This is a genomic window from Parabacteroides sp. AF14-59, from assembly GCF_003479515.1.
GTDB classification, from domain to species: Bacteria; Bacteroidota; Bacteroidia; order Bacteroidales; family Tannerellaceae; genus Parabacteroides; species Parabacteroides faecis.
Window position 1 is genome coordinate 57672 of sequence record NZ_QUHH01000007.1, and the last position, 95178, is coordinate 152849.

Here is a 95178-nt window from a genome sequence, read left to right on the forward strand (position 1 = left end):
TCCTCTGCATCAGCTTTTTTTGTTTCCAGTTCGGCTACTTTGTCCTCAGCCTCCTGTAGTATTTGTTTGGCTTCAGCCAACGCTGCATCAGCCTGAGTTAAGGCTTCATCCACTACAACTGTAATATAATTAGCCGTTACCGTTTTACATTCTGTCTGATTAAGCGTCCAAGCATCAGCACCAGCATTATCAGCTATCGCTTTTGCGTACAATTCTTTCGCAAAGGACATGAACAACTCTTTATCAGATTCAGACTCTATAGTAGCAGCAGCAAAAATCGTATTCCAAGCTTTTGAATCGTCAAGATATTCTTTATTGAAAAGATCGAATGTCAGAGCTTTTATATCTGCATTATCAGCATCTTGTAACCCTTTGAATGCATCTGCTAATTTTTTCTTTTGCTCAGCAACACTTTGTTCAGTTGATGCTGCTTGCACATCAGTTGTTACTTCAAGCACTTTACCTTTAGCGGTCATTAACTCAGCTTCGTAGTTACTTACAACTTCTTCTGCATCACTCAGTGCATCTTCCGCATGTACTAAATCACGAAGTAATCCTTCTATTTTTTGTTTCTCCGCATCACTGATCTTTGCATTATTCTTAATACTTTCTTCAATAGACTGCAACCTCTTGGTAAGGTCTTTCAAGTCATATTGATGTCCACGTAAAGAAACACTAACAGTCTGTAATTGTTTTACCAGATCATTATAGTTTGCTTGTTCATCTTTCAGCATTTTCGCTGTTACAGCATAATCCTCTTTCTGATCATTTAATGCTTCCAAAGCAGCGTCTACCAGTTTTACCTTAGACTCGTAAACAGCATAAGCTTTTTCATAAGCTTCATAGGCATCAGCCACTTCACCATAAGACAATGTACCCGGCTTCGGATCGACAGCTTCATATTCTTGTTCTACCCATTTGTTAGGCATACCATCGGAGACACCTTTTGCAAATGCGAAAGCTACTTTATCATCAGCCTGAGTCTGAAGTTTACTGTTCAAATCATACTTGCTTAACCATACCGGGCCAGCTACTACCGGTTTGATTCTGAAAAAATCGACTCTTTCCTGAACATCTTTTGTTGCATACTTAACAGCAGCCACTTTACCAGAACCATCTGATGCAGGAAGTAAAGTCATGATAGAGTCTGCATGAATATATGTTTCCGGAGTTCTTGCGATTGTCAGGTTTTCACCAGCCTCATCAAGCATCCATGTCCATGAAACATCCTTTCCGCCTAAATGGGAAGCAGTCCACGCTCCACCTTTATAATCCTGCGCCTTTGCAGGATCGAAAGACAAAGTAAGGTGATGAGCCAGGTTTCTGAAAATAAAAGCAGTTCTGGATTTGTCTACATTAGAATCTTTTTCTACAGTCCAAAGAGATTCTCCAATATTAGCCTGAAAATAAGGAACAAAGGCCAATTCATAGTGGAAACCGCCGCCTTGCAGATCTTTTACTTTCTGCATAACCAGCACATTATAACCATCAGACAATTGATAAGCTCTACCATCAGTAACTTTAGATACAGCCTCTAAAGAAGGAGCCGTAGCTTTAGTATACACAGTCTGAGTCTGAGCATAACTTGTTCCAACAGTTGTTGCCAGCAGCATACTGGCGACCAAAGTAGAAAACTTTTTGTTCATAATCGTTTAATTTAATATTAATAATAGTGTTACTTAAAAAGCCTTTTAACCTTAGATTTGGAACGCCTCTGAGAGTAAATGACTAGATTAAACGTTCCTTTTTTCTCGCCATTTTTCAGGTAGTATCTTGTCTTGGTAATAAGAAGTACGATTTTTGTACTCTAATTGCTATTCAATTGATAAGAAAGAGAATAGGATTGAAAAAAAATTATGGGAAAGAATTGTAGGTTTAAAACTTATGTCTAACTTTGCTGGCGAGAAAAAAGGAACCTTTCTTTTAGTCACTACTTATACTTCGTAATTTACTATTATTCTTTATATTAAATACAATTCCACTACTTATTCATATAATATAATAATGTACAAGCGTATATCTTTAACTCACTCATTATCAAGAGTCCTTTTATCCAGTTTTCAAAAGCGAATGTTAAAAGCTGCTATTTAGCCTGTTTGCATGGAGAAATACAGGCATTTTCACTCACAAAAAAGGCCATCGTTCGAAACGACAGCCTTGATTCATTATTTCTATAAAGAGGTATCTACAAATTGTTGATTTCAGCTTCAGAAAGCCCGGTACATTCGGCAACCAACTTGGTGAGAGTACCAATCAATAATTACTCAATAAAGCGATAAAAGTATCTATACCTATTAATTCTACTTTTGGAAAGTCTATATTCTTCAAAATATCAAAATGATGATCTTGACTAACAATATAAGAAGCATTCGCTGCAATAGCACAATCAACAAACTTATTGTCATCAACATCTGATTGAATTAGATTGAAACGGAAGTGAGCATCTAATTTCAATGTATTTTTACGAGTTATAATTGCCTTAATAATGTTCTGTGCAATATCACTCCCCATCTTTGAAGAAAGAATCTCCTCGTATTCATTCAGTATCTCATTGGTATAACACAATGTATACTTTTCCGCAAAGAAATCTTTCCACACCTTATAATAGTTGCCTCTCTTAGACAACGAGATCAACAGACAGTTCGTATCTAAAACAACTCTATTCATTGTTTTGTCTTATAAGGCGTACGCATATGTTCATGTTTCCATTCTTCTATCACAGTATTGTTGACCTGTCCGCTATCCCATAGCTTATCAATTTCCTTTTCTGCTTTCTGTGCAAAATAACTCGATAACATATCTTTTATTTCATTTAGCGTATCCTCACTTTCAACATATGCCATCAAATCCAGTATCTGTAACTGGGCAGCATTAAAAACCGTTCTCTCCATAATGCCTCCTTTTTTATTACTTAACTACAAATATAACAGTTTTTTGTTTGAATATGATGTAGGATAATAAATATTCAGCCCCGGTTATCAGAATTTACTTACAGACTACCGGGGCTAAATATTTACTAGATGATGTATTACAACTTATGTATCACCTTCATCAACTGTTCTCCCAAACCGATGGTATATCCCTGAGAGACGAACACAACACGGTTGAAAGTATCTGCAATGATAAAGATAGGGAGCTGGCTGGCATTTGCCAGTTTCATGGCCGAAGCAATCTCCTTCTGGATATGGTTGTCAGCATCGATACCGTAAGTGATCGTGCTAGGCAGATCGCCGAACTCTTTCGGATCGAAGTTCTGGTAACCCTTTTCGTCCGGGAACAGAAGTACCATACTGCGGCCCCATTCTTCCAGGTCTTTCTTCACAGCTGCTATGTCGCGCATAGCGTGGTTGGTCGGTTCCTGACGAGCACCCAGGATAGCGACAACGAAATAACCACGGCCTGTCGTTGCCAGTACGCTGGTTTCTTCGCCGTTGTCAGCACGTTTGAACTTGTTTTCCGAATTGAAATTACCGATCACCTGTACTTCGTCAGTGTTTTCACGCATTTCCAGTTTTGTGGGGGTCGTCTTGCCGGGTTCCACATTAAAGAAAGAAACTTCAGCCAATACGCTGCCGTTAGCCATACGGGTTCCGGTAACCATCATATAGTTACCTTCGTCCATGCTCAACGGAGTCTTCAACATGCTGCTCCAGGTGTCGCCTACACCCATATCCACATTGCCGCGGCGTTCAAAGTTCAGGGTCTGCAACTTAGCATCCGGTAATATCTTAGCGATAGTGAAATGGCTGTAATATTTCGGATCCTGCAATGCTTTGATCGGAGCATAGGATGCGACAACCTTACCTTGTTTAGCCGTCGTCTGAACAGCAGCTTCAAAGTCTACGTCCATCCAGTTGCCGTCTTTCCAATATTGCACCTTGCGGGCAACCGGTTCGATACGTGCCGGGATACCCAGACTGCGGGCAACGGCAACAAAGAAGATATCACGCGATCCGGTATCAGCCACACGCGATTTGAATACACCCATCGGCATAACCGGGATCCTCTGTGAATTGAGTTCGTTCTTGATGGTGATATTCTTCTTCACCCAATCTACCAATGCCATCGGATCTTCCTTAGCCTGTTTTACCAGTTCGGCATCCACATTTTTCTGTAAATAGCTACGGTATGGTGTGAGGAATTCATTTGCTACACGCGGATTCAGTATATAATTATTGAAGGGATCGATCTTAACCTCTTCAGAATTATTCAGATGATCAGCCAAAACGGAAGCAGGTGTATCGCGGAGGTCTTTTGCAGAGATCACATCCAGCAAAGCCATTGCTACCGGACGCTTGTCAGCCGGAGTCTCACGCAGGAACTTCTCGATTTCCATCCAGTTACCACGGCTACCGATCATAAAATCAGATGTCTTCAACGGATCGATACCCAGCTCTTTTGCCAATGCTTCGGCCTTTTCTTCCGTATAGAAAGTGGCAACGTATTTATTACGGATCGCATCCTCTTCCAACAAACGGGCTGCATTCGCTTCCTTTTGTTCAGGAGTTACTTCGACAGCGATAGAACCTTCAACCGGAGGAATAACATCGAGAGCTACAGCTCCGATGGCATCACCAGGCTTCTTATCCAGCTTGATGGTTGCATCGCCTTTACCGAAGGAGACTTTATCGAAACCGAATTTGCCGTCTTTGGTTGCCCATACGAACATATCCCCTTTACCGGCTGTCAAGAATGTCTTTCCTTCGGCATCTGTTTTCTTATTGGCAACAGTATAAAACTCGGCATAATTGTAGATTTTGAATTCCACATCGGCACCGGATACCGGCTTACCTTCCTCATCCACTACAGTAACAATCGCTTTACCTGTCGGAGCATAGTTGTCGATCACATTGATCTCTGTATAACCGTCTGTTTCAAGCATAACTTCTTCCGGACCATGATATTTACCGAATACTTTCGTATGCATCAACATACCACGATAAGCCGGACCGTTAAACCATCCCAGGTTTAGAACCGGTTCCGGTTCGCAAGCACCCAGGAAATACCATTTACCATTTACCCAGGCTTCTACCCAGGCATGGTTGTCATCGGTATGTGCCCAGCGGGGAGTATATACCTGGCGGGCAGGGATGCCTACCGAGCGAAGTGCTGCCACCGTAAAAGTCGATTCCTCACCACAACGTCCGTAAGCAGTCTTTACAGAAGCCAGCGGAGAACTCGTACGGGCATCCGACGGCGTATAAATTACTTTTTCATGACACCAGTGGTTCACTTCCAGCACGGCATCATATAATGACAAGCCTTTCACACGATCTTTCAGTTCATCGAAAAAGACCATACGGCTTTCATCCAGGTTCTCGTTGTTCACGCGGATAGGCAGAACGAAATGGCGAAAGATCTCCTCAGGAATGCTGTCGCCCCAGGGCATTTCTTCTTTTGCCTTGAAAGAACTGCGGATATTATCCAGATAAAGTTTTCCATCATAATCGGTGATGTCGCCTATCGGCATATAGGCATACAGAAATGTAAGTGCCTCTTTTTCCTCCGGCGTCATTTGTTGATTGAAAACTGTGAACAGATCTCCGTCAGGCAAAGCCGCCTGTTTGGCCTGGAAATCTTTCTCCACTTCAGCTCTGAATGCATCGTCAGAGATGAAATGCTGCTGTTTGTTACATGCCGTCCCTATCAGGAGGATGAACAATAGTGCGAATAATTGTGTTTTATGCATAGTGTTAATTTTATCCCGACAAATATACGTAATATATTCATTAGTCAGTATATGAGCCATATATTTCGGCATTCATTCCATTGTTGTTTCAGATTTTTTTTGTTATTTTGAAGGATAATTGAGTAAACCGTTTCCGCTTATGTTCCATGATTTAGAGCTCTTGCACAATGCGGAGGGAATCTTGCTGATTGCTTCCGTTATTCTTTTTTTCAGTATTTTCGCCGGTAAGGCAGGTTATCGTTTCGGACTCCCGGCGTTGTTGCTTTTCCTGGGAGTCGGTATGTTGTTCGGTAGCGACGGGCTGGGAATCCAGTTCAGTAATCCAAATATTGCACAGTTCATCGGCATGCTTGCGTTGAGTATCATCTTATTCTCGGGTGGTATGGATACGAAGATATCCGAGATAAAACCCATTGCGTCGCAAGGAGTCATTCTGGCAACAGTCGGTGTACTGGCGACTACGTTCATTACGGGGGGATTCATTTATTATCTGTCCAAACTCGTGACCGGTTATGAAACGCTCACACTCCCCGAATCCCTGCTGATGGCTGCCGTTATGTCGTCAACCGATTCGGCCTCTGTATTCTCCATCCTGCGAAGCAAGGGAGTCTACCTGAAAGAGCGTCTCCGACCAACCCTGGAGTTGGAAAGTGGTAGTAACGACCCGATGGCGTATATGCTTACCCTACTGTTGATCGCTTATATCCAGACAGCCGGCATGAATCTGGCCGATGCTGCCTTGTCGTTGGTGATCCAATTGTCGGTAGGTGCCATAGCCGGATTCTTATTCGGAAAACTGGCCGTAATCATTATCAATAAAATAGACATCGATAATGAGTCGCTGTATCCGATCCTGTTGCTGGCAACAGCCTTCTTTACTTTCGCCGCTACCTCACTCTGCAAGGGGAACGGTTACCTGGCTGTATATATCGCTGGCCTGGTAGTCGGAAATGCGAAAATCGTACACAAGAAAAGTATCGGTACTTTCTTCGATGGTTTTGCCTGGTTATGGCAAATCGTGATGTTCCTTACGCTGGGATTGCTTGTCAATCCGCACGAACTGTTGCCGGTAGCTCCCATCGGTCTGACGGTCGGTATCTTTATGATCATTTTCGCCCGTCCGATCAGTGTTTTCCTCTGCCTGCTCCCATATAAGAACTTCTCTTTCAAAGGGAAACTGTATATTTCGTGGGTAGGGCTTCGAGGAGCCGTACCGATTATCTTCGCCACCTATCCGCTGATTGCAGGAGTAGAGCATGCCGGGCTGATATTCAACGTGGTATTCTTTATCACGATCTTATCACTGCTGATACAGGGCACAACGGTAACACAGGCTGCCAAATGGCTGGATATGATAGATGAACCGGAACGAAAGGATGTATTCGGTATCGAACTGCCGGAAGGTATCAAGAGCGCGATGAGCGAGATCGATGTTACTCCCGAAGTACTTACGCATGGGAATAAACTGATGGAACTCACCCTACCCGACCATACGCTGGCGGTAATGGTCATGCGTGACGGACGCTATTTCATACCTAAAGGGAATACGGTCCTGATGGAGAACGACAAGCTACTGATGATTTCCGATAATGACGAGGCACTGCTTCAAGCTTATGAGGCACTGGGAATTACAGATTACACGCTGAAGAAGAATTAAAAGGATAAGGGGTGTGTTAAAACTAGTTATATAACAAAGCAATAACACATCCCTTGCTCCCTTCTAGAAGGGAAAGTTTACTACTGGATTTCGATAGACATATCAGACTTTATATTTTCTGCAGAGGTAGCCAAATGTAAGACAAAAGTACCCGGTTCTACAACGAATTGCTTCTGTGCTTCGCTGTAAAAAGCCAAAGAACTTACCGGGATATCTATTTCTACCTGTTTACTTTCACCTGCTTTCAGAAAAACTTTCCTGAAACCTTTCAGTTCTTTTACCGGACGCATGACTGAACATTCCGGATCGCTTACGTAGAGTTGGGCAACTTCGGCACCATCTCTTTTTCCGGTATTCGTCAATGTGAAAGTGGCTTTGATCGTTTCCCCCTGGCCATACGTTTTCTTGTCGGTAGCCAGATTTCCAAAAGAGAAGTCAGTATAAGACAGACCATAGCCGAACGGATAGACCACCGGTAACCGTTTCGTGTCATACCAGCGATAACCTACCAGGATATCTTCTTCATATTTTACTTTCAGATCTCTTCCGGGGAAATTACCTAAAGCCATATCCGGAGATTGTTCCAGTGTAACAGGGGTGGTAAAAGGCATTTTGCCACTGGGATTCACCTTCCCGGTAATGGCATCCACCAAGGCATTTCCACCTTCCATTCCGTTATACCATCCCCAAAGGATTGCCGGGGCACAGATATCCAAAACAGCCATATTCACCGGTGAACCGGCAACGATCACCACGATCGTTCTGGGATTGGCTTTGATCACTTCCTGGATCAATTGCACCTGACCGTAAGGCAGTTCCATATATTGACGGTCTGCCGATTCCGTATCATAATCATGGTTTAACCCTCCGACAACAATCGCCACATCGCTGTTCCGGGCTGCGTCGACTGCTTCCTTCAATAACTTCTCATTTACCTGATTTCCATCGGTAAAACTACCGGCATTCTGTCCGTTATTACTTCCTTCGATAAAAGTGGATAGTTTTTCATATCCCTGTGCAAAATTGACTTTCACACGGTCACCCAGTTTCATACGGATTGCTTCCAGCGGAGTGACTTCATACAAAGACTTGATCTCGGAACTCAGTCCACCATCCGAATGCCGACGGGTAGCATTATCGCCGATCACAGCAATGCTTTTCACCGACGAGATATCCAACGGCAGCAGGTTTTCTTTATTCTTCAATAACACAATCGCTTCGGCAGCGGCCTGATAAGCAGCCTGCTGATGCTCCGGCGTATTGATAGAACCCCGGTTAAAACGTTTCTTTGGGTCCAGAACTTTCGTTTTGATCATGACACGGAGTACATTACCTACTTTTTCATCTACCAGGCTTTCAGCCACTTCACCCTTCTTTACCGCCTCTATCAGAGGATTGGCAAAATACCAGTCATCATAATTTTCAATATTGGTCCCCATTTCCAGATCCAGACCGGCAATAGCGGATTTTACCGTACTGTGGGCTGCCCCCCAATCGGTCACATACACTCCTTTAAAACCCCATTCATCACGAAGGATGTCGCGTGCCAGATATTTGTTTTCTGCACACCAATCGCCTTTATATTTGTTATAGGCGGCCATCACGGTCAGGGCACCGCCTTCCTGTACTGCCGCTTTGAATGCAGGCAGATAGATTTCACGGAGGGCACGTTCGCTACATTCCACCTCGACAGTGGTACGGTCCGTTTCCTGGTTGTTCAAAGCGAAATGCTTCACGCTGCATGCGACATCACGGCTTTGCAGTCCCTGGATATACTGAACGGCGAGTACAGAGTTCAGATAAGGGTCCTCGCTCATATATTCGAAGTTACGTCCGCACAACGGGCTACGGATAATATTCACACCGGGACCGAGCAATACGTCTTTTTTACGCCAGCGGGCTTCTTCACCCAGTACTTCCCCACGGTAATAGGCAAGCTCCGGATTCCAGGCAGCCGCAAAAGCCGTACCTGTCGGAAAATAGGTCGACGAATCGGTAGTCCAGTTGGCATATCCCCAGTCATGCCGGTTAATCTCTGCACGGACCCCATGAGGACCGTCGCTCAGGCTCCATTCCGGAATACCTAAACGCTTGATTTCCGAGACATAAAACTTGGAGTTACCATGTAACAAACTAACTTTTTCTTCCAGTGTCATCCGACGGATCAGCTTCTCGATCTGTTTTTCTATCTGCTGATCCTCTTTATTTATAGGCTGTGTACCCGATACCCCAGTGGTCATACAAAAGGAAAGTACAGCCATAGTCATTAATTTCTTCATGTTTTCTTATTTATTCAACTTCTATTTCAGTGACAGCATCCGGTAGTCCGGCGGCTGTTGCTTTTACACGGATACCCCCTTTTTTACCTGTGTTTTGAACAACGACAAGCGCTTTTCCGTAAAACGCATTCCTCTCCGGTTTTTTCAGGCTGTTGGGATCATTCTGATCGCCGTTGTCCGTTCCGGCAATAAACCCGTCTCCTTCCACCGAGAAACGAATCAGGTTATCGGCACGGGGAACCAGGTTACCGGCTTTGTCCCTCACTTCAACGGTTATAAAAGAGAGATCCGTACCATCTGCCTGAATAACCCGACGGTCAGGGAGTAATGCTAGCTCGGCAGCCTCGCCTGCAGTATGGATTTCCTGTGCCAGCACTTCTTTTCCGGCTTTACGCGATACGGCTTTCAGCGTACCCGGTGTAAATGGAACACGCCAGGATACATGGTAGGTACTGTCATTCTTACTATTCGTGCCGAGACTCTTACCATTCAGGAATAGTTCCACCTCATCCGCCTGGTTGTAATAGGCCCAGACATCTACTTCTTCACCCTCTTTCCAGTTCCAATGCGGGAACAGATGCAGGGTCGGCTGGTCGGTCCATTCACTCCGGTACATATAATACACGTCTTTCGGGAATCCTGCCAGGTCGACGACTCCAAAGAAACTGCTGCGACTCGGCCACCAGTAAGGTGTCGGCTCACCCAGGTAATCAAAACCGGTCCAGATAAACATTCCGGAAGCATACGGCAAACGTTTTACCTCGTGCCAGGTTACTTCATGGGTCGATCCCCAGGGAACATGGCAGTTGTCGTAAGAAGAACAAAGGTGTTCAGGACGATCGAAAGGCTTATCCCATGATTCGGGCCAGACATACATTTCGTCGGATGACATCTGGTAATAACCGCGTGTCATCAAAGCCGATGTAGATTCACTGACGATCAGCTTCTTGCCCGGATAGACCTGTGGGAAAGGGGCATAGTCTTTCTCATGGTAGTTGAAACCATACACATCGAGTGCACCGGAACGGAACAGATGGTTGGCCGGATCTACACCGTTATTCCCGGCAGTTACCGGACGGGTAGTATCCAACTTTCTGACAATATCAGCCAAAGCGATCGTGATCAACGACTGGACACTCATTGTGCTATCCTCCAGCAAAGCCGGATCTATCTTATGACCGGCATTCAGGATCAGGTTCGCTTCCTGCAGGCTCAGTGTATCGGCATCCGCATGCGACCATTGTTCAAGTACCTCATTTCCGATACTCCACATGAAAACGGAGGCATGGTTACGGTCACGCTTGATCTGGTCGGTCAGGTCCCGTTCATGCCATTCGTCAAAGTATTGTGCATAATCGTAAGGCGATTTTCGTTTTCTCCACATATCGAACGATTCATCCTGTACCAGCAGTCCCATCCGGTCGCATAGTTCCAGTAATTCGGGAGCCGGTGGATTATGGCTGGTACGGATCGCATTGACACCCATATCTTTCATTATCTGCAACTGACGCTCGATCGCACGTTTATTAACGGCCGTACCCAGGCATCCCAGGTCATGATGCAGACAAACACCCAACACCTTTGTCGGTTCTCCGTTCAGATAAAAACCGGTTGCCTCATCCCACCGGAAAGTACGGATACCGAAGGTTGTTTCATATCGGTCGGTCAGTTGATTTCCGGATCTTACTTCAGTTACAGCAGTATATAATGCGGGATTTTTTATTCCCCACAATTCAGGGGCTTTTACCTCAAGAGTCTGTTTAATAATATCACTACCGTTCTCCGGTAGTTCGACCGGAAGAGAGGTATGTGCAATAACTTTTCCGGAAGGGGCTTTAATGATTGTCGTCAACTCGGCAGTAACTGCAGCTGCATGAGTATTCTTCAGTGTCGTTTCAATCACTACCGTCGCCCTCTCCTGTGCGACATCCGGAGTTGTAATATTCGTTCCGTACTGATCCACATGAACCTGACCGGTTTTAACCAACCAGACATTCCGGTAGATACCTGATCCCGAATACCAGCGTGAGTTAGGTTGCTGCGAGTTGTCAGCCTGTACAACCAGTACATTCTCTTCCTGACCGTATTTCAGATAAGGAGTCATATCATAACGGAACGAGATATATCCGTTCGGACGGAATCCCAGCAGATGACCGTTCAGCCATACCTTACTGCAACGATAAACACCGTCGAAGTCGATATAGACCTGCTTTCCCCGGTCACTTTCCGGTATCTTGAAATGCTTTCTGTACCAGCCCATACCACCGGGCAAGGCTCCGCCCCCGGGTGTCGCCGGATTCTCTTTGGAGAAATCTGCTTCGATGCTCCAGTCATGCGGAAGGTTCAGTTGCCTCCAGCCGGTATCGTCGGCATCCGGAGCGGAAAGATCCGCCTGGTTGTCTGTCAGCGAGAATAGCCAGTCGTTGTTAAAGGAGGTTCTCTCACGTCCCTGCCGGTCGGCCGAACAGGCCGCCAACAAGAGACTAAAGAATACAATTGCTAATTGTTTCATACATGTTAGTTTATCAGGATAACGAAATGGTTAACTGTTCGCCTTTATATACAGCAGAGACTTCCTTTCCCGCCGGATATTCAGGTGTAACAAAGATAACTTTTATATTCCGTTCCATAGCCATTTCAGGGAAAGAACCGGAACGGGTTCCGATAGTCAGTTCCTTTCCTGATTCTTCATAAGAAAGCGGAATCGTACTGTATTCACCTTTTTCATAGGCATAAGTCACCCCATTATCCTCATACAAGGAGAAAGAGGCATCGGCACCGGTATACACGTAGACCGTCAGGTCTTTTTGTTCTTCGGCAGTCGACTGGATCAGTTTACCTGCAGGGATAATGGAGCCGCCGCGTACAAATAATGGCATTTGTTCATACGGAGCAGCAACAGTGCGGGAAGTTCCTCCGGTCATACTTTTACCGGTATAGTAATCGTACCAGACTCCGGCAGGGAAATAGACCTCCCGGTCCCGTTTCTTGTACTGATGAACCGGACAAGCCATAAAGGCCGGACCGAACATAAACTGGTCATCAATAGTATAGGTCTTCTTATCTTCCGCATAATCCATCACCAGGGCACGCATGATCGTATAGTCATTGAAATAGGTCATACCTGCCAGACTATAGATATAAGGCATCAGGCGATATCGTAATTCGGTATAATATTTCATTGACTTGTAGGTAGGCGTTCCTTCCGGTGCGATATTATAGATTTCGCGGCACGGATACTGACCATGGCTACGGAACAACGGGCAGAATGCACCGAACTGATACCAACGGGTATTCAATTCGCGCCATTCGTTCAGGTCTTCGCTTCCTTCTTCCGCCTGCTCATAACGTTTCTCCACACAGAATCCGCCGATATCCATCGTCCAGTAAGGGACACCCGACATCGCAAAGTTCAAACCGGCACTTATCTGAGCTTTCATATCTTCCCAACGGGTACCGATATCACCGCTCCAGGTAGCTGTCGAATACCGCTGCTGTCCGGCAAAACCGGAACGGGTTAACAGGAAAACACGGTTATCCGGGTTTACACCACGCTGTCCGTCATAGATTGCCTCCGCATTCATCAGGGCATAGGCATTGAAATATTTGGTAGAAGGGCCCAGATAAGTCGGTCCGCACAACTTCTTCCGGTAATTCATATCCGTATTGTCCTGTACGTTCGGTTCGGAGGCATCCATCCACCAGGCATCGACACCCAGGCTGTAGAGATGTTCATTCATCTGATTCCAGAACAATTTACGTGCTTCCGGATTGTAGGCGTCATAGAATGAGCCGATATATCCCGGATAGATCCAGTCGCGGATACTGTCTTTAATCGCTTGCTGATACATAGCTCCCAGTTGGTCCAGTTCCTTGTAATGCTCTGTCGTCATATAAAATTTAGGCCATACGGAGATCATGAAACGGGCATCCTTCTCGTGTATCTCCCTGATCATTCCGGCAGGGTCCGGGAAACGTTCCTTGTCGAATTCATGGCTTCCCCAGGCATCTACCGGCCAATAACTCCAGTCCTGAACGATCACATCCAATGGGACCTGGCGTTTCCGGTATTCATTCAATGCTGTCAGCAATTCATCCTGTGTTTTATAACGCTCACGGCTTAACCAATACCCCATGGCCCATTTAGGCATCACCTGGCTTTTACCGGTTACGGAACGATATCCACTGATCACCTCATCCATATTTTTACCGTTGATAAAGTAATAGTCGATCTGATCACCCATCTCGCTCCAGAATGCCAAACGGTTCTGTTCGGCTTCGGGCAACGGACTCAGCACCTTCAATCCCAAATAAGAGACACCACCATCCGGAAGCCATTCGACCCGGATCGGATAACGCTTTCCTTTTTCCAGACGAACTTTGGTTTTATAATCGTTCGGGTTCCAGGCAGTACGCCAGCGTTCGGCGACCACTTCTTTCCCATCGATAAAGACTTTCGTATATCCGGCATAATGTAGTTTGAAATGATGTACACCGCTTTCTGTTGGTTCTATCTCTCCTTCCCAGGTGGCATAAGCCTCATTGGAAGGAAATTTCTCCGGAAAATTCTTGATCGTTACCAGATCTTCATAATTGATTTTGTCCTCTTTTCGGATCAAAGGTTGTACCGAAGAGGTCCGATCCTTATAATAAGTAGCGGTCAATGCACCGGCCTGCCCTTCCTTATCATACAGTTTAAAGACATCGCCCAGTTCAGCATAGGGGCGTTTATCCCCGAAACGGCTCAAGGAATAGTTATGCCAGAGTATTCCATACCCTTTGGTGGAAACGATAAAAGGAACGCTTACTTTCGTATTGTACTGGAACAGTTCTTCGTTTTTTCCTTTATAATTGAACTCGTCGCTCTGATGTTGTCCCAGACCATACAATCCTTCCTCTTCGTCATTTTCAAAAACCTGACGAAACGAATAACCATTGGTTCCTTCCACCCGCACCGGGGTGAATTCTTTCCCACCTCCATTCTGTTCACGGAGGATCAGGTTCCCTGCCTTATCCGTGAACCAAACTTCGCCTGTTCTCTGTAATAGACGGGCCTGTAAAGTAGCTGTTCCAAGCGTGATGGTATCCCCGTTCCGGGTGATCTCAAAAGCTGGGACAGGTAACTGATGCGTGTCTTTGATCAGATTTACACTTTCTTCAAATATGCCTGTTGGTGATGCCATCACCCGGATTACATCGTCGGTAATCACTTCCAACTTAACGGCTTTTGTCTCGCCGGAAGTAATAGGGACGATTATTCCATTCTCTGTCTGTCGGACAGCATCCGACTGGCAGGCAGAGAACAACAGCGTTCCGAAGGTAAGACATACAATCGCTTGTTTCATATTCTATCTTATTAGTCTGTCACTTTAAATTTCACTTTTCCTTCCAGGCCGTCGGCTTTCACCTGATGCCCTTTTACAGAGACTGTCAACGGATGAAGCTGATTGTCTGACGGCAGGCAAACCAGTCCGGTTGCTTCGGTTGCATCGGAAGCATAGATTTTCAGTTCGAGCTGGCTCCAATCCATCTCATCTGTATTTTGTGCCAGTTTGATATGTGGCAATACGGAACCGTCACGAACCAGGATCACAGCAGGTATTGTTCCTGTCTGAATAGTATGCCAACCTCCGGCATACGTTTTTCCGGTCTGGTAATCGATCCATTTACCTTCCGGCAGATAGACATCGCGTTCGGAACCGCTTTCCATCATCGGGGCGACCAACATCTGGCTACCGAACAAGTATTCATCTTCAACCAGCCATGCACCGGCATCATGCGGGTATTCCACAAAGAGAGCACGCATCATCGGAAGACCTTTCTCCGTACATTCTTTTGCCTGTGCATAGACATACGGCATCAGTTTATATTTCAATTCCGCATTCTGACGGAAAGCTTTCAGGAATCCTTCATTATACAACCAGGGTTCTGTAGGAGGTGCACCGTGTGCACGGGTGTGAGAACATAGGAATCCCATCGGTAACCAGCGGCGATAAAGTTCCTCCGGAGTAGATGTTACAAAGCCTCCGATATCATGGCTCCAGAAAGAGAATCCGCTCAAACCGAAAGACAGACCGCCACGCAATGTTCCCAACATACCCATATCTGTATTCTCTGCATCACCGCCCCAATGTAACGGGTAACGCTGTGAGCCTGCCCAGGCACTACGCGCCCAGATAATATTTTCGCCATGTACGTCCTTGATAATATCGGCAACAGCCTTGTTATATCTCAACGGATAAAGATTATGCTCATAAAACCCGCTTTTACCGGAAGCATAAATGCCATTGAACGGAGCGGCTTCACCGAAATCGACCTTGATAGCGCCTACCCCCATCTTAATCAGGTTGGCCAGTTTGTCCTGGTACCACTTAACCGTATTCAGATTGGAGAAATCCAATACAACATCTTCATAAGGAAGTTCTCCTTTACCATTCTTCACATACAGGTCCTTTTCAATCAGCTCGCTAAAGAAACGGTTCTTCGGCGTGAAATAAGGCAACTGCCACAAACAAGTATGGAAGCCTTTCTTTTTCAGATCATCCAACATCAGTTGCGGATCGGAGAAGCGGTTCGGAGCAAACTGGTAATCGCACTGCCAGTCGGTTTCAAACCAGCCGGTATCAAAGTGAATCACATCAGAGGGGATCTTATGCTTACGCAGGTTTTCTGCTACGTCGTATCCGTCTTTTTGTGAGAAATAAGTGATGCGGCTCATCCAGGTTCCGAACGACCACAGAGGCGGCATTCCCGGCTTACCCACAATCTCCGTATATTCATTCAGAATATCTTTCGGTTCTCCGAAGAAAACGAAAAAGTCCATTGTCTCATCACCCATGAATAGCTTATTGACATTGATATTGGTCGCACCAAAGTCGCAGGTCACCGGGGCGGAGGTATGCATGAACATACCATAGCCGCGGTTACTCATAAAGAAAGGAATGGGTTTATATTGCTGGTCGGTTTCGGGTCCTTGGGGGTCGGTTACAAACAGGTGTACTTTCTGTCCCACTTTATTCAGAGGGCCGAAAGACTCACCGCAACCGAAAATCTTTTCGTTCGGAGCCAGAGAGAATACAGGATTAATGCTCCGGCTGTTATCCGATCCGCGTTTGATAAAATTGAACGGGACAATCTTAGCCTGGGTCGAGTCGTTATCATGCAATGTACGGGTCTGCGTCATAATCTTGCCCTTCGCATCACGCAAAACGATACGCCAAGGGTTCTTTTCAATGGTTATACTGCCGTTGGCATTTGCATATGTCACGGCATTCCCCGTTTCTGTTCCCTTCCAGGAGCTGTCTTTGCCTGGTTCTTTGGCAAGCATCAGGGAGGTTTCATCCTTCGGTTCCACCGGTGTCGTTAACATCCGGACGCGGACCGTACGGGGAGAGACAAAGTCGATAGAGAATCTTAATTCGGGATCATTTACATAAGCTGTAAAGGGGAAATCCTGCATTTTCAGCGGTACAGGCAATACTGTATTTGTATTGAACGCCTGGCGGCTTTCCAGCGTGTACCGTTTCCATCGAACGGTACCGCTGGCTTTTGCTACATCAAATGATGACAATTCATCTGCAAAGAAAAAGATGTTGGTGAAATCACCGAAATCGGTGCTCATATCTTTCGCCTGGTTCATCAGATACTGTGAACCCGAATTAATCTGAAGCTGTGCCTGTGACTGCAAAGGTAATCCACCCAAAGCAGCTAAAGTTAATGACAGAAATAATTTCTTATTTTTCATGATCTATCTGTTTTAATATTTGAATACACGGTACGAATGAGGCATAAGCGTCAGGCGGAACCTTTTGGACGAAGTTTCTTCACTAACCGGAACCACAACGGAATCGTCGACGATATCAGTCAGTTGCTTTACTCCCTCATCTGTGATCACCCGGATCGTGACAGGCTCATCATTGAATGATTCCACAATGAATGTCCCGTTATCATAAAGAAACAGGCTCACTTTGGACGGTGCCTCGATACGCACAGGCAGATCCTGGCTCATCACCCGGCGGAATATATTCAGTACGCCTTCGGGAAGATCGTATAGATTTCCCATATCGTCCGGAATAGTGATCACGTACAAACTACCTTTCGAATAAAGAGCCCGAAGCAACATCGGATATCCACTGACACCACCTTTGAGAGGACGCCCGGCACTTGCCAGCTCCCAGGCATCGTTTGTCTGGTAACGAACCTGAGGAATCAACAGGTCACGACCGGATTTACCCAAAGGCCCGAAATCATTCACCAATGCTTTCAGATCCGAACAACGTAATTCGGCAATTTCGGCGATCTGTTCCGGTATAGCTTTCAACAGGCTACTGGTAATCACTATATCTCCGCCTTTCTGTAACTGGGCCTTCATCTTTGGAAGCAGCACCGGATCATATTTAGCCTGTTCAGTCAGCAAAACGACTTGCTGATCTGTCGGGAATTCGGGATACATATCCATCGGCAGGCCGATCATTCCCAGATAATTCGGAAGAAAGTCATCCCCCAGCGAATGATAAGGTTTGTAAGACTTAATCCCGACCGGCTTCCCGAGCTTATGGACAAACTTATCTATTTGTTCGAAAGTCACACCGGCTGCACGGGCAATCGTAGTTGGCTGCACCTGTTGTCCGGCGGTTGATCTGACCGGCTTCATCATCTCATCGTAATTAAAACTGGTCCCTTGTCCCTGCCAGGGAGTACGGTGCTCCGGTTTGATCTTTACATCCAGCAGTTGGTTATAGGCAAAAAGGATCATTTCAGGAGCTTTGGCGAACATGGTCAGCCAAAGTTGTTCAGCATACCGGTCCATCCCCAGTTCGGAACCACCGGCATCCACCCAACCACCTCCGTTATGACCGGGGCGCAGATTCTCATAATACCGAACCACATTATAGCTCAGATAATTTTGCAAATGCTGTGCATTACCCGGATCACGGGTTTCCGTTCCGGTCCATACACCGTCAAACAACCGGGGACCGTTCTTCAGATCGAATCCCAATCCCTGGAAATGATCGTACCAGTTCGGATATTTGATAATCACCTTTACATTCGGATTGACTTTCTTTGCCGGTTTCAGAACCAACGTCTGACCGGCTTCAGTCATCAGTTTAGTGCGGTAATCACTCCAGCTCTGACTGCCTTTGGCCTTGATTTCTATATCCGATTTACAGCTGGTAAAGAAAAAATCATCCAGGATAAAGTCATCGAAATGCCTGGCTGTATGTTCAGCTATCTCCTGTACCATCTTCCGATGTTCGGGATCGGAATAACAGAAAGTTTCAAAGTTATTCGCTTCATTGATCGTATAGGTAATGCCGCCACCCACTTCGATTCCCCGGTCGAGGAAGTACTTCTTTGCCTGTTCCAGGGTTTCATCGGGAACGATCAACAGGTCACGGTGCGTCTCCAAATAGATTTTATCGACCTTTACCTGTTGAGAGATTATATTCCAGGTGGAATCCAGCCACGCAAGATCTTTCATCTTCTCTACCTCATATGCGCGGGTATAAACCGAGACTTTGAAGCTCCGGTAATTACCGGCAAAAATGGAAGAGGAGATCAGCAATACTGACAGAAGATAATATATTCGTTTCATATTCATTGAAATAAATGCGTTTTACAATCCTATTTTTCATTTAGTATCTTCCGGGCAGCCAACACCATATACATAAAGTAAGAAGCCTCGCCCCCCATACAATACTCACCTTCCTGCCAGATGAACGGATACGGCACCAGTTCCGGCAGGTCGGGACGGATCAGGACTGTTCCCGGAGTAACTCCACCCGGTATATAAGAACCATCGGCGCGATTCACCCCATAAGCCACTGTTGCCGAATTCGCTCCGATACCGGAAGCAAAAGAAACCGTGTTACTTCCCGGATGACAGCCCAGGATAAAGTTGATTGCATTGAAAATATAATCTGGTGTGAACAGATCAGGATAAGCATCCTGCAGGAAGCAGTAATAATAGCCTAGCGTCTGCACATCCCAGGAACCAGAACTCAGGTTTCCACGATCTTCGGGTACGCCGTATGGAGTCTGTAATTTCATTTTCTCATACTGGTCACGAACGGTAACCAATGCTTTACGGATAGACTGCGAGAATTTCTTATCATTCACCGCTTTATCGAAACGACCGATAAACCAGCCGAGACGATCGATGTGCTGAACGATATAATCCTGTTCGGCCAGCACATATTCCTTATAGGAATTATCGCCGGTTGTCAGATACAGTTCGACTGCCGCATGTATTTTAGCTCCTTTGGTCCGCTCATCAGTCCGGGTGATTCGGTACAGTTCTTTCGCAGCATCCAATGCCTGTGTACTCAATGTATCGTTAAAGTTTTTCAAAACCCGGGAGATTGCTGACAACTGGGCAGCAGTCGTCAGTTCGCGATACGGGTTATCCTCTGTGAATACCCAACGATCGTCTTCATTTCCAGTCACATTGTCGGTGTGGGCACTGGCATCTCCCAGATGGACGTACTGGCGGACACTGTTACAGATAATCCCGCGGTAAAGACGTCCGAGAGCACGATAACCTGCCACAACGGTCAATGCACCGTTCTCCACCTGCTGCAACAAGTCCGGTTTGCCGTCCGGCTGATGAATCTCGGTAACCCTTTTATGATGATCGATCGTTGTCGCGTCGTAATCGATACCGAAATGTTCATACGCCAATGCCAGGATATAAGCCTCTCCTGCCTGCGATTCCACGCGGAGGTCATAGTCACCGGCATCATGCCAGCCACCGATGGTCAGACCGGGTACGATATCACCCGGCTGGTATTTAGTAAGTGTAGACGCACCTGAAGAATATCCGTCGATATGGCTCAGGTTCACAGGAGCCATACGGGCATCATCCATATGACAAAGGTCATGCCAGACACGGTATTTTTCGTTCACCCGCATATGACACATCTGGATCGGCAGGAAGTACTCCAGTTCCGGCTGCCAGACGCCACGTTCATAAATGTCTTCGGCAATACGGAATACAGGAGAAACGGATTCACCATAACGAACCTGATACAAACCTTCTTCCCGGATAGACGAAAAGTCGAAACGGAGATAGTTGTACCGCAAGAATTTACCCCATTCCTGTGCCGGGCCGTCCAGGACAAGTTCTTCACCTGCATCCGTAATTTTATAAAGAGCCGGTTCACCGATCTGCTTATCACGGCTATCCAGTTCGATCACAGCCATCTTCGGCTGATCCGGATGGTAACCGACCTGCGAAGTCTGTACTACCGGCGTATACATCCAGTCTTTTACTACATTCGGAGTGATCACCCACTTGATCGCGTTCCTGGAAACACCCGCCGGTATCTCTGTCCGCAGAACAAACCAGCCGTTGTTATGATTCATACGTCCGTCATAAAGGATCAGGTCTCCGATTTCTGAACGGACCGTCACTTTGTTGTAAGGATCAGCCGGATTCATGGTGAATTTCTCACCACGGGCATAAGGGGCGGCTATAATATCGTCGGCAATCATCGGGTTGTAGGTGCCGTCACCCAAAAGATGTTTCAGGTCGACCTTTCCTTCCGGATTAAAGTTACCGAGCCATTGGGTATTCGATTCGCAGGAGATTGTCGGACCATTCGCCTGTGCAGGAAAAATACCGGCCTTATGATCCATGATCCAGGGTTTTCCCAGAAGGGAACCCGGGTAAAGCTCGAGGTTAAAACCTATTTTTCCTTCATATTTCTGAGGGACGGGGGTATCCAGATCGACTGTTACGATGACATTGTCACCCTCTCCTGCTACACGGATCGTGTACTGGAATACAAAATCCGGATAAAGGGTCGGGTTAAAACCTGTCATGTGCCTGGACGAATCGGGATAACTTAACGTAACAGTTATACTGTTATCCGCCTCATTCACCTGGCGGCTCCGCAGAACGGGAAGCGGTTGCCATTGCCCCTGAGAGGTCTCCAGACGGATATCGCCACTGGCAGCCACACGGTTGTTGTTCATAATAATAGTTACGCCGGTTTGTTTGCCCTCCGGATAGACATCGCTGAAAGCCATTACATCTACACCTTCATTACGAAGATAACCGGCAGGATCGAGTTTGAATTCCTGCGCCTGAAGAGGGTGGAATTGTATCAATGCTAATAAGCCGATGCTTGTCAATATGTTCTTCATGATATGTATTCTTTTATATGTTGGTATCTGTTTGTTAGCCTTTATTTATTTCCCAATAACTGACGGGCGGCGAGTACCAGGAACATATAGTGCGAGGAACCTCCTCCCATCACATATTCTGTCTGTTGCCAGAGGAAAGGGAAAGTCAACAGTTCGGGGAAGTCGGGACGGATCATGGCAGTCCCGGAGATCACACCACCGGGGATATAAGACCAATCTGCACGGTTCAATCCATAGGCTACCGTTGCCGAATTGGCTCCCACACCCGAAGCGAAGGAGGCGGTATTGCTGCCCGGATGACAACCCAGCACGAAGTTGAGCGCGCTGTAAAGCAACTCCGGCCCGAACAGGTCAGGGTAAGCCTGCACGAGAAAATACTGTTGATAGCCGAACGACTGGATATCCCAGCCTGCTCCCCAAATGCTCGGCTTATAAGGGACGCCATACGGGGTTTCCTTTTTCTGTTCTTCCAGTTCACGGCGGAAAGCGGCGAGTGCCTTGCGTATGTTCTCTGTAAATTTTTTATCCTTGATGGCCTGATCGGCGCGTCCGATAAACCAGCCTGTACGGGCGATGTTATCAACGATCAGTTTCTGTTGCCCAAGGATATATTTTTTGTATCCATCCTCGTGAGTTGCCAGATAAAGTTCTACGGCAGCCTGTAACTTATTTATTTCCGAACGATCGGTCACACGAGTCCGATCAAACAATTCGCGGGCGGCCTGCAAAGATTGTACGCTCAAGGTGTCGTTGAAGCCTTTCAACACACGGGAGACGGCAGCCAGGGCGGCGGCAGTGCTTAATTCGCGGGAAGGGTTATCTTCGGTGAATACCCAGCGGTCGTCGGCATTACCGATCACATTGTCGGTCATGGCACCGGCATCGCCCAGCATGACATACTGGCGCAGGTCGTTGCAAATAATTCCACGATACAGGCGGCCCAGGGCACGATAGCCTCCCACTACGGTTAAGGCACCATTCTCGACCTGTTGTAACAGGTCCGGTTTACCATCCGGCTGATGGATCTCGGTGATCCGGTTATGATGATCGATGGAGGTGACATCATAATCCTCGCGAAAAGCCTCATAAGCCAATGCCAGGATATAAGATTCGCCGGCTTGCGATTCTACGCGCAAGTCGAAATCACCCGCGTCATGCCATCCGCCGATATTTAATCCCGGAACGATATCCCCCGGGGCATACTTTGTCAAAGTAGAAGCATTCTGCGTATATCCGTCGATATGATTCAGGGCGGGAGCCATACGGGCATCGTCCAAATGACAATAGTCGTGCCACACCCGATATTTTTCGTTCACCCGCATGTGGCACATTTGTACCGGAAGAAAATATTCCAGGACCGGCTGCCATACGCCCCGTTCATAGATATTCCGGGCGATGCGGAAAACAGAAGAGACCGAGTTTCCGTAACGAATCCGGTAAAGCCCTTCCTCCTTCACGTCCGTGAAATCAAATTTAAGATAGTTGTAACGCAGGAAGTTTCCCCACGGCTGTGGGGCTACGGCATGGATTTTCTCCTCTCCTTTTGCCGTAAGACGGTATAATATAGCTTCAGGACGTGCGCTATCGCGGCTATCCAACTCGATTATCGCCTCTTTCGGCTGCGCCGGGTGGTAACCGACCTGTGAAGTCTGGATAACAGGCGTATACAGCCAATCTTTTACTACATTCGGAGTGATAGTCCAGCAGACAGCGCCTTTCGTCACTCCGGCAGGAATTTCGCTGCAGACGACAAACCAACCGTTATTATGGTTCATACGTCCGTCGTATAATTTTAATTCTGTGTTTTCCGATAAGATGGTAAATTTGTTGTAAGCATCGTCAGGGCGGACGGTGAAACAATGTCCAACCGCATAAGGTTCGGCTATCAGATCGTCGGCGACGATGGGATTATAAGATGAACCGTCTCCCGCCAGCTGTTTCCGGTCAGCCAAGAGGCCGCTTTCTTTCGTAAAAGAACAGTAATCACCTGTATGCTGATGATTGGAACGTACATTTAAAGTAGGTCCGTTAGGCTGTTGTGGAAAAATACCGTCCTGTTCATCCATGATCCAGGGTTTGCCGAAAAGATCGCCCGGAAAAAGTTCGAGATTAAAGCCGACCTTACCAGCGAAGTCTGCCGGGATAGGTCGGTCGAGGTCGACCGTCACTACGATATTCCCGCCTTTCCCTTCTACACGGACCGTATAATTGAATTGGAGGTCAGGGTAGATCATCGGATTAAAACCTGTCATATGACGGGAAGAATCGGGATAGGAAAGTCGCGTGATGATCGTGTTGGAAGTATTATCTACAATGCGATCCAGTTGTTTTGGCACCGGCTGCCATTGTCCCGGTGTTGCTTCGAGACGGATATCACCGTTGGTAGCGATCCGGTTACCATGCATGATAAGGCTGACGCCCCCCTGATGGCCTTCGGGATAGAAATCGTTGAACGACATTACATCTACTCCCCCGTTGTTGAAGTATCCGGATGAATTGAGCTTGAACTCCTGAGCCGTCAAGGAGAAGACAGAAGCCAGTAAATATATGCCGATAAGTGTTCGTTTCATGTGAATAAGATTTAATAAAGACCTATCAATCCCTAATAGCATAATGAAATGCAACAAGTTATTTTACCGTCTTTTTGATACGTTAAAAAATATTACCCGGTGAGGTAATCTGAAATACATGGTATAGTAATCTGATTTACCCGATAGGGCAATGTCATTTTGATAGTAACGGTTTTCCTCCGCAAAAGGAAATAAAGGGGGTGTTATAGGTCTTTCCTACAACAGACTTTAACACCCCTGCCTCCTCTCCAAAGGGAAGAGTTACTACCAAACTACAATAAACACTTACAATCAATAACCTGGATTCTGATCTTCCGGTCCGATCTCCGCATTCGTTAAGATTTCCTGATAAGGAATCGGATAAAGCATCTTATCCTTGTTATAATCGAATGTACGATAAGTGCGCCAGTCCTGATAAGCAGCATCCGATCCCGGAGCAGTACCTACTCCCTTCGGATATTCCAGGTTGATAAACTCCTCGATCATTCCGGTACGCTTCAAATCATAAAACAGGCTAAATTCCGCATTGAACTCATGGCGACGTTCCATATTGACGGCAACCATCCAGGTATCGGAAGAATAACCTTTTTCCGCTTTGTATTTCGTGTAATAGGTTTTAGCGTCAGGCACTGCCACTGTTTCAGTCTGCATCGGAATCGGATATTTAGCATCGCTCAGACTGACCTCATGGTTACCCCAGGCACGTTCGCGTATCTGGCGGATCGCATCCCAACCACTTATTTCGTCGCCGGTCTGGAAGCTACATTCTGCATAATTCAGCAAGATGGCGGCATAACGCAGCAGGTGCATGGTAAACGGTTGGTTGATCGTCGTCCAATAGTCGCAGTTGGCGCGCCAGTATTTCAAACTGGAGATATTCGGCATATATTCGGAACCAGTCTTCACATTCGGGGCACCGTTTGCACCGATCGTTTGCCCTGTCCAGGGGTTTGTTTCTCCCAAAGCCACCATAGAGGCGGCACGGCGGCGGTCGCCATCCTCAAACGAGTTGTAACATTCCCAGGAAACAAATAAGGAACCCCAACCGTTATACTCCATCGAAGCGGCACAATAGCATGCTGTCATATAATGATCTTCCGTTGGCGACCACCCTTGCACACCCGACATGTTATTACCATTGTCTGTCCACATCACTGTGGCAAAGACGTCTTCTGTTTGCCATGCTTTTTCAGGATCATACAAATAACTGAAGCATGGAACCAGTGAATAGGTGTTGCTGTCGATTATTTCTTTCAGCAAAGTCTTAGCTTCGGCATATTTTTCCTGATACATCAGGGCCTCGGCCTGATAACCTAAACAGAAACCTTTTGTTATACGTCCGTACTCGCCATTGATCGGTGTCCAGTCGAGAACAGAAGCACCAAATGCGAGGTCGTCGATGATTACCTGCCATGTTTCATCTTCCGTATCCGGGCGCGGCTTGGAAGGTGTATTTACATACGTCTCGCCAGCCATCAGCATGGGCACACGTCCGAAGTTTTTCGCCAGAGCCAGGTAGTTGTAAGCACGGATAGCACGTGCCTGCGCTTCGATCTTCTTCTTGCCGGCTTCGCCTTCGCTGAAAAGATCGTTGTCCATACTTTCCAGACCGTCGAGCAAGGTGTTGCAACGGGAAATCGCCTTATAACAGCCTACCCATAAAGAGAGGAATTCGGAACTGGAAGAGGTCCAATCTTCCGTACAATAGGCTTTATCCCAACCGCTTGCCTGTGTGTCGAGGGTCGGATGGTTCGACAGCATGTATTGTGGCTTAAAGCCCCACATGGAACCGTCGGCACCGGCCTCGTTGTCTTCTTTGGAGGGATAGAAGGTATCGTAACAACCGATCAGGCCACCTTCCACGTTGTCTTCACTTTGAAACATGAAGTCGCCCGGCAAAATATCGTAATGGTCTACTTCCAGATAATCCTTACAGCTGTTTGTCGTAAGCAAAAGGAGTAACGATAAGGCAGATATAACTATTTTTTTCATAAGACTCGAATTATAAGATTAAATAATTAGAATTGTACGCTCAAACCAAATGTGAATGTACGCGGATAGGGGTAACGGCCGCCATCGAAACCGGTTTGCAAGACTGCTGCATTGCCGACTTCCGGATCGCCGAATTTATTATAGCCGGAGAAGCACGCGAGGTTCTCGACAGAGGCGAAGATACGTGCATTGTCCATGCGGAGCGGCTGCAACCAACGTTTCGGGAAGGTATAACCGATCTGGATGTTCGCTATTTTCAGGAAATCGCCTTTCTTCACGTAGGCATCGGAGGCTTTCATGTTTGTATTGTTATCATTCATTGTCATGCGCGGATACATCGTATTCGTGTTCGATTCGCTCCAGGCATTGTTGATGTATTCTTTCAATGTGTTCTGTACACCACCGCCCGTCTTATATAATTGTGTCATTTTCATGGCGGCATACGAGTTGATCTTCATACCGGCAACACCGTACATGTAGATCATGGCGTCCCAGTTCTTCCAGCTGGCATTCAGGGTGAGGCCATAGTTCAGCTTCGGGAAACCGTTCCCTAATACTTTTTGGTCGTCACCGTCGATATGGCCATCGCCGTTCAGGTCTTTGTATTTAAAATCGCCCACAGTGGTAGCATTTACCTGGTAAGCGTCGTATCCGTTCTCCTTTGCCAGGGCATTCGCAGCATCTACTTCGGCCTGGCTCTGGAAGATACCTTCCACTACATAACCGTAATAGGAACCGACTGCGTGACCTTCCATCGTTACGGAGTGGTTAGTCCAGTTATCGCCGTCGTCGGTAATCAAATCGCCGTTCGCATCGAGGTTGTTGTAGATAGGGTCACCCACTTCGATTACTTTGTTCTTCAACGTAGAGCCGGTCAGTGTAGCACCGAGGTTCCAGTCGCCGAAACGTTTGTTATAGGATACGCTGAACTCGAATCCTTTGTTCTGGATATGTCCGGCGTTGGTATAAACCTGTCCGTGTCCGGTAGACGGGCGCATGTTGCGATAAAGCAGAAGGTCTTTGGAGTCACGGATGAAATAATCCATCGTAATGTTCAGGTCGTTGTTAAGCAAGCCCAGGTCGAGACCGATATTTGTCTGTGTATTCGTTTCCCATTTCAGGTTGGTGTCGATTTCTTTCAGTTGGGCGAAGCCGACTACCTTGTTATAGTTGGAAGATGAACCTCCTAATTGTCCCCAGTCGTAAGCAATGCGGTTGGAAGAGAGTTGAGCAACGGAAAGGCTGGTCGCACTGCCTGCATTACCGGTTTGTCCCCAACCGAAACGTAGCTTCATGTTGCTGAATATATCCAGATTCTTGATAAAGTCTTCTTCAGACAGACGCCATGCCAAAGCGGCAGAAGGGAAAGTACCCCAACGGTTACCCGATCCGAAGTTGGATGAACCGTCACGACGTACGGTAGCGGTAACGATATAACGGTCCATCAGGGTGTACATGGCACGGCCGTACCAGGAGATGTAACGCGTCTTCAGATTATAACCGCCGTCGCCGATGCGTGAAGTCTGGTCGCTGGTCAACGACATCTGACGATAACTGTCTGCCAGGAAATTGCTTGCATTGGAAGAGACCCAATGGCCCCAGTAATTGGTGACCGAATTACCTGCCATGACCGTCAGGTTATGGATATCGTTCTTCCAGTTATAGGTGAAATAGCTTTCGATCTCGATATTATTATCCTGCGACTGGTTCATCCAGAAGGAGTTGGTCTGTGCTGCGGTGATGCTTCGCGGATTGACGACATTGAAACCGCTTCCGTCTACTGTCGAAAGCGTATAGGAGCCGATCGTACGGAATTGCAATCCCTTGAACAGATTCAGGTTCAGATAGGCACTGCCGACAAATTTGTTTTCATAGGTAGGGGTCTTATCTTCTTCCATCTTGGCGGCATAGGGGTTGTCCTGGCCTTTCTGGATATCGCCTTCACCGCTGATCTGCATGAAAGCGTTGTAAGTTCCGTCTGCATTGGCGCGCCAGTCGTTGCTGATGAACTGGCCGGTGGTTTCATCCACATAATCCATAGTCGGAGTCAATGTCGCATAGCTGCGGAGGTTTCCGCCTCCCACCTTTTCAGAATGAACGAAAGCGACGTTACCGCCTACTTCGATAAAGTCTTTTACCTTGTGAGTTACATTGGCACGGGCCGTCAGACGGGAGAAGTTGGAATCCAGTATCACGCCGTCGTTATTCAGGTAACCGACCGAGAAAGTCGATTGTGTCTTATCGTTGCCACCGGAAACGGATAGCATGTAATTCTGCTGCAAAGCGGTACGGGTCATAACGTCTTGCCAGTCGATGGTGCGCAGGCGGCCTGCATAGTCTGCACCGAAGGCTTTGTTCTGGATAGAGGCGGCATCGTTGGCACGTCCCTGGCGAACAGAGTAGGCAAAAAGGTCGGCATCGGCTACGTCCAGCTTACCGGTCATGTTCTGGATACCGAAGTTTGCAGAGAAGTTGAGTTGGGTTGCCCCTTTCACCCCTTTCTTCGTCGTGATCATAACGACACCGTTCGCACCACGGGCACCGTAGATAGCGGTGGCGGAAGCGTCTTTCAGGACTTCGATGCTTTCCACATCGGCTGGATTTACAAAGTTGGCATTACTGCCGACCTGTACTCCGTCGACTACATACAACGGATCGGCCGAGCCGTTCACCGTCGCGACACCACGGATACGGATTGTCGCCGTCCCTTCCGGGTCACCCGAGTTCTTGGAAACCATCACACCGGCGGCAGAGCCCTGCAACCCTTGCGCGAGGTTCAGCGGATTACGTTTCATCATCTGTTCCTTGTCGACCGAAACAACGGAACCGGAAATGTCGCTTTTCTTGATCGTACCGTAACCGACAACGACTACTTCGTCGATCATCTCGGAGTCTTCTTTTAATATTATATTATAAGAAGTCTTCTGGGTTACTTTAAAACTTTGAGGATTATAACCGATATAGGAGACTTTCACCTCAGCGCCTTCCGGAACTTCCAGTTCGTACTTGCCATCCATATCACTGATTATACCGATCGTTGTACCGACTACAGCAATGTTCGCCCCGATAATTGGTTCGCCCTTCTCATCTGTAATGATACCAGAGATTTTTTTCGACTGCTGCATAGCAGTTGTGCTTGCCGGATTCACATCACCGTTATCTACTGCCGCATGGGCAACAAGACCGGTACTAAATAAGAATGCAAATCCCAAAGACTTCAGCGTCAACAAAATTTTAACGTGTTTATTCATACTGAATTGATTTAAAGTAAAAAATAAATTTTTAACTGAAACAAAATTAGTTCATGTACTTCCAACACGAAGGAAATAATGTTTCACGATGCGGGTAAAACGGTAAATGAAGAGGGATAAATTGTGTTTTTTATGGGGGAATTTTGTTCATTCCCCTGTTTTTACCTCCATCATTAGTGGAAAAACACATAGATTTATCAATCTGATATATAGCTAATAAGGGTCGGCATAAACAATTCCGCGCCCATGCGAACCGACGTATACTCTCCCATATCTTTTCGGATCTCCGGAGATCTGCAACACCAATCCGTATTGGTGGTCATCATCATTGATACGTACCCAGCTGCGGGCGGCATCGTCGGAACGGAAAAAGCCGGATACTCCGTTCACGATCCCTGCCAGATATAATGACGGATAATCCGAACCGGGCGCGGCTTTTCCAAAACCGAAAGCGTAGATGCGACGCACCTTATCCAGGGGTACGAATGCTTCTCCGGAAAGACCATGATATAGGCCGTCAAAAGCGGCAATCCATAAGTCGCCTTCCTTTCCCGGCGTAGCATACACACGGTCCTGTCCTCCCCGGCGATCACCACGGGCATTGCGTGCCTTACTGTCGAATGGGGTAAAAGGCAATGGGTGGGACCGGAAACTGACACCGCCATCCATACTTTCATATAAAACAGCGGCAGAAAGATCGAGAGCGTAAAAACGTTTCGGATTGACACGGTCGGCAATCACACGGAGATTCTCAGGGATTCCCTCTGCAGTCGACCAAGTTCCCCCCCGGTCATTCGTATAATAGACAGGCATGCGGTCGGGTGTCCATATCCAGGTTCGTCCGTCAGAAGAAACAGCGACATGTCCATTTTGAGCTTTTTCCTGAGGCAGGGAAACCGGCTCCAGCCAACTCTTTCCCCCATCCATCGAATAGGCTAACGGCTTGCCTTCAGGGTGATGATGCGAAACAGTCCCCACACGGACAACCAGATCCGGTTGATCTTCTGCCCCGGTAATACCGGTCGTATTGGAATAATAGGGATCGGCATGGCTACCGGACGGAACGGGACGATCCAAATCCAAATGGGTAAAGCCGCCATAGTCACCTATCGCACTGATCAGTTGCGCACCCTGCTTCGGGCTGTATAATTCCAAAGGAACAGTTTCCTCTATCCCCGTACTCATCACTTGCCACTGTGTCGGTTCTTTTTTATCCATATTACCGAGATTGAATGTCTCCCAACCGCCATATCCGGTTGTAAACAGGGCATGATCGGGATCAAACGGGTCTATTTCAATATCGAACATCCAATGTAACGGGGTAAACTCCACATAAGGAGCTTTGCCATAATCGAAGCGGGCACCTCCTGCAAAGACCGGCTTCCAGGTTTTACCGCCATCGGTAGTCCGGTAAATATCATCTTCCGCATACGAGCCGGCAACCGGACGGTTGAAGGTACTGACAATAAGATGCTTCGGATTCTGCCGGTCGACAGACACTGCGGCATATCCAAAAGCAGCCCCTTTATCCGGATCAGCCTTTACCGGAGAAATATCCTGCCATTTTTCAGTGCGAGGATCATATTTCCAGACCGCCCCGTCATTCATCCGCATCGGGCCGGGATTACTGCCATACGTAATATACAGATAGCCGTCTTCTGAAAGGGTTGCCTGAGTGGGGCGGTACTGTACCGGCTGTCCCGCAAGCGGTTGCCAGCTTTCCCCATAATCATGGCTGACAAAGAAATTATCACGATCTTTCAGTGAAACACCGATATACAAAGTCGAACAACCTTTACCGGCTGTGCCGCCCGATGGATCAAACAAAACTAAATTAATACCGCAACCACGATCCTGCATCCACGGATTACCTCCCTCAGGAATAACTTCCGCCACATTCGGGAACGAACAGACCTGTTGCCAGCTTCTTCCCCGGTCTGCTGAACGCCAAAGACCATCCAGACGGGTACCCAGATAGATTATATCGCTATTCAAAGGGTCTACCATCATGCGTTCGCCATTACCACGGCCATTTTCATTTCCTCCCATGGTAAAAGGCATGTCAGTACGGGTAAAAGTACGTCCGCCGTCATTTGAACAAAGGACAGCGCCGTTCGTACTACGGGTATAGGTTCCGCATGAAAGATAAACGGTTTGAGGATCATTGGGATCGACCGCAATACTCTCCACACCGACCAGATTGTTATCGTCATAAGTGATCCAGTCGAGCATAGAAACCCACTGTTGCGTTTCTTTATCCCAACGATAGGCACCCCCCATATCGGTACGGCAATAGCGTACATCTTTTTCCTTCGGATGAAAAACAATCCCGTCTACAAATCCTCCGCCTACGATCTGAACACTTTTCCAGCGATAGTGTTCCACAGGAACGGAAGGGCGAAGCGATTGGGCAATAATTCCCTGGCTGCCCATTGACAAAAGGATCAGAAGTCCTGTAATGGTCATTGAAATGGCTTTCATGGTAATTGTATATTAATGGTTACTCTCTTTTCATATAGTCAGACGGCAACGTCCCGAATTCATCTTTGAAATATTTACGGAATAATTTGATGTCGTTGAAACCGACCTCACTGGCAACCTCGTTGATACGCATCTGACTTTTCTCCAGCAGTTGCGCTGCCCGTTTCATACGGATTGCACGAATCAGTTCGACCGGTGTTTTACCCGTTATCGAAAGTGTTTTCTTATAAAAGTTCACACGGCTCATCCCCATCTCCCGGCTCAACCGCTCGACAGAAAGTTCCGGATTAGCTATTTGTTCTTCGATATAGGCTATCGCTTTCCGCATCAGCTGCTCATCCATCGAACTGATCGGGATATCGGCCAATTGAATACCTGTTTGCGATGATTGCATGAACTGCTTCTGTAACCGTTTCTTCATTTCTACCAGATGCTGTATCTTCAGAATCAACATATCCATATTGAACGGTTTGCCGATATAATCGTCGGCTCCTGCTTCCAGACCGGTCATTTTACTCTCTTCTGCCGATTTCGCCGTCAAAAGAATTACCGGAATATGAGATGTACGGATATCCTGCTTGATCCGTTTACACAAAACGATCCCGTCCGTTACCGGCATCATCACATCGCTGACTACCATATCCGGAAGTTCTGCCAGAATAACTTTCCAGGCCTGTTCACCGTCATCAGCCGTAAATACATGGTACAAGCCACTTAAACTCAACTTCATGAATTCACGGAAATCTGCATTATCATCGACAATGAGTAAAGTCGGTTTATTCGGCTCCGTACGCATCTCCGTATTTTCTTGCTGTGCCTGTCCGAGTATTTCGTTTTCTTCCCATATTCCTGTCCTTTCCCCGACTCCGGTCGTATCCGATTTATCCGGCGAAGAGATAATCTCCTGTATCTCCGGAAGTTCGATCGGAAGCGATACCGTAAACGTACTTCCTTTTCCAACCTGGCTCCTAACGGAGATCGCCCCGTTATGCAACTTGACAAACTCACGGCATAAATGTAATCCGATGCCTGTTCCAACCACCGTTCCGGATTTATCTTCCGACGGTATCTGATAGAAGCGATTGAAGATCAAATCGTATTTATCTTCTTCAATCCCTATTCCCGTATCAATGACCTGGATCAATAACATGCTTTTTCCTTCCTCATCCTGTTGCATGCTCAGGTTAACAGATATCTCCCCTCCTTCAGGTGTGAACTTGAAAGCGTTACTTAATAAATTGGATACGATCTTAAAAACCTTATCCGTATCGAATTTCATGACCAACGAAGGGAAGGAAGTCGTATACGAAAAACGAATATTCTTTTTCTCCGACAGTTCCTTAAATGAATAAGTAATATTCCTGACAAACAACACGATATCTCCGGAGGATAAAAGTAGCTGGACACCCTGCACATCGATCTTCCTGAAATCGAGTAACTGGTTTACCAAACGTAATAACTGGTTCGCATTCTGGTAGATCAACTTCAGTATCATCTGATTCTCCGGGTTACTTTCGCTCTTCATCAGCTTCTCTATCGGTGTAATGATCAGGGACAAAGGCGTACGGAACTCATGGCTGACATTGGTAAAGAAGCGTAATTTCATCTCATCCATCTCATGAAGCTGGTTGGCCCGTATCCGTTCCTGTTCTTTCTCGAATTTACGCTTCTGAATATGAAGAATACCCCGGATAATGGCGAACACGATAATGGCAGCCAGGATACAATATAAAAAGATCGCCCAGTTGGTCGCCCAGAAAGGAGGCATGATCGTTATCTTTAGTTTTATCGGCTCCTGCCCCCAAACACCGTCATTATTTTCTGCTTTCAACAGAAAGGTATAGGTTCCGGGAGAAAGATTGGTATAAGTAATATTCCGGTTTACCGCATCGATGGTAGCCCATTTTTTGTCGAAGCCTTCCATTATATACGAAAAGCGGTTCTTCTCCGGAAGAAAATAGCTAAGAGCCGCGATATTCAAAGAAAAACTACGTTCATCATATTGCAACGACAACTCGTTGCAATAGCTGATATCATCCTGCAGGATGATACGCCCGTTATAGGGCTGTCCGGGCAAAATCTGATCATTCTGTACCAGGAAACCCGTAACGGCAACTGCCGGAGGATAGAAATTATATTTTATCCGGGAAGGATTAAAAACAGTCAGTCCGTTCGTTCCTCCGAAGATCAGTTCTCCTGAAGCAGAGCGGCATACACTGTTCCGGTTAAAAACACGACCCTGCACACCCTCATTCTCATAATAAGTGACACAATTAAACCGATATGTTCCGTCCTTCTTATAATGTGGGGTTAGCTGGAGTAAACCGTTCTTCGTCCCAAGCCACAAAACATAAGTATCATCTTCCCGGATAGACATAATATCGTTGTCAGGCAAACCATTCGTTTTATCCAGTTGATATAGTTTATCGTGGGAAGGGTCATAAACGGTCAGTCCGTTATTACTGCCGATCCACAACAGATTACGGCTATCCCGGTAAACTGTATTGATCGCTTTATCATTGAACACTTTCCCCCTGTTCATCTCCCCTTTAAAAGAAGATACACGCCCGCTTTTCGTATCGAGCATATTCACACCCAACGAGGTACCTATCAGTAATTCATCCTTATTACCTTTGGATATGGAATAAATATAATCGGAGCCCAATGGATTCTCCGGGTCGCCCGAATGGAAATGTGACCATTCCCCCGTCTTCAGCTCCAGACAATCCATGCCTCCTCCCAGCGTGCCAATCCAAAGATTGCCGGCCTCATCCGCATAAAGACTGTAGACACTGTTGTTCGATAACTCTTTCAAACTGTCGGTCTGAGGACGGTAATGTTTAAAACGGTTCCCGTCAAAACAATCCAGTCCACCGACATAAGTACCGATCCAGAGATTATCGCTGGCATCATTTTCCAGACAAACAACAATGTTACTGCTGATACTCGACGGATCAGCCGGATCATGGCGATACTTCCGGTATTGTCCGGTTGTCCGGTTATAATATAACAATCCGTTCCCGTTAGTCCCGATCCACAAATTCCCGGAACGATCTTCCAGGACGCAATTACAGTCATTGATCTCCGCATCCTCAGCCTCCATAACCGGATAACGGAGCGAACGGAACTTAAAGATACTTTCATGATAATAGTTGATACCGTTCTTGTAAGTACCTGTCCAGATAATCCCTGTATCATCCTTATATAAACTGATCACACTGTTTTGACTGATACTCCGCAGGTCGAACGGGTTATTCTTCAAGTAACGGATCGTTTCCGTCTTCTTGTCCAGCAGATTCAGGCCACCATGATCGGCAGCAATCCAGATCACGCCTTCCGAATCTTCCTCCACTCCCCGTATCAGCGAAGAATTCAGGGGAAGAGGAGAAGAAGTATTATATTGTTTCCACCTGCCATTCCGCGGAGTGAAACGGTACAATCCCCCATAACTTTCCGGATCCGGATAAACCCAGATCTCGTTATCACTATCTACGAACAGCATGAATCGTCTGGCCTTACACGCCTTTTTCAGATGGTCGTTCTTCAAGATGGACTTTCCCTGCTGCAAATCGATCATCTCGATCACACCGGACGTATGGATCACATACAGGATCTCTCCCTTCTGATATACATCGCACACCTGCCCTTCCGACGGATCAACCGGATAAACAACCGCTTTTCCGGTAGAATAATCATAGGCATACAATTGATTATCTGAAGTACTGAAAATCAATTGCAGGTCTTTCCCTTGAAAGACACCTGATATATTAGCTGGCAAACCCAATTCTTTCCGGGCCTCTTCCAATGTCAGAAATATATTTTTAACCGGATTATAGACTCCAACCTTTCCGTCTTCATAAGAGATCCACAGATTTCTGTCTGCCGTTTCCGTGATCTGGGTCACATAAGCTTCCGAAAACAGCGCACCGTCCACTTCATGCCGGAAGGCGCGGAACTCATAGCCGTCGAAACGGCTCAGTCCCGAACTCGAACCAAACCACATAAATCCTTTCCGGTCTTTATAGATACAGGTCACTTCATTAGACGATAACCCGTTGTTTACATCCAGACGGTTAAACAGGATTTTATTCTCTACCCCTTGTACGAGAGTAACCGTACAGAGTAAACAAACAATAATATATATAAATCGCATTCTATTCATACAACAGTAATAGACTAATCGGTTTCATATCCTTTATCCCTGATAACAGGTTTACAAACTTATCATTTTTTGTCTGTACAGACAGGGGGTATTTGTAACTTTTTACAGGTTATTTTGTTATTGTAATCAGAATATCAGGGATAATAAGTATTATTATTCACCTATTATCATGATATTTACAAAATAAAACACAAGGATATAAAAGACCGTAAAAAAACAGGGATCAATATACAAAACCGGAACAAGCATCGTTATTATGTAAACTATTCCGATTAAATTTGTAAGAAATAATTTAGGTAACATATGGCAGTAAAAAAAGACAGAGTACTTTGGGCAGATGATGAGATCGATTTGTTGAAACCTCACATTTTGTTTCTACAGGATAAAGGATATGAAGTGATTCCGGTGATCAGCGGGCAGGATGCTATCGACTGTTGCAGGGATCAATCGTTCGATATCATATTCCTGGACGAGAACATGCCGGGTCTGACCGGTTTGGAGACACTGGCACAGATCAAAGAGATCAATCCCAACGTTCCGGTCGTCATGGTTACCAAAAGCGAGGAAGAGAGCATCATGAACCAGGCTATCGGGAATAAGATAGCCGATTATCTGATCAAGCCGGTCAACCCGAATCAACTGCTTCTTTCCATCAAAAAGAATGTTCATAAAAATGTGATTATTTCGGAAACGACGACAGTCGGCTACCAGCAGGAATTCAACCGTATCGGCATGCAGATCAACGATTCGCTGACCACCGACGATTGGATGGAGTTATACAAAAAACTGGTCTACTGGGAGCTGGAGTTGGAAAGCAGCCAGGTGCAAATGACCGACATGCTCCGGATGCAGAAAGAAGAAGCGAATAAAGCTTTCGGCAAATTCGTAAAGAAGAATTACGTAAACTGGATACAGAACCCAGCCGAGCGTCCTTTGATGAGTCCGGACCTGTTCAAGAAAAAAGTATTCCCGTTGCTGGATAACGACGAGAAGGTCTTTTTCATCCTGATCGATAACTTCCGCCTGGACCAGTGGCGCGTGGTAAAAGACCTGCTGGCTGAATATTTCACTTTCGATGAAGGATTATATTACAGTATTCTGCCTACTGCTACCCAATATGCACGCAATTCCATCTTCTCCGGCCTGATGCCTTTGCAGATAGAGAAAATGTTCCCGGATTTATGGGTGGATGAGGAAAGTGAAGAAGGCAAGAACCTGAACGAAGAGCCTTTGATCCAGACACAGATCGACCGCTTCCGTAAGAAATATAGCTTCTCTTACAACAAAGTACACGATTCGCAATACGGAGAAAAGCTACTGAATATGATCTCTTCTCTGACACATAACCAGTTGAATGTCGTTGTTCTCAACTTCGTGGATATGTTGTCGCATGCCCGTACGGAAATGAAAATGATCCGTGAACTGGCACAGAGCGAAGCAGCTTACCGCAGCCTGACCCGTTCCTGGTTCCAGCATTCCACCACTTTGGAGCTGTTCAAACGTATCTCCGACAAAGGTTATAAAGTAATTGTGACCACCGACCACGGGACCATTCGTGTCAACAACCCGATCAAAGTGATCGGTGACCGGAACACGAATACAAATCTCCGTTATAAAGTCGGTAAGAATTTGAATTACAACCCGAAGGAGGTACTGGAAATACGTGACCCGGAAAAAGTGGGCCTGCCCTCTCCCAACCTGAGCAGTAAATACATTTTTGCGATGAACGATGACTTCTTCGCCTATCCGAACAACTACAATTATTATGTTTCTTATTACAAGAATACATTCCAGCACGGAGGGATCTCTATGGAGGAAATGATGGTACCGTTTATCACCATGATACCAAAATAATTGAAAATTGAGAATTGAGAATTGAAAATTAATATACCTTTGCAGGTAGATTACAAATGATCAATAATCAGCAGACATCATGAGTATTATCAAGATTGAGAATTTAGATACCATCCGCCAGGCTGCCAAAGAGTTCATTGCCGGAATGGATGACCGTACCGTTTTTGCTTTCCATGGTAATATGGGAGCAGGTAAAACGACTTTCATCAAAGCGATTTGCGAAGAGTTAGGCGTAGAAGATGTTATCAACAGTCCGACATTTGCTATCATCAATGAATACCGTAGCGATACAACCGGCGAACTGATCTACCATTTCGATTTCTACCGTATCAACAAACTGAGCGAAGCAGAAGATATAGGAACCGAAGATTATTTCTATAGCGGTGCCCTTTGCTTTATCGAATGGCCGGAAAAGATCGAAGATTTACTTCCCGGCGATGTGGTGGATGTAACGATCAGTGAAAATCCTGACGGCTCACGAACCGTAGAAGTAAAATAGCCGATGGAACCAACCGATTATTTCATATTAGTCATCTTTATGGCTCTGGGAGCCTTCTCTCTGATTGCCGCGATCTTCAATTTCGACTGGTATTTTGAAACCAGCGGAGCAACTACCTTTGTCAACAAATTCGGCAGAAAAGGAGCACGTATCTTTTATGCCTTGTTGGGACTGGCATTGATCGGATGCAGCGTACTTGGTCTGATTTATTGGTAATAGGGGATATTACCAGCAAGCTTATTTATCTATCTAAATAAAAGACTTATGAAAAGAACAAATTGTGTTTACTATGTATTAGTATGTATGTTACTGTGCTTTACAGCCTGCGATAAAGACAATTCATCAATAGAAGATGAGATCCCCGCTGCAATCAAGAGTGATTTCTCTAAACGGTCTCCTTCAGCCGAAATCACAGCTTTCAATAATCACTCAAATAATATTTGTCAAATAGAATTTCTTGACAAAGAGCAAAACGAGGCATCCACTTGGTACGACAACGAAGACTGGAAAATGACCTATACGCAGATCAGCGATATTCAGCAACTCCCGTTTGAAGTTCTGAGTGCTTTTATGGATACTCAATATCGTGACGTAAAAAACATAGATATATCTAAAACAGAACGGGCCGGGATAGACACAGGCCTTTACATGATACACTTCCTGTACCGCCGGAAGAATATAGAAAATGTAGAGCATAATGTTTTTATCAGTGAAGACGGATTACTTCTATCGACGTTCACGTGGAAGCCTAACGATACACGCTGGTTTGTAAACCTACCTCAAGACCACTTTGATTTTATCACGGAAAAATATAACGGAGCTGAAATAAAAGGATATGTAAACAATGCCGGAGAACATGAATATTTTATCCTCCACAATGATACTATCAAATATGTAACTTTCGGAGGGACTGTTTCCACTGATTGGGGTTTCTGGAGAGAAACAAGATACGAACTTAACAAAAACACGAAAACCCCGGATAATGTGGCTACTGCACTGACACATATCGATCCGGATTTTACCTATACGAACCTCTACTATATAGAATCGAATGACGGGAACTGGTATTTCTTTCAGGACAAAACCAGGGATAACGAATTGGGCTACAATATTAGAGAAGACACTACAGAATAGTACCTTTCCTACAAATAAAAAAGAGACAACTAATTCACGATGGATTAGTTGTCTCTTTTATTTTATAGTTATCCGGTTCTTACTCCATCAACATAAAGTCCAATTGCTTGCGTTCCAGATTGGCATTTGCGATCTTCACGGTCACCGGGTCACCCAGACGGAAACGACGTTTCTTGCGACGACCGATCAGGCTGTATGTTTCCTCATCCATATCGTAGAAGTCGTCACCGAGGTCACGGATAGGCACAAGCCCTTCGCACTTGTTCTCGTTCAGTTCCACATACAATCCCCATTCCGTAACACCGGAGATCACACCATCGAACACCATGCCCAGCTTATCCTGCATAAACTCGACTTGTTTGTATTTGATAGAAGCACGTTCGGCATTTGCCGCTACCTGTTCCATCGTTGAACAATGGTCACATTTCTCTTCATACTTCACTTTTACCACGCTACGTCCGCCATCCAGATAACGTTCCAGCAAACGGTGCACCATCATATCCGGATAACGACGGATAGGAGAAGTAAAATGCGTATAATATTCAAATGCCAGACCGTAATGGCCAATATTCTCTGTCGTATAACGGGCTTTCTGCATCGAACGGATAGCCAACGTCTCAATCAGGTTCTCTTCCGGTTTATCATGCACTTCATCCAGCAAACGGTTCAGGTTACGTGAAATATCGATCTTACTGCTTCCTTCCGTTTTCATCTTATAACCGAAGCGGCGGATAAAGGCGGCAAAGTTCTCCAGTTTGTCCGGATCAGGCAGATCATGGACACGGTAAACAAAGGTCTTCTTCGTCTTCCCTTTAGGCACTTTACCGACAAATTCAGCCACCGTACGGTTGGCCAGCAACATAAACTCTTCGATCAGTTTGTTGGCATCTTTCGATTCCTTGATATATGTACTGATCGGCTTTCCGGTCTCATCGATCTCGAACCTTACTTCAAAGCGGTCGAAATTGACGGCTCCGTTCTGGAAACGTTTATCCCGCAATTTCTTAGCCAATCTGTCCAGTACCAGTATTTCATCTTTATAGTCACCTTCTCCTGTCTCGATCACCAGCTGTGCCTCTTCATACGTAAAGCGGCGGTCGCTTTTGATCACGGTACGTCCGATATGCGATTTCTTTACATTCGCATCGTCATCCAATTCAAAGACAGCAGAGAAACATAACTTCTCTTCATCCGGACGTAACGAACAGATCTGATTACACAAACGTTCAGGTAACATCGGAATGGTACGGTCTACCAGATAAACAGATGTTGCCCGGCTTTCTGCCTCCCGGTCGATCAAACTTTCCGGTTTTACATAATGAGTTACATCCGCGATATGCACACCTACTTCCCAGCTTCCGTTATCCAGTTGACGGATAGACAGAGCATCGTCGAAGTCTTTTGCATCTTTCGGGTCGATGGTAAAGGTCAGGACTTTACGGAAGTCTTCACGCTTGGCGATCTCTTCCTCCGGAATGGCATCCGGTATTTTATTTGCAGCCTTCTCCACACTCTCCGGATAAGTATACGGCAGACCGAATTCGGCCAGTATCGCGTGCATTTCTGCCGTGTTCTGACCGGCCACACCTAAAATGTCGACCACTTCACCGAGCGGATTCTTAGCCTCATCCGGCCATTCCACGATACGGACAATAGCCTTATCGCCGTTCTTTCCACCCTTCAGTTTGTCTTTCGGGATAAATATATCGTTTGCGAGTGTCTTGTTCTCGGTGATCAGGAAGGCAAAACCTTTCGTCACCTGCAACTTACCGACAAATGTCTTTTTCTGGCTTTCCAGCACCTCGATCACTTCGGCTTCCGGTTCAGCGCCTTTGCGCTTAGCAAACAACTGCACTTTCACCTTGTCTCCGTCCATCGCATGTCCGGAATTTCGTTCTGCCACGAAAACCGGCGCACCGCCGTCTTCCGGTATAAACGAGTTCTTCCCGTTACTCCGGCGTCCGAATGTACCGATCGCAGTAGTACCCAAGCCGTTATAACGATAACGGCCGCGGTCTATTTCCGTAATAAAGTTCTCGGCCGAAAGATCATACAGCAGGTCTACCACCTGTAGTTTCTGTACCTGGCTTTCCACGCCGATCAGTTTGCTTATCTGTTTATAGTTAAATGGTTCCTTGGGAGAGGATTGAAAGACAGACATCACAGAATGAAGCATAGCTTCTTTCTTCATACGTTTTGCCTTGTTCTTCTTCGGTTTGTTTTCTTTATTATCCTTCTTCCCGGATTTGTTTTTCGTCATATATTTCTCGTTATTAATGAGAGACAATAATCTCTCTCACAAAATAAACAATTATAACTGATATTCTGTTTACAAACAGGTTAAATTATATTGCCTATTCTGTCTGTTGTTTAAATTTGTAAGGCTTCGGTCCGCTTGTTCCGGGTTTACAAACAAAAAGACTACCGCTAAGGGGGTATTCTTCCAATTGTTCTTTCGAAAGTCCGGCCCGTGCCGTTGTTATGTAGAGCGTATCCATGTCCTTGCCTCCGAATGCACAGGAAGCAACGTTAGGAGCCGGTACTTCTACTTTTGCCAGCAGCTCACCAGTATAGGGACAATAGCAATACACACCGAAACCGCCCCACTGAGCCACCCATAAATTATCATTGCCATCGATTGTCATTCCGTCAGGAGCACCACTTCCTGCAGGTAAAGTGACGGCAATACCATCGAACAAGATCTCTCCTGTCTTTTCATCATACCGGTAACGGGCAATTTTACCGGTCGGTGTATCGTTATAATACATGAACTTTTTATTCGCCGACCAAACAATCCCATTGGATATAGTCACTTTTTCCAACTTGGTCGTCACGGTTCCGTCGGGTACAACCGTGTATAATGTCCCTGCCCCTTTAGGAGCACCGAATCCCATAGTCCCTATCCACAGGCGGCCTGCCGGATCGCATTTGCCGTCGTTACACCTGACTTTCCCGTCCTTATCCGGGATCGGAGCGATAGACGATAAACTCCCGTCATTCAGATTCACCCGTACGATCTCATCCTGAAGGGAAACGACGACCGTACTGTCTGTTTCCGGTACGACAGTCGAAACCATGCGATCGAATTCCCAGGTTTTACAATCTTGTTTATCCGGATAATATTCGTATAATTTCTGTCCTTCGATGTCAACCCAGAACAACGTATTCCTGTCCGGATGCCAGATAGAGCCTTCGCCGGTTGTTGCTTCCGCTTTAAAGGCCAGATTCGAATTCAATTCTTTCGGAGTAAAGTTGCATGATGAACCCGTGATAAAAGGTACTGTCAACATAATTATTTTAATTAAGTTTTTCATGGTGAATAATCTATTTCGCCGCTTGTTATATATGCAAATATAATGCTAATTTAACAATCCCAGGTAAGTATAATCGATTAATTTCCTAAAAGCAAGGAGTATTTATCACAGTACATCCGTTTGCCACTCCGAATCCTTTACCAGAACATACAAGAGTCAACTGAATTTATAAGTAACCCCAAAAGTGTTTCACCCTAATGGAACAGTTGTTTCTTCATAGTGAAACACTTGTTTCATTACTATGAAACAGTTTCTACAATACAGCCTCGGATAAAGTCTTCCCGGTCTCCGGACAACTAAGGAACTAAGGAATTAAGTAACTAAGGAACTAATTAACAAATTAACTAAGTAGCGAATTATTAAGTAACGAATTAATTATGTAAATTTGCCGTTCTAATAAAATGAACCAATGAGCGTAGTAATTAAAGAAGTTACCAGCAAAAAGGAACTGAAGAAATTCGTTAAGTTCAATATTGATTTATACAAAGGTAACCCCTATCATATACCGGGATTGATCGAAGAGGAGATGGTTACACTGGATAAGAAAAAGAATCCGGCATTCGAAGTTTGCGATGCCGTCTATTTTCTTGCCTACAAGGATGACCGGATCGTCGGGCGTATTGCCGGGATGATCAACCGCCGCAGTAACGAAGTATGGAACCAGGAACGTGCCCGTTTCGGTTTTCTTGATTTCATTGATGATGCCGAGGTAGTCGACGCTCTGTTCAGTGCCGTTGAAAAATGGGCGAAAGAACAAGGGATGAAGGAGATACACGGACCGATGGGATTCACCGATATGGACCATGAGGGAATGCTGGTCGAAGGATTCGACCAACTCGGGACGATGGCCGCAATCTATAACTATCCCTATTATCCAAAACATATTGAACGTATCGGCTATGAGAAAGATCAGGACTGGCACGAGTTTAAGATATATATTCCGGAAGGTGTTCCTGAAAAACATTTGCGCATCGGAGAAATCGTAAAAAAGAAATACGGCCTGAAAACCATGAAGTTCAAAAAGACAAAGGAGATATGGCCGTATGCACAGAAAATATTCGAAACACTGAACGAAGCCTATGCTCCATTGTACGGCTTTGCTCCGCTGACACAGAAGCAGATCGATTATTATGTGAAGCAATATATCCCGATGATCCGTTTGGACCTGGTAACCCTTATTATCCGGGAAGAAGACGATACCGTGGTAGGTTTCGGGATTTCACTGCCCAGCCTTTCACACGCCATGCAGAAAGCGAAAGGACACTTGTTCCCGTTCGGCTGGATACATCTGCTGAAGGCATTGAAGACAAAACCCAAAGTGATCGACCTGTATCTGACAGGTGTATTGCCGGAATATCAGAACAAGGGAGTCAACGCATTATTATTCAACGACCTGATTCCTGTATACATCGGTTTGGGAGTCGAATATGCCGAGAGTAACCCGGAGCTGGCAAGCAACAATGCCGTACAGGCCCAATGGGATTATTTCAAACGTGAACATCATAAAACGAGAAGAGCATTTATCAAAAAATTAAAATAAGGATTTTCTATGGAAGAACTGAATTCGACAATGCAACAACCGACAGCGTATAATGACGACGATATCAAGACGCTGGACTGGATGGAACATATCCGCCGACGCCCTGGTATGTATATCGGTAAACTGGGAGATGGAAGCTATCCGGACGATGGAATCTATGTATTGCTGAAAGAAGTACTCGATAACTCCATCGACGAATACATGATGGGGTATGGTAAAACCATAGAAGTCACCGTAGAAGAAGGTACGGTTTCCGTCAGGGACTACGGTCGCGGTGTTCCTCTTGGAAAGGTAGTCGACGTTTCCAGCAAGATGAATACAGGTGCCAAGTACGACAGTAAGGCTTTTAAAAAGTCTGTCGGACTGAACGGTGTCGGTATCAAAGCCGTAAACGCCCTGAGCAGCTATTTCCTGATCACCAGTTTCCGTGACGGTGAATGTAAGCGGGTTGAATACAACAAGGCGATCGTCACTGAAGAGTCCGGTATCCAACCGACTACCGAAGCAAACGGGACACTGACTTATTTCATCCCCGACAAGGAAATATTCAAGGAATATCAGTATAAAGACGAGTTCATCGAGAGTCTTCTGAAGAATTATGTCTTTCTGAACTCGGGACTGACCATTATGTACAACGGAAAAAAATTCCACTCACGTAATGGACTGGTCGATCTGCTGAACGAAAATATGACTACCGAGCCTTTATATCCGATCATTCACCTGAACGGAGAAGACATCGAGGTGGTTATCACCCATAGCAACCAGTACGGCGAAGAATATTACTCTTTCGTGAACGGTCAGTACACGACACAGGGAGGAACGCATCTTTCCGCTTTTCGTGAAACGCTGGGACGTGTCATTAAAGAGTATTACAACAAGAACTTCGAATATTCGGACATCCGTGCGGGTATCGTTGCCGCCATCAGCATCAAGGTAGAAGAGCCGGTGTTCGAGAGCCAGACAAAAACCAAGCTGGGTTCCAAAGATATAGGTCCCGAAGGCCCGACAGTCGCTAAATTTGTCGGCGACTTCATCAAGAAAGAGCTGGATAACTACCTGCACAAGAACACCGATACTTCGGAAGCCCTGCTCCGTAAGATACTGGAATCGGAAAAAGAACGCAAGGCCATTGCCGGTGTTACCAAGCTGGCACGCGAAAGAGCCAAGAAAGCCAATCTGCATAACAAGAAATTGCGTGATTGCCGTATCCACCTGAACGATGCCAAAGGCGACCGCACGGAAGAAAGTTGTATCTTCATCACCGAGGGTGACTCAGCAAGCGGATCCATCACAAAGAGCCGCGATCCGAACCTGCAGGCTGTTTTCAGTTTGCGCGGTAAGCCGCTGAACAGTTTCGGCCTGACTAAAAAGATCGTTTACGAGAACGAAGAATTCAACCTGCTTCAAGCCGCTTTGAATATTGAAGATGGCCTGGAAGGTCTGAGATATAACAAAGTCATCATAGCAACCGATGCCGATGTCGACGGTATGCACATCCGTCTGCTGCTGATCACTTTCTTCTTGCAGTTCTTCCCCGACCTGATCAAACGGAATCATGTCTATATCCTGCAAACTCCGCTTTTCCGTGTACGTAACAAGCAGAAGACGTATTATTGTTACTCGGAAGAAGAACGGTTGGCCGCCATCCAGGCCGTAGGAAAGAATCCGGAGATCACCCGATTTAAAGGTCTGGGAGAAATCTCACCGGACGAGTTCCGCAATTTTATCGGCAAAGACATGCGTCTCGACCCGGTAACAATGAAGAAAGAAGACCTGGTGAAGGAGATGCTTGAATTCTATATGGGTAAGAACACCATGGAAAGACAGAACTTTATCATCGACAACCTGGTTGTAGAAGAAGACGTTGTCAGTTGACGGTTGACAAGTGACAGTTGACAGTTATAGATGCAACAAAAGAAAATATGGAAAATAAAGATATTATGCGCAATAATCAGAACAGTGTAGAGAATATAGACCGTGACAAAACCTGTCAACCGTCAACTGTCAACTGTCAACTGAATAAGCGTATCGCCCTTTTCCCCGGAACGTTCGATCCTTTTACGGTCGGGCATCAATCGCTGGTAAGCCGCGGGCTGGCACTGGTCGACGAGATCATTATTTCTATCGGTATCAACGACAAGAAACAGACATACTTCTCGCTCGAAAAACGGATCGAAGCCATCCGCTGCCTTTATAAAGACGAACCACGGGTAAAAGTTATGTCGTACAACTCGCTGACTGTCGATTTTGCAAAAGAAGTCGGCGCCGAATTTATCATGCGAGGCATCCGTACCGTCAACGATTTCGAATACGAGAAGAGCATCGCCGATGTCAACCGCAAACTGAGTGGTATCGAGACGTTCATTCTTTTTACAGAACCCGAACATACTCACATCAGTTCCAGTATTGTACGCGAACTGTTACGGTATGGCAAAGATATTTCACTGTTCGTTCCGAAGGGAACCAACTTATATTGACTATTTACGAAACAAAGATTAAAATGAAACGAATCGTAGTATCCCTGCTCGCCCTGATGATCGCCATCACGACGGCAGTGGCCCAGAAACCGAATCAGGATGCCCGCAAATTATCCATGGCATTATATGCTATCTCGAATCTGTACGTAGATCCGGTGGATGATTCCAAGCTGGTGGAAGATGCAATCACCGGTATGCTGGAAAAGCTGGACCCGCATTCCAACTATATGGATCCGGAAGAGACAAAAGAGATGACCGAACCGCTGCAAGGGAATTTTGACGGCATCGGTATCCAGTTCAATATGCTGACAGATACATTATATGTTATCCAGGTAATACCCGGCGGTCCTTCCGAAAAGGTAGGCCTGGTAGCCGGTGACCGTATTATCATGGTCGACGATACATTGATTGCCGGCGTTAAAATGAAAACAACGGACATCATGAAACGCCTGCGGGGACCGAAAGGGACCGAGGTCAGCATAAAGGTGTTACGTAATAAGAATCCGGAGCTGATCGAATTCAAGATCATCCGTGGTAAGATCCCTGTAACCAGCCTGGATGCCGCCTATATGGCAGACAAGCAGACCGGATATATCAAACTGAACCGTTTTGCCGCTTCTTCGGCTGACGAATTCCGTGACGCTCTTGCCAAGCTGAAGAAACAGGGAATGAAGAACCTGATCCTCGACCTGCAGGGAAATGGCGGAGGCTATCTCAATATCGCCATCGAACTGGCAGATGAATTCCTGGATAAAGACAAACTGATCGTCTATACGGAAGGAAGCAAACAGCCGCGCGACGAAGCAAAATCAACTGTTAAAGGCAACTTTGAAGAAGGTCGCCTGGTGGTATTGGTAGACGAATCGTCTGCTTCTGCCAGCGAGATCCTGTCCGGTGCGGTACAGGATTGGGACCGTGGTGTAGTTGTCGGCCGCCGTACATTCGGCAAAGGACTGGTACAAAAACCGATCCCTATGCCGGACGGTTCGATGATCCGTCTGACGGTAGCCCGTTATTACACGCCTACCGGACGAAGCATCCAGAAACACTATGAGAACGGTAAACTGGAAGACTACCAGCACGACCTGATCGACCGCTATAACCGTGGCGAACTGATGAGTGCCGACAGCATCCATTTCCCGGATTCAATGAAATATAATACACTGGAAACGAAACGCATCGTTTACGGCGGTGGTGGTATCATGCCCGACGTATTTATCCCGGTCGATACGACCCGCTATACCGATTACCACCGTAATCTGGTAGCCAGCGGACTGGTAAACCGTGTTTCCATGAGTTATCTGGACCGTAACCGTGCCGCGATGACCAAGAATTATCCGAAGTTCAGCCAGTACAAGAAAGATTTCGTTGTTCCCGAAGAAACCTTACAGGAACTGATCGAACTGGGTAAAGGTGAAAAGATCGAGTTCAACGAAGAACAATACAACCGTTCCAAACCGCTTATTACCCTTCAAATAAAGGCATTGATTGCCCGCGACCTGTACGATATGGCCGAATACTTCCAGATCATCAACGACGATAACGAAAGTTTCAAGGAGGCTCTTCGTATTATTAATGATGAGGCTGTTTATAATAAGGAACTGGGAAGATAGGAGACAAACAATAAAAGGAGACAGACATCTTCTCCGCTTTATAAACAATCGTGTCAGCAAAGTGTATAAATACTTTACTGACACGATTGTTTTTTCACAACATCTCCATAATATCCTTCCACCCTGTCACTCTCTGATACATTTGATCCTGTACACACATATTATGCGGCTGACTGAACAGCACCTTCCAGCCTTCAAAATTCCGGAGGTTCTTCAGATGATCGTCGATCATAATATCTCCTTTTATACTATCCTTACGTCCGCAAAAGATCATTTGCTCCCAGGTGATGAACGGGAAATGTTCGTTCAGCCATTGTTGCTTTTCGATCAGGCTACCGGGAAATTCGGTTGCGGAGGAAACGATCAAGACATTATACTTATCATTCAACAACTTCAGTCCTTCCACACTATCTTCCATAAGAGGGGCTGTCCTGAAAAAACCGGCTTCCCTCACATGTCTGTTAAAGGAAGGGAAAGCCTCTTCTTCTGATTTTCCACACAAATCTTCCCGGTTTAACCGGATACCGGAATCTCTATATTCCATTTTGATAAACTGGCCATACACATCCGCCAGAACTCCATCCATGTCTACTAATACCTGTGACTTCATACTTTTTAGAATTATTAATAATTAAACAATCATATTTTCCAAAATGTAACCAGCCAGCTTCTAAAATCCGATTGCGGAGTTTCCTGCAAATTTGCAGGAATTCAAAAGAAGAATCACACAATACGCAAAAGTCCGCAAATAGAAACAAAATATCTCATAACCGATGCTTGTTACTACGAAATATATGTATATTTGCGGTAATATGCAATATATAATTCTCAGATATATGCTAAAAGAAGAAAGACATCAGTACATATTAAACCGCATAAATCAGAATTACAGGATTTATATTACCGCACTAAGTGCAGAACTGGGTGTGTCGGACGACACCTTACGTCGTGACCTGACAGAATTGGATGAACGGGGTTTACTGACCAAGGTACACGGAGGAGCAATTACCAAATCCGGTATCCCTATCGAATTTACAGACCGGCTGAACACGGGAATAGCCGCCAAGCAGCAGATGGCAACCAAAGTTATCCCGTTATTCCATGCCGGAGATATCCTACTGATGGACGGGGGAACCTCCAACCTGGAAGTCGCCAAGCAACTCCCGACCGATATTCCTCTGTCGGTTTATACAAACAGTTTCCCGATAGTCAACACGCTATTCAACCATCCCAAGCTCGACCTGATATTTCTGGGAGGGAAAGTGTTCCCTTCTTCCCAGGTCACGCTCGGAGTTTCCGTCTTCCAGGCATTACAAACGATAAGACCGGACTGGCTGATCCTGGGAATCAGCGATGTGCATCCCCAACAAGGATTAACCTGCCCGGACCGGGAAGAGGCCATGATAAAACGATGTATGATAGAACGGGCACGGAAACGGATCGTCCTGGCGGACAGTTATAAACTGAATACGGCAGAAGCCTACCATGTTGCTTCGCTGGGAGATATAGATTATCTGGTCACGGAAGATAACAAGAAAGAGTATATCAGGGAGAATTGGCCGGCTTATTCATATAAGGTTTTATAAGAAAAAGGAAAGGGAAGTGCCCGTCCTGATAGGCACTTCCCTTTTACTTTTACCAACCTGTCGGCTGACTGATATTCGGATTCGATGTCACTTCAGTCTGAGGAAGCGGCCACGAATCATATTTAGGAAATGTACAAGTACGATTTTCAATTGTTACGAACGCATTATCTTTCGGGTTCCATGCCCCATAAATCGGTCCGTTCATTACTTCCGCACCGATGCCCCACCGACGTATATCATCGTAGCGTTTCCCTTCGAAACAAAGTTCCACACGACGTTCACGACGATATAATTCGCGAACTTTCTCCTGCGTATTATACACACTTTTATCCATATTCGGCATTCCGGCACGATGACGGATCATATTGATATATTTCTCTACATCCGGATTTTGCCAGTCACCGCTCTCAACCAAACATTCCACATAATCGAGCAAAACCTCCGCATAACGATAAAGCGGATAATCCAGACTACCGTTTCCGGTAGCACGATCCTGTTCATCAATGAATTTCTTCATCATATATCCTGAACGGACAGCCCCCGTCTTACCAACATAATCGCTACCGTCTTCATTAAAAGGCTCATACGTATAATTAGAGATAGTCGTATTGTCACCCGGCAAAAATACAGTAGCATACAATCGGGGATCTCTGGGTTTATATAAAGGATCTTTCTCATATTTCAGCTTTTCATCCGCCGGCAACGACTGGATTGTCTTGCCATCCATCGTTTCATAGGCATCGACGAACGACTTCAAGACAGCAGATACACCCTGTCCGCCCAGCGGTGTCCCCATATTACGGAACCAGATATTATCCAGACCGCTGCTTTTGAACATAATACGCTCCTTGTTCTGCTCGCCGACGTAACGGAATAAATCCCGGTAATTCTTACCCGGATCGTCATCTGTCGCACTTGAATAATACAATTCAAACTTACCCGAATCCATCAGTTTCTTTGCTGCCTCTTTAGCTACATCATATTTCTTGAATTGCAGGTTTACATCCATCTTCAATGCCAAAGCCGAAGAAACCGACATGCGGTCGCGGCGTCCTTCGTCCCATAGAAATTCCAGGTCATTAGAGTTTATAACCATATCCAATTCCTTATTAATGAAATCCAGACATTCCTCAACCGTATTACGCGGTTTATAAATTTCAGTTGGAGTTAAATCCGTATCGACTACTGGGATACCATCATTTCGACCATACCAGCATAATAAACGAATATGATACCAGGCACGCCAAACCCTGATCTCAGCTTTCATACGTGACCTCTCCTTTTCATCTGCAAAATAAGCGTTATCTACAAATTTAAGGAAACGGTTACAGCGACGGATGCGGAGATAATAATTCTTCCAACTATTAAATGTCGATTCCCATGAAGAAGGTGCATTATTATCGGTAGGCGGAACCAGCGATCCGTTCCCTAAGCTAACGATACGCTGTTCAAAGTTCGACTGAAAATACATATTGTCGGTTGCCCCTTCAAGAAACACCAGCCCGAGTTCATCCCCACCGTATGCTCCTTTCACCCATAGCTTGCATTGTCCTAATGCGTTCTCACACTCATTCATTGTTTTCCAGAAATCATCATCGGTAACACCGGTCGGATGATCCTTCTCCAGGAAGTCTGAACAGCTACTGCAAACCAGCAGCAGACACGTAAGCAGAAATGCTTTCGGATTTATTTTATTATACAGTTTCATATATTCTGTTTTTGAAGTTTTTAATTAGAAATTCAGGCTGACACCGGCCGAATAAGTCTTTACTAACGGATAAGAACCTCTCTGTCCGCGGCTTTCCGGGTCTGTCAGTTTCTCCTGTGCAAAAGTGAAAGGGTTCTGTGCATTCACATATAACCGGATATTGGAAATACCGATCTTTTTCAATCCCAACTGATCGAAAGTATAACCCAACTGAATATATTTCACACGACAGTAACTCGCATTGAAATGCCAGAAATCAGACGTATGATAATTACTGCCATAGGTTGAATTCGGAGCCATTCTCGGATAGCGGGCGTCTGTATTGGCCGGAGTCCAGTAATCTGTCTGGACAGCCAGCGGAGTTTGTCCGTCACCGGACACATTCAGGCCAAAGGAATAAGGCTCGCTATAGTAAGCATCCACACCGGTAACACCCTGGAAAAGAATCTCAAAGTCCCACTTTCTGTAATTCAATGATATATTGGCAAAATAGTTCAGATCGGGTTGGTCATCCCCACGGATAACCCGGTCGTCTGTCGTGATCTTTCCATCAGGCTTTCCGTCCGGTCCGGATACATCTTTATATTTGATATCACCGGGCTGTTGACCGTCAAAGATGGTAACACCCTCTTTAGGAACCCATTTATTATCTGCATCTTTCGTAAAGTCACTCTCTTGCAACAGACCTTCCGTGGGATAAACATAGTAGCTGTTCAATGCATAGCCAACCTGATGAATACGGTCGCCTTTGTCATAAGGAGCACCGAACAAAGATTCGATCTTGTTTTTATTCTGTGATAAGCCGGCATGTACATTGAATCCGAATGCTTTATACTGCTTTCCATAATTCACATCCAATTCCCAACCCCTGTTCCTTACTTCTCCGGAATTAAGAGGGGCCGCACTTGTTCCGCCGATAAAAGAAATAGGAGGAGTGATGATCATATCTTTTGTCAGCTTGTCATAATAATCGAATGTAACGGTCCAATCTTTGAACAGACGAATATCAGCACCGATATTCAACATATGGACTGTTTCCCAGGTAATATCCGGATTACCGAAAACCGTTTCATTTCCGTTGCCTGCATCGATCAACGTCTGATATTTATACAACCCGATATTTTCATTTCCCAATAATCCGTATGAAGCCCTCACCTTGAATTCATTTACCTGTTCCTTCAAAGGTTTCATAAAACTTTCTTCATGCAGGTTCCAACCGGCAGCAATGGAAGGGAATATTCCGAACTTATTTCCTTTACCGAAGCGGGAAGAACCGTCCCGGCGGATCGTTCCTTCCAACAGATAACGACGGTCGAATGTATAGTTGACTTTGGCAAAAACAGAAGTCATCGACCAGCGGTCCCAATCCCCATTATTAGTCAGCTCCTGATTGTAACCCCCGATACCGAATAAACGATGTTTTTTCTTTTCCCAGGTATATTCAGCCGTCGCACCGATATAGTAATAACTGGAACGGTCCTTGGACGCAGAGTAGGAAGCTCCCCATGTCTGGAGAAACGCACCGGAGTTATAATCGAAAAAGTTATAGGCTTTCCGTTCATCCCGCTGCGCACTACTGCTGATACGGTATGAATATTGTCCTCTAAGGATCAACTTCGGTATGACCTCCCAACGCGGAGCAATATTGATACTTATATTATCTTCCAGATTGGTACGGATACCGCCACGATCCAGGATCGCAGCCGGATTACGCTGTTCCGGACGATTCCCATAATAGACGATATCGTTTCCTTCTTTCATCGGATAGCGGATCACCGTATTGGGTGGAGTTGAATAAATATAAGTAAAAATATCACCTCCAGTATTAAACAATGGTTTCTCCCTGTTCGTCCGGTACGAATTAAAGTCCATGTTTACCGACAGGTTATCCAACAGACTGACAGAGGTATTGGCACGGATATTCAGACGATCGGAATTGGTATTCTGTACCAGACCGTCATTTTTCAGATAATTGGCGGTCAACGCAAAACGTGCCAGGTTACCACCACCGGAAACCGACACGGAATGGCTTTGAAGTGAACCGTTCTTAAACAGGAAATCGGTCCAGTTCGTATCCGGATAATTAATAGGATCGGAACCATCCCTCGTCTTGTCGATCGCTTCCTGCGAATAAACCGGATTACCGCCGATATTCACATTCGCGGCATTCACCATTTCCATATATCCTGCCCCGTCAATAAACTCGGGAAGATAGGTAGCCTGTTGAATACCATAGTATCCGTTATAAGAGACATTTACTTTCCCGGGAGTACCGCGCTTTGTTTTGATGACAATCACCCCGTTTGCCGCACGTGCTCCATAAATAGCTGCGGCGGCGGCATCTTTCAATACCGTAACGCTTTCAATCGTCGTCGGATCAAGATTGTTCATATCCATCGGAACACCATCTACAAGGACCAACGGATCATTGTTCGTTTGCAAAGAGGAAACACCCCTGATCTTTATAGTTGCCGCATCAGCTCCGGGTAACCCCGATCCTTGATTGACAGAAAGACCTGTTATACCTCCCTGCAATGCCTGCGACATAGAAGTCACCGGTTTACTCGACAGATTGGCAGAAACGTCCAAAGAGGAAATAGAAGAAATAGAGTTCAGTTTTTTCTCTTCCGAGAAACCGGTCACCACGACTTCGTCCAGCGCTTCGACATCTTCAATAAGCGAGACATTCAGATTGCTGATAGCACGTGAAACAACATACTCATAATTTTTAAAACCCAAATAAGTAAAAACAATAATATCCCCTCTCTTTGCTTTCATGGAAAAGTATCCGCTCGCATCGGAGATCGTTCCCAGCTGGGTTCCTTTGATCGAGATATTTACTCCGGCTAAAGGTAAAGGAGGTTCGGATTGTTCAAAAACCTGCCCCTGGATAGTCCAGGACCTGTCATCGGTAATACCGGGGCTACTGTTTACGCTTGTTTCCACTTTGCCGACAGATGGCAATTCCTCGTTGGCAGCATAACCAACGCTGATCCCCAGAAACAAAAATAACACCATCAACTTCCAATGATGCGATCTTTGCGGGATCATTTGTAACGACTTTTTCATTTGTAATAAGTTTAATGTAACAATACTAATGTGTTTGAAAAGTGCATGATATCTCTATCTGCATTTGCGACATGTTACATTGTATGGCCTCTGATGTAGGGAAACACCTCTTTGCATAAGTTTGTATTCATGCTGGAGTTAGATTTAAGGTATCCATCAATTCCCCAAGTGGATAGTTAATAAATAAAGAAGCGTGGGAACTGTTGATCGTACCTGGCTTCTAGGCTCTCGACTGCCCGCAACAGAGGTATAAACAACAGCCCACGCTCTTTACCTATAATAGACCCACGGATACAATATACCCGTAGATGTATATAACAAGGAAAAGAACATGAGCGTTTTGAAGTTGTCTATCATCCACTGTTGCTGAAATTGTCGAGATTTCGAAGCCTGGATAATATCTTTAAACGCTTATGTTTTCTAATAAATTTGTGTAAGCGGCAACGCTTTGCCCGTTCAGACACGCCACAAATATAAAGAGAAGAATTGAATCTCGGCGAGAGAGAGACTATTTATTATTAAAAAGAATAAAAGAAATCTGTCCTCCGGAGAAATTTCTTCAGATATCCTTTCAGCCTTCAGCCAGCCATCCGCATTGAAAAACAATCATTTCAACTGAAGGGTGAATAAGATGATGCAACACTATAAAAATACCATTGTCAAAACATATATGCTTTGACAACAAAACACCTATGCTTTGCATTCAAAAGTCCTGACTTAACATTTCAAAACATAGGACCTTTTTTCCGGCACCTGCCGAATCCCGGACGGGTGCTTACCCATTTATTTTGAGTAACTACCTGTTTATTTTGAGTAACGGCCCATGCTTCAGTCCGACAGTATTGAGAAACAATACCCACAGCCCAACTGAAGGATGAAAGGTAATAAATAAAATGCTACTGGGAGAGATAAAAAATACGTATGTTTTTAACGACAAATACGTATGTTTTCCAAATCAAATACTTATGTATCTTGCATTGAATACTTATGTTTTTTTCCTGAGATGCAACTATTCAATTTATGATAGCATCATATTGATAAAGACATTAACAACAAATCAGTATGAAACGATTCATCCGTACTCTTGTATCAACAACTTTGATCGCAACAGCTTTTTGCCTGTTTTCGTGCGATAATGACAGCGAAGGTTTTGGTTTTACCGGTAAAGACGGCCTTCCCAGTGCATTTAAAACAGACAACCGAACGATCTACCTGTCGTATTCCGGTAATCAACTATTGAAGATGATGGAAAAAGACGGTTCCACCACCTCCTTCAATTATGAAGGAAACGAATTTCAGGGTGTCTCCTTTGCCCCTCCTGCAGACCCTAATATCGCAGACGGACATGGATTTGTCGATTTTGAGAAGGAAGGAAACAAAATCATCGTAAAACAGGGTGGCGAACCGAGCATGGACGTTTCCTATAATCAGGAAATCGAACTGGACGAAAACGGATTACCGATCAAAATAACGGACCTGGGTGCATTTCAAATGACCGGCGAAGGATATAAGAAGATAGGAGATGGGAGAAATTATTCGATACTGACCTTCGACCCGTCGACAAAGAACCTGACAAAGCTCGAAATATTCAGCCTTGAGGATTCGAAGCTTATTACAACCCATACTTTTACATACAACAATCAACCCGGTTCAATGAGCCAGGTGGAACTGCCGTCATGGTTCTTCGTTTTCTGGTTCCAGAAAAGTTTATATTCAACAGGGGTATATCCCCGCCAATACCTCAGCCACCAAAACACGCTTACGGAAGAAACTATAACGGATGGTGAGACCGGGAACACCCAAACCATACATTATAAATATGCTTACAACAAGCAGTCATATCCGGTATCGGTAGACAATGGGAACGAGAGTATGGAGATAAAATACTAACCGGCAGTCATAACCCGACAATCCGTATATCATCTTTGTAGGCTTCACATTCTCCTGCCGTTTCTCCTTGGGGAGTGAGTAAACAGGAGTCGCCTGCATAGATGATACCGGTAGGATCGGTTCCGGCAAATCCGGTCCACCCCATCAAAATAACTGTCTTTCAGTAATCTTTTCAATAATAAATTGACCAAAATCATTTTGCAAGTACTATATTTGCAGCCGGTACATGCAATTAACTGCCACTGTGAATAAGGATATCCATAGACAATTGATCGAAGGTCTGAAGTCCGGTTCCCATAAGGATTTCGATAAACTATATGCCATCTATGCTGATTTGCTATACGGTTTCGTATTGAATCTGACCAAATCATCTACTATGGCTAAAGATATTTTGCAGGATACTTTTCTACGTGTATGGCAGACTAGAGAACAGCTTTCAGCCGAAATGTCTTTTAAATCCTATTTATATTCCATTGCCCGCAACCTGATCATCGACACTTTCCGCCACCAGGTACGAAGCGTTGCTTTCGAGGAATATATAACCAGTGATGCTTACCTGAATTATACGGAAAATACTGTTGAAAAAGACATTAATTTCGATGAATTCAAAAATAAACTGGAACAAGCAAAGGAAAAGTTAAGCGACCGGCAGCGTCAGATATTTGAACTAAGCCGGGAAAAAGGATTATCTATCTCTGTCATTGCCGGACAACTGGGATTAACAGAAAAAACCGTGAAAAACCAACTAACTCTGATCATGAAGATATTACGAACCGAATTATCTCATTATTATATCCTTTTGTTCTTCTTTTTATAGTATGTTCTATAACACATAAAAAGAATCGGGACTTTTTTCTTCTCTAAACGTATCTCTCTAAATGATACGAAAAAGTATATGAGAAATTCTATTATAAAGGACCTGCTGAACAGATTAATGTACAGCAAAATAACCCCGACGGATTTTCAGTTGTTAAAAGAAAATGTTTCCGGTTCTTCCAAAGAAGAGCTCGATCAGGAAATAAAAGTTTTATGGGATGAATTTAAAACAACTCCCATGAATCAGAATATCAAAGAGACAGTTCTAAGTGATATCCATCGTCAAATGACAGTAACCCCCAAGCGTTCCATCTTCGATTGGACAAGGATTGCTGCAGTTATATTACTTCCTCTATTGATTTCATTTGCTTCTTATTACTATTTCCACAATAAATATACCTCCGTTCCCCAGGAATTTATCGTTATGGCTGAAAACGGACAAAAAACGAAAGTATTGTTACCCGACGGCACAGAGGTATGGCTTAATTCCGAGTCACAATTAACCTATTCTTCCGATTTCAACCGGAACAACCGTAAGGTAAAACTGGAAGGAGAAGCCTTTTTCGATGTAAATAAAAGTACAGAGCAACGTTTTGTTATAGAAGCATCGTCTGTGAACGTCGTTGTATATGGAACCGCCTTTAATGTCACGGCTTATCCTGATGAAGAAACTGTAGATGTTTCCTTAGTAAGAGGTAAGGTCGGTATAGAAGACAGAACTGACAACCGCCTTCTGGCCGAGATATCACCCAATCAATTAATTTCTATTTCAAAAAAAGACATGCGATGGAGCATTCGGGATTGTGACGCACAGATAGAAAGTCTATGGACACAAAATAAACTCAAATTCGAAGATGCACCGGCCACAGAGGTATTCCGTAAACTTGAACGCTGGTATGGAATGAATGTACACATTCAAAATCTGAATAAAGAGGTTCGCTACGGATTCACCCTTAAAAGCGAGTCACTCAGGGAAATATTGAACGAGATAAATAAAATTACACCTATTGATTATAAAATAAACGGAGAGGAGGTGATTATCAGATATAAGTAAAGCGATATTTTAAAGTAAGCATGAGGAACAGCCATTCCCCATGCTCGAAGCATACGACATCCTGTAGTTTTCTTTTATCTAAGCGCCACTTGGATAAAACAAGGTGTGTAGTATACAATTGGCAAAGTTATATTTTTTTCAATTTAAATCTAATAATTTATGCAATTTAGAAAAAAGCAGACATTGCTGATCATGTTCTTTTTCTTTTTTATATGTAATGGTTTATCCGCACAGTTATCTCAAAAAATCGATATACAATTAGAGAAAGCAACAATCAAAAGTTTTTTTACTGCGATAGAAAATCAAACGGATTATACATTCATGTATAATAATCTGGACCTCACAACTCCAGTAACAATTACAACCAGGCAAACCGAACTATCAACAGTTCTGAACCGTGTATTATCTCCATTGAATATTGAATATGAAGTTTCCGGGAAACGTATTATTCTGAAGAAACAACCGGTAAAAGATTTGTCTGAAAATAATAAGACGACAATTACCGGCACAGTCACCGATGAACGGGGAGAACCGATTATAGGAGCCAACCTCGTTGAGAAGGGGACTACGAATGGAGTAGTCACCGACTATAACGGACAATTCAGTATTCCAGTTACAAAAAATGCGGTATTACAAATTTCTTATATTGGGTATATAGCACAGGAGCTGACTTTGGGGAGCAAAACTTCCGTAAATATCGTACTAAAGGAAGATCTCAAACAGTTAGAGGAAGTAGTTGTGGTTGGTTACGGAACCCAAAAAAGAGGGTTGGTTACCGGATCTCTTTCTGTTACTGACGGCGGTGAAATAGCACAAAGCAAAACACAAAATTTGAGCTTGGCACTTCAGGGAAGATTACCAGGAGTCGTTATCAATAATCGTAGCGGAGAACCCGGAGCTGATAATACATCTGTAAATATCAGGGGAAGAAGTACTACGGGCAACAATGATCCTCTCATTCTTATTGATGGTATAGCGAACCGGGGTGGTCTTGATAGAATCAATCCTAACGACATTGAAAGTGTGACAGTACTGAAAGATGCTTCAGCCTCTATTTATGGAGCACGTTCTGCCAATGGAGTTATTCTTGTCACTACAAAACGAGGAAAGATAGGAAAGCCTAGTATCAGTTATTCATATAATGTCGGTTTACAAAGTCCTACCAGGCTTCCGGAGATGGCTGATGCAGCAACTTATGCGTCAGCATTGAATGAAATAGAATTTTATGAAGGGCGTAATCCGCGTTATACTGATGACGAAATACAAAAATTCAGAGATGGCTCCGATCCGATACATTATCCAAATACAGATTGGAAAAGTGAAACATTGCGTAAAACAGCTTTGCAGCAGCGGCATAATATTTCGATAAGTGGAGCGAACGACCGGGTTTCATATTATGTAGGTGGCGGTTATTCAGATCAGGATGGTATATATAAGAAAAGTTCAACCTATTATAAACAATATGATATACGTTCTAATATAGATGCTACTATTACAAAGAATTTTAAAGTATCGGTTGATATTTCTGGACGTATAGAGGACCGTCATTATTCAGGCGAAAGCTCGAATAATATATTCTGGGGACTTCTTCGCGGACTTCCGACAGAGTTGGCCCGCTATCCGGACGGTTCTCCTACTTATGGCATGGATATAGGTAATCCCGTAACAATGGTAACTGATGAGACTGGATATCGGGATTACAAAAAATATATATTTAATAGTACAGTATCTGCCAAAATCGACTTACCGTGGATAACAGAAGGACTTTCGGTTGATGGTTATATCGCTTTTGATAAAGTCGGTGAAGAACACAAGGATTGGCTTACTCCCGCTTTTTATTATACCTGGGATGAGACTACAGATATATATGAGAAACATAAATATGCACGAAGAGAATATGCTTCTTTGAGTCAGGAATATCTTCCGACGTCCAGTTTTACACTCAACGCAAAAATTATGTATAAAAAAACATTTGCCTCTCTTCATGGAGTAGATGCAATGGTCGGTTTTGAGCAAAATGAATTTAAGGGACATAATTTTAGTGGTTCTCGTTCAAACTATCTCTCTACGGCTATTGACCAACTATTCGCTGGAAGTTCGGACAAACAATACATAAACAATGGAGGCAGCGCATATGACCAGGCACGTAGAAGCCTTTTTGGCCGTTTGGCTTATGATTATGCAGGGAAATATATGGCACAGTTCAATTTCCGTTACGACGGCTCATATATTTTTGCTTCAAATAAACGATGGGGCTTTTTCCCTGGAATATCGTTGGGATGGAGACTTTCCGAAGAAAAGTTCTTGAAAGATAACGTTTCATGGCTTAATAGTCTTAAGTTACGTGCTTCATATGGCCAACAAGGTAATGACAATGTGGGTGCATTCCAATATTTACTGAAATATGCCATGGGAAGAAACTATGTTTTTGGAGGAGCAGATGTAGAAGGTATTTATCAGGAAAGTTTGCCTAATGAAGCAATAACATGGGAAGTTGCCAAGACGTACAATCTAGGTCTCGATGGTACACTTTGGGATGGGAAGCTAGGATTTGAGATCGATCTTTTCCAAACAAGAAGATCTAATATATTGACGGCTAGAAACGCTTCGATTCCACAATATACAGGACTTATAAATTTGCCTAATGAAAATATAGGAGAAGTAAAGAATCAAGGTATCGAACTACAACTTAGCCATTACAGTAAATTAGGAGAAGTTGGTTTAAACCTATCCGGAAATTTCATGTTCGCCCGTAATAAAGTCATTGATGTGGATGAAACGCCATGGGGAGAAGGTTATGAATATATGAATGCGGAAGGCAAACCTATGGGTACCGAGTTGTATTATCAGGCAATAGGTATATTCCGTGACGAAGAGCAACTTAATTCATATCCACACCTTGAAGGAGCACGGCCGGGAGATCTTATTTTTAAAGACGTAGACGGCAATGGCGTTATCGATGGAATGGACCGTGTAAGGGCAAATCTCATGCATTTCCCGGAGATCGTATTTGGACTTAATATAGGACTTGACTGGAAAAATTTTGATTTCACTATGCTTTTACAAGGGCAGGCTCGTGCACAACAAGCAGTCTATACGAGACTTGATAATACCGGTAATTCATTTAAGTCGATGACAGATGACCGTTGGACCATAAATAATATTGATGGCACTATGCCACGTCCGGGTGGAAGCATCAATAATAATTATAGTTCAGATTTCTGGTTGAAAGATGCTTCATTCCTCAGGCTTAAAAATATTGAGGTAGGTTATACCCTTCCGCAAGTATGGTTTAACAAAATAAGGGTATCGAACTGTCGCGTTTATTTGAGTGGATATAATTTACTCACTTTAGACAAGATCAAGGTAATGGATCCTGAAAGTGATAATTCCGGTGCTTCCTATTATCCCCAAATGAAGATATTTAATCTTGGAGTAAGTCTCACCTTTTAAATTATAGGAAAATGAAAAAGAATATTATATTTATTATAAGTATATTCATGTTATTTGTCTCCACTGGCTGTAGCGATAGCTTTTTGGACAGAAAACCACAGGATAAAATATCAGAGGAGGATGTTTTCAATAATGATGACCTTCTTACAGCTTATGTCAATGCCTGTTATAATAGTATTCCCAGTGGGTATGATTTCATCATGTTATCTTCAGTAACGGATGAAACTTATTGCCGGCATGGAGGGACTACATGCCTTGTTATATCACGAGGTGAGTTAAATCCTGACAATGTGACGAATGATGATTGGGGTTGGTTCACTGGATTGAATTATTGGAGCAAGGCTTATCAGTATATTCGTGATATTAATGTTTTCTTTGAAAAAATAAATGATGCACAAATCACGGAAGAGATAAAAGAAAGGCTTACAGGTGAAATGAAATTCCTTCGGGCATATATCTATTCTAATCTTATATGGCGATATGGGGGTGTACCTATTATTACCCGTTCTTATTCACTTGGCGAGCAGGATTATTCTCTTGGACGGAATACTTATGATGAGTGTGTGGAGTTTATATTGAACGAACTTGAAGAGGCGATAGATATTCTTCCGGATAAAATGAATGGAAGTAATTGGGGACGTGCCTCTGCAGATGTCTGTAAGGCTCTTCGTGCCAGGGTATTGTTGTATTGGGCAAGTCCGCTGGTGAATACCTCAAACGATATTACCAGGTGGGAACGTGCCCGTGATGCAAATAAAGAAGTGATGGATTTATCAGGATATTCACTCTCTTCCAACTATAAAAATATTTTCCTGGAAGCTACAAATGAAGAAATCATATTTCTTCGCCAGTTCACAAAAGCAAACGGACATAATATGATGGTAAACAATTCTCCTAATGGGTATGATGGAAATGGCGGCAACTGTCCTTTGCAGAATTTGGTAGATGACTATGAAATGAAAGCAACAGGTCTTAAGCCAGCAGAAACGGGTTCGAGCTTTGACCCGAATGATCCTTACAAAGGGAGAGATCCACGATTTTATATGACTGTCCTTTATAATGGGGCAATGTATAAAGGACGGGCTGTTGAAACCTTTACACCTGGTGGTAAGGATTCGTCCGAAGGTAATAGCGGATGGAATACCAGCCTTACCGGATATTATATGTTTAAATTCTTAGATGAAAATCAATTAGTGAGTGAGACCAACACTATGCCTTTGATTTTCTTCCGGTTAAGCGAGTTTTATCTTAATTATGCGGAGGCCCAATATCATTTGGGTGCAGAGGATGAGTGCCGTCGTGCAATAAATGAAATACGTGGTCGTACCGGAGTTGAAATGCCTCCGGTTACAGCGACGGGAGATAAACTTTTAGAAAAAGTTTATCAAGAACGAAGGATTGAATTGGCCTTAGAAAATCATAGATACTTTGATTTACGTCGATGGAAACTGGCTGAAAAATATGAAAATATCAATGCAATGGGCTGTGGAATCACCCTGAACAATGGTACTTATACTTATTCACCGATTAAAGTATTGGATCGTAAATTTTTACCACAACATTATTGGGTACCGATCCCACGCGAAGAAATTGTGAAGAGCAACTATGTGCTCAAACAAAATCCGGGTTATAATTAATTATTGTGATATCCGTTCCTGTTTTTATAGGGACGGATACTTACTATTCATATTTTTGTGTTCGATATAAAATAGATCAAGTATGAAAAAAGGTATTACTTTGATATGTATGGCCTGTCTCTGTATTAATATGTCTGTATTTGCACAAGATGATACATTACAGGAAGGTTTTATAAATCCACCAGCTTCGGCAAAAGCACGGACGTGGTGGCATTGGCTCAATGGAAATGTGACAAGAGCAGGTATTACCGCTGATTTGGAGGCGATGAAACAAGTGGGTATACAAGAAGCACAAATCTTTAATGCAGATATGGGATATCCTGAAGGACCTGCTACTTTTTTAAGTTCGGAATGGTTGGAGCTTTTTAAATTTGCGGCATCGGAAGCAGAACGATTAGGACTTGAACTTGGCTTTCATAATGGTGCAGGCTGGTCTTCGAGCGGTGGTCCCTGGATTACACCGGAATATGCTATGCAAACAGTTGTTTATAGCGACACTTTGTGCAGGGGAGGTGAAAAGATTAAGATCCGGTTGAGCCAACCCGCTACCCGACTGAATTACTATAAGGATATTGCAGTGTTAGCTTTTCCAAATCCACAAAGTAGTGAACGAATTGATGATTTGGATATCAAAAGTCTGTCAGGAAAACTACGTAACCATCTGGAGCCTGATATGAAATCAATACCTCAGTCAGCCCTGGTTCACAGAACCGACATCATTGACCTGACATCAAAAACGTCGGTTGATGGTTCATTGGAATGGGATGCTCCAAATGGTGAGTGGGTTATTTTAAGAGTTGGCCATACACCTACCGGTGCAGAAAACCGTCCGGCTGTGATTGGTGGACGCGGATTGGAGTGTGATAAAATGAATAAAAAAGCTGTCGATGTATATTGGGAGGGAGGTATCAAACCAATTATCGGAAAACTAGGGAATTTGGTTGGAACGGCACTTACAAACTGTCTCATTGACAGTTACGAAGTAGGTTGTACAAATTGGACAACCAATTTTGATAAAGAGTTCAAGCGGCTTCGGAAGTATGACTGTATGCCGTTTTTACCAGTGTTAGCCGGATACTATGTCGATGGCGGTGAAATAACAGAACGTTTTCTATGGGATTTTCGGCGGACAATCGGTGATTTGATTACAGAAAACTACTACAATTATTTTAGAAAACTCTGTCACGAGCATGGTATGAAACTCTCTGTAGAACCTTATTGGGGGCCGTTCAATAGTATGGAAGTTGGAGATACAGGAGATATTGTTATGTGTGAATTTTGGAGCGGGAGTCTGGCTTTTTTTGATTCACCTAAATTTGTAGCTTCTATTGCTCATTTGAATGGGAGTCCTATAGTTGGAGCAGAGGCTTTTACCGGCAATGGAGGATGGCTTGGACATCCGGCTACGATCAAACAAATAGGTGACAAGGCATGGGCGGCTGGCGTTAACCGTTTTATTTTTCATACCTATGCACATCAACCGTGGGATGTCGGCCCTGGTGTAACTTTTGGATCTTATGGATTTGAATTAAACCGTTTAAACACCTGGTGGAAACAGGGGAAAGATTACATGATGTATATAGGGCGTTCTCAATTCCTGCTTCAACAAGGCCGGAATGTTGCTGATGTGTTGGTGTTTACAGGAGAGTCATCTCCCAATGATGCGATTCTTATGCCGGAAATCACATCTCTTGGTTATGATTATGACTTAATTGGTATAAGCAAAATGATGTCGTTAACAGTAAAGGACGGACTGATTTATACACCTGCCGGTGGTAAGTATCGGGTAATAGTACTTCCGGAATCTTCCTGGATGACACCAGAGATGTTAATGAAAATTGAAGAACTTGCAAAAAGCGGTGCTTTGATCATCGGCCCTAAACCACAAAAATCACCAAGCCTTCAGAATTATCCTGTTTGTGACAAACAAGTCTCCCAATTGGCAGAAAAGTTATGGGATAAAAATTTAGCAAAAGACTGTTCTGTAGTTGATATTCTTAAAGGAGAAAATTTCTCTCCGGATTTTTCAACAGAGACGGGCATCGCTGGGGATATTAATTTTATTCACCGTCAGGATGACAAAACTGATATCTATTTTGTAACTAGTTCACAACAAGAAAGCCATCAGGCAATATGTCGTTTTCGTGTTACAGGAAAACAACCAGAATTATGGAATCCGGAAACCGGCAAAATTGAAGATGTTGCAGTTTGGAAAGAAAATGGCGACGGAACCATAAGCATTCCAATCCAATTTGATCCGGATGGGGCTGTTTTCATGATTTTCAGGAAACCGGTCACTACTACCAGACATATTGTGAAAGCAGTAATAGATATAAAGAAAGAAAAGACAAATTCACTATCAGATTTAAAAATTATCAAAGCAGAGTATGGAACTTTTCTACCGGAAGGTGTGGTCGATGTTACAGAGTCTGTAGTAAAAAGTGTTCGTGATAGCAAGTTAAATATACATTCCGGCTCTCATCTAAGTCCTGTAGACCCAGCTCCCGGATATATAAAAGAACTTCGTCTTGAATATGAAATAGAAGGTAAACGTCAGGAAATACATGCAATTGAAGGAGAAGCGATCAATATTGATGCAGGAAACTCTTCTGAATTTAAAATATTGAGAGCTGTATATGGTAAATTTGGCAAGGGGATTCACAGTATACCATCGAGTTATTCAACATATGATGTTACAAATCAACTAAAATCAAAGGTCTTATCTGGTATTTTACAGATTTCAGTGAACGATGGATTAGTAACAGATATGTCAAACTTAGGACCTAAAAAAGAATTACATGTTGTTTATGCTACTGATGGAGAAATATGTAAAAGATCTGTACCCGAAGGTGAGACCCTTAATCTGGCACAAAGTACTCCTGAATCAAAACTCATTTCGGATAAAAGTAAAATAACTTGGGTTACTCCATATCCCGGAAAGATGACTTATACTACGTCTTTAGGAGAAACGAGAACAGTTCAGGTTGATTCAATTCCAAAGTCAATTGAATTAACGGGCCCCTGGAATGTCACTTTCCCATATAATTCAGGGATGTGGGATACGACGTTTGATAAATTAATCTCATGGTCAAATTCTTCAGATGAAAGGATAAGTTATTTCTCAGGTACAGCAACGTATAAAAAGCAATTTACTCTTTCAGAAGAGTTGTTGCAATCAGATTACTCTTTAGAATTAGATTTGGGATGCGTTCGAGTAATTGCAGAAGTTATTGTTAATGGGGAAAAACTGGGAATTTTATGGAAAACACCCTTTAGAGTAAACCTACACGATGCAGTACATAAAGGTGTAAATGATCTTGAAATAAAAATTACAAATTTGTGGCCAAACAAATTGATTGGTGATGAACGTTTTCCTGATGATATAGAATGGAATGGTAGTTGTATCAAAAAATGGCCGGAATGGCTTACCGATCATAAAAAAAGATCTTCGGAACGTACAACTTTTAGTACCTGGAAGTTTTGGAATAAAGATTCTCCATTACAATCTTCTGGTTTGTTAGGTCCGGTAGTTATACGCCCTTATATACATGTAAATGTAGAATATTGATTAAACTTACAATAAAAGTTCATAGCCGACTGATATCGGCTATGAATCACAACCCGACAATCCGTATATCATCTTTGTAGGCTTCACATTCTCCTGCCGTTTCTCCTTGGGGAGTGAGTAAACAGGAGTCGCCTGCATAGATGATACCGGCAGGATCGGTTCCGGCACAGTTGACGGCAATGATATTCGCCCGGTTCTCAATGGCACGTTCACGGAGAAGACGGTTCCAATCGTCACGGCGCGACTCCGGCCAGTTAGCAATATAGATCGCCGTATCATACCGGTCGTCATTCCGGCTCCAATCCGGGAAACGGAGATCATAACAAATATAAGTGGCAAAACGATGTCCCTTCCAATGAAGAACCAACTGCCCTTCCCCCGGAGAGAAACTACCTTTCCTGAAACAATTATGCTTGTCATAATGCTCATAATACCCATCCGGGAACACAGCCAGTAAACGATTATAAAATTTCCCTGCTTCCTTATAAATCGTAGAGCCGATCACCAATGCGTTGCTACTTGCCGCCCATCCTTGCATCCTCCCGATAACTGCCGGATAATAGCTCGCCACCTCATCTTTGTTCTGCACCGCTATTTCTTTATCCTTCTTCTTCATTTCACAACCGGAAACAAACAGTTCGGGAAATACAATCACGTCACAATCTTTACATTGCTCCACCCGTTTCTGAAAAGCATCCAGATTTGCTTCCACGTTTCCCCATGCAAGATGAGCCTGCACCAAAGCAACGCGACAGGTTTCTTTATTTTGGGCCGGGATGGCAATGCTAACCAGTACAAAAAAGGCAACGAACAAATATTTCATATATTCAGAATTAAGAGACGGTCGCAAATATAGAAAAATAATATATCACTATATAAGCGGAAGTACAGGATTATAGCGGGAATCTGTATATCTTTGCTTCTAAAAAGATGAATCTATCTGAGACAGAGACTTTAATATGGGATTGGAACGGGACGTTGCTGGATGATGTAGATGCGAATGTCAAGGTTATCAACAAAATGCTTTTAAAAAGGGACTTGCCTCTGCTGGATTTACATACTTATAAAGATATATTCTGCTTCCCGGTCAAACTGTTTCATATCCGGATAGGTATCGACTTTAGTAAAGAATCGATCGAAGAAATTTCAGCCGAATATATGGAGCTTTATAAAAGTTACGAAAGCTGTCTGAAATTAAATGCCGACGCCCCTTTTATACTGGACTCGATAAACGCAAAAGGCATAGACCAATACATATTATCTGCCGCTGGAAAAAACGATCTGTTACGTATACTCGACCATTTCCATTTAACGGATAAGTTCAAAGGGATATACGGTTCAGAAGATATCTGTGCAACCGGTAAAGTCGGGATCGGGCAGAAACTGATCAAAGACAACTCCCTGAATCCCGACAAAGCAATTATAATCGGAGATACGGTACATGATGCAGAAGTAGCAAAAACATTAGGGATAAAATGTATTCTTTATGCCGGTGGACATAACAGTTATGATCTTTTAAAAAGTGAATCCAAAGTCATCGCCAACTTAAAAGACATAGATATATAAATTTGATACATTAATAACTACGCACAGTTGTCTTTGTTTGGCCAGTCATAAAGCTATTCATAAAAACATTTTCGTAGAGGACCCCTAATGTGTTGGAAACGACACAGGTGGTCTTATAAATAGTGCCATTGCATGTCCACTCTAATTCCACTTCTTCCAGTCCAAGACGCAACAGCAACATTTGATCCAAACTATTCTTTACTCCTTTCCTGGCATTTTCAACTTCTTCTTTGTAGATAGGGGATAACTCTTCCAGGGTCTTAAATGTCAATTTCCCTTTTTCTTCAAAAGGATAGCCCGTACCATCAAGTATGGCAAGCTTTACTCTTTCCAGATCCTTTTCCGTAGAGATCTTGCCAAGGTATTTATAATCTGTAAGGACATATTCGAGATGATATTCAACCGTATTTTTCATTATCGTATCCAGTTGTTGTTTCCATAAAACGGAATCAGCCGACTGACTGCCGGACAAATGCGTTGTAGCTCCACACCAAAAAGATATCCCCATGAATAAGCAAAAGAAAAAACTGATAATGATTATTCTTGTTTTCATAATGTTTGAGTATTAATTAGATATATGCGAAATAACAATCCTCATATGGTTTCTATGAGACCCCATCAAACACGATCGATTCTTTTTATAGGCTTAGTTTAATTTACTTGTGGATATTATTGACTTCTATTACAAACAACAGGAGCCGGCCCTATTATTTTGCAATTATCGAATTTCGTAAATCTATTGATAACAGGTATGTCACGCACAAATGTAACAATATTGCAGACAAATAAGTAAAACGCCCTTATGTTTTAATTAATTTTAAATAATCATTTTAAGAAATAAGAGGAAAGATAGGAAACACACAACATTAAACTCTCATTCGGTATGAAACTAAAAGCAACAACACAAGCAATACATTATATACACCTCAACTTATAAATTGAATAATAATGCCTCTATAATAATAAGATAAATTATCAAGAGGTAATACGTCCCCCATATCAGATTCAAATTTAGTAAAAACTGAAATAAACTAATTTGATTCAGTCTAACTTCCTCAGATAAAAACGCCATAGTTTTCATAGAACTATGGCGCTTTTTCTTATATTATTTTATTAATAATACAAAATAATAAGCTTTTAAAGGCTATAAAAATGGACAATATCACTAAACTAATGGACAATATTTCGATTTGCCGTAAAAAGATCAAATAAATCACAGTTTGCAACACCCAATTTTAGCCTAATGCCATAGTTCTATGAAGACTATAGCATTAGAGTTAACGAAATCTAATTACAAACCAGAAAGACTACAGTCTTTCACAAACAAAATTATAACATGACCTGAAAGTTCCGTAGTCGTATTATTCAATTACATGCTCTAAAAGAATGTGTAATCTTAATTTGTTAAATTAGATCTAATATAATCATCTTTTGCTATACCAGGCAAAAGCCTGCTTACATACAATCATTATTATTTAGTTGCAAATAAGTAATCACTGATTGTACAAATGATATTTTTTGCACCTAGTATTTATATTTATGAAAAGGACAAGAGAAAATGAAAACCTCGAAAATAAATGTAACCTTATTCTATCTATTCACCATATTTCTTTTTATGGGAGGATTTATTGCCTGTAATAACGAGAATAACTCCTCCGGAAATGAACCTTATTCACCTGATAAGCCATTGGTTGTAACGAATATCGGACCGGAAAAAGGAGGGATCGGAACCCGTGTAGTGGTTAGCGGTTCTAACTTTGGAGACGATATATCTAAAGTGAAGCTGTTTTTCAACCAGAAAGAAGCCCTGATCTTAAAACTACAAAGTAACGCCATCTATGCAATGGTGCCCAAACAACCTGGAGAATACTCTACTATCAAAGTTGCAGTAGAAGAAGGGAAAAATGGAGACGGATCACCCAAATACAGGGAGGAGACACTTAAAGACAAAAAATTCAAATACAATATTAAATCCACCGTCACTACCGTAGCCGGACAATTAGACGTGAAAACAGCAGCAGACGGTCCGGCTTTGGAAGGATCATTCGGACGCCCTGTCATGCTAGCCGTCGACAATGAAGGGACAGTACTGGTTGCCGACGACGGGGGCAAAATGGTCCGGATGCTATCTATACAGGACAACAAACTCAGCACTGTTCTTTCAGGAATGCACGAACCCTGGCAATGTTCGTTTAATCTGGATTTTACAAACTATTATGTATTGGAAAGACGTACAGCCATGCGCCCGCTTCTTTTCTACGGTTTATATAAATCAAGTAACTGGCAGGAAGCCGAGGCTTACTATGATCAAAAAAATGAGAAAGGAGACTATATCGCCGGTGCTATGGATTATTTCGGACTAGCTGCTGACAACGATTATGTCTTCCTGTTATCTTCATCGGGTAAACGACTGATCCGCGTGAACATAGCGACCAAAAAGGTAGAACTGATCGGAGAAAATCTGAACATGGATTCATGGGCACACATTGCCTATAACAAAGTGAACGGATACCTATATATCACTTCCGAAGCTTGGGGACGTCTCTACCGCCTGGATCCTTATCATACTCCGGCTGGACATACCACCCCGTGGATAACACAAAAAGATGTGGAACATATTGTCGGAACAGGAAAAGGTACGGCAATAGAAGGTAACGGAAAAGCGGCACAGCTCGGAGAGATAGAAGGTATGGCTGCCGATCAGGAAGGAAACGTCTATTTGGCAGACTATAGCAATCATGTCATCTGGAAAATAGACGAAGAATTCAATGCTACCATCTTCGCCGGAGTCCCCGGAGAATCCGGATATAAAGACGGAAAACCTCAAGAAGCACTCTTTTATAAACCCTATGATGTAGCAGCTACCCCCGATGGTATCCTTTATGTAGCCGACACCTACAATTATTTGATCCGTTGTATTGCTATTCAATAACCATAGATTAAAATACATAAGAATGAAAAAATATATCGCATTGTTCGTCATATTTATGACGATACTACCGGCTTTTGCCCTGGCACAGACAACGATTAAAGTTGAAGGAGTAGTCACAGATGCTAATAATGAGACACAGATCGGTGTGAACATCTACCCACGCGATAATCCGACGCAGGGAACTGTCACGAATCTGGACGGGAAATACACGATTGAGGTTAAACCCGGTACGACACTGGTTTTCTCCTACATCGGATTCAAATCACAGGAAATCAAAATCGGAACAGCCAAGTCTCAAACAATCAACGTTGTACTGGACACCGATGCCCAACAACTGGAAGAAGTGAGTATTGTCGGATACAGTACGCAACGAAAAGTGAGTGTGGTCGGGGCCATCACAAGTGTTAAACCTACTTCACTGAATGTCGGTGGTGTTACCTCCGTCAGTAACGCCCTCGCCGGACGTGTAGCCGGACTGATCGGTATCCAGCAAAGCGGAGAACCGGGCAATGACGTCTCTGAATTCTGGATTCGCGGTATCAGTACCTTCGGAGCTAACAGCAGCGCATTAATATTGATAGACGGAATAGATCGGGGAAGTTCCAGCCTGAACGAACTGGCACCCGAAGATATCGAAAGTTTTTCTGTCCTGAAAGATGCTACGGCTACGGCAGTATATGGGGCCAAAGGAGCCAACGGAGTCGTATTGATCAACACCAAGCGTGGCGCAGAAGGGAAAGTATCGATCAATGCCAGCGTAAAAACAATGATCGAAACACTTCCCAGGCTTCCGAACTATCTACGGGCTTATGATTATGCCAAACTAGCCAACGAAGCAAAAGTGGTGAGAGGCGACAGATCGGTCTATTCACCCGAAATATTCGATATCATAAAATATCATATGGATCCTGATTTGTATCCGGATGTCAGCTGGCAGGACGAGATATTGAAAAAACGGACATTGGGTGTACAAGGAAATATCAATATCTCCGGTGGTAGTAAACTGGCTCGTTACTATATGAGTGCATTCTACCGGACCAACGATGCCATTTACAATCAAACCGGTATGGACCGTTACCACTCAAATGTCAGACGTAACCAATATACCTTCAGAAGTAATATCGACGTCGATCTGACCAAAAGTACACTGGTGAGCTTGCTTTTGTCCGCCAAACTGGTCGACATGAACCGGCCAGGTATGGGTACAACCAAAGAGATATGGGGCGCACAGGCATCCTTAACTCCCTTGACAGTCCCGGTTGTCTATTCAAACGGGCAACTTCCGGCTTACGGAAAAGGGGAACAAACCTCTCCATCTGTATTACTGAATGAAACCGGATTTCTGACCGACCGCGACAACTCCATCGAATCATTACTGAAAATAGAACAATCACTCGATTTCATCACAAAAGGATTAAAAGTAACCGGTTCTCTGTCATTCGACAATTACAACAATCACCTTACCAGCCGGACTAAAATGCCGGACCTGTATAAAGCTACTGATCGCAACTGGAACACCGGCGAACTGATGACACTCAAAACAGTGGTTGCCCAACCGATGACTTTCAAAAGTACTTCATATGGGATCCGTACTATTTATATAGAAGGGAAAGTCGAATACAACCGATTGTTCGCCGAAAAGCACCGTATAGGAGGTCTGTTCTTATACAACCAGAAAGACTATCAACGAACAGATGCGGATGGCGAACTGGCCTCTATCCCTCATCGTAACCAGGGTATTGCCGGACGTCTTACCTATTCTTATAATGATATCTACTTCATAGAAGGTAATTTCGGATACAACGGGTCTGAGAACTTCCCTAAAGGGGAACGTTTTGGATTTTTCCCTTCGGGAGCCTTGGGTTATGTGCTTTCCAACTATCCGCTGATAAAAGAAAAAGCTCCGTTCATCAGCACTCTGAAACTCCGTTATTCGTACGGATTAGTAGGAAACGACCAGATCAGCAACGATGTCCGCTTCCCCTACCTCACAACCGTAAATATGAATGCACCGGGATATGTGTTCGGCGACCAGCATCAGAACTCGGGTGGTGGAGTAACCGACGCCGTATTAGGGTCGACCGGCCTGGTCTGGGAAAAAGCAATCAAGCAGAACTTCGGTATCGACCTGACACTTTGGGAAGCACTCGACATCACAGTAGATGCTTTCATCGACAAACGTAATAATATTTTTATGGAACGTGCAACTCTACCGGGCACTATCGGTGTCGGCACCAAACCCTGGGGAAATGTAGGTAAAATGAAAAGCTGGGGAGCTGACGGAACTGCTTCTTATACCCACCGTTTCGGCAATGTAGCGGTTGAATTACGCGGTAACTTCACACTGACTAGAGATAAAATCATAGATTATGATGAGGTTCCTCCCCGCTATCCTTATCTGGCCAAAAAGGGAACCAGCTATGGTGTGACCCGGGGATTGATCGCCTTAGGACTCTTTAAAGATGAAGATGATGTGAAGAACAGTCCTACACAATTCGGGAAAGTCCTTCCGGGAGACATCAAATATCAGGATATCAACGGCGATGGCCGTATAGACGATTATGATATCGCACCTATCGGTAATTCCAACGTCCCGAAAATCCAATACGGGTTTGCAACCAGTGCCAATTGGAAAGGTTTCGATATCAGCGTCTTTTTCAGAGGAGCCGCACAGGTGGATTACTTTATGGGGGGTAACGGATATTATCCGTTCGCCGGAGGTGTGACCGGTAACGTTCTTTCTATTGTAAACGATCAGAGTAACCGCTGGACACCGGCTTCATATTCAGGAGATCCGTCGACAGAAAATCCGAATGCCCGTTTCCCTCGTCTTACATACGGAGAAAATATAAATAACAACCGTCCCTCTTCTTTCTGGCTCGCCGATGCGGGGTATCTTCGCTTGAAAACGCTTGAAATAGGATATACGGTCCCTAAAAAGATTTTGTCGAAAATAAACATGACAAACCTGCGTATCTCTTTCCTCGGCGACAACTTATGTGTCTGGGATAAAGTGAAATTATGGGATCCCGAACAAGCAAGCGACAATGGAGCTGTTTATCCCATCACCCGTTCCTATTCTATGGTTTTACAAGTTTCATTTTAATATATCGGATCATGACTAGCAAAAAAATAAAAACAAGAATATTTGCTTTCTTATTTGTTATCCTCAGTAGTGCAGGCATCACATTCCAATCGTGCAGTTTTTTGGATATAGACCCGTATGTAGCCGACCTTTTCACTCTCGATACAGTCTTTGCCAAAAAGGAATATACACAGAAATATCTGAACAATGTATATAGTTATCTGATAGACTACGGTTCGCCGAGTGCCTGGACAGACAATGCGCAGCCCTGGGTATTAATAAGCGATGAGGGTGTAGCCGGATACAAACGGAACAGGCATAATTACAATTACTTCTGCAATAATGAAATGAAAGCGGAAGATCTGGATCATTTCGATTACTGGAATTATTTCTACGAAGGGATCCGCAAAGCCAATACATTTATTCAAAGAGTGAACGAGTGCCAGGAAGTAAGTGCCCTGCAACGGTCGGAATGGATCGGTCAGGCCACATTTATAAAAGCGATGATCTATTTTGAACTGATGCTGGCTTACGGCCCGGTCCCGATTGTACCTGATACGCCGGTAGATTTCGACACCCCTATCGACCAGATGATGGTAGAGCGCAATACCTGGGACGAATGTAGCGATTATGTATCTGCCCTACTGGAAGAAGCAATCAAATTACTACCCACACAGGTCAGAGACAATTCAGAAATAGGACAGGCAGTAAAAAATTCTGCACTGGCAGTACTGTCACGCCTCACTCTTTATACAGCAAGTCCGCTTTATAACGGTGAAAATAGTGAGTTCAGCGATTTTACGAACAATGCAGGCGTACCTTATCTTAATCCTGTCAAAGACATAAGGAAATGGGCCGTCGCAGCCGCCAATGCCAAACGGCTCGTCGACATCAAGCCCAATGATCTGTATACTGTCCCCCGAATGGAAAACACACCTCATTTCCCGGTTCCGGCTGCCGAACAAGCTGATTTTCCGGACGGCGTAGGGGGTATCGATCCTTATCATTCCTATATAGATATGTTCAACGGCGAATGTGTATTGGCTTCATCCAACCGGGAGATTCTGTTTTCCCGCCAAAATACGGGGATCAACGGAATGAACAAATACAGTGCCCCTGGTGTGCTGAATGCCTGGAATGTATTCTTCGTTCCGCAGGTATTGGTCGACGCCTACTACATGATCGACGGCCGTACTATCAACAACGCAAGTGAAACTTACCCCTATGAGGAAGGTTATACAAATACGGACCTGGTGTTTTCAGGAGAAAAAAGCAGCAATGGTTTTACCCTGCTGAGCGGAACTCACAAATGGTATGCAAACCGTGAGATGCGCTTTTATGCCACAATCGCCTTTAACAATTCCTACTTTCCTTCCACTTCTACTCCACCTGATAAAATCGACCAGCAAGATGGTAAAGTTGCTAAATATTTCAGCGATTCAAAAAGCGGCAGGGATTATGCCCTGAACCGTCCGCAAGGTGAAGCCGAGGAATATCCGATGACAGGTTATCTTTGCCGAAAATTCCTTCATTATGAAGATTCATGGATCAGCGGAGGAAGACAAAAAACAAAATATTGCCCGGCTTACCGCATGGCTGAAGTCTATTTGAATTATGTGGAAGCAATGAATGAACTGGACCAGTCGTACACGATCAACGACATTACCGTGACACGCAATACGAGTGAAATGAAACGCTGCTTCAATCTGATCCGGTATCGTGCCGGTCTACCGGGTATCACAGATGCCGATGTTGCCAATGCTGATAAAATGAGAGAACTGATTGCCCGTGAACGCCAGATAGAGTTTGCCTGGGAAGGACGCCGTTATCACGATCTCAGACGTACGAAAAAAGCGATCATCTATGAAAATGCACCGGTTATGGGATGCGATGTCAGTGCGACAGAAGCTGAAAAAGATAAATTCTATAACATCATCCAGGTGAAAGAAAGAGACTGGATCTATAAGGTCTTTACCCGCAGGCAGACTTTCTTCCCGATCCCTAAAAGTGAGGTAGACAAAAATCCGAATCTGGACCAAATGCCCGGATTCTAATAACATGTTTTACACATATACATATTAATACCATTTATTATGAGATCAAATATATTAAAGCAGATATTACTTTTCTCGTCAGCCTGTTTCTTCTGGAGTTGTACGAGTGAACCTGCTGATTTCGGTGAACAATACAAGAAAACACTTTATATTGTAAATAGCCGCGATATGCTCTATGTCGGCGAACATGCATATGGCAGCGAAAATAATTCCATGCAATTTTCAGTCTATTGTGCTTCCTCCGAACCCATCAAGTCCGACCTGACGGTTCAGTTGGAGATCAATCCCAAAGCACTCGACTCACTCAACAAAAAAAGCGCATTGGGGAACCCCTTATATACCGACAAGCAATTGTTACCCCAAGAAAACTATACATCGACAGACCTATCTGTGACCATTCGGGCAAACGAACAATATGGCGTACTGGATATACCGTTCGATCCACAAAACCTGGATCCTGATGTTTCGTATGCACTCCCTATCACGATCGCCTCAAACAGTGCGGGTTATGATGTAAATGAGGAACTAAGCACGATGGTTTATGAAGTAAAAATGATCAATGGATTTTCAGGTGATTTTGCAGGCAGTTCAATAGAACTACCTAAAACGATTCGCTCGGTACAGCCTGTTCTGAAAGCCATCTCTTCCAATTCTATCCGTATGCCGATTCACACATTATCCGGAGAAGCAAAATATATAAAAACAAACTTCATGCTTCTTAACATCGGTACAGATAGCACCTCTGTTACTATAAAACCCTGGCTGGATGCAAAAATAACAGATTCCGGGAAAAGTTATTACGACAGAAAAAAACAAAGCTTCTATCTGAGATATACTTATGCGAATGAAGAAGGGGAAACATTCGATATTGAAGAGAAAATAATCAATATAAATGCTCCGGTAACAGATACCGAAGAGCAATAAAGATATAGAATGAAGGTGTTGCAAAAATAGCATTTCGCTTTTTACAACACCTTCATCTAAAAATATCTTATTTACTTTGCCACTTCCTAAATTCTCTATAACTTCGTAAATTCTTCCATGTAAGGAAGATATGAAGTTCCCATGAAAACACTCCGAAAAGTTATCGGTTATATTTCCCTTTTACTGTTTTGCCTGCAGGCTCCAGGGCAGGAAACAGACAGTGTGATCAACAAACTCACCCACTATATCCGTGCTACAGATCAGTTTTCGCAATATATACCACGGGAAAAAGTGTATCTCCATTTTGACAATACCAGTTATTATCAGGGTGATAATATCTGGTTCAACTGTTATGTGGTAACTTCCGAACTACACGAAGCGACCGGATTAAGCAAAACACTATATGTAGAACTATTGAATCCCGGCGGTGAAATCATAGATAAACGGGTGCTGAAGGTCGAGAACGGACAGTGCCACGGAGATTTCACATTAGGGCAACTTCCTTTTTATTCCGGTTTCTATGAAGTCCGTGCCTACACAAAATATATGTTGAACTTTGGCGAAGATGCTATCTTCTCCCGCCTGCTGCCGGTATTCAACAAGCCGAAAACAGAAGGGAACTATGAGGAAAAAGATATGCTGAAATACGGATACGGCAAATATCCGAAGAAACGGGAAAAGCCTCAAAAAGGGAAAAAGGTCAATCTGAAATTCTATCCGGAAGGAGGAAACCTGATCGAAAATATACCTTCACGGGTGGCATTCGAAATAACAGACGCTTTCGGAAACCCGTTGGAAGCAACCGGAAAGATCATAAACCAAGACAAAGAAGAAATAGCAGGTTTTGCCGTAACACACGATGGAAGAGGTTTCTTCAATTACACCCCGAACGCGGGTAAACGAAAAGCGGTGGTCGACTACAACGGTAAGAAATACCAGTTCGACATGCCTCAGCCGTTGCCACAAGGATTTACCTTGCAGGCAGATAACCTTTCATCTTCCGACAGCCTTGAAATATCTTTACAGAAAAATGAACAGACACCGGCAGAGATGCTGGGCATGGTCATTATCTGCAGAGGAAAACTATATAATTATTGCCTTGCCAACGTGCTGCACAATGAACCGGTCCGTTTCAAAGTGGACAAAACGATATTACCTTCAGGCGTTTCGCAAATTGTCTTATTCAACAGTAACGGAGACATACTTTGCGACCGTTTGATATTCATTCATAAAGAAGAACAGCTGACGATCAGGTCCAAAGCCGGAAAAGAGACATACGAACCGTATGAAGCCGTCGATATGGAGTTCACGGTAACCGATCAAAATGAGAACCCGGTACAGACATCTTTCTCCTTATCGGTAAGGGACGGCATGAACGAAGTCAAATCGGATTGCAATATCCTGACAGACATGTTACTTGCGTCCGATATAAAAGGATACGTCCATAACCCGTCTTACTATTTTGAAGCAAACGATTCCGTCCACCGTTCCTCTCTCGACCTGCTGATGATGGTACAAGGCTGGCACCGCTATTCCTGGAAGCAGATGGCAGGAACAAAACCATTCGAATTGAAATACACACCGGAACAGGGTATCGAGATGCACGGTCAGGTTGTTTCCTTCGTCCGGAAAAAACCTAAACCCAATGTTACGATATCCTCCTTCCTTCTCAAAAGAGGTGAGGAAGAAGAGGCTGCCAGCGCATTCGATATATTTACAACCGATAGCCTGGGACATTTCGCTTTCCGGGCCGATATAACCGGGAAATGGAATATGATACTGGCCGTAAGCGAGAAAGGAAAGAAAAAAGACCACCGGATCATACTCGACCGCCTTTTCACCCCAGAGCCGAAAAGATACCGTTATCCGGAGATGCAGGTCACTGTTGCAGATCAGGAAACAGAGAAAGCAGAAGAAACAGATGCAGAAGAAGTTCCAGAAATACAAGAACCGGAGGAAGATATCAATGCATTCCTGACAGCTTATGAGGACTCTTTGGCCAAAGCGGGGAATAAGGAGAAAGTTCTCCGTCTGGACGAAGTGACCGTAACCGCCAAAAAGAGATCACGGGAAAAGGATATTTTCAATAACCGTTCCAAATCGATTGCCTTTTATGATGTTCAGTCCGAATGGGACGATATAACAGACCAGGGGAAATATATCGGAAAAGATATACATGAACTGATGATAAATATGAATAACAATTTCAGAAAAACCTTCTCCAGACAAGACGAATATCTGCAATACAAAGGGAAAATGCCTCTCTTCGTCATCAACTACGAACCAACCATGGCTACTGAAATGGACTACAACAAATACAAACTGATACGCCTCGAAGCCATCAAATCCATTTATATCAATGAGGAACTTTCTATCATGTGTAAATATGCAGATCCCAGAATGTCACCTTTGGAGGTAGACGATTTTTACAGTTGTGTCGTTTTTATCGAGACATTTCCGGAAGATAAGATACCGACGGATGCCGGTAAAGGGGTACGAAAAACCTGGCTGGAAGGCTACAGCCAGGTTAAAGAATTTTACAATCCGGATTATTCCATCCTTCCGCCGGAACCCGATTACCGCCGCACACTCTACTGGAATCCTTCAGTGACACCCGATGAAAAGGGTAAAGCTGATATCAGGTTCTATAATAACAGTAGCTGCAAAAAGTTCAGCATCAGTGCTGAAACGATTACCGCAGACGGAATAATCGGTATTTATAAATGATCAATATAAGTATAACTGTTTCATTTTCTGAATATCCACGCCTAACGTCTCCGTCAGGAACTTAGCCATGGAGCCGTACTTTTCGTCTATCTTATTATAAGCGGCATTCAGATATTTCTCATCGACAGTAACTAACGGAGCAATTTGAGGATAAAATTTCAAATAGGTATCGTACTTACCTGCGATATAATTCTTACTAAGCATATAATCCTTCATTATCGTTTCTTTATCTACACCGAGAGCCGACAGAATAAGCATGGTTGCAACCCCTGTACGGTCCTTGCCTGCCGAACAATGGTAACTCAACGGCAAAGAACTTTCATCCTGAACATATTTAAAAAACTCTTTATACTTAGCTACATAATCATCATAACTCACCATTTCGATATAAGCATCCACCATAATCTGAGCAGTCTCTTCCTCACTAAGCCCCTTTGATATACTTCCGATAATCTCATCTGAAAATATATTACCGGCATTGATCTCCAGATCATAAGGATTCTTTACCGTAGACGGTAGCTTATCAGGAGCAGCAGGCAGCATACCGCCCAATCCACCTTCTTTTTCCGTGGCAGTACGAAAATCGACAACAGTTTTCAATCCGGTACTTGCCAGATAGGCAAGGTCGGCATCCGATAATTTATTCATCTCATCCGTGCGGAACAATTTTCCCCAACGTACATATTTACCTTCACTATTCTTTATACCGCCCAGATCCCTGAAATTATACCCGTTAACCGGCAAAAGTCTTTCAGCCAACAAAGCCTGACCTTCGGAGTTCTTGAACAGGAAAAGCTGTCTCTTCGTAGCATCGACACTCAAATCGAAAGAGCCTTTTCCGTCACCGGTCAGGCAAGGTGTATTCATATCGATATCTTCTGCTGTAGTACCGGCATATAACTCCCAGGCTTTATCGGAAGTCACACTCAGCACAGCCTTTTTCGTTTCCTTATCACGGGCAATCCCGGCATCTCCGCTTACATCTTTTCCGGAATAACCGATTGTTGTTTTATCATCATCATCATCTCCGCAAGAGACAAACAGTCCGGAGACACAAAACAGCAGCAATAAATAGTAAGATAAATTCTTTTTCATAACGCTTTTTACTCATTAATAAATAATTTAAAGGCGCGCAAGATACAGATTTAAAACTAATTACTCAAAGACAGCCAACCTTTTAGCCTCATAAATGAAATATAGAATATCGTTTATTTATTTTAGAATATAAAAAAATACCCCTCGCGACAGATAGTAATCGCGAGGGGTATTCCGGACAGAGATGGATACCTACTCTATTACAGCAGCAAAGCCTCCGTTTCTGACCATCTTAATTTTGATTATATCATTCTTCTTAACAGACGATTCGTTCCGACGATAATCCATGGCCTGACGACCTGCATTGATACCATCTTTAAAAGAGGTCATCTTATAGTTTCTGCCATCGTTGAGAAAATCAAGACAGATATCTATCTCACGCACATCCTTGCTATTATTGGTCATGCCACCGATAAACCATTTATCCCCTTTACGTTTAGCTACAACAGCCACTTCTCCTACTTCAGCGGCCAAAGCAATGGTCTCATCCCAGGTTGTCGGTACCCGAGTAATAAATTCCGTACAATCGGCATTACGATAATAGAGAGTAGGATTGTCAGCCAACATTTGCAAACCACTCTCAAAGATAACGTACAAAGCCAATTGATAAGCACGCGTCCCGATACTTCCGGAATTGGGGCGGTCAGCACGGTAAACATTGGGTTGGAAACTGTTCATGGCTCCGGGAGTATAGTCCATAGGCCCCACAGCATTACGCAGGAAAGGATAATAAATACTATTATCCGGAGTACAACCGCCCATTTGCTCCATGCCCCTCACACCCTCATAAGAAAGTACGTTGGGGTATTTGTATTCCAATCCGGCAGGTTTGAACGAGCCGTGAAAGTCTACAAAGAGCTTATACCTGGCAGCCTCTTCTGCCACTCTTTCGTAGTAGTTGACCATCCATTGATCACTGCGGTCCATAAAGTCGATCTTCACACCTTTTACACCCCATTCGGCAAAAGTTTTAAATAAATCCATGTGATTCTCTACAGTCAACCAGGTAAGCCACAAAACGATACCGACGTTCTTTTCCTTACCATAGCGAATCAATTCATGTACATCTACATGGGGATTAGGAGTAAAAGGATCGCGAGTACTTTGGGCCCAACCTTCGTCCATAAGAATATAAGATATACCATATTTAGACGCAAAATCGATATAATACTTATAAGTCTCCAGGTTATATCCCGAAACAAAATTAACATCCGGACCATAAGGGCAAGCATCGTTCCACCATTCCCAACTTACCTGTCCGGGGGTAATCCAGGAAGGATCCCCGATTACACTTTTCGTTGCCAGCCTGAAGGTCATCGTGTTTTCGATCAGTTGTTTGTCATCTTTGGTAATGACAAAATAACGCCAGGGATAAGTTCTTTTTCCGGAAGTCTTAGCAATATAATCAGCTTCCTTCAACAACTTGAGGCTACGGTCGCCATCTTCACCAAACTCCAGCGGATTGTTCGGGAAAGTGGAAATCAGGCCGTTTTGTCCATTACTTTTAAGAAACATACATGGATAATCCGAAAGATCAGATTCTGAAATCAATATCTTGTATTGCTTCCTGGTGTCAATCAGTAATGGAAGAACAGCCTTCTTATCTTCAGGAGTCCATTCGTTACTGTTTACATGAGTATAATTCTCTTCGTAAGCAGTTTTAAAACTCCCGGGTTGCTGCATGTGAAGAAGATAAGGAGCAGGAAAATTAACTGCCAAATCTTCGTTCATTACTTCTATGTCACCTTTCTTATTAGTAAGGAAACGGTAAGCGATACCATCATCATAAGCCCGAAACTCTACGGAATAATTCCCTTTAAAATCCATTCTCAACTGATTATAATGATTACGTACGGTCGAGAATTTCAGAGGAATTACCGGAGACAGCATCTCATCCGCATCGGAGAACTTTTGTCCCGACAATTTAGGATTTTCACCCAACACTTCATCTCTAAGCGTTAACCGGAGATAATTATCTTTCAGGATTGCGTCACCATTGTATGAAATGGAGTAATAAATCTTATCAGTAATACGGAGACTTACTTTTATCTCCTTGTTGGGAGATACCAATTCCACCTTCTTTTCGGCAGCCTGAGTTGACGAAAAGAATACCAATACCAGGAATAAGATGTAAAAAGTTTTACAGTTTTTCATACTATCTTTAATTAAAAATGAATTTTCACATCCGATTATCTGACAGGCTCTATTCTGAATGAATAACCGACAGGTTGATTCACAGGAATCATATACTCAGGCAACGGACGGGGACCGCAGCTGGCATTACCCAACCCCTGCTGGATACAATCCAAACTAAGATAAACTTCCGGCTTGCGGATATTATTCAATTCGAAGTCATGTTCAGCCTCCCATAAATCCTTGTCAGAGAAATGTAATGCACTAAAACCAAGTTGGTCTTTAGACGTTATTTTCAATCCGTGATTATTCTTATCGGAAATGATAAACCATCGCACATCTTCACGGCTCCCCATACTCTGTGCACGAACATAATGCTCTTCCTCCATCTCTTTCACCGTTTTATCGAACTGACCGAAATAAGCAGAACGCTTTCTGTCCCAATAATTCTCATGAGGACCACGGCCATACCATTGGATATTTTCAAATTCCTGAGGCAGAACGACCTGTAAGCCCAAACGGTGCACAATAGCACTATTCTGGGGCAGCGTAAAGCTGGCATCCACATCTACGGTGCCATTGCCATAGATTACATATTTTACTAGATGAGGTATTACCACCGGATTACGGTAAGCTATTGTTGCATCCATATACGACAAAATAGTAATCGACTTCTTATCGTCTGCTACCTGATAACTAAACAGGGGTTTTCCATATGTAGTCGGATAATAGTTCTGGTCCGTATACTTATCATTACTGATACTACGATACCAATTGAGGGCGAAGCCATTGTTTTGATGAATCATCTCCTGATCGTCATAACGCAATGATTTCATAACTCCTGAGTTCGTATCAAACGTAATGCCAAAATCCCCGCCTTTTATAACAAGGTCTTTCCCCTGGGTACTAATATCCAATGTATTAAGCGTATTGGCATCCACCATCGGCACCACCGGCCTGCTGGTTAATGCGAATTGTTCAGAGGCAACCACATGACCTTTATCAGCCCATCTCGTTTTATTCTTCAAAGAAAAATAGACATTTAGAAAATACTCTTTCCCTATTTCCAGATTTTTATCATATGGAATAACAACCGGTAATTTTTCATCAGGCTCCAGATTTATCGAAGGGATGGTTCCTGATTCCGATTTTACACCGTTTTTTATAATTTCCCATGTTATATCAAACTGATCCAGATTCGTGAATGCATATTTGTTTTCAATTGCAATCTTACCACTCATCAGTGCCAAAGGAGTCATCTTGATGTATTGAAAAACTTTTTTAGCTTCCAGCAACTTAGCCGTAACTCTTCTGTCGGGAGTAGTCAATCCGTTGCATGAAAAATCTTTATCGTTGGGTTTGTCTCCAAAATCTCCACCATAATAATATTTATCGGCGGAATCACCATACTTATTGATACCCTGGTCTACCCAATCCCATACACAACCACCAATGATGCGTTGCGATTTTTCAATATAATCCCAGTATTCACCCAGATTACCCGGAGCGTTACCCATCGAGTGGGCATATTCACAGAAGAAATACGGTTTATCTTCATCCATCTGGTCGATACGGTTCAGGTCTTTCATGTCAGGATACATCTGTGAACGAATATCGGCGACTTCATTTTTACCTTCATAATGAATCGGACGTGAGTCCATTTCTCTGGCACGTTTACTCATGGCTGCAAAATTCTCCCCGTTACTTCCTTCGTTGCCCAAGGACCAGAAAATGACTGACGGATGGTTTTTATCCCGCTCGATAACTCTTTCTATACGGTCTACAAATGCAGGTATCCAGCTTGGTTTATCTGATATGGAACCATTTCCATGATTTTCCAGATCGGCTTCATCCATAATATACAAACCATAATAATCATACATCGCATACATTTTAGGATCATTCGGGTAATGACTTGTACGCACCATATTAATATTATGATTTTTCATCAACAGAATATCCTCGATCATCGACTCTTTAGGAACAGCCTTACCATATTGAGGATGTATATCATGCCTGTTCACGCCTTTGAAAAAGACAGCTTTATTATTTATATATACTCGTTTGTTTTTGATTTCAATTTTGCGGAAACCAAACTTAGACGACATGGCCTCAGTCACCTCTCCTTCGCTATTCTTCAAAGAAACAATGGCCGTGTAGAGATGGGGATTTTCTGCAGACCATAACAATGGGTTATTTACTTTTGCCTGCAGGTCATATTTCTGCTCTGTACTGCCTTTCAGGGAAGCGATCGATTGCGACAAAGTGACCACCTCTTTTCCTGACGGGTCAAGCAACGACAGCTCGGCTGTCTCTGCCTTTGCCGTACTATTTCCATAATTTCTAACAGACAATTCAGCTTTAAAGGTAGCTGCACTAAAATCATTTCCATTAAACTCTGATTTCAGAAAATAATCACGTACATGTACTTTTGGGGTAGCATATACATATACATCACGGTGGATACCGCTCAAACGGAACATATCCTGATCTTCAATATAACTGGCATCTGTAAAACGATAAACCTCTGCAGCAATCGTATTTGTTCCTGTCTTTACATATTTGGTAATATTGAACTCCGCATCGTTATTGGCCCCTTCACTATAACCTACCTTCTGTCCATTTATCCAGACATATATACCACTGTATACACCATTAAAATGCAGCATTATTTCTTTTCCGTCCCATCCGGCAGGTATGGTAAATTCGCGACGGTATGAGCCGACAGGATTTACCTCAATTTCATTGGTATACCCTTTTTGCGGTTGGATAAGAGGAGGATTATTTTTAAAAGGATAAGTTATATTGGTATAAATAGGAGTACCATATCCGTGCATTTCCCAATTAGAAGGAACAGGGATTTCCTTCCATGCAGATACATCATAGTTCATTTTATAAAAGTTGGCAGGCCGTTCGGAAGGCTGTTTCACCCAATTGAACTTCCAGTTCCCATTCAGGGAAAGGTAATAATCGGAATTAGGCATTTCCCACGGTTTCTCAAAAGTTTTATCAGCTTTGAGACTTTCAATGGAAGGATAAGGAATGTATGTATTGTGACCGGGTTCTTTATTAACCCCGAAAATCAATTCATTCTCCCATTCGGTTTTACCACGAACAATCACTTCTTTAGGAGATTTTACCGAAGTTTCCACCAATCGCCAAACCTGTGAGGAATTGGGTAACTGGAAGATTTTACTACCGGCAACATCTTCTCCGTTATAAGCTAAAGACATATTACTTATTCTTTGTGTAATAGCATAGGCCCCTGTACCCGTCACATGAATTGTCCACTGCTGATTACCATTGGAGTTGCTCGATTCCCACTGCATTAATTCACTGCCTTCTCCTGCATGGATATTCCCGTTGTCCATACTTTGCCTGACAAAGGGGTTGGCAATTGTGTAGTACCCATTCTTCAATCGGGTTATTTTCCACAATTGCCCTTTATTATTTCCATTATTTTTCGACAAGACAAAGCCATCTCCATTCTGATCACTTTGCTTATTATCTATCACCAGCCCCGACGGACTCACTATTTTGTATAATACTTCTGCATTTATCTCCTGGCTTTGTGCAGACACACTCCAAAAAGAGATAAATACGACATACATTAGAAAAATAAGATTATACTTCTTCATGATATTGAATTAATAATTATTATTCAAGGTCAATAACCCGGATTCTGTCCGTTCACCCAATTGTCTACCCCGCCGTTTTGTGCAGCAATCACCGAGTTGCGGTCAATAGCTCCTTGCGGAAGCGGCATAAGATACATTTTCGGTAAGAATTTCCGGTCTCTTACATCTACGATAGTATAAGTAAGGGTTCCGTTATTTTCTTCAATCAGCATACCCTTTAAAGGTACATTCATCACACCCGGACTACCGTCAGGTAACTTATCAGCTATTTCCCACCGGCGAATATCCCACCAACGCTTATCTTCAAAACACAACTCCACGCGTCTTTCACGCCGGATGATTTCTCTCATACTTTCTTTATTCAAAGATTTAAAAGTATCTTCCACCTTCGGCATATTGCCATTCCGGGTACGTACCAAATTTATCGCATCCAGTACTTCTTTTGTAGGACCATTTACTTCGTTTTCCGCTTCTGCAAAATTGAGCAATACTTCACCATAGCGGAAAAACATGTAATTTTCGTACGATGTTTCATTACCAAACATAGACAACTCTTTATTCTCGTTCAACCTTTTACGAGCATAATAACCGGTATGTGTGTTATCGTTGGAATAACCCAGATCTATTGAATTATTGCCACCTAACTGTGTCATGATCTCAAACTCATTCCTCCATTTGGAGCCATTGTATAGAATGGTCGCATAAAATCTTTTTTCCCGTCCTTCATATGGGTTATTAGGATCATATCCCGAAGCCGGATCCGTAATCGGCAATCCATTCTCCATACTGAATTCATCTACAAGCTGCTGTGTCGGTTGGAAATTTCCCCATCCGGATCTGCTTGAGCCAATAGCAGGAGGTCCGAAATGCATTTCTTTATTATTTCCTTTGTCAGGTCCGTACTGGCGGGCAAAAATAGATTCACTATTATTGTTGGTCATAAACAATACATCGAAGTCCGATGCCAGGCTGTAGACACCCATTTCCATAACCGATTTACAAGTTTTTGCAGCAGTTTTCCACCGTTCGATATCATTTGCAGGATTCCGTTGGGCACTGGCATGATAAAGTTCGCACCATCCTTTCAGGGTCAGGGCAGCCCCTTTGGTAGCCCGGCCTGCATTATTTCCTGTTTCTGTTTCATTCAACAAGGGGGCAACTTCTCCCAACTCAGAAACAATGAAATCAAACGTTTCCTGTGCCGTGGCCCTGGGATTTTCCAACGGTATGTCGGTATTCTGATTATCGAGCGGCACCGTGATCAACGGAACGCCTCCGTACGTCATCCATAACCAATGGTAAACGAAAGCTCTCAAAAAACGTGCTTCAGATATCCGGTGTTGTTTATAACTATCCGACAGAGTCGATTCCGTTACTTTCTTTATAAACACATTGCATTTACGAATCTTTTTATAGGCCTTTTCCCAGTCCCATACGTCGCTGAAACCTGTCGGGTAATTCTCCGGGGTAATCTGCGCGTTTCCGATATTCGCATATCCGGCCATCCAGTTAGTGCCAACATCGGAGTTATCCGAAAACTGATCGAGATGTTGCGTAACTTTATTGGCATCCGGCAACAGGTCATTATACATATCATTAAGAAACAGGTCTGCATTCTGTTCTTCAGACCAGAGTACATCATCAGTGACAGAGTTTCGGTTTTCAACTTCCAGAAAATCTGAACAACTGCTAATTAAAGCCATACATATAAACAGGCCTATATATGTTATTTTAGATTTCATATTCATCGATAATTATTTGAAGGTTACATTTAAGCCAAAAGAGAATGCCTGCTGCTGATAATAGTAGCGTCCGTCGGTATTACCCGCTTCAGGGTCGATTTTTTCATCCATAAACGGAGTCCATGTCCACAGATTCTGTCCTGCGAAATAGAAACGAACTCTCGACATACCCGCTTTTGCTGTTATTTGCTCAGGCAAAGTATACCCCAATTCCAGGCTCTTCAGGCGAAGATAAGCCGCATTACGCATCCAATGGGATGAAGTAACTTTATTATGATCCACAGGAGCATTATACACACGCGGATACTTGGCATCTGTATTTTCGGGTGTCCAATGATCTTCATACTGTAGTTTAGTGGCCGATCCCTGACTTTCGAAAGGATGCGCCATCGTGCCTTCGAGATATATGTCGTTCATCGCCGCGCCCTGAAATAGCATATTCAAATCAAACCCTTTCCAGGAAAGTGTCGGTGTAAAACCATAAATAATCTGAGGCGAATTTTTAGGGCGACCGATTACCGTATTATCATATGAGTCGATCACGCCATCCGGCACTCCGTCCGGGCCATACAGGTCGGCATATTTTATATCGCCGGGTTGCACTTTTGCATCTCTGATAGACGCGATACCGGGTTTTAAACTACCATCGGCGTTAAAATCATCCGCTGTATAATACCCCAATGATTTATAACCGAACTGAGTCTCGAAAGACCGCCCCGTCAATCTTCTGTTCGGATTATTATATGTACTGGACGTTTCATAAGTCTCCAACAATTTGTTGTGTACATAAGTAAAATTACCAGACAGATCCAATTGCATCTTGTTGGGGAATGTATGTGTACTGGAGAGCATTATCTCGATACCCTGATTACTCATCTTTCCACCGTTTACATCCCGAAGCTCAATACCATACTCCAGTGGCACCGTCACTTTAGGCGACATCAACATATTGTCTCGTTTATCATAGAAATAATCGACAGAGAAAGAAAGCAATCCTCTCCATAAAACGCCATCGATACCCACATCAAACTTTTTAGCTCTCTCCCACGTAATGAAAGGGTTACTTTGCTTCGTTTCATATATACCAGTAGTCGGGTCACCAAAATAAGCAGAGTTAGAAGACATTTCATAACCGGACATATATTGAAAAGGATCGCCGGCCAAATTCCCGGACTCTCCGTACGACACCCTCAGTTTCAACATGTCCAGATTACGGATATTATTCTTCATAAAATCCTCTTCTGATATATTCCAACCGGCAGATACAGAAGGGAAAAAGCCCCATTTTTTACCCGGAGCAAAATAATAATTGCCATCATACCTCCCGGCAGTTTCAATCATATATCTGCTATTATACGTATATCCTATCCTGTAAAGCAAACTGACAGAGGTTTCCTTTGATGACGATCCACCGTTGGTCACTTTCCCGGCGGCCGTACTACCCAGGTCCATTTCGTCCATCGCGATAGGGAAACCTGTCCGCTTGGCATCAAACCATCTTTTATCCCTTTGCCGGCTTTCCACTACTCCCAGGAAAGTAACATCGTGCAAATCATTGAAGCGATGTTGATAATTAAGATATCCCTGAAATGTAAATCTCTTATCATCTTCATCTTTTTCATACAAACTGTGATCGCCCTCCCTTGTTTCATTAAAGGTATAAGGAGTTGTTGAAAAATCAGGTGTATAAGAAAGTCTAGGTTTCCGCCATTCTTTCTTAAACAATTTATACGGGTCGTAACTAGCCACACCCTTGATACTCAATCCTTCTAAAAACGGCAACTGTTGTTCTACCGAAAGTGTAGTATAAAGTTGTGTACGTTCTTCTTTGGTATATCCGCTGAGAGTACTACCTAAGGCAACCGGAGAACGCCCCAGATAATTACCCCACAGTCCGTTGGAATACCATATCGCTTCGGTTGCAGGCTGCCTGACCGCCGCATAGGCAATACTTCCGGCTGATTCACCCGGAAAGTGATGGTTGGCTACATATCCACTCAGAGAGAGTGACACATTCGTGGTCTTCGTAGCTTTTACATCCATGCGGGACGAAACGTTATAACGTTTCATATCAGTACCTTTATACATCCCCTCTTGTGAAGTATAGGCCAATGATATATAATAGTTGACAAACTCCGAACCTCCTGAGATCTCAATATTGTGAGAAGTCATTATCGTATTACGCTGTATAATATCCCTGATCCCACGACTGTTAGGATAACGGTCGGGGTCGGCATCGGCTGCTCCGTCAACGGTTTTCTTATACATAGCTATTTGATCATCCGAATAAGGCATGTTTGTCAGTCCGCTGTTTCTGGCACCTTCATTAAGTAAAGTAGCGTACTCATACGAGTTTACCATCTCCGGGATACGGGTTGGGTTTTGGAAACCGACATATCCGTTATACGAAAAAGTAGGTTTCCCGGTTTTCCCTTTTTTTGTAGTGATCAGAATAACGCCATTGGCACCACCTATTCCGTAAGGGGCTACGGCTGCCGCATCTTTCAGGATAGTTACCGATTCTATGGTAGTCGGATCAAGCTGGCCGAAATTGTCGCGAGGTATCCCGTCAATCACAACAAGCGCGCTATTTTTCGATCCGGTCGTTCCTTTACCACGAATAAAAATATCCGGATTGTCGTAACCCAGTTCTCCACTGCCTTGCCGGGCCACGAGTCCGGGCATACGCCCCACCAGGTTCTGGCTGATATTGGTCACCGGCTTAAGTGCCGTTTCTTCTCCTTTCATAGAAGCAACGGATGCGGTAAGAGATGCTTTCTTGGTGGTACCATAACCGACAATGACAACTTCATCGAGCGTTTTCAAATCCTCTTTTAGCGTAATATGGAAACTTGTTTTAGAACCAACCGCAATCTCCTGAGAAATATAACCGATATAAGAGATTTGCAAAATATCACCAGCCGCGGCACTTAAGCTGAAAGAGCCATCGATATCAGTGATTGTTCCATTAGAACTTCCTTTTATTGTTATATTAGCTCCAATAACAGACTCGCCCTTTTCATCCAGAATCGTCCCGGTGATAGTCTTTTTTTGTTGTTGCTGTCCGGCCGCTTCTGAAAAATGTTTTTTTGAAAGAATAATATTCACTCCTTCCACGGCATAAGACAAATCAGTCTTTTCCAGAAGTCGGTCCAGAACTTCACGAACCGGCATATTTTGGGCTGTGACAGACACTTTTTGTTCCAAATCGATTTCTCTGTTGGAGATAAAAAGATAGTCGGTCTGCCGTTCAATATCTTCCAATACTTCATTCAGTACGGCTTGCCGTTTATTCAGATTTACCCGGGCATTCTGAGAATGTGTATTCTCAGCAAAAGCAAAACAGGTAAATAATAACAGTAAATAAGTTGTTAATCTCATGACTCTGAATATGTGATAATTCCAGTGTTTTTTTGACAATAATATCCAAGATGAAAAAAGTTTTTTCATATCTTTGTAAATGATTATAATTAATAAGTATGTTAATTTATGTACTTGTTAGAATCGGTAAGTGTTGGCGCATTTGCCGATTCTTTTTTTATCTGTTTCTACTACTACATAGGCTATTCTTTTTAGATGATTAATAAATATAAATTATATTCGTATCTTCTTCCCGCTTGAAAGTGAAACGGAAGTCTTTTTGTAACACACGCAACGCATGATCTATACCATCGGAAATCCGAAGTTTTCCTTTATATCCCAATTTCTTGGTTTTGTCATTTTTGATTATAATCTGAAGGTCATAATACTTCTCGAATAAGCGCATTATCTCTGTAAAAGATTTATCTTCCAGGATGATCAATCCGTCTTTCCACCGGAAACTATTCTGATTGGCAGAAGATACATGCAGGACATCTCCAATTAATTCGGCAGCCTCTCCCGGATTCAGATAAAGGGATTCATTCTCTTTCTGTTCTTTATAGAGCTTGACCTTTCCGGTAAACAGTCCGGTTTTGAAAGTCGATTCCTTTGCATAAGCCTCCACATTGAAGGTAGTGCCCAACACCTCTACATTATATTTGTTGGTTTTAACGATAAATGATTTCTTTTCGTTTTTCGTTACCTCGAAATATGCTTCACCGTCCAGTTCAACGATTCTGTCTTCGCTGGCAAAAGTTGTGGGATATTTGAAAGAGGTGTTGGAATTCAGCCAGACAAGTGTTCCGTCAGGTAATGTGACAGAGGTTCTGCTGCCGGAAGGGACATAGATGCTTTGAAGCGAGCTCTCCGGCTTACCAAACTTATAAAGAGAGAAACAATAACTACTTGCAATAAGAATAAAAATCGCTGATGCAATTTTTAATGTGTTCCATAGGAATATTTTCCTTCTATTGGAAGTGGCATGCGATAGCTTATCTTCATCAATAACCACAGAGGCGTCAAAACGGATACGCTCCCGGATAAATTGTTGTTTGTGCGACTCGTCACTTTCCAGCCATACACGAATAGCTTCTTTTTCCCATTCGGAGCATTCTCCCTGGAAATAGCGGGTCAACATGTTGCGGTCTATATTCATGCCTGTTATATATTAATACTGGTGTGTCCTGCTCTCAAAGAAAACCAATCTCTTTTAAGAATCAGGTTCTATAATAAGAGCAACTAAGGGTGGAAAAATCCCAAACGAAATCACTAAATATTTTGAAAAAAAATAAGGACAAGAGGTATATAGTCCTTTAAATCTTTATAAATCTGCGCATTAGCCTTATTCAAATGATAGTCGATTTTTTGCAATGAAACATTCATTTCTGCAGCTATTTCTTTTCTCGGTTTGTTTTGCAAACGATTTTGAATAAAGATATCGCGGGTTTGCTTCGGCAGTTTTGCCAGAGAGGCAGTCAGGAGCTCCATTATATCTTTTGTGAATATATCGGCATAACCTGTATCTTCCAACGTCATAATACGGGCATTGATCTCCCACTCATGAAGTTCTACAATTTTTTGTTTATGGCTTTCTTCTACCTGAAGATGTTTCAGATAGTTCAGACATTTATTCCGGACAGTTATCATAATATAACCTAGCACATCTGTTTCTGCCGATAGTTTATCCTTATTCTCCCAATAATAAAGAAGGGCATCATGTGTAAGATCTTCTGCGGTAGGCTGATCATTGACATAGTAATAGGCATACCGGACAAAACGCCTGTAATACATATTGTAAAACGAACCAAAATTCCAATCCGTATTTACTTCAATAGGTGTTATAAGATTCCTTTCCGTGGTAATAATTTTAGATTTGCGAATTGAATTTCTTGCGATTGAACAAAGTTACGGATTTATTTTCATACTCCTTTATCTTCGCCTCGCAAATCCGTTTCGTAATATCCCTGAGTAATTCGACTTTCGGGATAAGGGTATCGATATCCTCTTTCGTTACTACAAAATACGGGTTATACCTCGCTTCTACATTATCCAGTACCGTTTCTGCCTTTTTACTGTTAAAGCCGCTTGTTATCACATAGATATCGTAATCAGATATCTTGACTGTAGGAATACCACCGTCTTCAATTCGTACGCTACGACGCACATAATTGCCTCTAGCATAACTACCATACAGAATAATATATTCCGTCTGAGGTAATCTTTTCAGTATCTCTTTAACCAGAAATACCAAATCGTCCTGTTTGTCTTTCGGCAGATAAGCTATCGAGTCTTTCATTATGCTTGATTATGTACAACATTAAACACACAAATGTATAAAAAAAGCCGGACTGACTTAATCTTTTTATTCTAAATCATATACTTGCATTACGTTTCTATTTCTTGATCCAAGTATTTCATGTTTATTCTACCTCAGGTGCTTCCCAAACGCCTGTTTTATTCATTCGATAGCTTTTCTCTATCA

Annotated in this window: 53 protein-coding genes (1 of these 53 cut by a window edge); 22 read left to right on the forward strand and 31 right to left on the reverse strand. The window is 43.7% G+C overall.

The window, feature by feature from the left end; genetic code table 11:
* The 4 genes from DWW23_RS10045 to DWW23_RS10060 all read right to left on the reverse strand — a co-directional run.
* Nucleotides 1–1646, reverse strand: the 5' end (the start) of a protein-coding gene (locus DWW23_RS10045; RefSeq protein WP_122353155.1) for a DUF6383 domain-containing protein. It extends 2668 nt beyond the left edge of the window; the window shows 1646 of its 4314 coding nt (coding positions 1–1646); its start codon is at nucleotides 1644–1646; its stop codon lies off the left edge, out of view.
* A 607-nt stretch (nucleotides 1647–2253) separates the two neighbouring features.
* Nucleotides 2254–2667, reverse strand: coding sequence for a putative toxin-antitoxin system toxin component, PIN family (locus tag DWW23_RS10050; protein WP_122353156.1), 414 nt, complete (start codon nucleotides 2665–2667; stop codon nucleotides 2254–2256).
* Complete coding sequence (locus DWW23_RS10055) at nucleotides 2664–2891, reverse strand: hypothetical protein (protein ID WP_122353157.1); 228 nt, start codon at nucleotides 2889–2891, stop codon at nucleotides 2664–2666. Before DWW23_RS10055 ends, DWW23_RS10050 begins: the two co-directional genes overlap by 4 nt.
* A 137-nt stretch (nucleotides 2892–3028) precedes the next feature.
* Nucleotides 3029–5689 (reverse strand): transglutaminase domain-containing protein, encoded by a 2661-nt coding sequence (locus DWW23_RS10060; protein ID WP_187576629.1) that lies wholly within the window; start codon nucleotides 5687–5689, stop codon nucleotides 3029–3031.
* 139 nt (nucleotides 5690–5828) lie between these two features.
* On the opposite strand from DWW23_RS10060, the gene DWW23_RS10065 reads away from it, so the two are divergent.
* Nucleotides 5829–7346: a potassium/proton antiporter gene (locus DWW23_RS10065; protein ID WP_122353158.1), complete on the forward strand. Its 1518-nt coding sequence runs from the start codon at nucleotides 5829–5831 to the stop codon at nucleotides 7344–7346.
* Between the two features lie 80 nt (nucleotides 7347–7426).
* On the opposite strand, the gene DWW23_RS10070 is transcribed toward DWW23_RS10065, so the two are convergent.
* From DWW23_RS10070 to DWW23_RS10120, 11 genes are all read right to left on the reverse strand, one after another.
* Nucleotides 7427–9625, reverse strand: a complete 2199-nt coding sequence (locus tag DWW23_RS10070; RefSeq protein WP_122353159.1) for a glycoside hydrolase family 3 C-terminal domain-containing protein — start codon at nucleotides 9623–9625, stop codon at nucleotides 7427–7429.
* A gap of 10 nt (nucleotides 9626–9635) precedes the next feature.
* On the reverse strand, nucleotides 9636–12137 hold the full coding sequence (locus DWW23_RS10075) for a sugar-binding domain-containing protein (RefSeq protein WP_122353160.1): 2502 nt from the start codon (nucleotides 12135–12137) through the stop codon (nucleotides 9636–9638).
* Between the two features lie 13 nt (nucleotides 12138–12150).
* Nucleotides 12151–14970, reverse strand: a complete 2820-nt coding sequence (locus tag DWW23_RS10080; protein ID WP_122353161.1) for a TIM-barrel domain-containing protein — start codon at nucleotides 14968–14970, stop codon at nucleotides 12151–12153.
* 11 nt (nucleotides 14971–14981) lie between these two features.
* Entirely contained in the window at nucleotides 14982–17369 is a 2388-nt protein-coding gene (locus tag DWW23_RS10085) for an alpha-xylosidase (protein WP_122353162.1), read from the reverse strand.
* A 12-nt stretch (nucleotides 17370–17381) separates the two neighbouring features.
* Nucleotides 17382–19220, reverse strand: a complete 1839-nt coding sequence (locus DWW23_RS10090) for a hypothetical protein (RefSeq protein WP_233564299.1) — start codon at nucleotides 19218–19220, stop codon at nucleotides 17382–17384.
* 29 nt (nucleotides 19221–19249) lie between these two features.
* Entirely contained in the window at nucleotides 19250–21772 is a 2523-nt protein-coding gene (locus DWW23_RS10095; protein ID WP_122353163.1) for a glycoside hydrolase family 9 protein, read from the reverse strand.
* 41 nt (nucleotides 21773–21813) lie between these two features.
* The gene (locus tag DWW23_RS10100) at nucleotides 21814–24342 is read right to left on the reverse strand and encodes a glycoside hydrolase family 9 protein (protein ID WP_122353164.1); all 2529 of its coding nucleotides are present in this window, start codon (nucleotides 24340–24342) and stop codon (nucleotides 21814–21816) included.
* A gap of 291 nt (nucleotides 24343–24633) precedes the next feature.
* Nucleotides 24634–26334 carry a RagB/SusD family nutrient uptake outer membrane protein gene (locus DWW23_RS10105; protein WP_122353165.1) on the reverse strand — a complete coding sequence of 567 codons (1701 nt, stop codon included), beginning with the start codon at nucleotides 26332–26334 and terminating at the stop codon, nucleotides 24634–24636.
* 26 nt (nucleotides 26335–26360) lie between these two features.
* On the reverse strand, nucleotides 26361–29585 hold the full coding sequence (locus DWW23_RS10110; protein ID WP_233564300.1) for a TonB-dependent receptor: 3225 nt from the start codon (nucleotides 29583–29585) through the stop codon (nucleotides 26361–26363).
* A 213-nt stretch (nucleotides 29586–29798) separates the two neighbouring features.
* Entirely contained in the window at nucleotides 29799–32066 is a 2268-nt protein-coding gene (locus tag DWW23_RS10115; protein ID WP_122353166.1) for an exo-alpha-sialidase, read from the reverse strand.
* Nucleotides 32067–32085: 19 nt separating this feature from the next.
* Nucleotides 32086–36219, reverse strand: a complete 4134-nt coding sequence (locus tag DWW23_RS10120; RefSeq protein ID WP_122353167.1) for a two-component regulator propeller domain-containing protein — start codon at nucleotides 36217–36219, stop codon at nucleotides 32086–32088.
* A 312-nt stretch (nucleotides 36220–36531) separates the two neighbouring features.
* Between DWW23_RS10120 and DWW23_RS10125 the strand changes: the two genes are divergently transcribed.
* The 4 genes from DWW23_RS10125 (at nucleotide 36532) to DWW23_RS10140 (ending at nucleotide 39715) form a co-directional block, all read left to right on the forward strand.
* Nucleotides 36532–38082, forward strand: a complete 1551-nt coding sequence (locus DWW23_RS10125) for a PglZ domain-containing protein (protein WP_122353168.1) — start codon at nucleotides 36532–36534, stop codon at nucleotides 38080–38082.
* A gap of 79 nt (nucleotides 38083–38161) precedes the next feature.
* Nucleotides 38162–38581 carry a tRNA (adenosine(37)-N6)-threonylcarbamoyltransferase complex ATPase subunit type 1 TsaE gene (gene tsaE / locus DWW23_RS10130; RefSeq protein WP_122353169.1) on the forward strand — a complete coding sequence of 140 codons (420 nt, stop codon included), beginning with the start codon at nucleotides 38162–38164 and terminating at the stop codon, nucleotides 38579–38581.
* Nucleotides 38582–38584: 3 nt separating this feature from the next.
* Complete coding sequence (locus DWW23_RS10135; protein ID WP_122353170.1) at nucleotides 38585–38797, forward strand: immunity 17 family protein; 213 nt, start codon at nucleotides 38585–38587, stop codon at nucleotides 38795–38797.
* Between the two features lie 48 nt (nucleotides 38798–38845).
* Nucleotides 38846–39715: a hypothetical protein gene (locus tag DWW23_RS10140; protein ID WP_122353171.1), complete on the forward strand. Its 870-nt coding sequence runs from the start codon at nucleotides 38846–38848 to the stop codon at nucleotides 39713–39715.
* Nucleotides 39716–39794: 79 nt separating this feature from the next.
* On the opposite strand, the gene rnr is transcribed toward DWW23_RS10140, so the two are convergent.
* On the reverse strand, nucleotides 39795–41975 hold the full coding sequence (gene rnr / locus DWW23_RS10145; RefSeq protein ID WP_122353172.1) for a ribonuclease R: 2181 nt from the start codon (nucleotides 41973–41975) through the stop codon (nucleotides 39795–39797).
* A gap of 94 nt (nucleotides 41976–42069) precedes the next feature.
* The gene (locus tag DWW23_RS10150; RefSeq protein WP_122353173.1) at nucleotides 42070–43005 is read right to left on the reverse strand and encodes an SMP-30/gluconolactonase/LRE family protein; all 936 of its coding nucleotides are present in this window, start codon (nucleotides 43003–43005) and stop codon (nucleotides 42070–42072) included.
* Nucleotides 43006–43438: 433 nt separating this feature from the next.
* On the opposite strand from DWW23_RS10150, the gene DWW23_RS10155 reads away from it, so the two are divergent.
* The 4 genes from DWW23_RS10155 (at nucleotide 43439) to DWW23_RS10170 (ending at nucleotide 48659) form a co-directional block, all read left to right on the forward strand.
* Nucleotides 43439–44569: a hypothetical protein gene (locus tag DWW23_RS10155; RefSeq protein ID WP_122353174.1), complete on the forward strand. Its 1131-nt coding sequence runs from the start codon at nucleotides 43439–43441 to the stop codon at nucleotides 44567–44569.
* A 9-nt stretch (nucleotides 44570–44578) separates the two neighbouring features.
* The gene (locus DWW23_RS10160; RefSeq protein ID WP_122353175.1) at nucleotides 44579–46444 is read left to right on the forward strand and encodes a DNA topoisomerase IV subunit B; all 1866 of its coding nucleotides are present in this window, start codon (nucleotides 44579–44581) and stop codon (nucleotides 46442–46444) included.
* Between the two features lie 140 nt (nucleotides 46445–46584).
* Nucleotides 46585–47046 carry a pantetheine-phosphate adenylyltransferase gene (gene coaD / locus DWW23_RS10165; RefSeq protein ID WP_122353273.1) on the forward strand — a complete coding sequence of 154 codons (462 nt, stop codon included), beginning with the start codon at nucleotides 46585–46587 and terminating at the stop codon, nucleotides 47044–47046.
* Nucleotides 47047–47069: 23 nt separating this feature from the next.
* On the forward strand, nucleotides 47070–48659 hold the full coding sequence (locus DWW23_RS10170) for a S41 family peptidase (RefSeq protein ID WP_122353176.1): 1590 nt from the start codon (nucleotides 47070–47072) through the stop codon (nucleotides 48657–48659).
* Between the two features lie 94 nt (nucleotides 48660–48753).
* Here the strand turns inward: DWW23_RS10170 and DWW23_RS10175 are convergent, their stop codons facing one another.
* Nucleotides 48754–49269, reverse strand: coding sequence for a 5'(3')-deoxyribonucleotidase (locus DWW23_RS10175; protein WP_122353177.1), 516 nt, complete (start codon nucleotides 49267–49269; stop codon nucleotides 48754–48756).
* A gap of 226 nt (nucleotides 49270–49495) precedes the next feature.
* Between DWW23_RS10175 and DWW23_RS10180 the strand changes: the two genes are divergently transcribed.
* Nucleotides 49496–50245 (forward strand): DeoR/GlpR family DNA-binding transcription regulator, encoded by a 750-nt coding sequence (locus DWW23_RS10180; RefSeq protein WP_122353274.1) that lies wholly within the window; start codon nucleotides 49496–49498, stop codon nucleotides 50243–50245.
* Between the two features lie 49 nt (nucleotides 50246–50294).
* Here the strand turns inward: DWW23_RS10180 and DWW23_RS10185 are convergent, their stop codons facing one another.
* Nucleotides 50295–51953, reverse strand: a complete 1659-nt coding sequence (locus tag DWW23_RS10185; protein WP_122353178.1) for a RagB/SusD family nutrient uptake outer membrane protein — start codon at nucleotides 51951–51953, stop codon at nucleotides 50295–50297.
* 24 nt (nucleotides 51954–51977) lie between these two features.
* A complete protein-coding gene (locus DWW23_RS10190) occupies nucleotides 51978–55022 on the reverse strand; it encodes a TonB-dependent receptor (RefSeq protein WP_233564302.1) in 3045 nt (1014 codons plus the stop codon).
* A 1062-nt stretch (nucleotides 55023–56084) separates the two neighbouring features.
* On the opposite strand from DWW23_RS10190, the gene DWW23_RS10195 reads away from it, so the two are divergent.
* Nucleotides 56085–56912: a permease gene (locus tag DWW23_RS10195; protein ID WP_122353179.1), complete on the forward strand. Its 828-nt coding sequence runs from the start codon at nucleotides 56085–56087 to the stop codon at nucleotides 56910–56912.
* Nucleotides 56913–56919: 7 nt separating this feature from the next.
* Here the strand turns inward: DWW23_RS10195 and DWW23_RS10200 are convergent, their stop codons facing one another.
* On the reverse strand, nucleotides 56920–57057 hold the full coding sequence (locus tag DWW23_RS10200; RefSeq protein WP_233564303.1) for a hypothetical protein: 138 nt from the start codon (nucleotides 57055–57057) through the stop codon (nucleotides 56920–56922).
* A gap of 99 nt (nucleotides 57058–57156) precedes the next feature.
* Between DWW23_RS10200 and DWW23_RS10205 the strand changes: the two genes are divergently transcribed.
* The 5 genes from DWW23_RS10205 (at nucleotide 57157) to DWW23_RS10225 (ending at nucleotide 67440) form a co-directional block, all read left to right on the forward strand.
* Nucleotides 57157–57729: an RNA polymerase sigma factor gene (locus DWW23_RS10205; RefSeq protein WP_233564304.1), complete on the forward strand. Its 573-nt coding sequence runs from the start codon at nucleotides 57157–57159 to the stop codon at nucleotides 57727–57729.
* A gap of 78 nt (nucleotides 57730–57807) precedes the next feature.
* Complete coding sequence (locus DWW23_RS10210; RefSeq protein WP_122353181.1) at nucleotides 57808–58782, forward strand: FecR family protein; 975 nt, start codon at nucleotides 57808–57810, stop codon at nucleotides 58780–58782.
* A 159-nt stretch (nucleotides 58783–58941) separates the two neighbouring features.
* Complete coding sequence (locus DWW23_RS10215) at nucleotides 58942–62235, forward strand: TonB-dependent receptor (RefSeq protein WP_122353182.1); 3294 nt, start codon at nucleotides 58942–58944, stop codon at nucleotides 62233–62235.
* 83 nt (nucleotides 62236–62318) lie between these two features.
* The gene (locus DWW23_RS10220; RefSeq protein WP_233564305.1) at nucleotides 62319–63872 is read left to right on the forward strand and encodes a RagB/SusD family nutrient uptake outer membrane protein; all 1554 of its coding nucleotides are present in this window, start codon (nucleotides 62319–62321) and stop codon (nucleotides 63870–63872) included.
* An 82-nt stretch (nucleotides 63873–63954) separates the two neighbouring features.
* Nucleotides 63955–67440: a glycosyl hydrolase gene (locus tag DWW23_RS10225; protein ID WP_199664137.1), complete on the forward strand. Its 3486-nt coding sequence runs from the start codon at nucleotides 63955–63957 to the stop codon at nucleotides 67438–67440.
* A 46-nt stretch (nucleotides 67441–67486) separates the two neighbouring features.
* Here DWW23_RS10225 and DWW23_RS10230 read toward each other — a convergent pair whose 3' ends face one another.
* Entirely contained in the window at nucleotides 67487–68263 is a 777-nt protein-coding gene (locus DWW23_RS10230; protein WP_122353184.1) for a nitrilase-related carbon-nitrogen hydrolase, read from the reverse strand.
* 107 nt (nucleotides 68264–68370) lie between these two features.
* Between DWW23_RS10230 and DWW23_RS10235 the strand changes: the two genes are divergently transcribed.
* Nucleotides 68371–69006, forward strand: a complete 636-nt coding sequence (locus DWW23_RS10235; protein ID WP_122353185.1) for an HAD family hydrolase — start codon at nucleotides 68371–68373, stop codon at nucleotides 69004–69006.
* A 10-nt stretch (nucleotides 69007–69016) separates the two neighbouring features.
* Here the strand turns inward: DWW23_RS10235 and DWW23_RS10240 are convergent, their stop codons facing one another.
* Entirely contained in the window at nucleotides 69017–69559 is a 543-nt protein-coding gene (locus DWW23_RS10240; protein ID WP_122353186.1) for a hypothetical protein, read from the reverse strand.
* 1005 nt (nucleotides 69560–70564) lie between these two features.
* Between DWW23_RS10240 and DWW23_RS10245 the strand changes: the two genes are divergently transcribed.
* From DWW23_RS10245 to DWW23_RS10265, 5 genes are all read left to right on the forward strand, one after another.
* The gene (locus tag DWW23_RS10245) at nucleotides 70565–71938 is read left to right on the forward strand and encodes an IPT/TIG domain-containing protein (protein WP_122353187.1); all 1374 of its coding nucleotides are present in this window, start codon (nucleotides 70565–70567) and stop codon (nucleotides 71936–71938) included.
* A 22-nt stretch (nucleotides 71939–71960) separates the two neighbouring features.
* Nucleotides 71961–75044 carry a TonB-dependent receptor gene (locus DWW23_RS10250; RefSeq protein WP_122353188.1) on the forward strand — a complete coding sequence of 1028 codons (3084 nt, stop codon included), beginning with the start codon at nucleotides 71961–71963 and terminating at the stop codon, nucleotides 75042–75044.
* Between the two features lie 11 nt (nucleotides 75045–75055).
* A complete protein-coding gene (locus tag DWW23_RS10255; protein WP_122353189.1) occupies nucleotides 75056–77077 on the forward strand; it encodes a RagB/SusD family nutrient uptake outer membrane protein in 2022 nt (673 codons plus the stop codon).
* Between the two features lie 39 nt (nucleotides 77078–77116).
* On the forward strand, nucleotides 77117–78001 hold the full coding sequence (locus tag DWW23_RS10260) for a BT_3987 domain-containing protein (RefSeq protein WP_122353190.1): 885 nt from the start codon (nucleotides 77117–77119) through the stop codon (nucleotides 77999–78001).
* 141 nt (nucleotides 78002–78142) lie between these two features.
* Entirely contained in the window at nucleotides 78143–80728 is a 2586-nt protein-coding gene (locus DWW23_RS10265) for a hypothetical protein (RefSeq protein ID WP_122353191.1), read from the forward strand.
* On the opposite strand, the gene DWW23_RS10270 is transcribed toward DWW23_RS10265, so the two are convergent.
* From DWW23_RS10270 to DWW23_RS10305, 8 genes are all read right to left on the reverse strand, one after another.
* Nucleotides 80729–81823 carry a tyrosine-protein phosphatase gene (locus DWW23_RS10270; protein ID WP_122353192.1) on the reverse strand — a complete coding sequence of 365 codons (1095 nt, stop codon included), beginning with the start codon at nucleotides 81821–81823 and terminating at the stop codon, nucleotides 80729–80731.
* A 192-nt stretch (nucleotides 81824–82015) separates the two neighbouring features.
* Nucleotides 82016–83977, reverse strand: coding sequence for a glycoside hydrolase family 97 protein (locus DWW23_RS10275; protein WP_122353193.1), 1962 nt, complete (start codon nucleotides 83975–83977; stop codon nucleotides 82016–82018).
* Between the two features lie 35 nt (nucleotides 83978–84012).
* Nucleotides 84013–87594 (reverse strand): glycoside hydrolase family 2 TIM barrel-domain containing protein, encoded by a 3582-nt coding sequence (locus tag DWW23_RS10280; protein WP_122353194.1) that lies wholly within the window; start codon nucleotides 87592–87594, stop codon nucleotides 84013–84015.
* A gap of 29 nt (nucleotides 87595–87623) precedes the next feature.
* Nucleotides 87624–89297: a RagB/SusD family nutrient uptake outer membrane protein gene (locus tag DWW23_RS10285; protein WP_187576628.1), complete on the reverse strand. Its 1674-nt coding sequence runs from the start codon at nucleotides 89295–89297 to the stop codon at nucleotides 87624–87626.
* 51 nt (nucleotides 89298–89348) lie between these two features.
* Nucleotides 89349–92717 carry a TonB-dependent receptor gene (locus DWW23_RS10290; RefSeq protein ID WP_158583171.1) on the reverse strand — a complete coding sequence of 1123 codons (3369 nt, stop codon included), beginning with the start codon at nucleotides 92715–92717 and terminating at the stop codon, nucleotides 89349–89351.
* A 199-nt stretch (nucleotides 92718–92916) separates the two neighbouring features.
* The gene (locus DWW23_RS10295) at nucleotides 92917–93852 is read right to left on the reverse strand and encodes a FecR family protein (protein ID WP_122353197.1); all 936 of its coding nucleotides are present in this window, start codon (nucleotides 93850–93852) and stop codon (nucleotides 92917–92919) included.
* Nucleotides 93853–93965: 113 nt separating this feature from the next.
* Complete coding sequence (locus tag DWW23_RS10300; RefSeq protein ID WP_308425739.1) at nucleotides 93966–94592, reverse strand: RNA polymerase sigma-70 factor; 627 nt, start codon at nucleotides 94590–94592, stop codon at nucleotides 93966–93968.
* A complete protein-coding gene (locus tag DWW23_RS10305; RefSeq protein WP_122353199.1) occupies nucleotides 94564–94992 on the reverse strand; it encodes a hypothetical protein in 429 nt (142 codons plus the stop codon). Before DWW23_RS10305 ends, DWW23_RS10300 begins: the two co-directional genes overlap by 29 nt.
* Nucleotides 94993–95178: the final 186 nt, after the last annotated feature.

Bases quoted from the DNA above. Each gene is read 5' to 3' on its own strand.
- DWW23_RS10225 (WP_199664137.1), top strand. From the start codon at position 63,955: ATGAAAAAAGGTATTACTTTGATATGTATGGCCTGTCTCTGTATTAAT.
- DWW23_RS10210 (WP_122353181.1), top strand. From the start codon at position 57,808: ATGAGAAATTCTATTATAAAGGACCTGCTGAACAGATTAATGTACAGC.
- DWW23_RS10150 (WP_122353173.1), bottom strand. From the start codon at position 43,005: ATGTTGACAGTACCTTTTATCACGGGTTCATCATGCAACTTTACTCCG.
- DWW23_RS10280 (WP_122353194.1), bottom strand. From the start codon at position 87,594: ATGAAGAAGTATAATCTTATTTTTCTAATGTATGTCGTATTTATCTCT.
- DWW23_RS10080 (WP_122353161.1), bottom strand. From the start codon at position 14,970: ATGAAACAAGCGATTGTATGTCTTACCTTCGGAACGCTGTTGTTCTCT.
- DWW23_RS10135 (WP_122353170.1), top strand. From the start codon at position 38,585: ATGGAACCAACCGATTATTTCATATTAGTCATCTTTATGGCTCTGGGA.
- DWW23_RS10065 (WP_122353158.1), top strand. From the start codon at position 5,829: ATGTTCCATGATTTAGAGCTCTTGCACAATGCGGAGGGAATCTTGCTG.
- DWW23_RS10140 (WP_122353171.1), top strand. From the start codon at position 38,846: ATGAAAAGAACAAATTGTGTTTACTATGTATTAGTATGTATGTTACTG.
- DWW23_RS10090 (WP_233564299.1), bottom strand. From the start codon at position 19,220: ATGAAACGAATATATTATCTTCTGTCAGTATTGCTGATCTCCTCTTCC.
- DWW23_RS10125 (WP_122353168.1), top strand. From the start codon at position 36,532: ATGGCAGTAAAAAAAGACAGAGTACTTTGGGCAGATGATGAGATCGAT.
- DWW23_RS10290 (WP_158583171.1), bottom strand. From the start codon at position 92,717: ATGAGATTAACAACTTATTTACTGTTATTATTTACCTGTTTTGCTTTT.
- DWW23_RS10265 (WP_122353191.1), top strand. From the start codon at position 78,143: ATGAAAACACTCCGAAAAGTTATCGGTTATATTTCCCTTTTACTGTTT.
- DWW23_RS10255 (WP_122353189.1), top strand. From the start codon at position 75,056: ATGACTAGCAAAAAAATAAAAACAAGAATATTTGCTTTCTTATTTGTT.
- DWW23_RS10070 (WP_122353159.1), bottom strand. From the start codon at position 9,625: ATGAAGAAATTAATGACTATGGCTGTACTTTCCTTTTGTATGACCACT.
- DWW23_RS10195 (WP_122353179.1), top strand. From the start codon at position 56,085: ATGAAACGATTCATCCGTACTCTTGTATCAACAACTTTGATCGCAACA.
- DWW23_RS10120 (WP_122353167.1), bottom strand. From the start codon at position 36,219: ATGCGATTTATATATATTATTGTTTGTTTACTCTGTACGGTTACTCTC.
- DWW23_RS10245 (WP_122353187.1), top strand. From the start codon at position 70,565: ATGAAAACCTCGAAAATAAATGTAACCTTATTCTATCTATTCACCATA.
- DWW23_RS10215 (WP_122353182.1), top strand. From the start codon at position 58,942: ATGCAATTTAGAAAAAAGCAGACATTGCTGATCATGTTCTTTTTCTTT.
- DWW23_RS10275 (WP_122353193.1), bottom strand. From the start codon at position 83,977: ATGAAAAACTGTAAAACTTTTTACATCTTATTCCTGGTATTGGTATTC.
- DWW23_RS10085 (WP_122353162.1), bottom strand. From the start codon at position 17,369: ATGAAAAATAAGAAATTATTTCTGTCATTAACTTTAGCTGCTTTGGGT.
- DWW23_RS10230 (WP_122353184.1), bottom strand. From the start codon at position 68,263: ATGAAATATTTGTTCGTTGCCTTTTTTGTACTGGTTAGCATTGCCATC.
- DWW23_RS10105 (WP_122353165.1), bottom strand. From the start codon at position 26,334: ATGAAAAAAATAGTTATATCTGCCTTATCGTTACTCCTTTTGCTTACG.
- DWW23_RS10170 (WP_122353176.1), top strand. From the start codon at position 47,070: ATGAAACGAATCGTAGTATCCCTGCTCGCCCTGATGATCGCCATCACG.
- DWW23_RS10180 (WP_122353274.1), top strand. From the start codon at position 49,496: ATGCTAAAAGAAGAAAGACATCAGTACATATTAAACCGCATAAATCAG.
- DWW23_RS10270 (WP_122353192.1), bottom strand. From the start codon at position 81,823: ATGAAAAAGAATTTATCTTACTATTTATTGCTGCTGTTTTGTGTCTCC.
- DWW23_RS10190 (WP_233564302.1), bottom strand. From the start codon at position 55,022: ATGAAAAAGTCGTTACAAATGATCCCGCAAAGATCGCATCATTGGAAG.
- DWW23_RS10100 (WP_122353164.1), bottom strand. From the start codon at position 24,342: ATGAAACGAACACTTATCGGCATATATTTACTGGCTTCTGTCTTCTCC.
- DWW23_RS10075 (WP_122353160.1), bottom strand. From the start codon at position 12,137: ATGAAACAATTAGCAATTGTATTCTTTAGTCTCTTGTTGGCGGCCTGT.
- DWW23_RS10160 (WP_122353175.1), top strand. From the start codon at position 44,579: ATGGAAGAACTGAATTCGACAATGCAACAACCGACAGCGTATAATGAC.
- DWW23_RS10095 (WP_122353163.1), bottom strand. From the start codon at position 21,772: ATGAAGAACATATTGACAAGCATCGGCTTATTAGCATTGATACAATTC.
- DWW23_RS10175 (WP_122353177.1), bottom strand. From the start codon at position 49,269: ATGAAGTCACAGGTATTAGTAGACATGGATGGAGTTCTGGCGGATGTG.
- DWW23_RS10285 (WP_187576628.1), bottom strand. From the start codon at position 89,297: ATGGCTTTAATTAGCAGTTGTTCAGATTTTCTGGAAGTTGAAAACCGA.
- DWW23_RS10115 (WP_122353166.1), bottom strand. From the start codon at position 32,066: ATGAAAGCCATTTCAATGACCATTACAGGACTTCTGATCCTTTTGTCA.
- DWW23_RS10235 (WP_122353185.1), top strand. From the start codon at position 68,371: ATGAATCTATCTGAGACAGAGACTTTAATATGGGATTGGAACGGGACG.
- rnr (WP_122353172.1), bottom strand. From the start codon at position 41,975: ATGACGAAAAACAAATCCGGGAAGAAGGATAATAAAGAAAACAAACCG.
- DWW23_RS10260 (WP_122353190.1), top strand. From the start codon at position 77,117: ATGAGATCAAATATATTAAAGCAGATATTACTTTTCTCGTCAGCCTGT.
- DWW23_RS10240 (WP_122353186.1), bottom strand. From the start codon at position 69,559: ATGAAAACAAGAATAATCATTATCAGTTTTTTCTTTTGCTTATTCATG.
- DWW23_RS10295 (WP_122353197.1), bottom strand. From the start codon at position 93,852: ATGAATATAGACCGCAACATGTTGACCCGCTATTTCCAGGGAGAATGC.
- DWW23_RS10305 (WP_122353199.1), bottom strand. From the start codon at position 94,992: ATGAAAGACTCGATAGCTTATCTGCCGAAAGACAAACAGGACGATTTG.
- DWW23_RS10200 (WP_233564303.1), bottom strand. From the start codon at position 57,057: ATGGGGTGGACCGGATTTGCCGGAACCGATCCTACCGGTATCATCTAT.
- DWW23_RS10250 (WP_122353188.1), top strand. From the start codon at position 71,961: ATGAAAAAATATATCGCATTGTTCGTCATATTTATGACGATACTACCG.
- DWW23_RS10060 (WP_187576629.1), bottom strand. From the start codon at position 5,689: ATGCATAAAACACAATTATTCGCACTATTGTTCATCCTCCTGATAGGG.
- DWW23_RS10050 (WP_122353156.1), bottom strand. From the start codon at position 2,667: ATGAATAGAGTTGTTTTAGATACGAACTGTCTGTTGATCTCGTTGTCT.
- DWW23_RS10155 (WP_122353174.1), top strand. From the start codon at position 43,439: ATGAGCGTAGTAATTAAAGAAGTTACCAGCAAAAAGGAACTGAAGAAA.
- DWW23_RS10110 (WP_233564300.1), bottom strand. From the start codon at position 29,585: ATGAATAAACACGTTAAAATTTTGTTGACGCTGAAGTCTTTGGGATTT.
- tsaE (WP_122353169.1), top strand. From the start codon at position 38,162: ATGAGTATTATCAAGATTGAGAATTTAGATACCATCCGCCAGGCTGCC.
- DWW23_RS10185 (WP_122353178.1), bottom strand. From the start codon at position 51,953: ATGAAACTGTATAATAAAATAAATCCGAAAGCATTTCTGCTTACGTGT.
- DWW23_RS10055 (WP_122353157.1), bottom strand. From the start codon at position 2,891: ATGGAGAGAACGGTTTTTAATGCTGCCCAGTTACAGATACTGGATTTG.